Source organism: Lederbergia galactosidilytica (genome assembly GCF_017873565.1).
GTDB classification, from domain to species: Bacteria; Bacillota; Bacilli; order Bacillales; family Bacillaceae_C; genus Lederbergia; species Lederbergia galactosidilytica.
Genome location: NZ_JAGGKH010000009.1, coordinates 1 through 115,343 on the forward strand (window position 1 = coordinate 1; position 115,343 = coordinate 115,343).

At 39.5% G+C, this 115,343-nt stretch carries 105 protein-coding genes, 21 tRNA genes, 2 rRNA genes, 2 pseudogenes, 2 riboswitches and 1 other annotated feature; of the genes and pseudogenes, 96 read left to right on the forward strand and 34 right to left on the reverse strand.

Features of this window, described 5'->3' with window-relative positions; all coding sequences use genetic code 11:
- The 23 genes from J2Z23_RS10650 to J2Z23_RS10760 all read left to right on the forward strand — a co-directional run.
- Positions 1-132: ribosomal RNA gene (locus J2Z23_RS10650) — 23S ribosomal RNA — on the forward strand; the annotation flags it as partial.
- Positions 133-470: 338 nt separating this feature from the next.
- A 5S ribosomal RNA gene (rrf, locus tag J2Z23_RS10655) occupies positions 471-586 on the forward strand.
- Positions 587-592: 6 nt separating this feature from the next.
- Positions 593-668 (forward strand) — tRNA-Val (locus tag J2Z23_RS10660).
- Positions 669-682: 14 nt separating this feature from the next.
- Positions 683-758 (forward strand) — tRNA-Thr (locus tag J2Z23_RS10665).
- A gap of 5 nt (positions 759-763) precedes the next feature.
- Positions 764-839: transfer RNA gene (locus J2Z23_RS10670), tRNA-Lys, on the forward strand.
- 25 nt (positions 840-864) lie between these two features.
- Positions 865-946 (forward strand) — tRNA-Leu (locus J2Z23_RS10675).
- 29 nt (positions 947-975) lie between these two features.
- Positions 976-1,050: transfer RNA gene (locus tag J2Z23_RS10680), tRNA-Gly, on the forward strand.
- A gap of 6 nt (positions 1,051-1,056) precedes the next feature.
- Positions 1,057-1,142: transfer RNA gene (locus J2Z23_RS10685), tRNA-Leu, on the forward strand.
- A 6-nt stretch (positions 1,143-1,148) separates the two neighbouring features.
- Positions 1,149-1,225 (forward strand) — tRNA-Arg (locus J2Z23_RS10690).
- A gap of 78 nt (positions 1,226-1,303) precedes the next feature.
- Positions 1,304-1,377 (forward strand) — tRNA-Pro (locus tag J2Z23_RS10695).
- 12 nt (positions 1,378-1,389) lie between these two features.
- Positions 1,390-1,465 (forward strand) — tRNA-Ala (locus J2Z23_RS10700).
- 21 nt (positions 1,466-1,486) lie between these two features.
- Positions 1,487-1,560, forward strand: a tRNA-Met gene (locus tag J2Z23_RS10705).
- An 8-nt stretch (positions 1,561-1,568) separates the two neighbouring features.
- A tRNA-Ile gene (locus J2Z23_RS10710) sits at positions 1,569-1,645 on the forward strand.
- Between the two features lie 13 nt (positions 1,646-1,658).
- Positions 1,659-1,751 (forward strand) — tRNA-Ser (locus tag J2Z23_RS10715).
- A gap of 15 nt (positions 1,752-1,766) precedes the next feature.
- A tRNA-Met gene (locus J2Z23_RS10720) sits at positions 1,767-1,840 on the forward strand.
- A 4-nt stretch (positions 1,841-1,844) separates the two neighbouring features.
- Positions 1,845-1,921, forward strand: a tRNA-Asp gene (locus J2Z23_RS10725).
- A gap of 103 nt (positions 1,922-2,024) precedes the next feature.
- Positions 2,025-2,100: transfer RNA gene (locus J2Z23_RS10730), tRNA-Phe, on the forward strand.
- Between the two features lie 21 nt (positions 2,101-2,121).
- Positions 2,122-2,197 (forward strand) — tRNA-His (locus tag J2Z23_RS10735).
- A gap of 14 nt (positions 2,198-2,211) precedes the next feature.
- Positions 2,212-2,285: transfer RNA gene (locus J2Z23_RS10740), tRNA-Gly, on the forward strand.
- Positions 2,286-2,296: 11 nt separating this feature from the next.
- Positions 2,297-2,373 (forward strand) — tRNA-Ile (locus J2Z23_RS10745).
- Position 2,374: 1 nt separating this feature from the next.
- A tRNA-Asn gene (locus J2Z23_RS10750) sits at positions 2,375-2,446 on the forward strand.
- Positions 2,447-2,504: 58 nt separating this feature from the next.
- Positions 2,505-2,595, forward strand: a tRNA-Ser gene (locus J2Z23_RS10755).
- A gap of 14 nt (positions 2,596-2,609) precedes the next feature.
- A tRNA-Glu gene (locus J2Z23_RS10760) sits at positions 2,610-2,681 on the forward strand.
- An 81-nt stretch (positions 2,682-2,762) separates the two neighbouring features.
- Here J2Z23_RS10760 and J2Z23_RS10765 read toward each other — a convergent pair.
- Both J2Z23_RS10765 and J2Z23_RS10770 read right to left on the reverse strand, forming a co-directional pair.
- On the reverse strand, positions 2,763-3,509 hold the full coding sequence (locus J2Z23_RS10765; RefSeq protein WP_057982222.1) for a TraR/DksA C4-type zinc finger protein: 747 nt from the start codon (positions 3,507-3,509) through the stop codon (positions 2,763-2,765).
- A gap of 249 nt (positions 3,510-3,758) precedes the next feature.
- A complete protein-coding gene (locus tag J2Z23_RS10770; protein WP_057982219.1) occupies positions 3,759-4,682 on the reverse strand; it encodes a 1,4-dihydroxy-2-naphthoate polyprenyltransferase in 924 nt (307 codons plus the stop codon).
- A 287-nt stretch (positions 4,683-4,969) separates the two neighbouring features.
- Here J2Z23_RS10770 and J2Z23_RS10775 point away from each other — a divergent pair, with 287 nt between their 5' ends.
- From J2Z23_RS10775 to menC, 6 genes are all read left to right on the forward strand, one after another.
- Positions 4,970-6,334, forward strand: a complete 1,365-nt coding sequence (locus J2Z23_RS10775) for an isochorismate synthase (protein WP_057982217.1) — start codon at positions 4,970-4,972, stop codon at positions 6,332-6,334.
- A complete protein-coding gene (gene menD, locus J2Z23_RS10780; RefSeq protein WP_209973928.1) occupies positions 6,331-8,070 on the forward strand; it encodes a 2-succinyl-5-enolpyruvyl-6-hydroxy-3-cyclohexene-1-carboxylic-acid synthase in 1,740 nt (579 codons plus the stop codon). The genes J2Z23_RS10775 and menD overlap by 4 nt, the downstream gene beginning before the upstream one ends.
- Positions 8,067-8,924: a 2-succinyl-6-hydroxy-2,4-cyclohexadiene-1-carboxylate synthase gene (gene menH, locus J2Z23_RS10785; protein ID WP_057982213.1), complete on the forward strand. Its 858-nt coding sequence runs from the start codon at positions 8,067-8,069 to the stop codon at positions 8,922-8,924. The genes menD and menH overlap by 4 nt, the downstream gene beginning before the upstream one ends.
- The gene (gene menB, locus J2Z23_RS10790; RefSeq protein ID WP_057982211.1) at positions 8,890-9,708 is read left to right on the forward strand and encodes a 1,4-dihydroxy-2-naphthoyl-CoA synthase; all 819 of its coding nucleotides are present in this window, start codon (positions 8,890-8,892) and stop codon (positions 9,706-9,708) included. The genes menH and menB overlap by 35 nt, the downstream gene beginning before the upstream one ends.
- Before the next feature lie 927 nt (positions 9,709-10,635).
- Positions 10,636-12,123 carry an o-succinylbenzoate--CoA ligase gene (locus J2Z23_RS10795; protein WP_057982210.1) on the forward strand — a complete coding sequence of 496 codons (1,488 nt, stop codon included), beginning with the start codon at positions 10,636-10,638 and terminating at the stop codon, positions 12,121-12,123.
- Complete coding sequence (gene menC / locus J2Z23_RS10800; RefSeq protein ID WP_057982208.1) at positions 12,120-13,226, forward strand: o-succinylbenzoate synthase; 1,107 nt, start codon at positions 12,120-12,122, stop codon at positions 13,224-13,226. Before J2Z23_RS10795 ends, menC begins: the two co-directional genes overlap by 4 nt.
- Positions 13,227-13,285: 59 nt before the next feature.
- On the opposite strand, the pseudogene J2Z23_RS10805 reads toward menC, so the two are convergent.
- The 8 genes and pseudogenes from J2Z23_RS10805 to J2Z23_RS10840 all read right to left on the reverse strand — a co-directional run.
- Positions 13,286-13,390, reverse strand: a pseudogene (locus tag J2Z23_RS10805) (DUF1540 domain-containing protein); the annotation flags it as partial.
- A gap of 97 nt (positions 13,391-13,487) precedes the next feature.
- Entirely contained in the window at positions 13,488-14,423 is a 936-nt protein-coding gene (locus tag J2Z23_RS10810) for a metal ABC transporter solute-binding protein, Zn/Mn family (RefSeq protein ID WP_057982206.1), read from the reverse strand.
- Positions 14,424-14,574: 151 nt separating this feature from the next.
- Positions 14,575-14,823, reverse strand: a complete 249-nt coding sequence (gene yidD, locus J2Z23_RS10815; protein ID WP_057982204.1) for a membrane protein insertion efficiency factor YidD — start codon at positions 14,821-14,823, stop codon at positions 14,575-14,577.
- 641 nt (positions 14,824-15,464) lie between these two features.
- Positions 15,465-17,009: a hydantoinase/oxoprolinase N-terminal domain-containing protein gene (locus J2Z23_RS10820; RefSeq protein ID WP_057982202.1), complete on the reverse strand. Its 1,545-nt coding sequence runs from the start codon at positions 17,007-17,009 to the stop codon at positions 15,465-15,467.
- The gene (locus tag J2Z23_RS10825) at positions 17,006-18,100 is read right to left on the reverse strand and encodes a DUF917 domain-containing protein (RefSeq protein WP_057982199.1); all 1,095 of its coding nucleotides are present in this window, start codon (positions 18,098-18,100) and stop codon (positions 17,006-17,008) included. The genes J2Z23_RS10820 and J2Z23_RS10825 overlap by 4 nt, the downstream gene beginning before the upstream one ends.
- Positions 18,100-19,368: a cytosine permease gene (locus tag J2Z23_RS10830; RefSeq protein ID WP_057982197.1), complete on the reverse strand. Its 1,269-nt coding sequence runs from the start codon at positions 19,366-19,368 to the stop codon at positions 18,100-18,102. Before J2Z23_RS10830 ends, J2Z23_RS10825 begins: the two co-directional genes overlap by 1 nt.
- Positions 19,361-19,945, reverse strand: coding sequence for a TetR/AcrR family transcriptional regulator (locus tag J2Z23_RS10835; RefSeq protein ID WP_057982195.1), 585 nt, complete (start codon positions 19,943-19,945; stop codon positions 19,361-19,363). Before J2Z23_RS10835 ends, J2Z23_RS10830 begins: the two co-directional genes overlap by 8 nt.
- Before the next feature lie 192 nt (positions 19,946-20,137).
- Positions 20,138-20,767 carry a hypothetical protein gene (locus J2Z23_RS10840; protein ID WP_057982192.1) on the reverse strand — a complete coding sequence of 210 codons (630 nt, stop codon included), beginning with the start codon at positions 20,765-20,767 and terminating at the stop codon, positions 20,138-20,140.
- A gap of 170 nt (positions 20,768-20,937) precedes the next feature.
- Between J2Z23_RS10840 and J2Z23_RS10845 the strand changes: the two genes are divergently transcribed.
- Positions 20,938-21,387, forward strand: a complete 450-nt coding sequence (locus tag J2Z23_RS10845) for a Dps family protein (RefSeq protein WP_057982190.1) — start codon at positions 20,938-20,940, stop codon at positions 21,385-21,387.
- Positions 21,388-21,503: 116 nt separating this feature from the next.
- Here J2Z23_RS10845 and J2Z23_RS10850 read toward each other — a convergent pair whose 3' ends face one another.
- Positions 21,504-21,755, reverse strand: a complete 252-nt coding sequence (locus J2Z23_RS10850) for a DUF6154 family protein (protein ID WP_057982189.1) — start codon at positions 21,753-21,755, stop codon at positions 21,504-21,506.
- A 219-nt stretch (positions 21,756-21,974) separates the two neighbouring features.
- Between J2Z23_RS10850 and J2Z23_RS10855 the strand changes: the two genes are divergently transcribed.
- Positions 21,975-22,307, forward strand: coding sequence for a hypothetical protein (locus J2Z23_RS10855; RefSeq protein ID WP_057982187.1), 333 nt, complete (start codon positions 21,975-21,977; stop codon positions 22,305-22,307).
- Positions 22,308-22,362: 55 nt separating this feature from the next.
- Positions 22,363-22,839 carry an RNA deprotection pyrophosphohydrolase gene (ytkD, locus tag J2Z23_RS10860; protein WP_057982185.1) on the forward strand — a complete coding sequence of 159 codons (477 nt, stop codon included), beginning with the start codon at positions 22,363-22,365 and terminating at the stop codon, positions 22,837-22,839.
- Between the two features lie 176 nt (positions 22,840-23,015).
- On the opposite strand, the gene J2Z23_RS10865 is transcribed toward ytkD, so the two are convergent.
- The 3 genes from J2Z23_RS10865 to J2Z23_RS10875 all read right to left on the reverse strand — a co-directional run bounded on the left by J2Z23_RS10865 (position 23,016) and on the right by J2Z23_RS10875 (position 25,782).
- The gene (locus tag J2Z23_RS10865) at positions 23,016-23,819 is read right to left on the reverse strand and encodes an ABC transporter permease (protein ID WP_238456189.1); all 804 of its coding nucleotides are present in this window, start codon (positions 23,817-23,819) and stop codon (positions 23,016-23,018) included.
- Positions 23,800-24,576 carry an ABC transporter ATP-binding protein gene (locus J2Z23_RS10870; protein WP_057982181.1) on the reverse strand — a complete coding sequence of 259 codons (777 nt, stop codon included), beginning with the start codon at positions 24,574-24,576 and terminating at the stop codon, positions 23,800-23,802. Before J2Z23_RS10870 ends, J2Z23_RS10865 begins: the two co-directional genes overlap by 20 nt.
- Before the next feature lie 207 nt (positions 24,577-24,783).
- The gene (locus J2Z23_RS10875; RefSeq protein ID WP_209973930.1) at positions 24,784-25,782 is read right to left on the reverse strand and encodes an ABC transporter substrate-binding protein; all 999 of its coding nucleotides are present in this window, start codon (positions 25,780-25,782) and stop codon (positions 24,784-24,786) included.
- A 255-nt stretch (positions 25,783-26,037) separates the two neighbouring features.
- Here J2Z23_RS10875 and J2Z23_RS10880 point away from each other — a divergent pair, with 255 nt between their 5' ends.
- The 5 genes from J2Z23_RS10880 (at position 26,038) to J2Z23_RS10900 (ending at position 31,998) form a co-directional block, all read left to right on the forward strand.
- Positions 26,038-26,841: an alpha/beta hydrolase family protein gene (locus tag J2Z23_RS10880; protein ID WP_057982176.1), complete on the forward strand. Its 804-nt coding sequence runs from the start codon at positions 26,038-26,040 to the stop codon at positions 26,839-26,841.
- Between the two features lie 33 nt (positions 26,842-26,874).
- Positions 26,875-27,117: a DUF2584 domain-containing protein gene (locus J2Z23_RS10885; RefSeq protein WP_057982174.1), complete on the forward strand. Its 243-nt coding sequence runs from the start codon at positions 26,875-26,877 to the stop codon at positions 27,115-27,117.
- A gap of 295 nt (positions 27,118-27,412) precedes the next feature.
- Positions 27,413-27,533, forward strand: a riboswitch (SAM riboswitch).
- Between the two features lie 236 nt (positions 27,534-27,769).
- Entirely contained in the window at positions 27,770-28,966 is a 1,197-nt protein-coding gene (gene metK, locus J2Z23_RS10890) for a methionine adenosyltransferase (protein ID WP_057982172.1), read from the forward strand.
- Positions 28,967-29,357: 391 nt separating this feature from the next.
- Positions 29,358-31,244, forward strand: coding sequence for an asparagine synthase (glutamine-hydrolyzing) (asnB, locus tag J2Z23_RS10895; RefSeq protein WP_064468528.1), 1,887 nt, complete (start codon positions 29,358-29,360; stop codon positions 31,242-31,244).
- A 151-nt stretch (positions 31,245-31,395) separates the two neighbouring features.
- Positions 31,396-31,998, forward strand: coding sequence for a GNAT family N-acetyltransferase (locus J2Z23_RS10900; RefSeq protein ID WP_082881407.1), 603 nt, complete (start codon positions 31,396-31,398; stop codon positions 31,996-31,998).
- Between the two features lie 808 nt (positions 31,999-32,806).
- Here the strand turns inward: J2Z23_RS10900 and J2Z23_RS10905 are convergent.
- Together J2Z23_RS10905 and J2Z23_RS10910 are read right to left on the reverse strand one after the other, a co-directional pair.
- Positions 32,807-33,637 (reverse strand): C39 family peptidase, encoded by an 831-nt coding sequence (locus tag J2Z23_RS10905; protein ID WP_057982167.1) that lies wholly within the window; start codon positions 33,635-33,637, stop codon positions 32,807-32,809.
- A 167-nt stretch (positions 33,638-33,804) separates the two neighbouring features.
- A complete protein-coding gene (locus J2Z23_RS10910; protein ID WP_476629904.1) occupies positions 33,805-34,320 on the reverse strand; it encodes a gamma carbonic anhydrase in 516 nt (171 codons plus the stop codon).
- A 184-nt stretch (positions 34,321-34,504) separates the two neighbouring features.
- Between J2Z23_RS10910 and J2Z23_RS10915 the strand changes: the two genes are divergently transcribed.
- Both J2Z23_RS10915 and J2Z23_RS10920 read left to right on the forward strand, forming a co-directional pair.
- The gene (locus J2Z23_RS10915; protein WP_057982163.1) at positions 34,505-35,311 is read left to right on the forward strand and encodes an alpha/beta hydrolase; all 807 of its coding nucleotides are present in this window, start codon (positions 34,505-34,507) and stop codon (positions 35,309-35,311) included.
- Positions 35,312-35,467: 156 nt separating this feature from the next.
- A complete protein-coding gene (locus tag J2Z23_RS10920; RefSeq protein ID WP_057982161.1) occupies positions 35,468-36,547 on the forward strand; it encodes a tetraprenyl-beta-curcumene synthase family protein in 1,080 nt (359 codons plus the stop codon).
- Here J2Z23_RS10920 and mnmM read toward each other — a convergent pair.
- Positions 36,544-37,146: a tRNA 5-(aminomethyl)-2-thiouridylate-methyltransferase MnmM gene (mnmM, locus tag J2Z23_RS10925; protein WP_057982153.1), complete on the reverse strand. Its 603-nt coding sequence runs from the start codon at positions 37,144-37,146 to the stop codon at positions 36,544-36,546. The two genes, J2Z23_RS10920 and mnmM, sit on opposite strands and share 4 nt — an antisense overlap.
- A 384-nt stretch (positions 37,147-37,530) precedes the next feature.
- Here mnmM and J2Z23_RS10930 point away from each other — a divergent pair, with 384 nt between their 5' ends.
- Positions 37,531-37,821, forward strand: coding sequence for a YtzC family protein (locus J2Z23_RS10930; RefSeq protein WP_209973932.1), 291 nt, complete (start codon positions 37,531-37,533; stop codon positions 37,819-37,821).
- Positions 37,822-37,895: 74 nt separating this feature from the next.
- Here J2Z23_RS10930 and J2Z23_RS10935 read toward each other — a convergent pair whose 3' ends face one another.
- Positions 37,896-38,927 (reverse strand): Gfo/Idh/MocA family protein, encoded by a 1,032-nt coding sequence (locus tag J2Z23_RS10935; RefSeq protein WP_064468529.1) that lies wholly within the window; start codon positions 38,925-38,927, stop codon positions 37,896-37,898.
- A gap of 480 nt (positions 38,928-39,407) precedes the next feature.
- On the opposite strand from J2Z23_RS10935, the gene J2Z23_RS10940 reads away from it, so the two are divergent.
- From J2Z23_RS10940 to J2Z23_RS10965, 6 genes are all read left to right on the forward strand, one after another.
- Positions 39,408-40,589, forward strand: a complete 1,182-nt coding sequence (locus tag J2Z23_RS10940) for an MDR family MFS transporter (protein ID WP_057982147.1) — start codon at positions 39,408-39,410, stop codon at positions 40,587-40,589.
- Between the two features lie 199 nt (positions 40,590-40,788).
- Positions 40,789-41,001: a binding site (T-box leader), on the forward strand.
- A gap of 207 nt (positions 41,002-41,208) precedes the next feature.
- Positions 41,209-43,623: a leucine--tRNA ligase gene (leuS, locus tag J2Z23_RS10945; RefSeq protein ID WP_209973935.1), complete on the forward strand. Its 2,415-nt coding sequence runs from the start codon at positions 41,209-41,211 to the stop codon at positions 43,621-43,623.
- Between the two features lie 1,341 nt (positions 43,624-44,964).
- Complete coding sequence (locus tag J2Z23_RS10950; RefSeq protein WP_057982138.1) at positions 44,965-45,282, forward strand: rhodanese-like domain-containing protein; 318 nt, start codon at positions 44,965-44,967, stop codon at positions 45,280-45,282.
- Between the two features lie 298 nt (positions 45,283-45,580).
- Positions 45,581-46,081: a DUF3221 domain-containing protein gene (locus tag J2Z23_RS10955; RefSeq protein ID WP_057982136.1), complete on the forward strand. Its 501-nt coding sequence runs from the start codon at positions 45,581-45,583 to the stop codon at positions 46,079-46,081.
- Positions 46,082-46,213: 132 nt separating this feature from the next.
- The gene (locus J2Z23_RS10960; RefSeq protein ID WP_057982134.1) at positions 46,214-46,396 is read left to right on the forward strand and encodes a sporulation protein Cse60; all 183 of its coding nucleotides are present in this window, start codon (positions 46,214-46,216) and stop codon (positions 46,394-46,396) included.
- 45 nt (positions 46,397-46,441) lie between these two features.
- Positions 46,442-46,615: a hypothetical protein gene (locus J2Z23_RS10965; protein ID WP_209973937.1), complete on the forward strand. Its 174-nt coding sequence runs from the start codon at positions 46,442-46,444 to the stop codon at positions 46,613-46,615.
- A 133-nt stretch (positions 46,616-46,748) separates the two neighbouring features.
- On the opposite strand, the gene J2Z23_RS10970 is transcribed toward J2Z23_RS10965, so the two are convergent.
- A complete protein-coding gene (locus J2Z23_RS10970) occupies positions 46,749-48,011 on the reverse strand; it encodes a BaiN/RdsA family NAD(P)/FAD-dependent oxidoreductase (RefSeq protein ID WP_057982132.1) in 1,263 nt (420 codons plus the stop codon).
- Positions 48,012-48,499: 488 nt separating this feature from the next.
- Between J2Z23_RS10970 and J2Z23_RS10975 the strand changes: the two genes are divergently transcribed.
- Positions 48,500-50,113 (forward strand): putative polysaccharide biosynthesis protein, encoded by a 1,614-nt coding sequence (locus tag J2Z23_RS10975; protein ID WP_064468532.1) that lies wholly within the window; start codon positions 48,500-48,502, stop codon positions 50,111-50,113.
- A gap of 169 nt (positions 50,114-50,282) precedes the next feature.
- Here the strand turns inward: J2Z23_RS10975 and J2Z23_RS10980 are convergent, their stop codons facing one another.
- Positions 50,283-50,618 (reverse strand): hypothetical protein, encoded by a 336-nt coding sequence (locus J2Z23_RS10980; RefSeq protein WP_057982128.1) that lies wholly within the window; start codon positions 50,616-50,618, stop codon positions 50,283-50,285.
- 143 nt (positions 50,619-50,761) lie between these two features.
- Here J2Z23_RS10980 and J2Z23_RS10985 point away from each other — a divergent pair, with 143 nt between their 5' ends.
- Positions 50,762-51,481, forward strand: a complete 720-nt coding sequence (locus J2Z23_RS10985) for a pseudouridine synthase (RefSeq protein WP_057982126.1) — start codon at positions 50,762-50,764, stop codon at positions 51,479-51,481.
- Between the two features lie 131 nt (positions 51,482-51,612).
- Here J2Z23_RS10985 and J2Z23_RS10990 read toward each other — a convergent pair whose 3' ends face one another.
- The gene (locus tag J2Z23_RS10990) at positions 51,613-51,831 is read right to left on the reverse strand and encodes a DeoR family transcriptional regulator (protein WP_057982124.1); all 219 of its coding nucleotides are present in this window, start codon (positions 51,829-51,831) and stop codon (positions 51,613-51,615) included.
- A 378-nt stretch (positions 51,832-52,209) separates the two neighbouring features.
- On the opposite strand from J2Z23_RS10990, the gene J2Z23_RS10995 reads away from it, so the two are divergent.
- The 7 genes from J2Z23_RS10995 (at position 52,210) to J2Z23_RS11025 (ending at position 60,429) form a co-directional block, all read left to right on the forward strand.
- Positions 52,210-52,917 carry an ABC transporter ATP-binding protein gene (locus J2Z23_RS10995; RefSeq protein ID WP_064468534.1) on the forward strand — a complete coding sequence of 236 codons (708 nt, stop codon included), beginning with the start codon at positions 52,210-52,212 and terminating at the stop codon, positions 52,915-52,917.
- Positions 52,907-54,082 carry an ABC transporter permease gene (locus tag J2Z23_RS11000; RefSeq protein ID WP_057982120.1) on the forward strand — a complete coding sequence of 392 codons (1,176 nt, stop codon included), beginning with the start codon at positions 52,907-52,909 and terminating at the stop codon, positions 54,080-54,082. The genes J2Z23_RS10995 and J2Z23_RS11000 overlap by 11 nt, the downstream gene beginning before the upstream one ends.
- A 325-nt stretch (positions 54,083-54,407) precedes the next feature.
- The gene (pepV, locus tag J2Z23_RS11005; protein ID WP_057982118.1) at positions 54,408-55,829 is read left to right on the forward strand and encodes a dipeptidase PepV; all 1,422 of its coding nucleotides are present in this window, start codon (positions 54,408-54,410) and stop codon (positions 55,827-55,829) included.
- Positions 55,830-55,859: 30 nt separating this feature from the next.
- Entirely contained in the window at positions 55,860-56,717 is an 858-nt protein-coding gene (gene dat / locus J2Z23_RS11010) for a D-amino-acid transaminase (protein WP_064468535.1), read from the forward strand.
- A gap of 783 nt (positions 56,718-57,500) precedes the next feature.
- A complete protein-coding gene (thpR, locus tag J2Z23_RS11015) occupies positions 57,501-58,043 on the forward strand; it encodes an RNA 2',3'-cyclic phosphodiesterase (protein ID WP_057982114.1) in 543 nt (180 codons plus the stop codon).
- Between the two features lie 163 nt (positions 58,044-58,206).
- Positions 58,207-59,160, forward strand: coding sequence for a nuclease-related domain-containing protein (locus tag J2Z23_RS11020; RefSeq protein WP_057982113.1), 954 nt, complete (start codon positions 58,207-58,209; stop codon positions 59,158-59,160).
- 453 nt (positions 59,161-59,613) lie between these two features.
- Complete coding sequence (locus J2Z23_RS11025) at positions 59,614-60,429, forward strand: phosphotransferase family protein (RefSeq protein ID WP_057982111.1); 816 nt, start codon at positions 59,614-59,616, stop codon at positions 60,427-60,429.
- On the opposite strand, the gene J2Z23_RS11030 is transcribed toward J2Z23_RS11025, so the two are convergent.
- On the reverse strand, positions 60,424-60,702 hold the full coding sequence (locus J2Z23_RS11030) for a YtzH-like family protein (RefSeq protein WP_209973939.1): 279 nt from the start codon (positions 60,700-60,702) through the stop codon (positions 60,424-60,426). The genes J2Z23_RS11025 and J2Z23_RS11030 overlap by 6 nt on opposite strands.
- Positions 60,703-60,891: 189 nt before the next feature.
- On the opposite strand from J2Z23_RS11030, the gene trmB reads away from it, so the two are divergent.
- Both trmB and J2Z23_RS11040 read left to right on the forward strand, forming a co-directional pair.
- Positions 60,892-61,575 carry a tRNA (guanosine(46)-N7)-methyltransferase TrmB gene (gene trmB / locus J2Z23_RS11035; protein WP_057982107.1) on the forward strand — a complete coding sequence of 228 codons (684 nt, stop codon included), beginning with the start codon at positions 60,892-60,894 and terminating at the stop codon, positions 61,573-61,575.
- A gap of 377 nt (positions 61,576-61,952) precedes the next feature.
- Positions 61,953-62,831 (forward strand): YtnP family quorum-quenching lactonase, encoded by an 879-nt coding sequence (locus tag J2Z23_RS11040; protein ID WP_209973941.1) that lies wholly within the window; start codon positions 61,953-61,955, stop codon positions 62,829-62,831.
- A gap of 50 nt (positions 62,832-62,881) precedes the next feature.
- Here the strand turns inward: J2Z23_RS11040 and J2Z23_RS11045 are convergent, their stop codons facing one another.
- Positions 62,882-63,193, reverse strand: coding sequence for a PepSY domain-containing protein (locus J2Z23_RS11045; protein WP_057982103.1), 312 nt, complete (start codon positions 63,191-63,193; stop codon positions 62,882-62,884).
- 435 nt (positions 63,194-63,628) lie between these two features.
- On the opposite strand from J2Z23_RS11045, the gene J2Z23_RS11050 reads away from it, so the two are divergent.
- The 3 genes from J2Z23_RS11050 to J2Z23_RS22605 all read left to right on the forward strand — a co-directional run bounded on the left by J2Z23_RS11050 (position 63,629) and on the right by J2Z23_RS22605 (position 66,498).
- A complete protein-coding gene (locus tag J2Z23_RS11050; RefSeq protein WP_420795728.1) occupies positions 63,629-64,429 on the forward strand; it encodes an ABC transporter ATP-binding protein in 801 nt (266 codons plus the stop codon).
- Complete coding sequence (locus tag J2Z23_RS11055) at positions 64,422-66,050, forward strand: hypothetical protein (protein ID WP_064468536.1); 1,629 nt, start codon at positions 64,422-64,424, stop codon at positions 66,048-66,050. The genes J2Z23_RS11050 and J2Z23_RS11055 overlap by 8 nt, the downstream gene beginning before the upstream one ends.
- Positions 66,051-66,363: 313 nt before the next feature.
- The gene (locus tag J2Z23_RS22605; protein ID WP_274380129.1) at positions 66,364-66,498 is read left to right on the forward strand and encodes a hypothetical protein; all 135 of its coding nucleotides are present in this window, start codon (positions 66,364-66,366) and stop codon (positions 66,496-66,498) included.
- A 106-nt stretch (positions 66,499-66,604) separates the two neighbouring features.
- Here J2Z23_RS22605 and J2Z23_RS11060 read toward each other — a convergent pair whose 3' ends face one another.
- Entirely contained in the window at positions 66,605-67,066 is a 462-nt protein-coding gene (locus tag J2Z23_RS11060; protein WP_057982098.1) for a hypothetical protein, read from the reverse strand.
- Between the two features lie 150 nt (positions 67,067-67,216).
- On the opposite strand from J2Z23_RS11060, the gene J2Z23_RS11065 reads away from it, so the two are divergent.
- The 14 genes and pseudogenes from J2Z23_RS11065 (at position 67,217) to moaA (ending at position 84,875) form a co-directional block, all read left to right on the forward strand.
- The gene (locus J2Z23_RS11065) at positions 67,217-68,287 is read left to right on the forward strand and encodes a M42 family metallopeptidase (RefSeq protein ID WP_057982096.1); all 1,071 of its coding nucleotides are present in this window, start codon (positions 67,217-67,219) and stop codon (positions 68,285-68,287) included.
- A gap of 168 nt (positions 68,288-68,455) precedes the next feature.
- Positions 68,456-69,856 (forward strand): MFS transporter, encoded by a 1,401-nt coding sequence (locus J2Z23_RS11070; RefSeq protein WP_064468537.1) that lies wholly within the window; start codon positions 68,456-68,458, stop codon positions 69,854-69,856.
- A gap of 412 nt (positions 69,857-70,268) precedes the next feature.
- Positions 70,269-70,562 (forward strand): annotated as a pseudogene (locus tag J2Z23_RS11075) (transposase); the annotation flags it as partial.
- A 271-nt stretch (positions 70,563-70,833) separates the two neighbouring features.
- On the forward strand, positions 70,834-74,508 hold the full coding sequence (locus J2Z23_RS11080; protein WP_057982090.1) for a nitrate reductase subunit alpha: 3,675 nt from the start codon (positions 70,834-70,836) through the stop codon (positions 74,506-74,508).
- Positions 74,498-76,036: a nitrate reductase subunit beta gene (narH, locus tag J2Z23_RS11085; RefSeq protein WP_064468540.1), complete on the forward strand. Its 1,539-nt coding sequence runs from the start codon at positions 74,498-74,500 to the stop codon at positions 76,034-76,036. The genes J2Z23_RS11080 and narH overlap by 11 nt, the downstream gene beginning before the upstream one ends.
- A complete protein-coding gene (narJ, locus tag J2Z23_RS11090; protein WP_057982086.1) occupies positions 76,029-76,604 on the forward strand; it encodes a nitrate reductase molybdenum cofactor assembly chaperone in 576 nt (191 codons plus the stop codon). Before narH ends, narJ begins: the two co-directional genes overlap by 8 nt.
- Entirely contained in the window at positions 76,597-77,280 is a 684-nt protein-coding gene (gene narI / locus J2Z23_RS11095; RefSeq protein WP_057982084.1) for a respiratory nitrate reductase subunit gamma, read from the forward strand. Before narJ ends, narI begins: the two co-directional genes overlap by 8 nt.
- Positions 77,281-77,616: 336 nt before the next feature.
- Positions 77,617-78,081: a GAF domain-containing protein gene (locus tag J2Z23_RS11100; RefSeq protein ID WP_064468541.1), complete on the forward strand. Its 465-nt coding sequence runs from the start codon at positions 77,617-77,619 to the stop codon at positions 78,079-78,081.
- Positions 78,074-79,135: a sensor histidine kinase gene (locus J2Z23_RS11105; protein ID WP_420795726.1), complete on the forward strand. Its 1,062-nt coding sequence runs from the start codon at positions 78,074-78,076 to the stop codon at positions 79,133-79,135. Before J2Z23_RS11100 ends, J2Z23_RS11105 begins: the two co-directional genes overlap by 8 nt.
- Positions 79,135-79,782: a response regulator transcription factor gene (locus J2Z23_RS11110; RefSeq protein WP_064468582.1), complete on the forward strand. Its 648-nt coding sequence runs from the start codon at positions 79,135-79,137 to the stop codon at positions 79,780-79,782. Before J2Z23_RS11105 ends, J2Z23_RS11110 begins: the two co-directional genes overlap by 1 nt.
- A gap of 22 nt (positions 79,783-79,804) precedes the next feature.
- Complete coding sequence (locus J2Z23_RS11115; protein WP_057982080.1) at positions 79,805-80,329, forward strand: hemerythrin domain-containing protein; 525 nt, start codon at positions 79,805-79,807, stop codon at positions 80,327-80,329.
- Positions 80,330-80,563: 234 nt separating this feature from the next.
- Positions 80,564-81,790, forward strand: a complete 1,227-nt coding sequence (locus tag J2Z23_RS11120; protein ID WP_064468543.1) for an MFS transporter — start codon at positions 80,564-80,566, stop codon at positions 81,788-81,790.
- A gap of 355 nt (positions 81,791-82,145) precedes the next feature.
- Positions 82,146-83,657 carry a nitrate/nitrite transporter gene (locus J2Z23_RS11125; RefSeq protein WP_057982076.1) on the forward strand — a complete coding sequence of 504 codons (1,512 nt, stop codon included), beginning with the start codon at positions 82,146-82,148 and terminating at the stop codon, positions 83,655-83,657.
- Positions 83,658-83,861: 204 nt separating this feature from the next.
- On the forward strand, positions 83,862-84,875 hold the full coding sequence (moaA, locus tag J2Z23_RS11130; RefSeq protein WP_057982073.1) for a GTP 3',8-cyclase MoaA: 1,014 nt from the start codon (positions 83,862-83,864) through the stop codon (positions 84,873-84,875).
- 137 nt (positions 84,876-85,012) lie between these two features.
- On the opposite strand, the gene J2Z23_RS11135 is transcribed toward moaA, so the two are convergent.
- Both J2Z23_RS11135 and J2Z23_RS11140 read right to left on the reverse strand, forming a co-directional pair.
- Complete coding sequence (locus tag J2Z23_RS11135; protein WP_057982071.1) at positions 85,013-85,456, reverse strand: hypothetical protein; 444 nt, start codon at positions 85,454-85,456, stop codon at positions 85,013-85,015.
- Positions 85,457-85,507: 51 nt separating this feature from the next.
- Positions 85,508-86,248: a helix-turn-helix domain-containing protein gene (locus tag J2Z23_RS11140; protein WP_057982069.1), complete on the reverse strand. Its 741-nt coding sequence runs from the start codon at positions 86,246-86,248 to the stop codon at positions 85,508-85,510.
- A gap of 256 nt (positions 86,249-86,504) precedes the next feature.
- Between J2Z23_RS11140 and J2Z23_RS11145 the strand changes: the two genes are divergently transcribed.
- Both J2Z23_RS11145 and J2Z23_RS11150 read left to right on the forward strand, forming a co-directional pair.
- Positions 86,505-87,893 carry an NAD-dependent succinate-semialdehyde dehydrogenase gene (locus J2Z23_RS11145; protein ID WP_057982067.1) on the forward strand — a complete coding sequence of 463 codons (1,389 nt, stop codon included), beginning with the start codon at positions 86,505-86,507 and terminating at the stop codon, positions 87,891-87,893.
- Positions 87,893-88,441, forward strand: coding sequence for a DUF84 family protein (locus J2Z23_RS11150; RefSeq protein ID WP_238456190.1), 549 nt, complete (start codon positions 87,893-87,895; stop codon positions 88,439-88,441). Before J2Z23_RS11145 ends, J2Z23_RS11150 begins: the two co-directional genes overlap by 1 nt.
- Before the next feature lie 81 nt (positions 88,442-88,522).
- Here the strand turns inward: J2Z23_RS11150 and ribH are convergent, their stop codons facing one another.
- The 5 genes from ribH to J2Z23_RS11175 all read right to left on the reverse strand — a co-directional run bounded on the left by ribH (position 88,523) and on the right by J2Z23_RS11175 (position 92,884).
- A complete protein-coding gene (gene ribH, locus J2Z23_RS11155; protein WP_057982065.1) occupies positions 88,523-88,990 on the reverse strand; it encodes a 6,7-dimethyl-8-ribityllumazine synthase in 468 nt (155 codons plus the stop codon).
- Between the two features lie 12 nt (positions 88,991-89,002).
- Positions 89,003-90,196 (reverse strand): bifunctional 3,4-dihydroxy-2-butanone-4-phosphate synthase/GTP cyclohydrolase II, encoded by a 1,194-nt coding sequence (locus J2Z23_RS11160; protein WP_057982063.1) that lies wholly within the window; start codon positions 90,194-90,196, stop codon positions 89,003-89,005.
- Positions 90,197-90,213: 17 nt separating this feature from the next.
- Positions 90,214-90,858 (reverse strand): riboflavin synthase, encoded by a 645-nt coding sequence (gene ribE, locus J2Z23_RS11165; RefSeq protein ID WP_057982061.1) that lies wholly within the window; start codon positions 90,856-90,858, stop codon positions 90,214-90,216.
- Positions 90,839-91,936 (reverse strand): bifunctional diaminohydroxyphosphoribosylaminopyrimidine deaminase/5-amino-6-(5-phosphoribosylamino)uracil reductase RibD, encoded by a 1,098-nt coding sequence (gene ribD / locus J2Z23_RS11170; RefSeq protein WP_057982226.1) that lies wholly within the window; start codon positions 91,934-91,936, stop codon positions 90,839-90,841. Before ribD ends, ribE begins: the two co-directional genes overlap by 20 nt.
- 266 nt (positions 91,937-92,202) lie before the next feature.
- Positions 92,203-92,352: riboswitch (FMN riboswitch) on the reverse strand.
- A 91-nt stretch (positions 92,353-92,443) separates the two neighbouring features.
- Positions 92,444-92,884, reverse strand: coding sequence for a YtoQ family protein (locus tag J2Z23_RS11175; protein WP_057982059.1), 441 nt, complete (start codon positions 92,882-92,884; stop codon positions 92,444-92,446).
- A gap of 290 nt (positions 92,885-93,174) precedes the next feature.
- Between J2Z23_RS11175 and J2Z23_RS11180 the strand changes: the two genes are divergently transcribed.
- The 8 genes from J2Z23_RS11180 to J2Z23_RS11215 all read left to right on the forward strand — a co-directional run bounded on the left by J2Z23_RS11180 (position 93,175) and on the right by J2Z23_RS11215 (position 100,447).
- Positions 93,175-93,687: a hypothetical protein gene (locus J2Z23_RS11180; protein WP_057982057.1), complete on the forward strand. Its 513-nt coding sequence runs from the start codon at positions 93,175-93,177 to the stop codon at positions 93,685-93,687.
- A gap of 164 nt (positions 93,688-93,851) precedes the next feature.
- On the forward strand, positions 93,852-94,868 hold the full coding sequence (locus tag J2Z23_RS11185; RefSeq protein ID WP_057982056.1) for a PTS sugar transporter subunit IIC: 1,017 nt from the start codon (positions 93,852-93,854) through the stop codon (positions 94,866-94,868).
- A 3-nt stretch (positions 94,869-94,871) separates the two neighbouring features.
- The gene (locus J2Z23_RS11190; protein WP_057982054.1) at positions 94,872-95,189 is read left to right on the forward strand and encodes a thioredoxin family protein; all 318 of its coding nucleotides are present in this window, start codon (positions 94,872-94,874) and stop codon (positions 95,187-95,189) included.
- Positions 95,190-95,393: 204 nt separating this feature from the next.
- On the forward strand, positions 95,394-96,209 hold the full coding sequence (locus J2Z23_RS11195; protein WP_209973978.1) for a DUF1444 domain-containing protein: 816 nt from the start codon (positions 95,394-95,396) through the stop codon (positions 96,207-96,209).
- A complete protein-coding gene (gene ytpR / locus J2Z23_RS11200) occupies positions 96,210-96,812 on the forward strand; it encodes a YtpR family tRNA-binding protein (RefSeq protein WP_057982052.1) in 603 nt (200 codons plus the stop codon).
- A 339-nt stretch (positions 96,813-97,151) separates the two neighbouring features.
- The gene (locus J2Z23_RS11205) at positions 97,152-98,603 is read left to right on the forward strand and encodes a SulP family inorganic anion transporter (protein ID WP_057982050.1); all 1,452 of its coding nucleotides are present in this window, start codon (positions 97,152-97,154) and stop codon (positions 98,601-98,603) included.
- Between the two features lie 26 nt (positions 98,604-98,629).
- Positions 98,630-99,049 carry a universal stress protein gene (locus tag J2Z23_RS11210; RefSeq protein ID WP_057982048.1) on the forward strand — a complete coding sequence of 140 codons (420 nt, stop codon included), beginning with the start codon at positions 98,630-98,632 and terminating at the stop codon, positions 99,047-99,049.
- Positions 99,050-99,253: 204 nt separating this feature from the next.
- Positions 99,254-100,447 carry an RNA-guided endonuclease InsQ/TnpB family protein gene (locus J2Z23_RS11215; protein WP_238482724.1) on the forward strand — a complete coding sequence of 398 codons (1,194 nt, stop codon included), beginning with the start codon at positions 99,254-99,256 and terminating at the stop codon, positions 100,445-100,447.
- A 371-nt stretch (positions 100,448-100,818) separates the two neighbouring features.
- On the opposite strand, the gene J2Z23_RS11220 is transcribed toward J2Z23_RS11215, so the two are convergent.
- Positions 100,819-101,283, reverse strand: coding sequence for a DinB family protein (locus J2Z23_RS11220; protein WP_057985319.1), 465 nt, complete (start codon positions 101,281-101,283; stop codon positions 100,819-100,821).
- A 122-nt stretch (positions 101,284-101,405) separates the two neighbouring features.
- On the opposite strand from J2Z23_RS11220, the gene J2Z23_RS11225 reads away from it, so the two are divergent.
- From J2Z23_RS11225 to J2Z23_RS11255, 8 genes are all read left to right on the forward strand, one after another.
- A complete protein-coding gene (locus tag J2Z23_RS11225) occupies positions 101,406-101,915 on the forward strand; it encodes a hypothetical protein (protein WP_057985317.1) in 510 nt (169 codons plus the stop codon).
- A gap of 54 nt (positions 101,916-101,969) precedes the next feature.
- On the forward strand, positions 101,970-102,731 hold the full coding sequence (locus J2Z23_RS11230) for an alpha/beta hydrolase family protein (protein WP_057985315.1): 762 nt from the start codon (positions 101,970-101,972) through the stop codon (positions 102,729-102,731).
- Between the two features lie 30 nt (positions 102,732-102,761).
- Complete coding sequence (locus tag J2Z23_RS11235; protein WP_209973943.1) at positions 102,762-103,268, forward strand: NUDIX hydrolase; 507 nt, start codon at positions 102,762-102,764, stop codon at positions 103,266-103,268.
- 141 nt (positions 103,269-103,409) lie between these two features.
- Positions 103,410-103,493 carry a putative holin-like toxin gene (locus J2Z23_RS22785; RefSeq protein WP_420795729.1) on the forward strand — a complete coding sequence of 28 codons (84 nt, stop codon included), beginning with the start codon at positions 103,410-103,412 and terminating at the stop codon, positions 103,491-103,493.
- 451 nt (positions 103,494-103,944) lie between these two features.
- The gene (locus J2Z23_RS11240; protein ID WP_165589613.1) at positions 103,945-104,097 is read left to right on the forward strand and encodes a glycine zipper domain-containing protein; all 153 of its coding nucleotides are present in this window, start codon (positions 103,945-103,947) and stop codon (positions 104,095-104,097) included.
- Positions 104,098-104,127: 30 nt separating this feature from the next.
- Positions 104,128-104,286 carry a hypothetical protein gene (locus J2Z23_RS11245; RefSeq protein ID WP_165589612.1) on the forward strand — a complete coding sequence of 53 codons (159 nt, stop codon included), beginning with the start codon at positions 104,128-104,130 and terminating at the stop codon, positions 104,284-104,286.
- A 232-nt stretch (positions 104,287-104,518) separates the two neighbouring features.
- Positions 104,519-105,307: a cytochrome c oxidase assembly protein gene (locus J2Z23_RS11250; protein WP_274387270.1), complete on the forward strand. Its 789-nt coding sequence runs from the start codon at positions 104,519-104,521 to the stop codon at positions 105,305-105,307.
- Positions 105,308-105,362: 55 nt separating this feature from the next.
- Positions 105,363-105,599 (forward strand): hypothetical protein, encoded by a 237-nt coding sequence (locus J2Z23_RS11255; RefSeq protein ID WP_057985309.1) that lies wholly within the window; start codon positions 105,363-105,365, stop codon positions 105,597-105,599.
- 167 nt (positions 105,600-105,766) lie between these two features.
- On the opposite strand, the gene J2Z23_RS11260 is transcribed toward J2Z23_RS11255, so the two are convergent.
- A complete protein-coding gene (locus J2Z23_RS11260) occupies positions 105,767-106,366 on the reverse strand; it encodes a YhcN/YlaJ family sporulation lipoprotein (RefSeq protein ID WP_057985307.1) in 600 nt (199 codons plus the stop codon).
- A gap of 287 nt (positions 106,367-106,653) precedes the next feature.
- Here J2Z23_RS11260 and J2Z23_RS11265 point away from each other — a divergent pair, with 287 nt between their 5' ends.
- From J2Z23_RS11265 to J2Z23_RS11280, 4 genes are all read left to right on the forward strand, one after another.
- Complete coding sequence (locus J2Z23_RS11265; RefSeq protein WP_209973946.1) at positions 106,654-109,389, forward strand: DNA translocase FtsK; 2,736 nt, start codon at positions 106,654-106,656, stop codon at positions 109,387-109,389.
- Between the two features lie 528 nt (positions 109,390-109,917).
- Positions 109,918-111,237, forward strand: coding sequence for a UDP-N-acetylmuramate--L-alanine ligase (gene murC, locus J2Z23_RS11270; RefSeq protein ID WP_057985303.1), 1,320 nt, complete (start codon positions 109,918-109,920; stop codon positions 111,235-111,237).
- 412 nt (positions 111,238-111,649) lie between these two features.
- Positions 111,650-112,138 carry a DUF948 domain-containing protein gene (locus J2Z23_RS11275; RefSeq protein WP_057985301.1) on the forward strand — a complete coding sequence of 163 codons (489 nt, stop codon included), beginning with the start codon at positions 111,650-111,652 and terminating at the stop codon, positions 112,136-112,138.
- Between the two features lie 19 nt (positions 112,139-112,157).
- A complete protein-coding gene (locus J2Z23_RS11280; protein ID WP_064468550.1) occupies positions 112,158-112,682 on the forward strand; it encodes a YtxH domain-containing protein in 525 nt (174 codons plus the stop codon).
- Positions 112,683-112,919: 237 nt separating this feature from the next.
- On the opposite strand, the gene J2Z23_RS11285 is transcribed toward J2Z23_RS11280, so the two are convergent.
- Positions 112,920-115,073, reverse strand: a complete 2,154-nt coding sequence (locus tag J2Z23_RS11285) for a cell division protein FtsA (RefSeq protein WP_057985297.1) — start codon at positions 115,071-115,073, stop codon at positions 112,920-112,922.
- Positions 115,074-115,343 lie beyond the last annotated feature (270 nt).

Consider the following 115,343-nt stretch of genomic DNA (forward strand, 5'->3'; position numbering starts at 1 on the left):
CCCCCCTCAAGATGAGATTTCCCTGGCTTTATAGCCTAAGACCCCTGAAAGATGATCAGGTTGATAGGTCCGAGGTAGAAGTGTGGTGACACATGTAGCTGACGGATACTAATCGGTCAAGGACTTAATCAAATAAAAAGCGTAGGTGCCTGTTTAGCGACGTATAAATTTAAAGGCTTCTGACGAGATAAAGGAAACACGATGAGCCCGTAGCGTGAATCGATGTTGACTTATCGTAGGAAGAAACCGTAAATTTACTAGTCGCTAGGCACCGGAGCTAGATTCAAAAGTGTAGCTTCTCTATGTCTTCTTCTTTATCTGGTTTTGAGAGAATAATTTTTAAAAAACTCTTGCTTTCTACATAAAAATACATTATAATATATAATGTCGATTGATAAGGAAAGAATTTCCGGTAAAACATTTTTAAAATGTTTTTGATACAGAAGATAGTATAAGGAATACAAATATAGTCTGGTGGCAATAGCGAAGAGGTCACACCCGTTCCCATCCCGAACACGGCAGTTAAGCTCTTCAGCGCCGATGGTAATAAGGGGCTTCCCCTTGTGAGAGCAGGACGTTGCCAGGCAATAATGGAGGATTAGCTCAGCTGGGAGAGCATCTGCCTTACAAGCAGAGGGTCGGCGGTTCGAACCCGTCATCCTCCACCATTAATCAATATTATGCCGGCCTAGCTCAATTGGTAGAGCAACTGACTTGTAATCAGTAGGTTGGGGGTTCAAGTCCTCTGGCCGGCACCATGGACGAGCCATTAGCTCAGTCGGTAGAGCATCTGACTTTTAATCAGAGGGTCGCAGGTTCGAATCCTGCATGGCTCACCATTTAATTGTTATCCCAATTCATCGAGCGGGTGTGGTGGAATTGGCAGACACGCTAGACTTAGGATCTAGTGCCGCAAGGCGTGGGGGTTCGACTCCCTTCACCCGCACTCAAAACATTTTACAAACACCCAAATCTGCGGAAGTAGTTCAGTGGTAGAACACCACCTTGCCAAGGTGGGGGTCGCGGGTTCGAATCCCGTCTTCCGCTCCAGATTATGCCGGGGTGGCGGAACAGGCAGACGCACAGGACTTAAAATCCTGCGGTAGGTGACTACCGTACCGGTTCGATTCCGGTTCTCGGCATTTTTAGCGCCCGTAGCTCAATTGGATAGAGCGTTTGACTACGGATCAAGAGGTTAGGGGTTCGACTCCTCTCGGGCGCGCCAATTCTAAAAAAGTAGAATTTGGAATAATAATGGTTTACCAAATTTATAACATCCAACATTCTATTTCTCACATTAAAACGGGAAGTAGCTCAGCTTGGTAGAGCACTTGGTTTGGGACCAAGGGGTCGCAGGTTCGAATCCTGTCTTCCCGATTATTCTTTTATGGGGCCTTAGCTCAGCTGGGAGAGCGCCTGCCTTGCACGCAGGAGGTCAGCGGTTCGATCCCGCTAGGCTCCACCATTAATGTGAAAACAACCATATGGCGGTGTAGCTCAGCTGGCTAGAGCGTACGGTTCATACCCGTGAGGTCGGGGGTTCGATCCCCTCCGCCGCTATCAACAAGGGACCTTTAGCTCAGCTGGTTAGAGCAGACGGCTCATAACCGTCCGGTCGTAGGTTCGAGTCCTACAAGGTCCACCATGTTTTTATTCCTGGAGGAATACCCAAGTCTGGCTGAAGGGATCGGTCTTGAAAACCGACAGGCGGGTCATACCGCGCGGGGGTTCGAATCCCTCTTCCTCCGCCATATACATTTAATCGTCGCGGGGTGGAGCAGTCTGGCAGCTCGTCGGGCTCATAACCCGAAGGTCGCAGGTTCAAATCCTGCCCCCGCAATCATGGTCCGGTAGTTCAGTTGGTTAGAATGCCTGCCTGTCACGCAGGAGGTCGCGGGTTCGAGTCCCGTCCGGACCGCCATTTTCATTACATAAACTTATTGTTGAATGAAAGGTTTAGGATAAGCGAGAAGTTCGAGAAAGCGAACGAAAAGATTCGAAGCTTAGCGTAAACCGTAACTTAAGGCTCAGTAGCTCAGTCGGTAGAGCAAAGGACTGAAAATCCTTGTGTCGGCGGTTCGATTCCGTCCTGAGCCACCATTTTTAAAACGATGCGGTATGGCGGCTATGGCGAAGTGGTTAACGCATCGGATTGTGGCTCCGACACTCGTGGGTTCGATTCCCACTAGTCGCCCCATATTATATTGTTTTGCGGGTGTAGTTTAGTGGTAAAACTACAGCCTTCCAAGCTGTTGTCGTGGGTTCGATTCCCATCACCCGCTCCATTTTCTACTAAGGGCCTATAGCTCAGCTGGTTAGAGCGCACGCCTGATAAGCGTGAGGTCGGTGGTTCGAGTCCACTTAGGCCCACCATTCCGCAGTAGCTCAGTGGTAGAGCTATCGGCTGTTAACCGATCGGTCGTAGGTTCGAATCCTACCTGCGGAGTTATACCTAATATTTTCTCCGGATAATGAAAGTGATATTGCTTTATTAAAAGTTTTACGGGGAAGTACTCAAGAGGCTGAAGAGGTGCCCCTGCTAAGGGCATAGGTCGCGTAAGCGGCGCGAGGGTTCAAATCCCTCCTTCTCCGCCATTACATAATTGCAAGGCCCCTTGGTCAAGCGGTTAAGACACCGCCCTTTCACGGCGGTAACACGGGTTCGAATCCCGTAGGGGTCATCCTAAAAAGGTAACAACTTATTTTAAAAAGTTGTTACCTTTTTTATTGCCATTAATGAAAATATTTCATACAAACCGTTCTCAATCTGAATCATCATCATCAAGATAGCTGTCTTTTTCTTTATAGGGGATATCTCCTAAGGGAGACTCCATTCCAGTATCATCTAATCTCTCTTCATATTCTTCCTTCTCATCTATTTGTAGAGTACTCCTATGATCTCCACTAATATCTGTCACACTAAAGGTTTCATATTCTTCCTGGGTTCCATCTTTACTTTCATCTTGATAAAGCTCGTTATAATCGTCATAGTCACCAACAAAATCTGAAGGAGTTTCCGATGTTCCAAACTTTGCTACTTCTTCAAAGCTATCTTCATAATCTTTTACAGGACTCCTTAATCGATAGGAAAAAGAATTATCATGGGCAGGCTCTAAGACATCTTCTTCAACGGGACGGTCACCAGGTACTCTTTGTTCTGGCGAATGCTCAATACAAAAGGTAGTGGAAGGAAGCGCCTCTAGACGCTCGTAAGGAATGTCTTCCCCACATACTTCACATTGCCCATAAGTTCCTTTTTCCATCGCTTGTAAGGCATGCTCGACCTTACCTAACTCATCCTGAGCATGTACAGATAAAGCCATATCTTTTTCTCTTTCATAAAAACCTGTTCCTGCATCTGCAGGGTGATTATCGTAAAGAGAAAGTTCTCCAATATTTTCGTGGGCACTTCGATTCCGAAAGCTATCTTCATCATCTGTAATTTCCAGCCGTTTCTTCTGTTCCAATAGTTCTTCTTTTAAATTTGCCATTTGCTCTTTTTTAATCATCACGGCACATCCCTTTCAAGTCTTCAAATGTAGTATAAACACTTTTTAAAATGCTAATCAGGATACTCTAACTTTAATCATTCCTTATTATTTTCCTTTATTAAAAAGATAATAAACATAAATACTCTAACCATGAATAATAAGTCCCTTAAAAAAATCTTTTCAACATAGCCATTTATACAAAAAAAATTTAAAGGCATAAAAATAAGTGTAGACAAAACTATTTCTAATTTTGTCTACACCTATAATTTAGATAAAGAAACTTATAATCAGTCCAACAGACATTAAGAGTCCATAAAAGGTATTGGTTTTCGCTGTAGCGACCATTGCTGGCATCATTTCTAATGGTTCTGTTTTTCCCATAAATCCTTTTACAGCTTCAATGGCTTTTGGAAGGCTTAAAAAGGTAATAAATAACCAATAAGGTGCTTCAGTAAAGATTGTCATAAAAATGATCCAAACATAAGAAAAAGCAAACATAGTAGCTAGTAATTTAATGGCATTGTTTCTACCTATAAGAATTGCGATCGTTCTTCGGCCACTTTCTTTATCATCATCTAAGTCGCGAATATTATTGGAAAGCATAATACTTCCAATCAGTACTGAAATTGGTATGGAAATGAGGACGCTTTGTTGGGAAATTGTTGCCATTTGGATAAAATAAGCGATTTGAATAATGACAAAACCCATAAAAAATCCTGACATGAACTCACCAAAAGGACTGTAGGCAATTGGACGTGGACCGCCTGTATAGAAATATCCGACAAGCATACACACAAAGCCGATTACAGCAATCCATAAACTCGTGCTTAAGGAAATATAGACACCTAACAGGAGTGCAATACCAAAAAGGATAAAAGCTAAATTTAAAACGGTTTTAGGCTTTACGCCATTTCGAACAATAGCTCCTCCGATTCCGACGGATTCCTCATGATCAAGTCCTCTAGCAAAATCAAAATACTCATTAAACATATTAGTAGCAGCTTGAATTAATAGACTTGCGATCATCATAGCTAGAAATAAGGGAATATGGACGGCATGGTCTTTTGCCGCTAAAGCTGTTCCAAGAAATACTGGAACAAATGCTGCTGTTAAGGTATGTGGTCGTGCAAGTTGCCACCAAATTCTCCAGCCTTTATCTGCTTGTATAACAGAACTAGTCTGTGCTTTCATAGAAATGTCTCTCCTCTAATAAACGATAATATAATGAACTTATGGAAAAATAAATAAATGATAACTAATAATTATTAGGGTCAAAGGCTAATACGCTATACTACACATCTTCGCCTTTATAAGCACCTCTTATAAAGTTTATGAAAAGTGTCACAAAGTGTCAATCCTTTCCGATTAAATATTGTAGGGAAATGATTTCCTAAGCATGAACACTACATTTAACACCATACTTCATATATAATAAAGAAGAATACAGATATTAGAATGTAGCTTTAGGAGAGATTGATTTGAAGACAATATTATCCCCAAATCGCCGTGAACAATCTGCAACAAACGAACGGGGCAAACTTTTTAGTTATACAATACCAATGGATCCATGTGATCTTTTTGTTTTTTATCAGTCCCAACGCACTTCTTCAACAGGACAGAGATTTTATTGGAAAAATTCTGATGGGTCATTCAGGATAGTTGGAAGCGGCATTGCGGCAACTTTTACAAGTAAATCTCCTGAGAGGAGATTTGAACATATTCAACAACAATGGGACAAATTATTGCAAGATGCCCATATTGAGAATAAATACGACATTCCTGGAACGGGACCATTATTATTTGGTGGTTTTTCTTTTGATATCGATCAGATACCTGCCGATGAATGGTCCAGCTTTGGTGATTCTTTGTTCTATTTGCCTGAAATGATGATCACTTGTTTGGACGAACAATACTTCCTAACAATGAATCAATTTGGCGCACTAGACCAGCGTGAGGGAGAATTCCTAAAACAATGGGTCAAACAAATGAAAGGAAAGCCTAATCCTTTTCCAAAACTGTTAACCCAGAAAGAATATGATGTAGAAGGATGGCTCCAAAGTGTTGAAGAGGTTGTCGATGAATTGCAAAATACGGATATGCAAAAGGTCGTATTGGCTAGAAAATTACAGCTCGATTTTGCAGAACCATTACAATCAGAGACGATTATCGATCAGCTATTATCTGAGCAACCAAGTAGTTATGTATTTTCTATGGAAGCGGAAGATAGCTGTTTTCTCGGTGCCTCCCCAGAGCGATTAGTTGAAAAAGTGAATCAACGAGTTTTATCAACTTGTTTAGCAGGATCAATTGCCCGGGGGAAAAGTGAACAAGAGGACAAGAAATTAGGAAATGACCTATTGCATGATTCAAAAAACCTTTTTGAACATGGGTTAGTAGTTTCGATGATTGAGGATGCGTTACGGCCTTTTTGTGAAGAGTTGCTCATTCCGAATCAACCTAACTTAATGAAAAAGCCTTATATTCAACATTTATACACTCCTGTAGAAGGAAGAGCAAAAAAAGAAAGTTCCATTTTTGCGATGGTTCAATCCCTACACCCTACTCCTGCATTAGGTGGGGTACCTACAAGACCTGCCATGAAGATGATTCGTGATAAGGAAAACATGGATCGCGGTTTTTATGGAAGTCCGATCGGTTGGACAGACTATCGTGGAAATGGCGAATTTATCGTCGGAATTCGTTCTAGTCTTACAAAAGGGAGCTCAGCCTTTTTATATGCGGGCTGTGGCCTAGTATCTGACTCCATTGCGGATAAAGAACTTATTGAAACACGGATTAAATTCCAACCAATGTTACGTGCCTTTGGAAAGGAGAGCTTATGAATACACATCAACAAGCTTTAACTGAGTATTTAGCTGCTTTTATTACTGGACTTTTTCAAACAGGCGTCAGGGATGTAGTGATTAGTCCTGGCTCTCGCTCTACTCCACTTGCTCTGTTAATGGTAGAGCATCAGGAGCTTAACACATATATAAATATTGATGAACGCTCAGCTGGCTTCTTTGCGCTTGGTCTTGCCAAAGCATCAAAGTCGCCTGTTGTCTTATTATGTACATCAGGAACCGCAGCAGCTAATTACTTTCCAGCTGTTGTTGAAGCGAACCTGTCGAGAGTACCACTCCTTGTGTTAACGGCAGATCGTCCACATGAATTGAGAGAGGTCGGTGCACCACAAGCGATTAATCAACTTCATTTATACGGTCAACATGTGAAATGGTTCGCTGAGATGGCATTGCCTGAAAATAGTAAGGAACAACTTACCTATTCAAAAATGGTTGCTCATCGTGCTGTAAAAGAATGTAAGAGCCCTGTTTCAGGGCCTGTACATGTGAATTTCCCTCTCCGTGAGCCCTTGCTTCCAGCGCTTGATCCTTACCCATTCTCAGAGGAGCAAGTAGACTACGAAGTTGTAGAGGGAGAATTAGTAGTGCCAGAGGTGACAATTGAGAGAATAGCCAAAGACATCAACCAGTCTCAACAAGGATTAATTATTTGTGGACCAATGGACGAACCTCTCTTTTCTAATGCAGTCATCGAGTTGGCCGAAAAATTAGCGTACCCGATTCTAGCAGACCCATTGTCCCAGCTTCGATTAGACAACTCGCTGATCATTGACAGTTATGATGCGATTTTGAAAACGGAGAGTGTGTTAGAGAAATTTCAACCGGATTTTATTTTACGTTTTGGAGCCATGCCTGTATCGAAACCACTATCACTCTTTACGAAAAAACACCGGGGGATCCCACATTTTGTTGTGGATGGACAGGCAGGGTGGAGAGATCCTTATCAGCTTGGTACGAAAATGATTCAAATGGATGAGACGGCATTTTGTCAACAAATGACGAAATATGTAATGAAAAATGAAAATAATAAATGGTTATCACACTGGCAGCAGATAGACCACTTGGCGAAAATGGCGATTAAGGATCATATGTCAGCTGAACAGGAATTGGAGGAAGGGAAAGTCTTCTATGAGCTCTTCCCATTACTACCAAAGGAAAGCGCGATTTTTGTCGGGAATAGTATGCCGATTCGTGATGTAGACAGCTTTTTCCATAAAAATAATCGCGACATTACCGTCATGGCCAATCGGGGCGCCAATGGAATTGATGGCGTTGTATCTACAGCATTAGGGGCTTCTGTCTATCAACAACCATTATTTTTATTAATTGGTGATCTATCCTTTTTCCATGATATGAATGGGTTGCTAGCAGCAAAATTGTATGAATTAAATATCACGATTATTATCGTAAATAATGATGGGGGAGGGATTTTCTCCTATTTACCACAGGCCGAGTCAAAGCAGCATTTTGAAGTTTTATTTGGTACACCAACAGGCTTGGATTTTCACCATGCTGTTCAATTATATAATGGTCAATATACGAAAATTACAGATTGGGATCATTTTTCTGATGCAATTCAATCAGCAGCGCAGCATCAAGGCTTAAATGTCATTGAAATTCCGACAGATAGGGCGAAAAATCTGACTTCTCATCGGAAAATGTGGGATCAAGTTTCCCGGGAAATAACGACTTTCTTACATGGTGTAGAAAAATGATGATACATGTGAATGGTGTAGATTATTTCTATAAGATCCAAGGGAGTGGGCCACCTCTATTAGTTTTACATGGCTTTACGGGGGATCATTCAACTTGGAGTGATTTTGCTGAATGGATGCAAGATCATTATACGATACTCAGCCTTGATCTACTAGGTCATGGAAAAACAAGTGCCCCCATTCATTGCGATCGTTATGAGATAAAACAAATAGCGAATGATCTAGCAACTATTTTAACGGAGTTAAAGCTGGAAAAAGTTCATTTGCTCGGCTATTCAATGGGAGGAAGATTAGCGTTGACTTTCGCGATTCTTTTTCCTGAGAAAGTAATAAGTCTAATTCTAGAAAGTGCATCACCAGGATTAGCCTCACAAGAAGAAAGAGACGCCCGAATTTATCAAGATGAAGAATTAGCGCAAATGATTGAAAAAAAAGGTATTAAGCCATTTGTCGATTATTGGCAGAATATCCCTCTATTTTCGACACAGAAAAATTTACCAAAAGCTATTCAGGAAAAAATTCGCGAGCAACGCTTGCAACAAAATTCATTGGGGCTTGCTTGCAGCCTACGAGGGATGGGGACAGGGCGACAACCTTCATGGTGGCCCAATTTAAACACTTTGATGATACCTGTGCAATTGATCTGTGGAGGCAAGGATCCGAAGTTTTTCCGGATTGCGAAAGATATGATAAAAGTAGTCCCAAATGCGAAAATGACGGAAGTCCCACATGCTGGCCATGCAATTCATGTGGAGGATTTAAAAAGTTTTGGTACAATAGTAAAAGAGTTTCTATTAAATCTTGAAGGGAGTTTAGAAGATGACGATTCAATGGACAAGCAAAAAAGAATATGAAGATATTTTATATGAAACATATAATGGCATTGCTAAAATTACGATCAATCGACCTCATGTACATAATGCATTCAGGCCGGAAACCGTGTCAGAACTTATGGATGCTTTTGCCTATGCCCGTGATGACAAAGAAGTTGGTGTGATTATCTTAACAGGAGCAGGGGAGAAAGCGTTCTGCTCAGGTGGAGATCAGAAAGTACGAGGACATGGTGGTTATGTAGGTGGAGATAATATTCCCCGCTTAAATGTTCTTGATCTCCAAAGACTTATTCGTGTAATTCCAAAACCAGTCGTTGCCATGGTTGCCGGCTATGCAATTGGTGGCGGACATGTTCTTCATGTTGTTTGTGACCTAACGATCGCTGCTGATAACGCTGTGTTTGGCCAAACTGGTCCAAATGTGGGAAGTTTTGATGCTGGATATGGCTCAGGCTATTTAGCTCGCATCGTTGGACATAAGAAAGCGAAAGAAATATGGTTCCTTTGCCGCCAATACAATGCACAAGAAGCACTAGATATGGGCTTAGTTAATACAGTAGTACCACTTGATCAATTAGAGGCAGAAACGGTGAAATGGTGCGAAGAAATGCTTGAGAAAAGCCCAACTGCTTTACGTTTCCTAAAAGCAGCATTCAATGCTGACACCGACGGTTTAGCGGGTCTCCAACAACTAGCTGGAGACGCTACTTTGCTTTATTACACAACAGATGAAGCTAAAGAAGGTCGCGATGCTTTTAAAGAAAAACGTAAACCAGACTTTGATCAATTCCCACGTTTTCCTTAATCGTTGTAATCAGACTTGGTGGCATGCCACCAAGTCTTTCTTTAAGAAAAAAGACTATATAATAGGGATACAGTTTGAAACTATCATAGCCCATTCTTATCATTTATTACCATGCCGAGGTTCGTGGACAATTCTTAGAGCTCAAAACTAAGTGAAAAAGTCCAAAAAGATCTTAAGAGCCATTTTATGAACCCGAAATCATGAAGGTGGGAAGACTCCGAAAAGGGAGCATAGAGTCCTTGTATGTACGCGAAACTGGTGGGAAGACTCCGAAAAGGGAACATAGAGTCCTTGTATGTACGCGAAACTGGTGAGAAGACTCCGAAAAGGGAACATAGAGCCCTTGTATGTACGCGAAACTGGTGAGAAGACTCCGAAAAGGGAACATAGAGCCCTTGTATGTACGCGAAACTGGTGGGAAGACTCCGAAAAGGGAACATAGAGTCTTTGTATGTACGCGAAACCAGTGAGAAGACTCCGAAAAGGGAACATAGAGCCCTTGTATGTACGCGAAACTGGTGAGAAGACTCCGAAAAGGGAACATAGAGCCCTTGTATGTACGCGAAACTGGTGGGAAGACTCCGAAAAGGGAACATAGAGTCTTTGTATGTACGCGAAACCAGTGGGAAGACTCCGAAAAGGGAACATAGAGTTTTTGTATGTACGCGAAACCAGTGGGAAGACTCCGAAAAGGGAACATAGAGTCTTTGTATGTACGCGAAACCAATAGGAAAAATCCATGGGATTCATAGAAACCTTGTATAATCTGAACACAAGGAGAGAAATTCAAAGAAGATCTATGATGTTCCGGTAAAAACGAGGCTATGTCTTAGAAAGCAATACTTATCATTAAAAAACAGGAAATCCCCCATTATAGTCGTTATGAAAAAGCAATCCAAGATTTTTTACAGAAAGTGAGTGAAAACAATGGGAGAGAGGATCCCTAATTGGCTTTTACAACGAAGTCATATTAGCCCCAATAAATCCGCATTAATATTTGAGGATCAAGTATGGACCTTTCGAGAAATGCAGGAAATCGTCCAAGATTTACAAGAAAAGCTGATGACATGTTTAAAAAAACAGGATCGCCGTGTCGCGATTTTAATGAAAAACCATCCAAAAATGGTGTGGTTGATTCATGCCCTTCAGCAGCTGGAAATTGAAACGGTCTTTTTAAATCACCGTTTAACACCAGCCGAATTAGGGTTTCAATTGCGGGATAGTCAAGTGGAACTGCTTTTTTATGATGTGACTTTGGCAGAGATTGCGAATGAACTCTACGCTGAAAATCCTCAACTTCGGATATATTCAACTACCCAATATGAAGAATTCCCCAATCAGCAACTAAAAAGCAGAGCTGAGTATGATCTAGCAGCAATTTGCTCGATTATGTATACCTCAGGTACGACAGGCAAGCCAAAAGGAGTTCAGCAAACCTATGGAAATCATTGGTGGAGCGCCATCGGTTCCTCCCTTAATCTAGGCCTGCAATCCAATGATTCATGGCTTTGTGCTGTTCCACTTTTTCATATTAGTGGTCTTTCTATTTTAATGAGAAGTGTTATTTATGGGATGCCTGTTTATTTAATGGAACAATTTGATGAGGAAAAAGCCAATACTCTGCTTCAATCAGGGCAAGTGACGATTATGTCCGTTGTTACCGCTATGCTAAGCCGCATGCTTGAGACACTCGGCACAAACACCTATCATACTCATTTTCGCTGTATGTTACTCGGGGGAGGACCGGCCCCATTGCCACTTTTGGAGCGCTGTGTTGAAAAGGAGATTCCTGTGTTTCAATCGTATGGCATGACAGAAACATCATCACAAATTGCGACCTTAAGTCCAGAGGATGCTTTTAAAAAATTAGGTTCAGCAGGGAAGGCACTGTTTCCAGCGCAAATACGGATTATAGATCAAAATGGACAAGAAGCCAAGGCGGAAGAACCTGGGGAGATTCAATTAAAAGGTCCGAATATTACCAGTGGATATCTGGCTCGGCCTGAAGCCAATCAAACCTCTTTCGAACAAGGCTGGTTCAAAACAGGGGATATCGGTTATCTTGATGAAGAAGGGTTTTTATATGTATTAGACCGGCGCTCAGATTTAATTATTTCGGGGGGAGAAAATATTTATCCAGCTGAAATTGAGGAAGTGCTTATAGGACATGACGCCGTTAGGGAGGCTGGTGTTACAGGGGGAAAAGATGAAATCTGGGGACAAGTGCCTTATGCTTTTGTCGTTATGAGAAAGCCTATTTCAGAGGCAGAGCTCATTCAATTTTGTCGTACTCACCTAGCGGCATATAAAGTTCCGAAAAAAATAATGAAAGTTGAAACTTTACCAAGGAATGCCTCCAATAAATTATTGCGGCGCAAGCTATTAGAATTTCTAGAAGAGGAGAAACATTCATGATCGATATAGAAAAAGCACAGGTCTCTATTGTCTCCATCCCATTAAAAAAGCCTTTTTCCACCCATTTGGGAGTAGTGCGCGAGCGGGAAGCGATCATGATAGAATTATGGGATCGTGAAGGTGAGGTTGGTTATGGAGAAACAGTTGCGTTTTCTTCACCTTGGTATACCGAAGAAACAGTGAAAACTGCTTATCATATACAAAAAGATTTTATTTTACCAATGGTCCTGAAAAAAAAGTTTGCTCATCCACGGGAATTTGCTTGTGAATTTTCCAGCCTAAGGGGAAATCCAATGGCCAAAAGTGGAGTTGAAACAGCATTATGGGATTTGTACGCCAAAAAACAAGGGCAGTCTCTTTCTAGGATACTTGGCGGGACGCGTAATGAAGTGCGGGCTGGAGCGGTTGTGGCTACACAGGATGTCACAGAGGCTCTAAAACAGATTGAGCAGTTTACTGAACAAGGGTTTGAACGCATGAAATTAAAGATTAGTCCAGCCAATGACCGCCAATTTATCCAGGCGATCAGAAAGGAGTACCCAAAAACTCCTTTAATGGTTGATGCTAATTCCGCTTATACATTGGAGGATATTGACCAACTCCGTGCATTGGATGAATTTGAACTGCTCATGATTGAGCAACCCCTTGGAACAACAGATATCGTTGAACACGCTATTTTACAAAAGCAAATCAACACGCCAATTTGCTTAGATGAAAGCATTACAAATGTTCATGATGCGAAAAGTGCGATTCAACTAGGCAGTTGCCAAATTATTAATATCAAAATCGGCCGTGTTGGGGGACTCGCGATTGCCAAACAAATTCATGACCTTTGCCAAGAACATCAGCTCCAAGCCTGGTGTGGAGGCATGATTGAATTTGGTATTTCGAAAGCTTATAACTTAGCTTTAGCTTCTCTTCCAGGCTTCACTCTCCCAGGCGATCTCTCATCTTCCACCCACTATTGGCAAGAAGATATTATCACGCCCGCGATTGAAATGGAGCAAGGAAAAATCTCTGTTCCCACTGTGCCAGGGCTTGGTTTTTCCATAAATGAACGTCGATTTGACGAAGTATGTGTACATAAAGAAATGATCAAGTAAAAACCCGAGCAAAAGTTTCTTTGCTCGGGTTGGAGGGCAAGGACTTAAGCCGTTGCTTCTTATCTCTTCTTAAATGTCTGACAATCTGTTTCTTCTTCAGATGCTGCTTTTTTACCGTGTTGACTAACGACATAAATGCGATCAGCACTACATTGATTTTCAGCTTTCCAATAATGGTAATTTTAGGCCCACACGATGTGGGTCACAAAGGCGTTGCGGCAGGATGTCGCTTATTTAGCCTTTGATCCTTAAGAGAAACATTTATTGGTTCAAAGCTTTTTCTAAGTTTGTTAAATTTTTCTCCATTAAAGTAAAATATGTTTCATCATTTTTGAGATCATCTTCTGTCAATACAGCTAAATTATGAATAGGCAGCAGTTCAGTCCCGGTTTCCTTTTGGATAATTTCAGCAAGATCGGAATTTATATTTTGCTCAGCAAAAATATAAGGGACCTTTTCTTCATTTATTGTATCGACGATTGCTTGTAGTTTCTTTTGTGAAGGTTCTTCTGTAGAAGAAATACCGGCAATTGCAATTTGTTCAAGTCCGTAGCGACTTTCCCAATAACTATAAGCTTTATGTGCGACAACAAATTGTTTTCGTTTTGCTTGCTTTGCCATCGAAGCAAAATCTTGGTCAAGCTGCTCTAAGTCAGTGGCTAAAGCTTGAAAGTTTTCTTCATACTCCGCTTGATGGCCGGGATCTACTTCCGTTAATTGCTGTAAAATTTGTTCGGCCAATTCTTTTGCGTAAACTGGATCAATCCACAAATGCGGATTCACATCCCCATGATGATGTTCATCTTCATCATCCTGTTCAGTATGGTCCTTATGATCAACATCAATTTTTTCTCCAATGGCAGCAATATGGACATCTTCATTTTTTAATGTGTTCTCCGCTTTTTGCGCAAAACCTTCCAAGCCATGGCCAATATAAAAAAATAAGTCGGCATCTGCTAGCTTCATCATATCTTTTTGGGAAGGCTCAAACGTATGTTCATCAGAGCCTGGAGGATAAATGGAATGCACAGAAACCTGTTCGCCACCAATTCTTTCTGTAAAATATTTTAACGGATAAACCGTTGTATAAATGGTTAATTTGCCATCTTTATTTTTCTGTTGTTCATTTCCGCAAGCCCCTAATAGTAAAATAAAAATAGTGAATAGGACTAAATAAATATATTTGTTTGTCTTCATTTCTTCCTCCTCTCACCTTAATAAGAACGGTTACGATTTAAGGTACGAAGAATAGCATAGCTGATTTTTACGAAAAAGGCAATATGTTTTTGAAAGTTCATGAAGGGAATTTTTGGGCAAGAACGAATAAATCCAGCCTTTTTCTTGAGTCTCATTCAGAATGCTGGTGCTTTACTTTATCTATTTTATCCGGGACAGGATCCATTCCACCTGGATGAAAAGGATGACATTTTCCAATCCGTTTAATCGTGAGCCAGCCACCACGAATCGCTCCAAAACGTTGGATCGCTTCTAACCCATATTGCGAGCAAGTGGGATAAAAACGGCAGGTTGGGGGCTTTAAAGGTGAAATAAACTTGCGATAAAACCGGATAAGATGTAAAAAGATTGATTTTAACATATAGTCTTCTTCTTTCTGAGATACTGTTTTAATATTAGTTTAACATATGATTTAAGAAGAAGGCGATTTCTACAATTTACTAAAAGCAGAGAGAAAAATGGATCAGCGAAAATTACTTGCATGGCAACCAGTTAAACATGTCTTGGGGCAAATTACCAAAGCGCATTTAAATATACAAATCATGCCTTTATGTGAATTAATCGATATTCCTAGGCGCAATGCAGTAAGGAAGTCGCGCAATCCCCAGGAAAGACGCGCAAAGCAGTAAGGAAGTCGTGCAATAGCCGGGAAAGAAGCGCAAAGCAGTAAGGAAGTCGCGCAATCCCCGGGAAAGACGCGCAATGCAGTAAGGAAGTCGCGCAATCCCCAGGAAAGACGCGCAATGCAGTAAGGAAGTCGCGCAATCCCCAGGAAAGAGGCGCAATGCAGTAAGGAAGTCGCGCAATAGCCGGGAAAGAGGCGCAATGCAGTAAGGAAGTCGCGCAATCCCCAGGAAAGAAGCGCAATGCAGTAAGGAAGTCACGCAATACCCAGGAATGATCCGCTATAAAGTAATGAGGAGCTGTAATTCCCCTGGAAAAAACAAGAGCTTAAGACCATATGGAGATAAAAGTACAGCCCACTGGTCTTAAGCTCTATTTTTACAATTTCAATGGCCCCGCCGCTTTCACCCTAACGAGGATCGCATTGCCGGGCATGTAGGCAAGGGGAAAGTCTTCTAATTGAATGATGTCAATTTTATCTGGATTGGCTCCTGCCTCAATCGCGGTTTCGATCGCCTCCGCCTTAGCTTCTTCAATGGCTTCTTGATGGGATTGATTGTCTAATGTATAAATCCGTTCAACGGTGCCGCTGATATCTCCAAGGGCCGCGCCAATCGCATTGGCGACACCGGCATGGGCTGGACGAATGACCCGACTGGCTCCTTGTAAATCTTTGGGCATTAAAGACGCGCCACCACCAACTAAAACGACTGGTAAAGCTTCTGCACTTGTTTTCATTCGATCAATCGCTTGTTCCACCATCTCGACAAGATTAGGATAAATCGCATCAATTGGATAAGAATCAAGTCGTTCGCGTTTTGTTCCATCAATCGTCATAATGCCGGCACCAATCGCTACATCTGTTGCCGTTAATTCTTCGCCTCCAAAGACAATCGCTTTTTCGGTTAATTGATGGCCGACACTATCAGGGCCAATTTTCCAAGCACCATCTTTAAAATGAATCCGAGTACCACCACCTAGACCGATCGAATAAATATCCGGCATCCGATAATTGGTGCGAACACCTCCGACTTCCACCGCGAGTGATGTTTGTCTTGGAAAGCTATTACTTAGCACACCAATATCGGTCGTTGTCCCGCCAATATCGACGACAATGGCATTCGGCTCTTGCGAGAGATGAGCGGCACCACGAATCGAGTTTGTCGGTCCACAAGCAATCGTGAAAATTGGATACTTTTGGGCAAACTCATGCGTCATTAAGGTTCCATCATTTTGCCCCAAATAAATCTGTGCATGAATATCTTTATCTTGTAATGCTTGTTGAAAGCCTAATGTGACATGCTTAATTGTGTTCATTAAAGCTGCATTTAAAATTGTCGCATTTTCGCGTTCAATTAAACCAATCGAACCAATTTCACTTGATAGTGACAATGGAATACCTGGTAATTTTTTTTCTAAAAATGCAGCGACTTCCTTTTCCTGTTCATTTAAAACAGGGGAGAAGACACCAGATATGGCAATGGAATCAACGTTTCCACGAAATTGTTGGACAGCTTGTTCAAGTTCCTCATATTGAAGAGCCGCAATGGGGGTACCATCATATTCATACCCACCATGAACAAGCACTGTCGTTACTTGTAGGTTCTCAACTAAATCCTCCGGCCAGCCGATCAAAGGAGGAACGGTTGTCCCAGAAGGTAAGCATAAGCGAATAATGCCTACTTTATTTAACGCCTTTCTTTCAACAATCGCATTGGTGCAATGAGTTGTGCCTAGTGTTGCAACTTGAATTTCTTTTCCCTCGATCTTTGTTTCTGTTAGTAAGGCATCAATCGTCTTTTCTATTCCTGTAAAAATATCAGCAGTTGTCGCGTGTTTCGCACTGCCTAATACTTTATTATCTGTGTTTAAAAGAACACCATCTGTATTCGTTCCACCAACATCAATTCCGAGTCTAATCATTTGTTTGCATGCTCCTTCACTAATGATTCTAATGGCTGATAATCATATGGGTACTGAAAATAATGAGGACCCGCTGTTTCAATTCCAATTGGACTGCGCCATTTTTCATGAGCAGGGAATGCGACAACGACAACTCTAGCTCCGTATTTTAGACCCTCTGTTGTGATTGGCATACCAGTCTCTTCATCTAAGACGGCGATTAAATCAGGAGTCATCGCGATCGGTTTTCCGTTTAGTTCTGCTAGTAAATGCTCATTTTGGAAATGTAAGGTGCAAGCCTGTTGAGAAAAATCATCTGTTCCAGCAAACTGGGCAATCCCGCGGGTAAAGCCACCTTGAATGCCTCTTTCGATGTGAGTCGCTTTTCCTTTAAAAAGCCGATACCCCTTCAATAATCTCAGCATTTGTTCAATTGGATGAGTGGAAGCTGTTCGGGTTTGTGATAATAAAGCACCGATTTCCTGTGCCAGTGTGAGTGTGCCAGGGATCACGCTTTTCTGCGCTTGTTCCCCAGTGATCCCATAATCACAAACAATGGAAGAACCACCCATGGAAATAGTAATATTACGAGCTAATTTTTCACTCCAAAATCCATCGATTGGCTCAATTGTGACAGTATTGCCTTGTTCATCTCCAATTGTGACGATTTTTGGCTTTAATCCATCTAGGTGGAAAGTGACCATCTGTGCTTCTGGAAAAGCTCGTCCCATAGCATCTCCATCTAAAATCGGGATTCGATTCATTGCCGCAACAGCGACAGGAATTAAAGAATTAACTCCACCTACTTCAATCGGCATCACAACATCTGTTTTTTTGCCACAAGCCTTTTCATAGGCCTGTAATGGTGCTGATAATTGCTCAAAAGAAGGGATTTTCTCAACTAACACACTAGGTGAGCCCATTCCAGAAGCCGGTAGCACCCAATCATTTTCATTTAATTCATCGACCGATACCACTTGGACTGGACCGAATTTTTTAATTGCGGATAATGCCATCATTTTTCCAATATAAGGATCTCCGCCTCCACCAGTACCAAGGACAGTGGCACCTATTGCAATATTTTCAATATCTTTCTCATGTAACCATCTCATTAGATTGCTCTCCTTTGTTTCATTAGAATTAAGAAAATAGCTTGGAATAGAAAGGCAATAAGAAAACTATCAACTGAAGAAATCGTTGTTAGAGTGAATAGTTCTAAGCCAATTGGCCCTTCCATTGTCAACCAGCTGATGAAAGTTCCTAAAGCCCAAGCAAGTAAGGGTAGCATTTTGACTGCTTGGTGGTTTTCTTGTTTGAATAATTTTTGTCCACCAATATAGTAAGAAGCTGTATAAACCCCGCCGATAGGAGCAATAAACATCGTCATAATCGTTAGAAAATCTATGAAATAATCATAAATACCTAAGACAGCAAGTAAAGTTCCGATAACTCCGGCTATGATGGTTAAGACTACCTTATTCGTTTTTGAAAAAATCACAGCTAAACTTAATCCAGATGAATAAGCATTATTTGTATTGGTCGTCCATTGTGCAAGAATTAATACTAAGATTCCTGGAATACCTAATCCGACTGTAATCATAATCGTTGTTAGATCACTCTCATCCATAATTCTTGAGAGGATCATTGCAATCACAATCATAAAACTGTTCCCAAAGAAAAAACCAAAGAAAGAAGCTAGAATGGCATCTTTTTTTGTACGAGCCCATCTTGAGACATCAGGTGAGATTACCGCTCCTACTACAAAAACACTAATAACAAGAGAAATGGCCATCCCCATTGAAAAGACATTTTCTACTGGTGCTGATAATTCACTTGCACCATATTTTCTAATCGCTAGAACGACTGATAAAACAACCAAAATTAGCAGTAATGGTACAGACCATGAACTAAGCTTCTCAATTGCACGATATCCCAGAACAGCTGTAGTCATCATTAAGATCCCGCCAATACCAGCTAAGAGGGGAAGAGGAATCTCCCAGCCAGCCACTCCTTTGATGGCCGCAAAGGCATTTTCTGCAAAAAAACCTGTTTGAACACCAAACCAACCTAATAAAGAGATTGCTAGAAAGAGGGAGACAAACTTGGCACCATTTGCCCCAAAAGTAAATTTAGAAATCATCGATGTGGATAATCCAGTAACAGCACCAACGTAGGCACAAAAGGCTGCTAATACGCCTAAAATGGCGGAGCCAATAACAACTGAAATTAAGGCATCTTGAAAATTCATGCCAGCGCCTAATTCTGCCCCAAATAACATTGCCGATAGATCGATCCCAACGGCAATCCAAACTAGGCTAATGGAATACCATTTTTTTCTTTCATTTATAGGAACAGGTTGTCTTTCGTAATCATTATTCATGTTGTATACCCTCCAATAGTTTTCTCATCATTTCATTCGCTTGTTTTATTTGTTCCTGTAGGGTCTCATCATCATAAAGATTGATTTCCCAGAAGATTCCGTCCATAAGAAGTACAAATTGCTTTGTGAGCATTTTCGCCTCCGTTTCAGTCAAATGGGGAAGCTCCCTTTTGGCGAGCTCTGCTAAGGAATCCAACATCCATGTATCAAAAGTTTTCATATGCTCATGAAGAAACTGTTTCATTTCCGCAGGCGGTGAAGCTACAAGTGAAATATAAGCGTTTGTTTCTTGCATATGACTCTTATGATAAGCAACTGTTCCAGCTAACAAAGAATTGAAAATTTCTAGAATGCCAGCATCTTTTGCCGCATCTAAAATTCCTTTCATTTGCTCAAAATGAGACTGCAATAACTTTTGAAAAGCGGCAATAAACAATTCTTCCTTATTTTTGTAAAAAAAGTAGATAGAAGCTGGCTTAATTCCTACCTCTTTAGCGATTTTTTGCATCGTAGCTCCATGATAATTAAACAGAGAATACTGATGAATCGCAGCTGCTAAAATTTTGTCTTTAGTCAAAAAATTCACCACCTAATGATTGTTAGGTTAATAGTATAGCATGTTTTGGCGAATTTCAAGTGGTTTTTTATTCATCTTGTGGAATAATTATAAACAGAAACAGGAAATTTCGTATGAAATGATAAATAAAAAGAATCCTTTTCAATCAAAAGGATTCCTTTGTGTAAGGCTTTTCTGTTGTAAGAGCTTAATTTAGGATTGGAAATTGAGCAATTTGATTAATGCCCTAATTTTATTATCATCATTAGGGTCGATGGCTACAAGTTCTGTATTATTAATTATATTTGTATAAAATTCTTCTCCAGCAGGGTATTGTCCATCCCAACGTAATGGAACATTGTATACATTAATTGTTCCATCCCCATTGCCAGAGTAGGTAACAGATCCATCTACTAAACGAGCACCTGCTAATTGAATAACATCCTCTGGATAGTTAGCACTTGTCTCATCGTCAGGGTTAAGCACTTCTCCGGCAGGAAAATGGTAGACATTCAATTCCTCCACCTCTTGATTGGGACCAAGTTGCAACCAAACGCGCGCATATTCGATCTCCTCGGCAGAATAAGCTGACAATGGATCTTCCTCGTTCGGTGTTGCTTTTTTCTCTTCTACAGATGTTTCATTACGATGATCGAGATCTACTGCCTCGGTCTCACTTATTGATGTTCTCTCATCTGTTCCACTAGTCTCTTCTTCTTTAGAATCTAAATCTGCGCCATTGTTAGAAGCATCTGACGTGACGATCTCGTTAGAATCGTTACTACAGCCGACAAGCAGTAATAAAATAAGATAACTGATAAGAATCAATGATAGCTTTTTCATATGACATTCCTTCCCCTCGTTATTGTCCCCATCCATTTTATAAATGATCAAAGCTCATTTCAATCATTCATCTAAATTTTTAAAAATATCAGGAATAATTCAACTTTAAAAGGGGAAAATAAATATGTTTCATCTGCTAAAAAGCGGGTATATATGTAATAAAGGGAGTGATGATATTGACAAACACACAAGTTATTGAAGTGGTAAATAAACAGGTAGCAAATTGGACTGTGCTTTACACGAAATTACATAATCATCATTGGTATGTGAAAGGACCACATTTCTTTTCTCTCCATGAGAAATTTGAAGAACTGTATAATGAAGCAGATAAAAATATCGATGAGCTTGCAGAAAGATTACTTGCAATCGGCGGTTCACCCGTTGCAACGTTGAAAAATGTTTTGCAAATGGCGAGCATTGGTGAAGTAGAGGAATCACTAGATGCAAATGGAATGGTACAATCTATTGTCGATGACTTTACAATTCTCATTGATGAATTAAACGAAGGGATGGAAATTGCAGAAAAGGCTGGAGATGAGACCACAGCAGATATGCTTTTAGCCATTCATACAAGCTTGGAAAAACATAACTGGATGTTAAGAGCTTTTCTAGGTAAATAAAAACTTGGTGCTTTAGGCACCAAGTTTTTATTGTTTCAAGAAACCCGCTCGTATTTGGTAAGTGGCGGTTTCATACAGCTTTCAGTATACAGCTAATTGAGCCAGTCAAATATGTATTAGTGGTAGAATTTTGAATCATTAGGAGGATATTGATCATGAAATTCGGCCTGCTCCATCTTCCCTTTGAGTGACTCCAAAAGATACATGCGGATAAAATATTGTAGTTCAAATTCATTCATATCACGAACAATCTGCATGAGTTCTTTTTTATTATAATGCTCAAGGACCGCAAATGTAATCATATCTAAATCTTCTTCATCTGTAATCTTATCTTGATACATCGCAAATAATTCATCTACAAGTTTCATTTTAGCACCTCCCTAGCCTTGCTTTTATTTACCCTACTTTTGAAAAAACAATCCTGCCTCCGCATATTTTTATTATTAGATCAACTTTCTCTACAAAGACCATCTCTTCTCAAAAGCACAAGGTATCCTTAAGAATAAAATAAGATGAAGTGTAACAAAATATGCATAAACATCAAAAGTGATGACTTTTGGATTACATTGACCTGGAGGTAGATGAGTGTGAATCAACAGGATCGCCAAACGTATTATATATCTATTGGAGCAGGAGAAATTTTTTCGGTTCCTAATGCCTCACCATGGCAGTTTAAAATACAAGCTACAGAACAGGAGATAGGCAAGCTTCGGCAAATATTCGATTCCAATTATACAAATAGTATGGCTGATTTTGCCCGTGCACATGTTCCTTGGGTAGAATATCATATTGACCCCACAAATGATAGGTATGATGCAAATTTAATCCAAATTTATCAAATGATTTATGAACTAGGGGATCAAGAAGCAAAAGACCATATTGATGGCATCGGGATACTGGAAAATTTTACAAGTGAATGAGCAAATCGTTTCTCTCCCTTCCTGAAGAGAGTATAGTAAGGAGGGAGGGATATGGATGTATGAATTTATCGATCAAAATGGCTCACAAATTAAATTGACTTTTCAGCGAGATGTTTTTCCCGAGAAAGCGCGAGATGTCTTCGTGATTTGTCGTTATCAAGGTAAATGGTTATTAACAGATCATACCAAGCGGGGGTTAGAATTTCCAGGTGGTAAACGAGAAGCTGGTGAAACGATAGAAGAGGCTGCAAAGAGAGAGGTATGGGAGGAAACAGGTGGGATCATTGATACCATTCACTTTCTTGGTGAATATCAGGTGAAAGGCCCTGATTCTGCTTCATTTGTCAAAGCGATTATGTACGCGGAAGTTCAGGACTTAGCTGAAAAAGCTGATTATATGGAAACGAAAGGTCCTATCGTGCTAGATCATGAGCTTTTATCTCAATTACATACAGCTCGCTTTAGCTTTATTATGAAGGATAAAGTCGTTCCACTTACGCTTGAACAGTTAAAAAAACAAGGCATCTACTAATAAAAACCCCACTTTAGAAGCCTTAATTAAACAAAAGAGGCTGGGAAGCAAAAATGTTATGCTCCAAAGATGAACAATGCATGATCTTAGCGAGGGATATTCCCAGAGCGGGTTATATGCACGCTAATAGTTCAGTTCTTGGTGAAAACAATTTTCTCCCAGCTTTTTTGCAACAGTTATTTTTCATTTAATAGTTTTCTTTCCAGCCATTCTACCCCTTTATACATCATCGTTGCAAAAATAGCGATTAAGAGGAGCGAGAGCATAACAAGGGTAAAATTAAACACTTGAAACCCATAAATGATCATATAGCCAAGTCCTTTAGCGGACACAAGATACTCTCCAACGATCACCCCAACCCATGATAAGCCCACATTAACTTTTAATGTCGAGATAATGGTAGGAAAGGAAGCAGGTAAAATGGCTTCTTTAAAGATTTGTTTTCTAGTTGCGCCAAATGTCTTTAATACTTTGATATAGTGATCATCCACTTCCCGAAATGAAGTATAGATGACAATAGTGGTAATAATGACTGATACAAGTGTCCCCATAGCAATAATGGAAGTAAAGCCTGGGCCAAGACCAACAATAAGAATTGGGCCAAGGGCAACCTTTGGCATCGCATTTAAGATCACGAGATAAGGGTCAGCAATTTTTGAAAAGAATGGCGACCACCAGAGGATGGCGGCCAAAATGGTTCCTAGCACAGTCCCTAAAATAAAGCCCATGACAGTTTCAAAAACTGTCACACCTAAATGGGTAAACAAAGAAGCATCTAGTACTTTCTCCACTAATAATGATCCTACCTTTATCGGAGAACTGAAGATTAGTGGATCAATCCAATGAAGTCGACTGGAGATTTCCCACAACGAAAAAAAGAGGAGAAAAATTAATATTTGATAAAATAGTACCCATTTTTTCTCCTTGACTAGCTTTTGTTTATATTGAGCATGAAGGAGGTTAGGTTGATTGGCCTTCAAGAGCTTCCAACTCCTTCCATATCGTTTGAAAGATTTGATTATAAGAATCATGTCCCCTTACATCGAAAGGCTTTAATAACCTCAATTCTTTCGGAATATTAAAGATACGATGGATTTTACCAGGACTTCCTGAGAAAAGGAAAACACGATCACTCATGGAAATGGCTTCACCAATATCATGGGTCACAAGAATCGCTGTTTTTCCATAAGCTTTTAAAATTTCGGCGACCAAATCCTCTAATTTTAATTTGGTTTGATAATCTAATGCTGAGAATGGTTCATCTAATAATAAAAGCTTTGGATTTACGGCCATCGTTCTTGCTAGTGCTGCTCGTTGCCGCATACCTCCTGATAATTGTTGAGGTTTTTGCTGATTGACTCCTTTTAAACCAATTTGGTTTAAAAAGCTCAGTGCACTTTGCTTTGTTTTCGAACTTAAACGGCCATTTATTTTTAATCCAAGTAAAATATTTTCCTCAATCGTTTTCCAAGGGAATAAATAATCTTGTTGTAACATATAGCCGATGAAGTTTGCATCTTGATCAGGTATTTGCTGATCAATACGAATTTTCCCTGTTGTAGGGTTGATTAAGCCAGCTAAAATGGAAAGCATTGTCGTTTTGCCACATCCACTTGGCCCTAGAAAAGAAATAAATTCTCCTTTTTGAATGGTAAAGGAGACATCCTCCAAAGCCACAGTTGCAGTGGATGGAGTAAAATAATGATGTCCGACTTGCTCTACTTCGATAAAACTCATGGGGCGGTCCTCCTTTAGAAAAAGTAGCAAATCGTAATGATTACATGTAATGCTGAACTATATTTCTGCTTGCTTCGTCCAGCTCCAGCGCTAGTCTTTGAGTGACTATTCTCTAGGTTTAGTCATCAGCCGTTTTGCTGAGAAAATAGTGTGAGATAATTAGATATCGCGCCTTAGCTGGTTATCAAGATGTATTTATTTTTCTTATTATTTTGTAACTTTCTCTACAACTGATGTATTGACAAGTTTTTCATAGTCTACTTTTTTCGGAAGTTCTCCCGCTTCTTCCATAATGGCTTGTAAATTTTCCCAACCATCTTTTGTTAACTTCATATCAGTTGCAAAAGAACCTTGACTACGATAACGTTCGACAACGACCGCTAAAGTCTCGACATCTGAGTCTTCAAAATAGGGAGCGACTACCTTGGCGATTTCTTCTGTATCTTCTTCCTCTACCCAGGCTTGCGCTTTGTGAAGAGCACGCACAAATTTCTCAATCGTTTCTGGATTTTTCTTCATATAGCTTTGTTTCGCCATAAAAGTGGTATAAGGAACTTGACCAGATTCTTCACCAAATGAAGCGACAATATGGCCCTTTCCTTCTTTTTCAAAAACAGAAGCTGTTGGTTCAAAAAGCTGAACAAAGTCACCAGTTCCTGAGGCAAAGGCATTCGGAATATTACCGAAATCAATATTCTGAATTAGTTCTAAATCAGTTTGGGGATCGATATCGTTCTTTTTCAAAACAAACTCTCCAACCATTTGCGGCATTCCCCCTTTTCTTTGACCAAGAAAAGTGGAACCTTTTAGCATTTCCCAATCAAAATCATCAATCTTCTCACGGGAAACAAGGAAGGTGCCATCAGTCTGGGTTAGTTGGGCAAAATTGATAACTGGATCAGTAGCCCCTTGGGCATCTACATAAATAGAGGTTTCAGATCCAACAAGGGCAATATCGGCCCCATCTGAGAGCAAAGTGGTCATCGTTTTATCGCCACCCCATGTTGTTGTGAGCCCAACATCCAGTCCTTCTTCTTCAAAAAAGCCTTTTTCAAGGGCAACATATTGGGGAGCATAAAAGATAGAACGTGTCACTTCAGCAAGCTTTACTTTTTCTAATGTATCTTTTTGGGAACAAGCAGTTAGGACGAAGGCTGTGAGCAAAGCCAGTAGAATCACAAATCCAAATTTTAATATTGCCTTCATGGCAGTTTCCTCCTTGTTGCTTAGGATTTTATAGAATTTCAGCATAGGGTTAACTTCAGCTACAAGTGCTAGTTTATGGTCAAAAAACTGATATGAAAGGGATCCCGGATCATGAGAGTGCAGGCAGGTTGACATGAAGTGGGACAAGAAAGTCATGCGAATGCCCTATGCTTTTGTTCTGTGTGCATCCAATTTACAATTATTATATGAGGATAAGGAAATTGTGTGATAGCCTAGTGGAAAGGAGCGATCTAGATGGGACAAGATGGACAAATTGTGGAAAAAACTTTATTCCCTTCACCAAATCCTTTTGTGAAACTATTTTTAGTTACCTATATATCAGCTGGCTTAAAGGTGAAGGGATTATTAGCGGAACCGAAGCAAGTGGGCGAATATGAAGGTTTTCTTTACTTACGGGGCGGGATTAAAAATGTAGGGATGGTTAGACCGGCGCGGATAGCCCAATTTGCTTCAGAAGGTTTTATTGTATTTGCCCCTTTTTACCGTGGAAATCGTGGGGGAGAGGGTAATGAAGATTTTGCTGGTGAAGATCGCCAAGATGCCTTTGCTGGTTTTGCATTACTACAGGGACATCCGTGTGTTCTTCCGGAGCGAATCCATATTTTTGGCTTTTCGCGAGGCGGTGTGATGGCCCTCCTTACAGGATTACAATACAGCAATGCTGCTTCGATTGTAACTTGGGGAGGTGTATCAGATTTAGCTTTAACCTATGTGGAGCGTGTTGATCTGCGACGGATGATGAAAAGGGTAATTGGTGGATCACCGAAGAAAGCTCTAGAGGAATACCGATGGCGTACACCACTTTATGAAATGGAAGCAATGAAACCGCCTGTTTTAATTATCCACGGTATGCTTGACGATAATGTGACGATCGAGCATGCATATCGCTTAGAAAAGAGATTACACAGTCTTGGAAAGTATGTGGAAACTTGGTATTTTGAAAACTATACCCACTATTTTCCACCAGCGATCAATCGAAAAGTTGTGAAAGATCTTTGTTATTGGATGAAACAGCGAGATAATCACGATATAATATAATGGAAATCATTCAATTAGAAATGGGGGATCATCATGGGTATGCCCTTAGAATTAAATACAATGATTGTGACAAAAGGGAAAGAAGAAAGACAACAAGAAAATCAATTTACTTTGAAAAAAGATGGATATCGGCTTTATCCAATCGATATTCCTATTGAGTTACGGCATACAATTGAAAGTGACTACCGGGCAACAGCTAAGATTCAAAAGGTCGAGTGGGAGAATAACCAAACGATTATTACGTACCAGCTACTTGCCTTACATTCAAGTAATTAAAACGAGGGATCTTTTGCGATAAGCAAAAGGTCTTTCTGTATTTTCCGGAAAGAATAGTGGGAAGCCAAATGTCTCTTGGACATTCCAATGTTTCTATCTAAAAGCGGTATAAATGTTTTCCACATGTAATAAAACGAATGCTTATTTTTATTTGTCTAAAAGTTAGCCATACATTTCCTTAAAAACTAAGATTTATCGTTACCATTCCTATTTAATCGTCTAAGGAGTGATCTAATTGCAATTCCGTGCTTGACCCTTATCGAATTTTGCGTTATGATTTTACATTGAACGGATACTCTTATCCTGAGATGGTGGAGGGAACAGGCCCTATGAAACCCAGCAACCTACTACGAATCAATGGTTTTCCGTAGCAAGGTGCTAACCTGGTGCAAGGCAATTGCCTTGGACGATAAGAGTGAAAGGCTCGGATAAGAATTAACCTTTCCTCTATTTTTATGCGGGAAAGGTTTTTCGTTTTTTAAGAGATAAGAATGTATAAAAATTTCCTTGGAATTATTATAGGACTGGTATATGTTATCCAGCTCTAGGCGCGATTGGCTTGCGGTCGTGGCGTTAATTTGTCACAATTTTAGTTGCTTATTTTGCGGACGCCGTGCGCTTTTCTTAGGAGATTATTTAAGGAGGAACTTAGGTGTCAAACAATCGACGTTTATTTACTTCGGAATCTGTCACAGAAGGACATCCAGACAAAATATGTGATCAAATTTCCGACTCTATTTTAGATGAACTTTTGGCAGATGACCCCAATGCTCGTGTGGCATGTGAAACTTCAGTTACTACAGGACTTGTGCTTGTAGCAGGGGAAATCACCACAACAACATACGTGGATATTCCAAAAATTGTCAGAGAAACATTAAAGGAAATCGGCTATACTCGTGCAAAATATGGATTTGATGCAGATACTTGTGCGGTTATGACTTCGATTGATGAACAATCACCTGACATTGCTTCAGGGGTGAATACCGCGTTAGAAGCAAGAGAAGGAAAAATGACAGAAGCTGAAATTGAAGCAATTGGTGCTGGGGATCAAGGTTTAATGTTTGGCTATGCATGTAATGAAACAGAGGAATTAATGCCGCTTCCGATCTCATTAGCGCACCGAATGTCAAGAAAGCTAGCAGAGGTAAGAAAGCAAAAAGTTCTTCCTTACTTACGACCAGATGGAAAAACGCAAGTGACGGTAGAATATGATGAAGATGGTAATCCTGTGCGAATCGATACGATCGTTATTTCTACTCAGCATCACCCAGATATTGAACTAGCGCAAATTCAAGAGGATATGAAAAACTGTGTGATTGCACCTGTTGTGCCTGAAGAGTTATTGGATGAGGAAACAAAGTATTTTATTAATCCAACAGGTCGATTTGTGATTGGTGGACCTCAAGGGGACGCTGGTTTAACTGGAAGAAAAATCATCGTTGATACGTATGGTGGCTATGCTCGCCATGGAGGGGGAGCTTTCTCTGGAAAGGATCCCACGAAAGTAGATCGTTCAGCAGCCTATGCAGCCCGCTATGTAGCAAAGAATATTGTGGCAGCAGGATTAGCGGATAAATGTGAAGTGCAATTGGCCTATGCGATTGGCGTTGCTCAGCCTGTTTCGATCTCTGTTGATACATTTGGAACAGGGAAAGTGTCTGAAGAAAATCTGGTGGGGGCGATTCGTGCCCATTTTGATTTACGCCCGGCTGGGATTATCAAGATGTTAGACCTTAGACGTCCAATCTATAAACAAACTGCCGCCTATGGACATTTTGGACGGCTTGATCTAGATCTCCCATGGGAAAGAACAGATAAGGCAGAAGAGCTTTTAAAAGCTGTACAATAAATCTAATAAATATACATGTTTACAGATATTTAGGTAAAAATAACAGGGCAAGATTTGCTCTGTTATTTTTTGACGATTATACAAAAAAGTTAGGAGCAAACGGATGAACAGCAAAGCATGCGCCGTCATGGCCGTAGGCTCGAAAATCTTCTCCTTTTATTCCCATTTTGGCTGAAGTAGGGAGCTCTCGTAAGTGTTACACCTTTGTGAACTTCGTTGCTATAAACATGATTACCCATATTGGTAGTAGCAATGATGATCAATACAATTCACGTTCGATTCATTTTTGCAGCTTTTTTTACGGATAAATACTGACAAAGATTCGCAATCAATGCTAAAATAGAAGCATTGAAAATGAGTACTGTTGTTTATAATAGAGGAGTGTCGAAACATGTGCGGTTTTATCGGTTGTGTCCATGATCATCCAACATCAGGTAAAAATCCTGATCAAGAGCTTTTTCATCAAATGAATACGATTATTACTCATCGTGGACCAGATGATGAAGGCTATTTTGAAGATGAACATGTTCAATTTGGTTTTCGCAGATTAAGCATCATTGATATTGAAAGTGGAAAACAGCCGCTTTCTTATGAAAATGACCGCTATTGGATTATTTTTAATGGAGAAATCTATAATTATGTGGAATTGCGTGAAGAACTGATTGAAGCAGGATTTACGTTTGACACAGATTCTGATACAGAGGTTTTAATTGCCCTTTTCAGCCAGTTAGGTGAAAAGGCAGTAGAAAAGCTCCGGGGGATGTTTGCTTTTCTTATTTGGGATAAAGAAGAGCAAACATTGTTTGGGGCGCGCGATCCATTTGGAATTAAGCCATTCTTTTATAAAGAAGATGGTGCTAGGACTTTTTTTGCGTCAGAGAAAAAGAGTATTTTACCTGCGATCGAAAATAAGGAATTAAATCATGAGTCTTTACAGCATTATTTAACCTATCAATTTGTCCCAGAACCTGAAACAATGACAAAAGGGATTAAGAAATTAGAACCTGGTCATTATTTCGTTAAAAAAGTAAATCAGCCAATGAATATCCAACGTTACTGGAAAGCCCATTTCCAACCTGTACAAAAATCTGAACAGGATTTTATTAAGGAAATCAAGGAAGTTTTATTTGATTCCGTGAATGTGCATATGCGCAGTGATGTGCCTGTTGGTTCTTTTCTATCCGGTGGGATTGATTCAACGATTATTGTTTCAATTGCGAAATTATATAATCCAAAAATCAAAACTTTTTCCGTTGGTTTTGAGCGTGATGGCTTTAGTGAAATTGATGTGGCAAAAGAAACAGCAGATAAATTAGGTGTTGAAAACATCAGCTATGTGATTACACCGGAAGAATATATGAAAGAATTACCGAAGATTATGTGGTATATGGACGACCCATTGGCGGATCCTGCTTGTGTGCCGCTTTATTTTGTAGCAAGAGAAGCACGGAAACATGTGAAGGTCGTACTTTCTGGAGAAGGATCAGATGAGTTATTCGGTGGTTATAATATTTATCGTGAACCACAATCTTTAGAAGTATTTAATAAAATACCTAAAGTGGGAAAAACGATTTTACGCGCATTAGCGAATGTCCTTCCTGAAGGAGTAAAAGGCAAAAGCTTCATTGAACGTGGGGTAACCCCAATGGAAGAAAGATATATCGGCAATGCCAAGATGTTTGAGGAAAGCGAAAAACGCCGCTTATTAAAGCAATATAATGAAAGTATTGATTACCGAGATATTACTCGCCAACTTTATCAAGATACAATTGGTTATGATCCCGTCGATCGGATGCAATTTGTCGATATTCACACATGGATGCGTGGCGATATTTTGCTGAAAGCCGATAAAGTGACAATGGCCCATTCCCTAGAATTACGGGTGCCGTTTTTGGATAAGGAAGTATTCAATGTCGCTTCAAGAATTCCAACCAGTTTAAAAACAGCGGAAGGGACAACGAAATATGTGTTGCGCCAAGCTGCAAAAGGCATAATCCCTGACCATGTTTTAGATCGGAAAAAACTAGGCTTCCCTGTCCCTATTCGTCACTGGTTAAAAGATGAAATGTATGAGTGGGCAAAAGAAATTATTCGTAATAGTGATACAGATTATATTTTGGATAAGCAATATGTATTAAACTTATTAGAAGATCATTGCCAAGGAAAAATGGACTACAGTCGTAAAATCTGGACTGTGCTTGTCTTTATGGTTTGGCATGCGGTCTATGTTGAAGAACAATACGATTTTGGGAAAGAACTAGCTGTTGCCCATTCGTAATGAAAAGAGCCAAGGTGATAGCCTTGGCTCTTTTTTAAAAAATGAGGTAGTAGAATCAATACATAGATATGAATGGACTAAACCTAGTTGATTCCCACAAAATGAGGAGGACTAACTCATTAAGCTTGAAATAAGGAGGTATCAGGTGTTTATGCAGTCAATAGAAATTCAAATGTTACCAAGTCAGGCAAGTAGTAATTTAGAGGATATGAAAAAAGTGACAAATATTGTGAACGATGTGTATGGGGTTTCAGAGGAGAATCTTTGGATGGATGGCGCAGTCCGTACAACAGTCGAAGAAATCGCAGAGTATACGGAGAATGGTGAAATCGCCGTCGCTCGATCCATGGAGCAAATTATTGGCTGTGTGCGTGTCACCTGGATTGACAAAGAGACGGGAGAATTAGGAATGCTTGCTGTCGATGAGCAATACCAAGGAACTGGCATTGGACGAAAGCTAATCCTCTTTGCAGAAGAGAAATGCCGAAATGAAGAATTTCATAAGATGCAACTTGAACTATTAGTCCCTGAAGAAGGGTCTCACCCATCTAAAGTAATATTGGAAAATTGGTATACACGTCTTGGGTATCAGCAGATCCGTACTGATAGCTTTGCTGCTTCATTTCCGAGATTAGCGCAATTACTTGCGATTCCCTGTAAATTAGTCGTTTTTCAAAAGCAACTAAAAAAGCAAGCAGTTACCTCAGGACATAAACAATTTGAAGGAATATCGAGATCATGTGACGGAGATTAAAGGGTAAGAAACAACGATTTTTAAGAATGCTTGTTTCGATATTTGTAATGAATTTCGCGGAAATATGATAATTTGCAACGAGGAATCAGATATTGTGAGGGTGGTTGGTTGTCAATCTTCTTTCGGGTTTGTGGAAAGGAGGGGAGCACTATCGAAACATTTCTTGAATTATCCGGGAAGTTCTGAAAGTGGGCAGCAAGTGCAGACTTCTTTAAAAGGATCGCTATAGAAAAAGGTAAACCACCCTACGCCGTCGCAAGCGCCATCGCTACTATGAATCCCTTTAAGGAGAAAATCGGGGGAGGTATTATTCACCGTAATGACTTTCCTCTTGTATAATGTGGCTTGTCAAGCTGTCCATCCCCTTCCCATTCATAATGGGATATATCTGGGTATTTCAGTGCTTGGATCTGAAATAATATATCTTATTAAGAATATATGAAGAAAAACAAACCATCGAGTACAGCTGCCGAAAACATTCGGTTTACAATCCTGTCTGACTAGAAAGAGTATGCTTTCTTATTTATTAAATAAAGTAGTTAAAAAAGCTATACTATAAGTATTTAATAACAAAAAAAGAGAGGAAATGAATCCCTCTCTTTTTTCGATTGAAAATGGTGTCTTTGCCCTCGGAAAAAGCATGAACTGAAGGTTCCTGCTGTGTAAAAGGGTTCACAGCCTAGTCGCGCTCCTTTAGCGGCAGGCTTGCAGTGTAACGTTTTGTTGCTTCTCTTGCACTAGTACATCCTTGTATGTCACAATGCCTTTGTGACTAACTTATTTTTGAGATGCCTCTAAAGAAAAGCCGTTATTTTTTTGCTGAGAAAGTAATTGCCTGGCTCCCCATTTGCACCCAAGATTTTTCAAAGTCTTTGATTGATGCTTTTTTATTTTTCTTTCCGGTTAATGGGTCATTGAAATAGACAAAATCTTTATCATATCCGGTTATTAAGACGGAATGTTCCTTCCTTGTAATCTGAATTTCTCCTGATTCTGTATGCCAAGTTTGAAAATACGAATCTTCTAACTTTCGATATTCGGTATTAATGATAACCCAAACGGGTCTTCCATCTGAAAGGGGAATTTTTAATTCTTCGAATGTTTGTCCAGTTAAGTTGACCATTTGTCCTGGCAAATAAGCTTCTGCTAGTTCCATAATAGGAGCATGATATACACCGAGTCCTGGTGTTTCAAAGGAATACATATCTCCAATAAAGCCATTATGGGGATCACCGTAATAAATTTTTCCATCCCTTATTTCCCTTTTAGCAGGATGTTTCTTCACCTTTTCAGCGAGTTCCATTTTATCTGCTTCGACCCCAGCACTGTGAAGCAACATAGCTAATGAAGTAACTTCACAGCCTCTTGGTAATTCGGGAAGTTGCGGGATGACCGGAGCATCGATTTTTACCTGATCCTTTATTTTTATTAACGCATATTCAGCTTGAGATATTATTGATGATTCGGAGCCCTCTGCGATCTGCTTTTCGTTCCAGTTAGAATCAAATAAAATAACAAGGATCAACACTAAGAGGCCTGTAAGGAATAAATTTTTCACTTGCTTTAGCTTAAATTTCACGATAAGGAAAATGATGATTATTGCAATTAATGCAATAACTGAGACCAATAAATAGACCATGAGAATCCACCTTTATTCTAATCTAGCCTTTGACTATTTTATCGGCACGAATAAAAGATTTTTCAGCATGTTCACTGAAATGTCAGAGGTAACTGAATAAAGTGTATAAGAATGACTCCCGGAAGTAAGTGTTGATTAGTTTTGGATGATCAAAATGTCAGTTAAAACTATTTCTTTAACTTCTTATAATACTTTGCTTTCTCCACATATTCCCTTGAAATTCGCTCCATATCTTGGATGTCCTCTTCTGTTAATGGGCGGATAACTTGGGCAGGGCGGCCAAAAGCTAAGCAATTTGGTGGAATCTTTTTCCCTTGAGAAACAAGGCTTCCAGCCCCAATAAAAGCACCTTCCCCAATTTCAGCACCATCTAGAATGATCGATCCCATGCCAATTAAGGCTTTCTTGCGAATAATACTGCTATGTAAAATAACTTGATGGCCGATCGTCACATCATCTTCAATGATTAGTGGACGATCTGGACTTTGATGCAATAGACATTGGTCTTGAATATTCACCCGTTCACCGATTATGGTTGGCGCTACATCTCCGCGAATGACTGAATGAAACCAAACACTTGAGTCTGCCCCAATTTTCACATCACCAGTAATCGTCGCAAAATCAGCAATAAAAACAGAATCATCTACTTCAGGCATTTTTCCATTAAATGGGTAAATAGACAAAAAAATCATCCTTTCTCTTTGTACTTCCCTTAGTTTATCAAAGAATGTATAGAGACGGTGGCGGTTGAGCAAAATTTATGTAATAACTGTGAGCGAGTGGGAGTAAGCTAAAATCCCTCATAATCTGTTAAATCGGGTTATAATAACGATAGAGAATCTATCTGAAAACATGTGGTGAATGAAAATGAAAAAATTTGAAACAGAACAGCCAGCAGTTGGTGTCATTGTCATTATTCACGGTGCTATGGAACACCATGGACGTTATTGGTGGCTGATTGAGATGTGGAGAGCTGAAGGTTTTCACGTTATTACTGGGGACTTACCTGGACAAGGCTTAACGACTAGAGCACATCGGGGGCATATTGATTCGTTTGATGAATATGTGAATGAAACAGTCGATTGGGTGCAAACAGCTAAAAGCTATGAGCTTCCTGTTTTTGTTTTAGGTCATAGTATGGGCGGATTAACCGCAATCCGGATGTTACAAACAACAGATATCAGCGTGGATGGATTGCTGTTATCCTCGCCTTGTCTTGGATTAAAAGAATATCCATCCGTTCCTTTGAATGCTCTCACAGTGGGGCTAAATTGGATTGCCCCAGGATTAAAAGTAAACCCTGGATTGAATGTAAATCTCGCGACACGGGACGAAGATGTAAAAGAAAGAACGTTAAACGACGGTCTTACGATTACGAAAGTTTCTGTACGCTGGTATCGTGAGCTTGTTAGTGCAATGAAACTAGCCTTTGAGCAAATGTCAAAATTCCCTGATATCCCTTTATTGGTTCTTCAAGGTGGGGATGATAAAATTGTGGATAAGTTAGAAGTTTTTGAATGGTTTAACCGTGTGAAGAGTACAGAGAAAATCTATAAAGAGTGGCATGACTGTTATCATGAAATTTTTAACGAGCCTGAAAAAGAACAAGTCTTCCTGTACGCAAAAAACTTTGTAGAATTAAGATTGCAATATTTGGATGAGAGAGAAGTATGAAATGGTGTCTTCTTGTAGGAACTATTGTGCTTTTTTCGATAAGCTTAGTGGACATGAGGTCAATAGAAAATTTAGGTTTGTCATAGTCGTGAGCGCAGGCTGTTAAGTAGATCTAAACAGGTATCAGCACTTTTCAAGAATGAAGAGGTGAATAGTATGGCTTTACCAGTAAATCCGATAACATTGTTAAATCAAGTGTTTCGTCAAGTCTTTCCTGTCACCCATCAGGAATTAAACAACTGGAAAAATAAAGCCGCGTTGATTCCTAATGAAGAATTGAGGAATCAAGCGCTTGCCAGTATCGAGCATAAAACCTTTCATTGTGAAGGGGGCTCGATTATGGCGTTAACTGCCTTGGATGGGAAGGAAACAGCCATCCGTTTTATTGTTGCATACCAAACGATTAGTGATTATTTAGATAATCTTTGTGATCGCAGTACTTCTTTAGATCCTGATGACTTCGCTGCCTTACATGAATCAATGATCGATTCGCTTAATGTGGAGGCACAACCGCGTGATTATTACCGTTATCGCGAAGATCAGAATGATGGTGGCTATTTAACAGCGCTTGTGCACACTTGCCAATCGATGCTTAAAGAGCTTCCTCATTATGAAGACATTAAACCTTATTTAATGGAGCTATGTCATTATTATTGCGCTTTGCAAATACATAAGCATGTGCGTGTTGAGGAACGAGAGAAAAGATTGCAAACTTGGTTTGCGAGGTATCAGGCTCAGTTGCCTAATATGAGTTGGTATGAATTTTCCGCCTGTGCCGGCTCCACATTAGGGATTTTTTGTTTAGTATCCTATGGTCTTCGAGCGGATTTTCAAGCGGAACATGCGAAAATAATTCGCAACGGTTATTTTCCTTATATCCAAGGACTCCATATTCTTTTGGACTATTTTATTGACCAAGATGAGGATCGCAAAGAAGGGGACTTAAATTTTTGTTTCTACTATGAGAGCGATGAACAGCTATTTTCGCGCTTAATGCATTTTCTAGAAAAAGCGGATGAACATACCCAATTTTTACCTGATTCAAAATTCCACAAATTAATAAACCGCGGATTACTAGCTGTATATCTCTCCGATCAAAAGGTCAATGAACAAAAAGCCGTCCGCCTCCTCGCCAGAAGACTAATGAAACAAAGCGGACCCACCGGCCATTTCTTCTACTGGAATGGACGGCTATACCGCCGGCTAAAACATGGGGCCAGTCCCCCATCACGTTAACGCATTACTGTGGTGGGGGACTGGCCCCGTTTTTTTTCAATGGCGAGGACGAAGGGAGGGTGGTTCCGTTGATTCAGGAATGCATATTGTAGGACATGAAAGGATTCTTGATTGAGTGCGGAAACATATTCAAGGAGGGCATCACGTTCTGCCGCACCACCTTCATGGCCGTGATAGACAACTAGTACAAGAATGCCACCGACTTTCAAAAGGGGTAATAATTGTTCAATCGCTGATAGCGTTGTTTCTGGTTTGGTGACAATTGTTTTATTCCCTTTTGGTAAATAGCCTAAATTAAAAATCGCTGCCGCTATTTGGCCGTGATGTTCAGTAGGTAAGTAGCAAGCGACATGTTCATGTCCTGTTTGAAAAAGTTGGACAGATCCTGATAAATTTTCTGTTTCTAAGCGATTCATGGTTTGCTCAATCGCCTGTGCTTGAATATCAAAACCATACACTTTGCCAGTTTTACCAACAAGTTTGGCTAAAAAAACGGTATCATGACCATTTCCAACTGTTGCATCCACTACAATATTATCCCGCATTACAGCCTTTGCCAATAAAGAACGGACATATGTAAGAATCGGCTCGATCTTCAAAATGACTCAACTCCTTAAAAGTGTGTGTTCAAAAAGAAAGATAAAAAGGACCAAGTAGAGGGCTAAAGACGTAGAAGCTAATCGCAATCATCCGACACTATCCATCTTGGACGTGGAAAGTTCACATTGGCATAGTGGTGCTGGAGATTGTCATGAGTCCTTTAGCAGAAAAATCCTCTCCTAATATATAAGTAGTGCAGAAACAAGTACTAGCCGTGATGACTTCGATGTTCGACACGTTCATCTTAACCAGTCTTTTTGAACCTTCTCTAAAAATAACCAATTTCACTAAAAAATTTTATCATAGAGAAGTCCTTTTGAGAACAAACTAGACATACCCGCTCGCTTAAGTGCGGGAACATTCGGTGAAGGAGAGGATCGGTTGTGGCGACGCGACAGTCTGTCGAAGATTGTATGAATCGTTGTGAAGATGCCATTCTTTATGCCAATGAACAACTGGATGAAGTATTGAGACAAGGGTTTTATCAAGATGCGGAATTTAGTGAAGCTCAGGCCGGTTTGGAACAAGCGGTGATGGAACTGGAAAAACTTAAAGACAGCTCCAACGCTCAACAACGTGAACAATTAGATCGTACTCGACTGAAGGTGCAGCAGTTGCAAAACCAAATGATTCTCCAAAACCAAGAACGTCCTCCATATGGAACGATGATGTAAGAAAGAGCGCCTTGGGCTTGCTCAAGGCGCTTTTCAATACAGAAGGATAGGCATGGGCTTTTCCTTTCGATTCACTATTCGAATGTCACACGTTCTTTCTTTTTTCCGGAATCATAGATCGCTGTGATCATTTTTTGAGTTTTTAAGGCATCTTCCCCTGTAATCTCTGGTTGTTTGCCTTCTTGGAGAGCCTCATAATAATTATTCACTTGTTTAATATGACTTACACCCCAATAACTTTTTGCGCCACTGTCATAATCAAATGTCTCATTGGGATTATTATCAGCGATGAATTCCCGACCATCATGCAAAGTAACAGTTGCGCGGTCACCTACCATTTTGGCGATACCGCTTTCACAATGTAATTCGATTTCAACGGGTGCATCATACGTATAATAATTAATGGCATGAAACGCAGTAACTACACCATTTTTATATTTAATAACACCTTCAGCGGAATCTTCTACATCAATAAATTCGTGGGCACGATTACTAATCGTAGCATCTACGTAATGAATTTCATCATCTACAAACCATCTCATTAGATCCATCGTATGGATGGCTTGGTCAATAATGACACCACCGCCTTCTTTATCCCATGTGCCTTTCCAATCACTTTCTTTATAATAGTCATCAGAACGATCCCATGTAACAGATAATTTACCTGAGCAAATCGCACCTAATTCTCCATTTACCAGCATTTCTTTAATTAGTTTGGAACCAGGATTATACCGATTTTGGAAAATAACGCCTAATGTTACATTTTGATTTTTAGCTGTTTCTACCATCTCTACGGCATCCTCATAAGCAATGGACATTGGTTTCTCTGTCAAAATATGAATATTTCGCTTTGCTGCTGCAATCGCAACAGGAGCGTGCAAGTGATGGGGTAGGCAAATATGGAGGACATCTAAATCCTCTGAATCGAGCATTTTTTCATAATCTGTGTAATAGGCACATTGAAAGATTTCTGCCTTTTCTTTTGCGCGATCTTCTTTATTATCACAGACCGCAACAATTTCCGTATCTTCCCGGGCATTCACCGGATAAGCATGCATTGGGAAAATTCTCCCACAACCAATAATACCTACTTTAAATTTAGACATATGTAGAACCCCTTTCTTCTTGATTGTCTTAGGTAATGATTAGATACCTTAATCAAAATATACCTATAAAATTGTTTGAAATCCAATTTTTAATGCGAGAGTATTTGCTCTTTCTGTAAATAAGAATCCTTTGCAAAATCAAGATTGTTCTGGATATTTTCTAGCATCTTGCTTCTCCTTGTCAAATGGACTAGAATGGCTTAGTCACGAAACAGAGAAACTTTCATAGTAGATTTAAAAGTTATTAAAAATGGGTACTTACTTATATAGATATAAATTTTAAATTAGTCATGTCCAGTGTTAAGAGGCTCGCAAAATCCGCGTCCATCTGCATTGCACAAAAGGTGATTTGTTTTCACCAATCGATCCAATCGGACAACTAGAACAGGCTTAAGCTATCCATTATATAAATGAGTTAACCTCACTCTCTTCAACAGAGAAAAGTGTGACCTACAGAATTAGGAGAGGAGATGTAAAGAGATGCCAAGAGCTGTATGGTTATTAGTCATTGGGATGCTCGTTAGTGTGACTGGGAATTCTTTTTTATGGCCACTGAACGCCATTTATATACATGATTATTTAGGAAAATCATTATTTATTGCCGGTTTAGTATTGATGTTAAACTCTGCTGCTAGTGTAATTGGAAATCTAGTAGGAGGGATTTTTTTTGATAAAATCGGTGGCTATAAATCGATCTTATTAGGGATCATCATCTCTATTTTATCTTTAGTAGGAATGACGTTTTGGCATGGATGGCCTTATTATGTGATCTTCCTTGCTATTTTAGGACTTGGAGGAGGGATTATTTTCCCTTCCATGTTTGCGATGGCTGGTTCGGTTTGGAAAGAGGGCGGAAGAAGGGCATTTAACGCCGTCTATGTCGCACAAAATGCCGGAGTTGCGATTGGCTCTGCTCTCGGAGGAGTGGTTGCTAATTTTTCTTTCGACTACATCTTCCTCGCCAATCTATCGATGTATGTCGTTTTCTTGTTTATCGCTTTATTCAGCTATAAAAATATGGCAGATGGACAACTTGGCCAATCCAATGTATTGCAAGAAAGACGAACGATTCGGGATAAAAGCAAGTTTTATGCATTGGGCATTATCTGTGCCGCCTACTTCTTAGGATGGGTTTGCTATGTGCAATGGCAAGCGACGATTTCTTCTTATACACAGGATTTAAATATGTCCCTTAATCAATATAGTCTGCTCTGGACAGTGAATGGGGCAATTATTGTACTTGGCCAACCAATCATGCAAAAAATATTGCGGAAATTGGGTAGCCAAAATTTGAAAGGCCAAATGCTCGTAGGATTTTCCATTTTTATGGTTTCCTACGGAGTTGCGGGTTTTGCGGATGGCTTTAAAGGATTTTTATCGGCTATGATCATCCTCAGTGTAGGAGAAATGTTAGTATGGCCAGTTGTTCCAACTGTTGCCAACCAATTAGCTCCTAAAGGAAGGGAAGGATTTTACCAAGGGATTGTCAATAGTACAGCAACAGGAGGCCGAATGATCGGACCTGTTCTGGGGGGGATGCTCGTTGATGTATGGGGCATGTCGGTATTATTTATTATCCTGATTTTCTTATTGCTTGTTTCCTTTATCTTATCGTATTTTTATGATCGACCATTAAAAAAGCAATCCACTATGACTTCTTAATTGATATTAGTAAAAAACTAGACTTGCCAATATGTATATTTTTGATTACAATTGGAAATATCTGATTAAAAAAGATGTTCAAAAAGACCGGTAAAAATGACACTGTGAGATAAATGATCCGACTAGTGCCGACACGACCTGTGTCGAATGTCCGATCTTGGCCCTTTTATCCTCCTTTTTGAACACGAATTAAAAAATAGTTGAAACGTGAATAAAGGAATAGTAATGATATCAAACTGTGTAGAGAGTTGACGGTTGGTGGAAGTCAATCAGGGTGAATCATGAACTCGCCTTTTAGTTGTATAAGCGAAAGAAGTAGTTTATGCCGTTTTCCGCGTTAAGGATATATGAGTGAATGCAATAAGCATTAATGTGGGTGGTACCGCGGGAGCTTAAGTCTCTCGTCCCAGAGGTTTCTTTGGGATGGGGGGCTTTTTTCTGTGGAAAAGGGCGGAGCTACGCTATTCATTATATAATGAGTAAAATGACGAAAATACACTTTAGTTCCACTCAAACGCCTAAAAAAGGATACTGTTTCAACCTTTTCATGCTTGTTTTTATTGATCTTGTGATCTAAGTTCACGCTAATCACGTTTTACGAATGAACGGAGGAAGAAAGATGAGTTTTAACCATCAAGAATTAGAAAAAAAGTGGCAAACATATTGGGAAAACAATAAAACGTTTAAAACTGATGCAGACGGTGAAGGTGAGAAATTTTATGCATTGGATATGTTCCCTTATCCATCTGGTGCCGGCCTTCATGTAGGTCACCCAGAAGGATACACTGCAACCGATATTTTATCACGAATGAAAAGAATGCAAGGCTATAATGTACTACATCCAATGGGCTGGGATGCCTTTGGGCTACCGGCAGAACAATACGCTCTTGATACAGGTAATGACCCTGCTGAATTTACACAACATAATATTGAAACCTTTAAAAGACAAATTCAAGAACTTGGTTTTTCCTATGACTGGGACAGGGAAATTAATACAACGGATCCTCATTATTATAAATGGACACAATGGATTTTCCTTAAATTGTTTGAAAAAGGTCTTGCCTATGTGGATGAAATTCCCGTGAACTGGTGTCCAGCGCTTGGAACAGTTCTAGCGAATGAAGAAGTTATCGATGGCAAGAGTGAACGTGGCGGACATCCGGTGGAACGCCGCCCAATGAAGCAATGGATTTTGAAAATTACCGAGTATGCCGATCGTTTACTTGATGACCTAGAAGAACTTGATTGGCCAGAAAGCATTAAAGACATGCAGCGTAACTGGATTGGACGTTCTGAAGGAGCGGAAGTGACCTTTAAAATTGCTGATTTTGCTGAGACGTTTACCGTGTTCACGACCCGTCCAGATACATTGTTTGGTGCGACTTATGCTGTATTAGCACCTGAGCACCCATTCGTTGAAAAAATTACAACTACCGCACAAAAAGAACAGGTAGAAGCATATATTCAAAAAATCAAAGCTAAAAGTGATCTTGAAAGAACAGATTTGGCAAAGGAAAAAACAGGTGTATTTACTGGGGCGTATGCAATTAACCCTGTCAATGGTAAGCAGATTCCGATCTGGATTGCCGATTATGTCTTGATGTCTTATGGTACAGGTGCGATCATGGCTGTTCCAGCTCATGATGAACGTGATTATGAGTTTGCTAAGACATTTAACTTGGAGATTATCGAAGTCGTATCTGGTGGCGATATTGCCAAAGAAGCTTATACAGGGGATGGCCCTCATGTGAATTCCGAATTCCTTGATGGACTTGGGAAAGAAGAAGCGATTAGCAAAATGATTGCTTGGCTTGAGGAAAAAGGTATTGGAACAAAGAAAATCACCTACCGTTTACGTGATTGGCTCTTTAGTCGCCAACGTTACTGGGGTGAGCCAATTCCGATTATTCATTGGGAAGATGGCACAATGACAGGTGTACCTGAGGAAGAATTACCATTGATTTTGCCGAAAACCGATGAAATCAAACCGGCGGGTACAGGCGAATCACCGTTAGCCAATATTGCTGATTGGCTACATGTCGTTGATCCTGAAACAGGTAAGAAGGGCCGTAGAGAAACAAACACAATGCCACAATGGGCAGGCAGTAGTTGGTATTATCTTCGTTACATTGATCCACATAATGATCAAGCATTAGCTGACCCGGAATTATTGAAAAAATGGCTTCCCGTTGATATATATATCGGTGGTCAAGAACATGCCGTCCTGCATTTATTGTACGCCCGTTTTTGGCACAAATTTTTATATGATCTTGGCGTCGTGCCGACAAAAGAACCGTTCCAAAAACTATACAACCAAGGGATGATTCTTGGAGAAAACCATGAGAAAATGAGTAAATCCAAAGGCAATGTCGTCAATCCTGATGAAGTCATTGAAAGTCACGGGGCAGATACATTACGCCTGTATGAAATGTTTATGGGACCATTGGATGCGTCAATTTCTTGGTCCGCGACAGGTCTCGATGGGTCGCGCCGTTTCTTAGATCGTGTCTGGCGTCTCTTTATCGAAGATGATGGTACACTTGCAACTAAGATCCAAGATACAACTGGGGGCGACTTGGAAAAAGTCTACCACCAAACTGTTAAAAAAGTGACAAGTGACTATGAGCAGTTGCATTTTAATACAGGAATTTCTCAATTAATGGTCTTCATCAATGAAGGCTATAAAGCAGATGTCATACCGAAAGAATATGTTGAAGGCTTTATAAAATTGTTGGCACCAATTTGTCCACATATTGCCGAAGAAATTTGGGAGAAATTAGGGCATACAGATACAATTACGTATGAAAAATGGCCAGAATATGACGAAAACAAACTTGTTGACAATGAAATCGAAGTCGTCGTGCAAATCAACGGAAAAGTTCGCGCTAAACTAAAAGTATCCCGTGACGCAACACGAGAAGAACTTGAAAAAATTGCGCTAGACGATGAAAAAGTCAAACAGCAATTAGCTGATAAAACAATTCGCAAAGTGATCGCCGTTCCAGGCAAACTAGTCAATATTGTCGCGAATTAAACAGGTAGGCCTCATCCCAGTGGATGAGGCCTTTTTTTGCTGGTTCATCAGATTGCGCAATTTAAGGGAGAAATTGCGCAATCACCGGTGAAAGAAGCGCATCCGCGAGGAAGTCACGCAATCGCCGGCGAAAGTTCCGCAAAGGCGTTAGGAAGTTGCGCAATAGGTGAAGGAAGTCACGCAATCATCGGCGAAAGTTCCGCAATGACGTTAAGAAGTCGCGCAATAAGTGGTGAAAGTTGCGCAAAGGCGTTAGGAAGTTGCGCAATAGGTGAAGGAAGTCGCGCAATCACCGATGAAAGAAGCGCATCCGCGAGGAAGTCACGCAATCACCAGTGAAAGTTCCGCAATAGCGTTAGGAAGTAGCGCAATCACCGGTGAAAGAAGCGCATCCGCGAGGAAGTCACGCAATCATCGGCGAAAGTTCCGCAATGACGTTAAGAAGTCGCGCAATAAGTGGTGAAAGTTGCGCAAAGGCGTTAGGAAGTTGCGCAATAAGTGAAGGAAGTCGCGCAATCACCGGTAAAAGTAGCGCATCTCCGAGGAAGTCACGCAATCACCAGTGAAAGTTGCGCAATCACGTTAAGAAGTCGCGCAATCACCGGTGAAAGAAGCGCATCCGCGAGGAAGTCACGCAATCATCGGCGAAAGTTCCGCAATAACGTTAAGAAGTCGCGCAATAAGTGACGAAAGTTCCGCAAAGGCGTTAGGAAGTTGCGCAATAAGTGAAGGAAGTAGCGCAATCACCGGTGAAAGTAGCGCATCCCGAGGAAGTCACGCAATCACCAGTGAAAGTTCCGCAATGACGTTAAGAAGTCGCGCAATAAGTGGTGAAAGTTCCGCAAAGGCGTTAGGAAGTTGCGCAATCAGAGATGGAAGTAGCGCAATCACCGGTAAAAATAGCGCATCCGCGAGGAAGTCACGCAATCATCGGCGAAAGTTCCGCAATGACGTTAAGAAGTCGCGCAATAAGTGGTGAAAGTTGCGCAAAGGCGTTAGGAAGTTGCGCAATAAGTGAAGGAAGTCGCGCAATCACCGGTAAAAGTAGCGCATCTCCGAGGAAGTCACGCAATCACCAGTGAAAGTTGCGCAATCACGTTAAGAAGTCGCGCAATAGCCTTAAGAAGTCGCGCAATAAGTGACGAAAGTTCCGCAATGTCATAGCGAACTTGAGCAATATCAGCTCAGTTGGCTCACTCCCCTTCACTTCAAGATCCGCTATTTCATCAAGTTTGTCGGAATCTCTGATCCAAGTTCCTTAAATATGGGCTCGTTCATTTGACTATCCAATCACGAGGAAAGATAATAATATAGAAATATTTCATTTGAGAGGGAGATTAGATGAGCGAAATTAAGACCATTACCCCAGAGGAGCTACAAAAAGATCTAGAAGCAGGAAAAAAATATAATTTAGTCGATGTACGAGAAGATGAAGAAGTTGCAGAAGGGATGATTTCGGATGCCGTTCATATCCCTATGGGACAAATTCCAGAGCATCTCGACCATTTTGATCCAAATCAAGAATATATCGTAATTTGTCGTTCAGGTGGCCGCAGTGGCAGAACTTGTGAATATTTAAATGCGCAAGGTTATAATGTAACAAATATGGTTGGCGGCATGCTTAAGTGGCAAGGAGAAACAACTCCGAAGGAAAAATAACATCGATGATCAAATAAGGGAATCCCTAGGGCTTTATATAATGAGTCTTAGGGATCTTTTTGTCTTAAACTGAAACTTATCAGGCTAAAAGTGCGTCTTAATATATGAAAATATGATGATTGTGGATGACAAAAGGGGAAGGACTGTGTTCGGTAAAATCTTACAAGTAGGAGCATGGTCGATATGATTAAAAAGCCAATATATATATCCGTTTTATTGGGGACAACTCTTTTGGTATTTGTGATTTTCTTCATGGACAGAGCGGTAAGAAAACGATTACGGTAAAAGGAAAGGGATCATGCGAAAAATACTATTCTTCTTTATCAGTTTTTTTATTTTATTAGGTGCTATGTTTATTTGGAGTTTAATAGATAATTATGCACAAGAATTTGAGAATAAGCGGTCTACTGCCCGTTCGAATTCTCTTAAAATGAACGAAGAGACGGAGGAGCAAATCACAGGATATTTCTACTTTGGTTTTATAGATATGCGAGAGAAATTTGAAGAGGAGGCTCAGGAACAATATTTTTATTACATGGATCATTACTTTCAACAATACTATAATAAAATAATCCTTCCTGACGAGAGGATAGACTCAAAATCTCCTGAAGGAAATTATGTCGAATATTTTCAGGAAATCAATGGTCTTAATCTATTAGAGATTTCTTCAAATTATTCTAAGGGGTTAGGGAATGGAGACTATATCTCTATACAGGTAAAAGGGCCCGTTTTTGAATCATTTCCCATGCAGGCTAAAATAACTCGGATAGAGATTATCCATTCGAGGAAAGGGATTTAGACCATACACAACAACTAAAAGATCCATGTCTGGTTCGAGTTGTACTAAGCTAGCGCTGTAACCAAAATTTATTTTCTGAATAGTATAAAATCCACTGGTATTGGCGATCATGCTAAAAAGGGGTGGATTGAATTGGTACAAGTTAAGCTGTTTGATTGTGACCATGAACAGGATTTAGAGGAAGAAATGAATGAATTCCTCGAACAAATATCGCCGAGAGATGTGGTTGATATTAAATATAATGTTGCGCTCATTGGCGATGCTTCCGGGGAACAAGTCTTTTGTTTCAGCGCATTGATCATATATAACACATAAAGGCAGGTTGCTATCGCAGTAGATAGTCCTGCCTTTTTTGTTTAAATGAGTAGAATAGAAGAACTGCAAAAAGCGGGAGATCGACATGGCCGTGCCGGAAAGAAATTTAAAATGCCTACAGAACTATGGCTGTCCCCTAAACTCAAGGAAGTCTCCAAAAGTGTAACAGCCGCAAGCCTTGATTCTCCCCGAAACGCAAGGCACCCGTTAAAAGTGTAACAACGCAAGCCCCGGCTGTCCCGAAAATTCAAGCCCCCAGCCAAAAGTGTAACAACTCTAATTTTTCATCGCAACCCAAAGTCTTCTCCTATGCAGTACCCGCTCGATTCTCAAAAAATCATTAAAACGGAATTTACTCTTTCCCAAATAGGGCGGCATTCATCCCTGCCAGTCTACCTGTCACAAGTGCAGCTGTAATATTATAGCCGCCTGTATAGCCATAGATATCCAAAATCTCCCCACAGAAATGCAGGCCTGGCATGAGTTTGGAGGCCATTGTTTTAGGCTCGATTTCTTTTACGGAAATACCGCCACCTGTGACAAAAGCTTTTTCTAAAGGTAAGGTGCCATTTACTTTAAAGGTGAATTGTTTGCAGATTTTAGCAAAGGTCCGCCATTTTTCCGTTGAAATGGTAGCACAAACCTCTGTAGGTTCGATTGCGCATTGCGTGAGCAAGAACAATAAGTAGCGTTCAGGTAACAAGCCTTTCAATGCATTTTTAACACTCTTTTTTGGCTCGTCCTTTTTAATCTTTTGTGTTGCTTGAAAAAGTTCTTCCTCACTTTGATCAGGCAAGGCATCAATGGCCATTGTTACTTCATGCTGCTTTGACTTTTTTAGCTGCTTTACGACAAATTGGCTACAGCGTAAGGCGGCAGGGCCGGAAATGCCGAGATGGGTAAAAATCATGTCCATTTTATGGGTAATCACTGGTTTCCCATTTGGCTTCAACACACTGAGACCAACATCACGCAATGATAATCCTTGTAGTTGCTTTTCTTTTATAAAACCTTCGTTGGAGGTAATTGGCACTTCAGTTGGGAACAGTTCTGTAATCGTATGGCCGGCCGCCTTTGCCCACGGATAACCATCCCCAGTTGAACCAGTTTGTGGGACAGATGCACCTCCAGTGGCAAGCACGATAGCAGAAGCAGCATATTCTTCACCAGATTTTAACAGAACCCCTGTAGTTTTACCTTCATCATAAAGCACTTTTTGAACGGGAGTATCGAGCAGCACATCAACGTTTAGTTCATCCATTCTTGTTAAAAGGGCATCAACGACAGATTGTGCCCGATTGGATACTGGGAACATCCGGCCATGATCTTCTTCTTTTAATTCAATTCCAAGCTGTTCAAAGAAACGAATTATATCTTCATTATTAAAAACAGAAAAAGCACTGTAAAGAAACCGCCCATTGCCTGGTATATGCCGAATAATCTCATCAAGGGGCAAGCGGTTTGTTACATTACAACGTCCTCCACCGGAAATCGCTAATTTTCTCCCCAGTTTATGCCCTTTATCAATTAATAAAACTTTTGCCTTATTTTCAGCGGCGGCAATTGAGGCCATTAATCCCGATGGACCTCCACCAATCACAATCACATCATACATTGTATCTGCTCACTTTCATGTTTAAATTCAACCAAAATAATAACGGATAAGTTTGATCGTCAAATCCTTAGCAACCCCCTGAGAAATCTCTCCATTATACTAGTCCTTCTTATAGCATTATACAAAAGAACGGAATCCGACTTAAGTGCTGCCAGCTTACAGTCCTTACCATATTTTTAGGTTTAATGGTTTGGGTTATTTTAGGAGAAAAGACTCCTTGTTTTGCTAAGGAAATATTTACAAGTAAAAGTATTTCTATATGAAAAACGTTGTGTAAACGGCGTCGCCCTACTCCTTGCAACAGGCATTTAAGAAATAAGTCAAATATACCTAGTCATACACCTACCACTTTTCTTAAAATACTATGAACATTTAACAAACGCAACGTTGAACTCATTGTCAAATTAAGTCGATAGCTGTAAACTAATGAATAGTGTGTAGAATAATATGTTTTAATGGAAAATAAAAAATGGAGAGTTCGAGAATGTATGTCATCTAAATTAATACGGGGAACATTTATATTAACGCTCGGTACAATTTTATCCAAAGTATTAGGTCTTCTCTATGTTATTCCTTTTAAAGCGATTATTGGTGGGGAAAGTGCCTATGCTATCTATAATTATGGTTATACGCCCTATACAATTTTTATTAGTATTGCTACAGCGGGCGTACCTCTTGCTGTTTCCAAATATGTTGCAAAATATAACGCATTAGGAGAATATGAGGTAGGTCATCGGTTATTTCGCTCAGGCTTGTTTGTGATGACTTTAACAGGGATTGCCTCTTTTCTCATAATGTACGGATTAGCGACGCCGATCGCAGAAATTGTGTTAAAAGGGGCAGAGACTGAATATACGATTGCAGATGTCGCCTCTGTCATCAGGGCCGTCAGCTTTGCTTTAATTGTTATTCCTGCCATGAGTTTAATCCGTGGGTTTTTCCAAGGAAACCAGTCAATGGGACCATCTGCCGTTTCAACCGTCATTGAGCAATTGGCTAGAATTATTTTCTTATTAGCCGGTAGTTATATTGTGATCTATATGTTGAAGGGTAGTGTGGTGACCGCGATTGGGGTGGCGACATTTGCGGCCTTTATCGGTGGGATTGCTAGTCTTATTGTCTTACTTTGGTATTGGAGAAAACGTAAGCCGAAATTAGACGAACAACGCCTGCAAAGTAAAGGCGAACTCAATGTATCATTAGGCAATATGTATAAGGAAATTATCGTCTATGCTTTTCCTTTTGTCATGGTCGGCATTGCCAATCCATTATATACTTTTATTGATCAATTAACATTTAACAGTGCTATGGCTGCTGGGAGCCAAGCAGTCAATTATTTGGATGCTTATGGAACCTTAAGTTTAAATCATAAATTGGTGATCATCCCGGTATCTTTAGCTACAGCCTTTGCGATGACATTGGTTCCTTTAATTACGGAATCCTTCGTCAATGACGATCGGAAAATTCTCTTCCGTCAGCTTGATCAGACGATTCAAGTTTTATTATTTATTACGTTGCCAGCAGCCTTAGGGCTGATGATATTGGCAGAACCTTTTTATACTGTGTTCTATGGTTATTCAGATCTCGGAACAGAGGTGCTGAGAACGTATGCACCTGTCGCGATCTTGTTTGCTTTATATTCCGTGACCGCAGCGATTTTGCAAGGAATCAATGAACAACGCTTCACGATCTTAAGCTTATTAACAGGGATTTTAATTAAATTAAGTTTAAATATCCCATTGATTAAGGCCTTTGGTACAGATGGAGCGATTTATGCAACAGCACTCGGATATTTCGTTTCAATCGTGATTAATTTGATTGTTATAAAAATCTTTGCCAAATATCCACTACGACTTGTCTATAGAAGAGTTCTTTTAATTGTGATCTTTAATATCGCCATGTTAGTGCCAGTGTACTTTATTTACCTAGGTCTTCACTCTATTATGAATCCAGAATCTCGCCTGCAAGGATTATTACTAATCTTTATTTGTGCCGCGATTGGAGCAGGGATTTATGGTTATTTAAGCCTGAAATCTGGTTTAGCTGATCGTCTATTTGGTGAACGATTAACAAGAGTGAAGAAGAAACTGGGAATGAGTTAACCATTCCCTTTCTAGCGATAAAATAAACATATTTTGAAATGGGCAGTGTCCCCGCCTTAATGTTAGAATGAGGTGGGGGCAACTGCCCGTATCTGTATATATGCCGTTATGATTGTTCATGAATATATTTAATTCTTGACAGGGTGGAATTTGTTAGCCATTAAAAGAATTAATAATACCCAGTTTCATCATATTCTGGCCGGCCTTGATGGCCCGGAAATCCTGGGTAGCTTCCTTGACCTTCTAAACGAGATACGCGGCGTTCAAGACGATTAAATTGGCGTTCTAGTCTTCTCACTTGATTCTCTAATTGATCTACTCTGCGATTAAGTGAGGATTGATTTGGCGTTCCAGGAAAGAAATGTTTTGCTTGCATATCATCTTGTTGTGAAAACTCCCCATACATAGGTTGTTGCGACATATCCCCTTGTAGTTGGGGCATTACTTGACCAGGAAACGGCATTTGATTAGAAAACGGCATAGGCATTTGTTGGCGAAAACTCATTTATACGTCACTCCATTTCATTATCTCTTCCAACATCAGCCTATGTAAAAGTTTGTAAAGGGTATGGGCTTAGGCCTAAAGGGAAGAAATAAGTTAAAAATGTTTTTAATTGAGGAAGGCAATAGAGGAAAAGGAGAATTTTGATGAGAATTGATAAGCTTTTAGCAAATACGGGTTACGGTAGTCGGAAAGAGGTAAAAAAGCTCCTGAAAAATGGCAGTGTTACGGTTGAAGGGAAAGCAGTCAAGGATCCGAAAACACAAGTGAACCCCGAGCAACAATCAGTTTATGTTCATGGGGAAGAAGTATTTTATCGTGAATTTATTTATTTAATGATGAATAAGCCAGGAAATGTGATTTCGGCAACAGAGGATTTACATGAAAAAACCGTGATAGACTTATTGCATCCAGACGATGCTTTCATTTCGCCGTTCCCAGTAGGACGATTAGATAAGGATACAGAGGGATTACTTTTATTAACCAATGATGGAAAATTAGCCCACCAATTGCTTTCACCTAAAAAGGATGTGCCCAAAACATATTTTGCGATCATTAAAGGCCAAGTTACTGAGGATGATAAGCAAGCCTTTGAAAAAGGGGTCATTTTAGATGATGGTTATGAAACAAAGCCAGGATTTTTAGAGATTTTAAAAGCAGGAGAACGTTCAGATATTGAGTTAACCATTACAGAAGGAAAGTTCCATCAAGTGAAAAGAATGTTTGAAGCTGTGGGAAAGAAAGTTATCTATTTGAAGCGAATTTCGATGGGGCCTTTACAATTGGATGAGGCATTATCCTTAGGGGAATATCGCGAATTAACAGAAGAAGAGGTATCTCAATTACAGAATACGGCAATAAAATGACTGCCCTCCATTTATAATGGGCAGTCCACATTTTGTTAAAAACATTTTCAAGCTTGGATAAGGCGCTTCGGTGACTTATGCTCACCTAAGTGACCAATCCTATTTGAATAAATAATACATATCGTTATAGGTTAAGTTACTTTCACTTTTTTCTCCGTTGTTGTCCATTTTCCACGTCTCGGGCTACTGATTAGGTCATTGTATTCTAACACATTCAAATCCCTCTGAATGGTGCGAGGAGTGCTTCCAAATTCATCCACGATCTCCCGTGTTGTAACGGTTCCATTTTCTAGAATATATAAGTAAATGGATTTGACCCTGGTAAGCATTCTATTCGTTGACGGTTTCAATAAAACCACTCCCTCATCTTTAATCCCATGGCAGTCGGTTGACATCTTGCCTAGTTAAAGAGATGGTAATTTCCCGCAGACAACTCCTTTTAAGAGATGTTCCAAAGGTTTAATTGACACTTCGCTCTTTTTCTCATATGGATGTGTCCTTCTATTTCCCTTTTAGAACAACCACTTTAAGTATATTCTATTTTCAGACAGTTCCATTTTAACGCATTTATTCAAAAATGAAAAGGGGGAAGTTCTTTTTTATAAATAAAAGTAGCAAATTTGGTTCTTGCATTCAGTGTTTGTAGATAAAAACTTTGATTGGGAACTTTTTAGTCATTTATTCGTAAATGTAAGGGAGATGGATGAACGTAATAGGGGAGTGGCTATATGGCTTTACTAGAGGTGAATATACAGCAAGCTGGTTATCAAATAAATAAGAAGACAATTTCCGATATTCACTTTTCAATTAGACAAGGTGAATTAATGGGAATGATTGGAGCAAATGGAGCAGGAAAAAGCACGACAATTAAAGCAATTTTGGATGAATTACCTTTTGTAGAAGGGGAGATCTCAAAAGCTGAGGGTGGGAAGCTGTCCTATATTCCAGAGCGTCCTTTGTATTATCAAGAATTAACGCTTTGGGAGCATTTTGAGTTTGTGGCCGCTGTCGAGGAGCTAGGAGAAGACGCCCTCCACTATGCCAAGGAGATCTTGCGACAATTTCGCTTATCTGCTCATCTCCATAAATTTCCTGGAAACTTTTCAAAGGGAATGCAGCAGAAAGGAATGTTGGCGCTTGCCTTATTCACAAAACCAGATCTCTTGATCATTGATGAGCCGTTTATGGGGCTTGATCCTGGTTCGACAAAACTACTTTTAGATCTTTTAGAAGAAGAACGAAGTAAAGGTAAGGGAATTTTAATGTGCACCCATATATTAGATACAGCACAAAGAATGTGTGACACCTTTATTATCATTGAAAAAGGGCGGATGAAAGCGAAAGGTCAATTAGATGAGGTGTTAAAACAATGTGGTGCTACAGACGGTAGTCTCTATTCTTGTTTGGAGGTAGAGGTCGAAGAAGATGAAGAGTAAAGAGCTATTTTGGATGAGATTGAAGCAAGAGTGGGAGCATCGCTTTCGTACAATCAAATCCATTGTTGATTGGACTGTTTTTGTTTATTTTGTATTGCCTGCTACCGTAATTTCCTTTTTCATTTACCGTTCCTGGTGGCTGGAAATGCCCAATTGGATGGATGGAGTCCCGATCCAATTACTCGCATTGTTCTTTCTCCTATTATGGGGAGATCATTTTCACACTTATGTGCGGGAAGCAGATCGAATTTTTCTGAGAAAAAATAAAAAGTTATTTCTGCAGTTAAAACAGTGGGGAATTATCTATTCTTATCTTTATCAATGTCTATCAGTTTTGGGAGTAGGAATCGCGATCGGGCCATTTTGGTATCAACATTTTCAATTACATACAGGGGATTTTATCCTTTTTTCTGGTCTTTGGGTATCTTTAAAATGGTTAATTATGGCGATAAAAGGGAAATGGAATGTGCAGGTACGTGGATGGCGAAGTCTGCTAAGAGGGATTCCATTTTTCATTGGCGCCTTGATAGTTTGGGGACTTGGTTTTCAGTTTTTTTTACAGCAGAATGTTGGTTGGCTTTTACTGCTAATCGTATTCAACACCGCCCTCTCAATTTTGTTTGTACGTCATCGATTTACTTCAGTTCACAATTTTGAGCAAGATTTAACCATTGATGAATTAGAGAAAAATAAATATACGGAAATGATCTTTCAACTCTCATTGGATATTGAAAAGCAATCAAGAAGTACAAGCAATCGTATCAAGCCGCGGCTATACACACGATCAAATCGTTTATTTAAAACTCGTAATGAGAAAACCGGTTATTTAGAATTGTTTATCAAGGCGATAACACGGAACTCGCAATATATTTTACAATACATGCAAATTATCAGTGTGACTGCTGCCGCAATTATTCTCTTACCGCCAGTATGGTTAAAAATCACTGTCTTCATATCAGGAGCAGTATTTTTATTAACTTGGGTGGGAAATATGTGGCGAAGAACAGTGGAAGAACACCCTTTTGTTAGAAAATATCCGATGGAGATAGGTTTTTTTCAAGCGAAGAGAATTGTCACCATCGCTTCCCTGATACCCTTTATAGTCATTGTTGGTTTGCTTGTGGTCATACGAATTTTTTTATTTACACATATTCCAAATTTATGAATTGGAAAAAAAGGTATATAATAGAGGATATTCAAAAAGTAAGGATCAAAGGCTCATTTCGCGACAACAATCGACCTGTGTCCTGCAGGTCTCGCTAAAACGGGCACTGCGAGCTAAAGGTCCTTTGACTAAGTGCCGTCATGTCCTGTGGACAACGTAGAAGTTAGCACACGCGCAAATTCGCCTCGAACTTTTGACGTACAGGATATAAAAGTGGACATTGGCGATTGACGTTAGCGTAGGCACTGACATGGTCTTTTTTATCCTCCTTTTTGAACACGCACTAATAGAAAAAGAGAATTTTTGAAAAGGAGTCATGGTTGGAATGGCAAAAATAGACTGGAAAGCAGAAGTAGAAAAAAGAAAAGATACCATTCTTGCAGATTTACAAGGACTTCTGCAAATCCCGAGTGTACTGGATGAGGCGAAGGCTACAGCTGAAGCTCCCTTTGGTGCAGAAGTTAAGAGAGCGCTTGACTATATGCTTGAACTTGGTCAACGTGATGGATTTGCAACGAAAAATACTGGTCATGTAGCGGGGCATTTAGAGACAGGAAAAGGAAAGGGCTTAATTGGTGTCCTCGGGCATGTCGATGTTGTTCCTGCTGGGGATGGATGGTCTGATGATCCTTTTTCTGGTGTTGTAAAGGATGATAGAATCTATGCTAGAGGTGCGATTGATGATAAAGGGCCAACAATCGCAGCGTATTATGGTATGAAAATTGTGAAAGAATTAGGCTTGCCTCTTGAAAAAAGAGTTCGACTGATTATTGGCACAAATGAAGAAAGTGATTGGCGTTGTGTTGATCACTATTTTAAAGAGGAAGAAATGCCAGAAATGGGTTTTGCTCCTGACGCTGATTTCCCAATTATCATAGCCGAAAAGGGAATTGCTGACTTTGATCTTGTTCAAGATTTAATGGATAAGGATGAGAATTCCGCACCGATTACCTTATTATCCTTTGTGTCTGGGTTACGCTATAATATGGTTCCAGATCATGCGAAAGCAATTCTGGATATTAAAGATGGCAATACAGATATTATTCAACTGTTTGAAGATTTTTTGGATACACAAGAGCTAAATGGAAAATATTATGTAGAAAGCGGCTATTCGATAATGGAGCTTCATGGAATAAGTGCGCATGGTTCAGAGCCTGATAAAGGTAAAAATGCTGGTTTATTATTAGCGAACTTTTTATCGACACTTCCGCTTGATGCTAGAGGAAATGAGTATATGAAAGCGGCAGTTGAATTCTTTTTTGGAGATTCACGTGGGCGAGCACTTGGAGTAGCATACCAAGACGAGATTTCAGGCGAATTAACGATTAACGTAGGAAAAATGGTATATAACGAGCATGAAGGTGGAAAGTTTGGGATTACGATGCGTTATCCTGTTACCTTTGATCAAGAAGAAGGGAAGAAAACGATTCAAAGGAAAGGCAAAGAATTACATTTTCAACTAGGACAGTACACAAATTCTGATCCCCATCATGTTCCAGAGGACTCCCCTCTCATTCAGACATTGCAGGCTGTTTATGAAGAACAAACAGGTCAGAATGCAGAATTATTGGCGATTGGTGGCGGAACATATGCTAGATCGCTTGATTCTGGTGTCGCCTTTGGAGCATTATTTCCTGGACGTCCAGATGTAGCTCATCAAAAGGATGAATATATGGAATTAGCCGACCTTTGGCAAGCAACAGCAATATATGCCCAAGCGATTTATGAACTAGCAAGAGAGAAATAATTAAGTCTAATTAAATAGGGGTTGTTCTTAATGGCAAAAGTATTGGTGAATGATCAATTAATCGAGCGTACTGAAGCTGTGATTGATATAGAGGATCGTGGCTATCAATTTGGTGATGGTGTCTATGAAGTCATCCGTATTTATGATGGGATGGCTTTTACGGCGGATGAGCATTTAGATCGTTTTTTTCACAGTGCGGAAAAAATAAAAATGGAAATGCCTTTCGATAAGCAGCAAATGCTTCAATTCATCGAGCAATTAATTAAAGAGAATAATCTTCAAGATGGATCGATTTACATGCAGGTGACAAGAGGAGCAACAGCGAGAAATCATCTTTTTCCAGGAAAAGATATAAAGCCTGTCTTAACTGCCTATACTAAGGAAGTAGCAAGACCAGAAGAAAAGCTTGAAAATGGTGTAAAGGCAATGGTTACAGAGGATATCCGTTGGTTACGCTGTGATATCAAAAGCTTAAATCTTCTACCGAATGTTTTAGCAAAACAAGAAGCTAAAGAGCAAGATTGTTATGAAGCAATCCTACATCGGAATGGCACGGTAACAGAGGGATCGTCTTCTAATGCCTATATTATAAAAGATGGTAAAATCATAACCCATCCAGCAACCAACTTAATTTTAAACGGCATTACCCGCCAAGTTATTTTGCAACTTTGCCAAGCCAATCAAATTCCTGTTGCAGAGGAAGAGTTTCATTTAGATGACTTAAAAACGGCAGATGAAATTTTTGTTTCAAGTACCACTTCTGAAGTAATGCCGATTGTACAACTTGACGGACAATCAATAGGAGATGGCAAACCAGGCCCACTAACAAAAAAACTACAATCTCTATTCTTAGAAAAAATAGAGGAAGTAAAAACTCAAAAAATGTAAAAGAAATCCGATGTTTAAGATAAGAACCCTTAAACATCGGATTTTTCTAAGAAAAGCGAAAGCGCCTGTTCAGCGGCGTACAAATTTAAAGGCTTCTGACGAGATAAAGGAAACACAGTGAGCCTAAAAGGCGAACTGATGTTGACTTATCGTAAGAAGAAGCCGTAAATTTGCTAGCCGCTAGGCGCTGTAGCTAGACAAAGAAAAGCAGAGACGACTGTTCAGCTGCGTACAAACTTTCTAGGGGCCTGACGAGATAAAGGAAACACAGTGAGCCTAGTAGGCGCGAACTGATGTTGACTTATCGTAGGAAGGCACCGAAAGTTTGCTAGCAGCTAGGAGTCGGAGCTAGACAAAGAAAAGCGAAAGCGCCTGTTCAGCGAATCAAAAGAAGAACGGCTAAGGCGCGCCGTCCTGGCGCAACGCCGTTCTGACTCACATCCTGTGAGCCTAAACTTAGATAATAAGGATGAACGGCTAAGTATGCCACTTCCTGTGGCAACGCCGTTCTGACCAACATCCTGTTGGCCTGAGATAAAGGAAAAGTGAAAAGCGAAAGACGGCTGATTAGGAGCGACAAGCAAATGTTCCTGAACCGAAGAAGGGTGAACTTGCCTTCAGCGGTTCAGGGTTATTTGACCTCGAGCTCCTGCCGTCTGTAGCGAGACAGTACGGTGAGGACAAAAGGACGAACCGATGTTGACTAACGCAATCAGAAGCTGTAAGTTTGCTAGCCGCTAGGCGCGGTAGGTAGACAAAGAAAGCATAAGGAGGATGATCATTATGGCTGAACATTATTTTTTTGCGTTGGCATTGCCTGATCCAATCAAAGAAGAGCTAGCTTCAATATGCAAAAATGTAAAAAACATCTTTCCTTTTAAAAAGTGGGTGCATCCCGCTGATTATCATATTACATTGGCTTTTCTGGGTGCAGCAGAAAAAGACAAGTTAGCTAATGCGGTTGAAATTATGCGGGAGAATCTTGCTGATTTCAAAGCCCCTTCATTAGAAATTACGCATCTTGATACATTTGGTAAGCGAGTTTTTTGGGCAGGGTTAACGGAGGCAGAGTCTTTAGTTGAGTTACAGAGGAAGGTTTATATAACCTGCGAAAACGCTCAATTCAAATTAGAAAAACGTCCATTTCATCCGCATATTACCTTAGCACGTAAATGGCAAGCTGAACAAGAACTGAAAAAGGAACAATTGGTTTCATATTATCCTTCACTTGCATTTTTGGCGAATGAAGTGGTTTTATATAAAACTCATCCGGAAAGAACACCGAAATATGAGAAAGTCAGGATCTTCCCTCTCTCCCAATCTTAAATGGGGTTCTGAAAAAATATCTGGTATAATGGATTCATTAATATAAGGATCAAAGGCTAACTTCGCGACATCCTGTCGGAAAAGTCCATGCGGCTAGTACTTTCTGTACATCGCAACGCCTTTGTAACCTGCGTCCTGCAGGCATAAGGAAGGTTAAGTTTATATGGCGCAATTATTAAAACTACAAGATTATGTTTCGCGGTATGAAACAGACTTATCACGTTACCCCTCTCAGTTTATTCGACTGAAAAAACAACAATGGGTGAAAATCAAACAAGCATGGGAAACTGGAGAGCCGCTCCAACCTAGTCATACTCCGGTAGAAATTGAAATCCTTCCGGAAAAGGAGAGGAAATTTCCTAAGCTAAAAAAGTTGTTTAAAAGAAGATCAAATGCGATTGAAATTCCCATCGAATCCATTGATGAACATATTACACAACAAGATAAAGAGGAAAATTTTGACTTTTCCCCCTCTTTACATGCTCAGAATGAAACGGAATTAAAACAAAGTTTTCTCGATCAATTATTGCTTTTTCAGTTGAAATGGGCAAGTTCAACAGTTATGGAGAAATCCTTTGTAGATCGGCGTTTTTATATAGATGAACGATTAAAACATTTTCTGCAACGTTTTCCAGATAATTATTTTCTATTTTATGAACCGGTTTTCTTATTAAAAAAAGCACCGGTTGAAATGGAAGTTTTATTGCTTACCCCGACAGAAATATGGTGTTTAGCATTTATTGAGAAAGCAGATCAAGCTGCTTATATTGGGGCGAACCAACACTTTTGGTCGATGAAAGTAAAAGAAGAGGAAAAGAAAGTTCTAAATCCTGTAATGTCAGTCAATCGAATGGAGAAAATTATTAAGCAGCTTTTTCACTTGTATGAAGTTGAATTACCTATCCGTAAAGCGATAGTCTCGCGTAATGGCTTTATTGATTATCCTGATGCCTCCGTTGATTTAACGATTCTCGATCAGCGAACATACGAAGAATGGTTTGAAAAGGCGAGAAAAACGCCATCACCTATTAAAATGATGCAAATCCGAGCGGCAAAAGCATTATTGGATTACGGCCAAACGACTTCATTCCAACGGCCAAATTGGGAATCTGAGTAATCAAAAAGTGCACATTGGAAAGTTAAATTGTCCATAACAATTGCCAACAGGAGTCAATCATTATGGTATCGCCATGTCTGTTGGCATTATTATGACTATCAGCCTTGATCCATCAAGCAGAAGAAATGAAGTGTGTATTACTTTTTAATGGAAAAGTAATGAAAATGAAACTTTCATCAATTGCCACTTGACGAAAATTGGCGATTAACGATAAAATTGTAAAATACAGATGGCTATTCTATTTCAGTCAATAGCGATCTTTTTTTTCTTCTAGAAAATGTTCAAAACGGCTGGGGAAACATAATCGATTTTTGCAGCGGAGGGTTTAGTTTAAATTAATGTAGGTACCCTTTAAACGAATTGGTCTTTTTTGAACATACAATTTTAACGCGAATTTACCAATACAAGTCGTATGATACTACTATTTGTTGATATAATTGAAGGTGAAATTAGGTGGAACATTTATTGGGGCAGGATTGGGAAATTATACCTGCCGGTGGAGCAACCGGTGAAGCTTTTTTTGCAATCAAAGATAACCAGAAACTGTTTCTCAAACGAAATTCGTCCCCATTTTTGGCTGTTTTATCAGCTGAGGGGATCGTCCCGAAGTTGATCTGGACAAGAAGGATGGAAAACGGTGATGTCGTAACGGCCCAGCAATGTTTAGCCGGTAGAGAATTTTCAGCGGGAGAAATGGCGGGGGAAGAAGCGCCAAAACTCTTGAAAAAAATCCATGAATCAAAGCCACTTTTAAGTATGATGGCTCGGATGGAGAAGAAGCCTTACGGACCAAATTTGATGCTACAGGATATTAAGTTAACATTGGACCAAGAGCTATATTCCATTTCCACGATCAAAGAGGCTTTTCATTTTCTTGAAAAAGAATGGACAACTATACAATGTGATGATTGGGCTGTTTGTCACGGGGATGTTAATCATAATAATTGGTTGCTTTCCGACCAAGGGGAGACCTTTCTAATTGATTGGGATGGCGCCACGATCGCCGATCCCGCTTTCGATTTAGGGGTGCTTCTACATTGGTATGTTCCAAAAAACAAATGGTCTCACTGGTTACATCATTATGGTAGTCCTCTTACCAAAAATCTTGAATGGCGGATGAAATGGTATACGATTGCCCATACTTTATTATCCATACAATGGCACCAAACAAGAGGAAATAGGTTTGAGGTGAATTATTGGATAAAGGACTTAGAAAATTTTATGAGAAATGGTTATGCTTGTTCTTATCCTCTAACAAAGCATTTATGATAAAGTATTGATTACATGCACCCACTGGGAAAGCTGGTCCTGGTGGGCATTTATATGTTGATCAAGATCACTTGAGTTTTTCCCTGTTTGAGAATAGCTATATATATCATGTAAAAGAGGTTCCATTTCCTGTGGTACAGATTGATTCGCAAGTAAGGATTGTATTAACCGTTCTACTTGCTCATATTCTGAGACAGCCCCACAGCAGTCCTCTAAATGATTATTTAAAATATCTTGTAATAAATTGACTTGGTCTTGATGATTTAAAGACATTCTTTTCTCTTCCTTTCCAATGAGTTGCTTGTAGTTTGCGCAGATGAAATGCCTTTATGCGTTACTTGATTTTGGTAAAGGATAGGATCAGGTTATACTTTTAATTGGTAATCGCAAAATCTTGTGCAAAGTTTTTTTAAAAACGTGAGCCAATTTTAAAATGATGATAAATCAGAGGTGTTTTGAAACATGCGTGTACGACATAAACCATGGGCAAAAGAGAAAATTGAGCAATATCCTCAATTTGTCATTCCTAATCCCCAAGACTATAAGGGGAAATGGACTGATCTTTTTGGCAATGATAAGCCACTTCATATTGAAGTAGGGACAGGCAAAGGGCAGTTTATTTCAGAAATGGCTCGTGTCCATCCAGATATTAATTATATTGGAATTGAATTACAGCAAAGTGTGATTGTTACGGCTCTAGATAAAGTAATAGAAGCTGATGTACCTAATGTTAAGCTATTACATACGGATGGCGCAGATCTAAGAAACTTTTTTTCCCAAGGAGATGTGGCGCGCGTTTATCTTAATTTTTCCGATCCATGGCCAAAAAATCGCCACGAAAAAAGGCGCTTAACCCATCACTCCTTTTTAAAAATTTATGAAGAAATTCTTGGAGACCAAGGGGAAATTCACTTTAAAACTGATAACCGTGGCTTATTTGAATATTCGCTTGTGAGCTTTTCTCACTATGGCATGAAATTAAATGGTGTATGGTTGGATTTACATGATAGTGATTATGAAGGCAATATTATGACCGAATACGAAGAGAAATTTACAGCAAAAGGTCATCCGATTTATCGCTGTGAAGTCCAATTTACCGATAAAGAACAAAAGCGCAAGCGCCTGTTCAGCGACGTACAAATTTGAACGGCTAAATACGCCACTTCCTGTGGCAACGCCGTTCTGATCAACATCCTGTTGGCCTGAGATAAAGCAAACACGGCGACGAAGGAGCCGATGGTTGACTTACGCAATCAGAAGGCGAAAATTTTCTAGGCGCTGGAGCTGGATGTTGACCGCCACATAAGCAACTTATCCACAATCTAGGATTTTATAAATTCCTCGTAAGAATGAAAAAGGTAAGCAGGTGAAAAGACATTATTGTCTTCTTGCCTGCTTATTTGCTGTCTGTCAGACCATAATTGAGCGGTAAGCATCATGCATGATTGGACAATTCCCTTTTGTATCCCTCCATAAATTGCTACAATAACCATAATAGTTTTAGGGAATGGAGGCTTCCGCAAGTGGAAACTTTACAAATCGGCAATATTACGGTGATGTGGTTAAATGGGGGAGACACGTTTATGGACGGGGGCGCGATGTTTGGAGTTGTGCCAAAACCTTTGTGGACCCGGAAATATCCGGTCAATGACAAAAATCAAATTGAGCTACGCTGTGACCCAATGTTGTTGCAGGTGAATGGGAAAAACGTCTTAATTGAAGCAGGGATCGGCAATGGAAAGTTAACTGATAAGCAGAAACGAAATTATGGTGTTTCGGAGGAATCGAAGCTAGAAGAGGACCTGATGAAGCTTGACCTTACACCGGCAGATATTGACCTTGTACTAATGACCCATCTTCATTTTGATCATGCTTGTGGGTTAACGAAACCAGCCGATGATGGGTATGTTTCAACATTTCCCAATGCGAAAATTTACACCTCTCAAGTAGAGTGGGATGAAATGCGTAATCCAAATCTTCGTTCGCGTAATACATACTGGCCGGAAAACTGGCAAGCGATTGTCGATCAAGTGATAACCTATCAGAACGAGATTAATCTTGAAGACTGTATTCAAATGATTCATACGGGAGGTCATAGTGCCGGACACTCTCTCATTCTGATCGAGAGTGCGGGGGAAAGGCTTGTACATATGGCAGATCTAATGCCAACTCATGCCCATCAGAATCCTTTATGGGTTCTCGCTTATGATGATTACCCGATGGATTCAATTCGTGAAAAACAGAAATGGATCCCTAAAGCACTTGAAGCAGATGCTTGGTTCAGTTTTTACCATGACGCTTATTATCGTGCCTTGAAATGGGATCAGGATGGAAAAATCACTACTACATTGAACAGGAAGCGGGTCGATCAGGGGAAATTATTAAAAGATTTAAACCGATAAACATAAAAGACAGAAAGCGCCATTGATGAATAGGTGCTTTCTGCCTTTTCTTAAATGGGATATACATCCAAAACGCTTCCAGTATAGGCATCTGCGATAAATTCAAACTGCTGTCGCTCGCCATCGCGAGTTCGCATAATGCCGCCACGATATATCTTCGTTTTTAACGCGTGTTTTTGATAATCTTCAGGTTTCATCTGCATCCAAGAGCCATCAATGCTACCTTCCCTTTTAAAAGCTTCTTTAACATCCGCTAATATTTTTTCTCCGGATAACGGTACTTTTTCTTCCAGCACTTTACGCAAGCAATAACCACCAATGAGGCCAGTGACTGCACCTGCAATAAACGATTTCCAATTCATCCTGCGCACCTCCATATCTCTATTTTTTCAGTATACAGGAATTAAGCAAAATCTTCGAGAATTTATATTTTTGAGTTTTATCGAACGGTGCTTCACCTTTTAAAATGATATCAATATAGTTTACGCTTATTTTAAGTTTGAAAAAACAACTGCATGTGGGGATTTTTTAACTAGTTTCTGTACTGATATAGATTTGCTGATTTCCATTTTGGCCGCCAGCTTTCTGTTGCGGGGAGTGTGTTGTAAAACAAGGGGATGTCCATTGTGTTTCCGTTGGTAAATATACTTTCACTATCATCATGAAACTCTCAAATTCATAAAATATAGAATCTTTCTATACAAGAAAAATGGAAGATGTTACCATAGCAGAGAGGGAATGGATGGTTTTACGCATACATAGAAATGTGGAGATAAAAAGAGAAAAGGGTGAGGATCATTTCCAATACAACGGAAAAAATATTATCTTTGCAAAATTTGACGATGCATTTTCCAGAAAAGCAAGTGTTAAGCGGAATAGATTTGGATGTATATCGTGGACAAATCATCGGTTATATTGGTCCAAATGGGGCCGGGAAAAGTACAACCTTAAAAATAATGCTTGGCCTTGTTGAAGGATATGGGGGGACAGTTGAAATTTTTGGTGAGGACATTTCTTCAGCCAGTCCAAATTATAAGAAAAGAATTGGCTATGTCCCCGAAAATGCTGATATGTACGAGAATTTAACAGCAAAGGAATATCTTACTTTTATTGGTGAATTGTATGGCCTAGAAGAGCACCAGGCAGCAAATAAAGCCTTGAAAATGATGGAAGCTTTTGATTTAGGGCATGTTTTTCAGAAACGTATCTCGGCTTTTTCTAAAGGGATGCGCCAAAAAGTATTGATTATTTCTAGTTTGCTTCATGATCCAGATCTTATATTTTTAGATGAACCATTAAATGGATTGGATGCAAATAGCGTCATTTTGGTCAAGGAAATATTGGAGGAATTAGCTTTAAGGGGAAAAACAATCTTTTATTCTTCCCATATTATGGATGTTGTCGAAAAAATTAGTAATCGCATTGTTTTGTTAGTTGATGGCCAAATTGCCGCTGATGGCTCTTTTGAAGAGTTAAAACAGCTAAGCAAAGAAGGTTCATTAGAAGCGATTTTCAACCAAATAACAGGGTATGATCAACATCAAGATGCAGCCAAACTTTTTGTCGATACAGTGTTGGAAGGAGAGAGGAATGACTAAATTTCGCTCCTTAAAAATATTAGATTGGTTTCAGCCGCTTTTTATATGGTTGAAAATGGACTATAAGATGATGCGGAAAATACTTGAAATGAAACTGATCTTAGATCAGCGGCGTACCCCGACAATTTTCCAAGGAGAAAAACAAGCTAAAGGAAACCAATTTCTGAAAACTTTAGGCGTCTACGCTCTCTATGGTTTATTACTCGTCTTTTTTGTTTTTTTGGATCAATATATGTTTCAAATGAGTATAATCTTCGCCATAACGATGTTCTTAATGATGACCTCTTTAATTGCAGATTTTTCATCGGTTCTATTGGATGTCAAAGATAAAACGATTTTTCATACAAAGCCAATTGATACTCGCACAATTAATACGGCAAAAATGCTGCATATTACGTATTATATGGCGTTTATAACAGGAGCATTTATTTCCGTTCCTACGCTTGTGATGATTGGCAGACAAGGAATCGCGTTTTTCCTTTTGTTTTTATTAGAAGTGGTTCTGCTTATTTTATTTATAATTGCAATCACGGCCCTTGTCTATCTCTTGATTTTAAAATTTTTTGGTAGTGATCAATTAAAAAACTTGATCAATTATGTGCAAATTATTTTATCGATTGCCGTCGTCATTGGCTATCAAATCTTTATACGGGCATTTGATTTCGTTGATTTAGAGATTGCCTTTGCCTTTGAATGGTGGCATGTTTTGCTTCCACCGATTTGGTTTGCAGCGCCGTTTGAACTATTGCTTGGGCACAATTATTCCTGGGAATATATCCTTTTGGCTATTATGGCCCTCGTTATCCCGTTCATCTCATTAGCCATTTATATTTGGCAGATGCCTAGCTTTGAAAGGAATTTGCAAAAGCTGATGGGGGAAACAGGTGAGGTAAGGAGTAGAAAATTTTCGCTTACTCGCTTCTGGGAGTCATTGGTTTGCTTTAGTCAAGAAGAGAAAATGTTCTTTCGCTTCTCTGCGAATATGATGAGTCGGGAAAGAGATTTTAAATTAAAAGTCTATCCTTTGCTTGGAATCGGTTTAGTGTTTCCGTTTATCTTTATTATGAATGATGCGATGACAGGATCACTTGATGAGTTAGCGAATAGTAAAATGTATTTAAATATCTATTTCAGTACCTTTATGATTGGTTCTGTTGTCTATATGCTTCAATGTTCAAAGGATTATAAAGGTGGTTGGATTTTTAAAATAATCCCACTCAGACAAACCAGCAAATTTTACGGGGCAGCGATTAAAGCCTTTTTGCTAAAATTATATTTGCCGATTTATTTGCTCATTTCACTGGTTTATCTCTTTCTTTTTTCATGGAAGATTATACCAGACTTACTCGTTGCATTGATGCCAGCAGTATTCCAATCATTGCTAGCTTATAAATTAATCAATAATGAACGTTTTCCCTTCACTAAACCATTTGAATCTATTCAACAGGGTGGCAATACAGCGAGTTTTTTTCTATTAATGTTGATTGTTGGTCTGTTTGTCCTTTTTCATTTCCTTGCGACATTGATTCCTTACGGGGTGTGGGGTTATTTTGTTCTCCTCTTCATTGGGATGATCATAAGCTGGAAAATTACTTTTAAGGAAAAGAAAATAGTCGAGTAAGGATGGACTGCCTAATCATTCTTTGGTTCTAAGAAGAAAGAGGAAGAAATGATCATTAGTTCCTCGACACGGCTCTAAGAAAATCTCCAAAAATGGCGACACGCCTGCGGAAAATAGCATTAGCTGAAGACCCACAGCGAAGCAAGGGGGTTGAAGCGTTGCTCGCGGCAAGGGAGCCTTATTGGGGATTTTCGATCTTTAGGATAGCCCCCTTTTTCTGTTCTTATGGAAATAATTGGATAGAACACTTGTTCTGCCATTTGGATTTTGATATACTTTAAAGACAACCTCCCTATGAAAGGGGGTGAGATGTATGGAGAGGTATGCTCTACTTTTCGTTGCCATTATGAATGTGGTCATTGCAGGGATTAACCTTGTAACCGCGCTCATAAACTATCGCAATAGAAAAGAGCCTTCTTCGTCGGCAGCGAAGAAAGGCTCCAAATAACCTGTGGAATAGGGGGAAACCCCTTTTCCTACTCCATCATCTTATGTCTATCATACCTGATTTATGCTGTTTAGACAATGGTAAGATCTAATGAACTGATCAAATTCTATGATTTGGTTTTTATCCTAAATATCGATTCAAATGTACAAAGAACTTCCAAAACATCATCGGAAGTGAGATAAATATGATGCTCTAACTGGGGATAGTCTATACTAGTAAAAGGAGAAACACGGTCATGCCATTGTATATATTCAGAGTTTTCCACCTTGAATGCATAATAATAATCTTTGTTTATATTCGGTGTTTCCTTGCGGTTAGCATAGGCCAGATCATTCCGTGTTCCTTCAGTACCATACCGAAACGACCATACATAATATTCAACTGGAATAGAAAGGTCTATTTGCTTATAGATGATTTCCAGGTATTGAGATTCATTTTCTAAGGTAATGTTTAACTCATTTGCTCCAATATTTACATCAACTAATCCAATGCTTGAAAGACGTTTTTCTTTCAGGTTGAAGTGTAATAAAGATTCTGATTGCCATTCATGTAAAATTTCTTTTGACACTTGAACATCCCTTTCCATTCAGACAAGAGTTTTAGCAGAATTATATTGGAATTAATGTGAATAACAATGTCTGTAAACAAATGAATAGCCAATAAGAAAAAATCCGGTAAAATAGAATTATACATAATTTTGGAAATGGGAGGCAGATTCATGAATCAAGAAACCCTTACAATGTTTAAAACGCTGACAGAGTTACCAGGGATCGCAGGTAATGAACATGCTGTTCGTGATTATATGCGGGGAGAATTAGAAAAGTATGCGGACGGGATTATCCAAGATCGTCTAGGTGGAATTTTTGGCTTTAAACGTGGCGATGAGCAAGGCCCAACGATTATGGTCGCTGGCCATATGGATGAAGTAGGTTTTATGGTGACACAAATTACTGATAATGGGATGATTCGTTTTCAAACAATCGGTGGCTGGTGGAATCAAGTGATGCTTGCGCAACGGGTGCAAGTTGTGACAGAAACAAAAAAGATCGATGGTGTGATTGGTTCGATTCCACCCCATCTTTTAACAGAAGCACAGCGTAATAAACCAATGGATGTTAAAAACATGCTCATTGATGTCGGGGCGGATGATCGCAAGGATGCGGAACAGATGGGCATTAAGCCTGGGCAAATGATTGTCCCTGTTTGTCCGTTTACCCCGATGGCCAATCCGAAAAAGATTATGGCCAAGGCGTGGGATAATCGTTATGGTTGTGGGCTTGCGATTGAGTTATTGAAAGAATTACAGGGAGTAGATTTGCCAAATAGACTCTACTCAGGAGCAACTGTTCAAGAGGAAGTGGGGTTACGTGGGGCGGCGACTGCAGCGAATATGATTCAACCAGATCTTTTCTTTGCTTTGGATGCAAGCCCAGCTAATGATGCTTCAGGTGATAAAAATCAATTTGGTCAGCTTGGAAAAGGCGCATTACTTCGCATTTTTGACCGTTCAATGGTCACCCATAAAGGTATGCGTGAATTTGTCCTTGATACAGCTGAATCGAACAAAATTGCTTACCAATATTTTGTTTCTCAAGGTGGTACAGATGCGGGGCGTGTGCATACCGCCAATGAAGGGATACCAAGTGCTGTTATCGGAATTTGTTCACGCTATATTCATACATCTTCATCGATTATCCATGTTGATGACTATGCGGCTGCAAAGGAATTGCTTGTAAAATTGATCAAAGCTTGCGATCGCTCAACAGTAGATGCAATTAAACAACAATAAAATAATAATCAGATCAAACGACCTTTTCGTGAGGGTCGTTTTTTTTTAGACTTTTTCTTTTATCAAAATTCCCTTCACTTTCTTCCCAATCTCACAATGAATATTTTTCCCTGTTTGTATCAAAATAACGAATATCTTTATTTGGATACTGTGGAGTTGACGTGAAGAATGAAATTTAACAAGAAAAAGATCAACGTGGTCGACATTCAAAAGACAAGGAAAAGCGTGTTTGCTACAGGAGTAGGAAATGCGATGGAATGGTTTGATTTTGGTTTATATTCCTATTTAGCTGTGATTATTAGTCAAAACTTTTTTAGTGCCGTTGAGAATGATGAACTTAAATTAGTGTTTACCTTTGCAACTTTTGCGATCGCTTTTTTAATGCGGCCATTGGGCGGAATTATATTTGGTAAAATCGGAGATAAATTAGGCAGAAAAGTCGTTTTAACAACGACGATCATTTTGATGGCCATTTCCACATTATTAATTGGTTTATTACCTACCTATGAGCAAATCGGAATATGGGCGCCTATTCTCTTATTAATTGCTCGTATTATTCAAGGTTTCTCAACTGGTGGCGAATATGCTGGTGCTATGGTCTATATAGCAGAATCTTCTCCAGATAATAAACGGAATGTGTTAGGAAGTGGGTTAGAGATTGGTACACTCACTGGTTATATATTAGCCTCAATCTTTGCCAGTATCCTTTTTATCACACTATCTGATGAGCAGATGGCCTCCTGGGGTTGGAGAATTCCCTTTTTACTTGGCTTACCTTTAGGGCTTATTGGGCTTTACTTAAGGAAGAGCTTAGAAGAAACACCGATTTTTGAAAATGAACTTGCTACTGGAGAAGTAGAAGAGGAAGGATTTCGCTCGATTTGGAAAAATCATAAAAAGGATGTAATTGTCTGTTTTGTAGCTGTCGCATTCTTTAATGTGACAAACTATATGTTATTATCCTATATGCCTTCTTATCTGGATGAAATTATTGGGTTATCAAGTACTGTAGGCACCCTTTTAATTACAATTATAATGATTATCATGGTGCCACTTGCTTTTATGTTTGGAAGGCTTAGTGACAAATTTGGTAACAAGACTGTCTTCTTAATCGGTTTAGGTGGCTTAACTTTATTATCAGCATTTGCTTTTTATTTAATAAATTTGCAGGTATTACTCTTTATTTCCCTAGGTATTCTCATTTTAGGTGTGCTGCTTTCAACGTATGAAGGCACCATGCCGGGATCATTACCAGCCATGTTTTATACTGATATCCGCTATCGGACATTATCCGTGACCTTTAATGTCTCTGTATCAATCTTTGGGGGGACGACCCCATTACTTTCCACATGGTTAGTTCACAAAACGGGGAATAATTTAGCTCCTGGTTTTTATTTAACAGTGATTAGTATGATCGGATTTTTCGTGATCTTATTCTTGTTCCGAAGTACTTCTGGAAAATCGCTTAAAGGTTCTTACCCAACTGTCGCTTCAAAAGCAGAATATCTAGAAGCTGTCGAAAATCCTAAAGATTCATTATGGTGGCAAACAGAAAAAGGAGAAAAATAACGCGAATAAAAAGTAGAACGACACTCGAAGAAGAGTGTCGCAGACTGTAGACAAACACCATGAATTTTGCTGTTTGCCTACAGTCTTTTTTCTTTTAAAATAGAGATAAAGCTAGAAAGGGTTGATTTCCGCTGCGAGCGAACGCTTTCCGCGGGCACGGCTTCAGCCGCTTCCCTCGCTACGCTCAGTCCAGGGTCTTCAGCTTGCGCTGTTCCCGCTGGAGTCGCCGTTCTCCGCTCCAATCAACGGCGTTTCCTATTAACTGAATGAGGTGATGGATATGATGACGAAGAATCAAAATAATGGACGCGAACAGCTGGAAATGCTGACAATAGAACAGTTGGCTCCTCAAGACCATCTGGTGCGCAAACTGGATGCGGCTATTGATTTCTCCTTTATCTATCCATTAGTGATCAGCCAATGCACAGAGAGTAAGAATCACCAAAAGATGATTCAACGTCAGATCTGGCAAGATTACTTGGATGTAGCTGAGGACTTGCGTCACAATCATGAAATCAAAGAATTAGACGGGTAGCGTAAAGAGACGATTGAGCGTGTCTTTGCCGATGTAAAAGAAAAACATGGCCTACGATGGACAACCCTTAGGGGGCTTAAAAAAATGTCCATGCAGGCGATGCTGACTTTTGCTGCCTTACATCTTAAGAAGCTGGCCAGCTGGACATGGAAAACGCCAACCATGGCGTAATAGAAAACCATAAGGAGAGCATTTATGGCTCTTTTTCATGGAATGATCGCAAAAGGGTTGGAAATCATTTTGATTTCCAACCCTTTTATCTACACTCTGCGACACTCAAAGAGGAGTGTCGTTCTGTTTTTTCGAGCCCCTTTGATAACTCAGGGTTTTTTCCATCAGGTATAGGTATTTCCCTAATAGGCATTCCATATCACTTCCCAGATAATGAAAGTAAGAATTAGCATCTACTATTTGTGAATGTGAAGAAGGGTGTGGAAGTCCTGTGAAAAAGAAATTTGGACTGAAATTTTTTAAACCGACCGAACGATATTCAGGTAATTGGTCTATTTTAGAAGAAAAAAGTCGCGAATGGGAGAAAATGTATCGGCAACGCTGGTCCCATGATAAAGTGGTGCGTACGACACATGGAGTGAATTGTACTGGTTCATGCAGTTGGAAAGTGTTTGTGAAAAATGGAATTATTACATGGGAGAACCAGCAAATTGATTATCCATCCTGTGGACCGGATATGCCGGAGTTTGAGCCAAGGGGATGTCCGCGTGGAGCTTCGTTTTCTTGGTATGAATATAGTCCACTGCGCGTTAAATATCCTTATGTCCGTGGGCGTTTATGGCGCTTATGGCAGCAAGCACAAAAAGAACATGGAAATCCAGTTGATGCGTGGGCAAGTATTGTTGAAGATCCAGAAAAATCCAATTCCTATAAAAAAGCACGCGGAAAAGGTGGGCATGTTCGCGTCTCTTGGCAAGAAGTAAGTCAATTAATTTCCGCGCAATTGATCTATACGATCCGTAAATATGGTCCAGATCGAATTGCAGGGTTTACCCCTATTCCGGCGATGTCGATGATCAGCTATGCCTCTGGTGCCCGTTTTATTTCATTGCTAGGCGGAGAAATGCTTAGTTTCTATGATTGGTATGCCGATCTTCCTCCAGCATCACCACAAATTTGGGGAGAGCAAACCGATGTACCGGAATCTTCTGATTGGTATAATGCTGGCTATTTGATTATGTGGGGCTCGAATGTGCCTCTTACAAGAACACCAGATGCTCATTTTATGACCGAGGTTCGTTATAAGGGAACAAAAGTGGTATCTGTTGCACCGGATTATGCAGAAAATGTTAAGTTTGCCGATGATTGGATGGCCCCTAATCCTGGATCAGATGCTGCGATTGCTCAAGCAATGACCCATGTTATTTTAAAAGAATTTTATCAAGACCGGCAGGAGCCAATGTTTCTCAATTATGCGAAACAATACACCGACATGCCATTTCTCATTCTATTGGATGAGCATGAGGACAAATATAAAGCAGGGCGTTTCTTGCGGGCAAGTGATCTCGGAGATACCTCTGAGCATTCAGAATGGAAGCCGGTTATTTTTGATGAAAATGCCGAAGAAATTATCGTTCCGAATGGAACAATGGGTCAACGCTGGGAAGAAGATAAAAAGTGGAATCTTATTTTGGAGCGTGAAGACGGTACACAAATCGATCCAGCTCTCTCCATTCTTGAACATGAGGGAGAATGGCGGCAAATCGTTTTTCCGTATTTTGATCATGATCAAAATGGTATTTTTACAAGAACGATCCCGGCTAAATCCATTCAACTAGCAGATGGGACAACAAGGATGGTTGCCACTGTTTATGACTTGATGATGAGTCAGTATGGTGTGGCTCGGTCAGACAGTGAATGGGATGCAAAAGGCTATGATGATGCAGACTCACATTATACACCAGCTTGGCAAGAAAAAATTACGGGTGTAAAGGCCGAACTTGTTACACAAATTGCTCATGAGTTTGCGCAAAACTCCCTTGATACAGAGGGACGGTCGATGATCATTATGGGAGCTGGGATTAACCACTGGTTTAATAGTGATACGATCTACCGAGCGATTTTAAATCTTGTCATTTTGACTGCATCTCAAGGTGTTAATGGTGGAGGCTGGGCCCATTATGTTGGTCAGGAAAAATGTCGGCCGATCGAAGGCTGGTCCACAATTGCCTTTGCCAAAGACTGGCAAGGTGCGGCAAGACAGCAAAATGGTACCTCATTCTTTTATTTTGCGACTGATCAATGGAAGTACGAGGAAGTGGGAACTGAATCATTGAAATCGCCACTTGGTGGGGAAATTAACTATCAGCATCCAGCTGATTATAATGTCTTGGCTGCTCGACTCGGTTGGTTACCATCCTATCCACAATTTAATAAAAACAGTCTAGTATTTGCGGAAGAAGCGAAGAAATTAGGAAAAGAAACAGATGAGGAAATGATTCAACATGCAGTAGAACAAGTAAAATCTGGGGAAACACAATTTGCGATTGAGGATCCAGATGCGCCAGAGAATTTCCCGCGCTCCTTATTTATTTGGCGGTCTAATTTAATCTCTAGTTCAGCAAAAGGGCAAGAGTATTTCATGAAACATTTACTTGGTACACATAATGGTTTGCTGTCTAGTCCGAATGAAAAAGAGAAACCAGAAGAAATAAAATGGCGCGAAGAAGTGGAAGGGAAATTGGATTTAATGGTGGCACTTGATTTCCGTATGACGGCCACACCATTATACGCTGATATCGTGCTCCCAGCGGCTACTTGGTATGAGAAAACAGATTTATCCTCAACAGACATGCATCCTTTTGTCCATCCATTCAATCCAGCGATAGATCCCTTATGGGAATCGCGTTCTGATTGGGATATATTCCGGACCCTTGCAAAAGAATTTTCGGAAATGGCGAAAGAGTCATTGCCTGGAGTGTATAAGGATCTTGTCACTTCGCCGCTCTTACATGATTCTAAAAGTGAAATAGCGCAAAGTTATGGGCTTGTGAAAGATTGGAAAAAGGGTGAAGTAGAAGCGATCCCGGGAAAAACAATGCCGAATTTTTCGATTGTAGAGCGAGATTACACGCAAATCTATGATAAATATGTCACATTAGGACCGAATGTAGCGACAGGGAAAGTGGGCGCCCATGGCGTGAGTTTTCCAGTGGCTGAAGAATATGAGGAATTGAAGAGAATCAATGGAACCTATTTTGATGACACCATCAAATCAGGACTACCGAAACTTCATACTGCTAGGCAAGTGGCTGATGCGATGTTGAATCTATCTTCTGCTACGAATGGGCGTGTGTCACAAAAGGCTTGGGAAGTAGCGGAGAAGAAACATGGTGTGCCATTAAAAGATATTTCCAGTGATCGGGCAGCGGAAAAAATTACTTTTCAAAGTATTACCGTGCAACCACGTGAAGTCATTCCTACACCAGTATTTAGTGGTTCAAACAAAATGGGAAGACGTTACTCACCTTTCACGACGAATATTGAACGACTCGTTCCATTCCGCACCTTGACAGGGAGACAACATTTTTATTTGGATCATGAAATCTTCCTTCAATTTGGTGAAAGTCTACCCATCTATAAACCGACACTGCCACCAATGGTTTTTGGACCTAATGATCGGAAAATCATTAGTGGGAAAGATGCGCTTGTACTTAGATATTTAACCCCACATGGTAAATGGAATATTCATAGTACGTACCAAGACAACCAACATATGTTGACATTATTCCGTGGTGGTCCAACCGTTTGGATTAGTGATGTTGATGCTGCTGGACATGATATTCAGGATAATGATTGGGTGGAAGTGTATAACCGCAATGGTGTTGTGACGGCTAGAGCTGTTGTTAGTCACCGGATGCCAAAAGGGACGATGTTTATGTATCATGCGCAAGACAAGCATATCAATGTACCAGGTTCAGAGATTACCGATACGCGTGGGGGAAGTCATAATGCACCAACCCGAATTCATATGAAACCGACCCAAATGGTTGGAGGCTATGCCCAAATCAGTTATGGCTTTAACTATTATGGTCCAATCGGGAATCAACGGGATGAATATGTTGCGGTGCGGAAGATGAAGGAGGTCAATTGGCTTGAAGATTAAAGCACAAGTTGCCATGGTAATGAATTTAGATAAATGTATTGGTTGTCATACATGTAGTGTCACATGTAAAACAACTTGGACAAATCGTCCAGGTGCAGAATATATGTGGTTTAATAATGTCGAAACAAAGCCAGGAATTGGCTATCCACAACATTGGGAGGATCAAGAGAAGTATAAAGGGGGATGGCGTCTAAAAAATGGCAAACTAGAATTAAACTCTGGTAGTAAACTAGAGAAAATTGCTTTAGGTAAAATCTTTTATAATCCTGATATGCCGGAAATGAAAGATTATTATGAGCCTTGGACGTACAATTATGAGCATTTAACAAGTGCAGGTGAGAAAAAACATCAACCAGTAGCAAGACCCAAATCGGTAATCACTGGGGAAAAAATGGATCTTGAATGGGGTCCCAACTGGGAAGATGATTTAGCTGGCGGCCATATTACCGGCCCAACAGACCCAAACATTGAAAAGATTGAAGAAGAAATTAAATTTAATTTTGAAAAAGCCTTTATGATGTATCTACCGCGTTTATGTGAACATTGTCTAAATCCAAGTTGTGTGGCATCCTGTCCATCAGGTGCGATGTACAAGCGAGATGAAGATGGCATTGTCCTTGTCGATCAGGAGTCTTGTCGTGGTTGGCGTTATTGTATGACTGGTTGTCCTTATAAGAAAGTTTATTTCAACTGGCAAACGAATAAAGCTGAAAAATGTACGTTCTGTTTCCCGCGCATTGAAGCAGGATTACCTACTGTTTGCTCAGAAACTTGCACAGGGCGGATTCGATATTTAGGTGTACTCTTATATGATGCTGATCGTGTCTTGGAAGCTGCGGCAACACCAGATGAAAAAGATTTATATAAAGCTCAATGTGATTTATTTCTTGATCCGAATGACCCAGCTGTGATTGAACAAGCTCGGAAGGATGGAATGGCAGAAGAATGGATTGAGGCAGCACAAAATTCACCTGTTTATAAACTGGCGATTGAATATAAATTAGCCTTTCCACTACATCCAGAATACCGAACATTGCCAATGGTTTGGTATGTGCCGCCACTTAGCCCAATTATGAATTATTTTGAAGGGAAGAATTCGCTTAATAATCCAGATGCGATTTTCCCAGCGATTGATGAGATGCGGATCCCGATTCAATATTTGGCGAACATGCTAACGGCCGGTGATACAAAAACAGTCGCTGAAGCCTTGCAAAGAATGGCGATGATGCGTTCTTACATGCGAGCTGCCACATCCCGAAAAGACTTTGATGAAACGCGTTTGACTCGAGTTGGTCTTACAGCTGAACAAACAAAAGCGATGTATCGTTTACTAGCCATTGCCAAATATGAGGATCGTTTCGTCATTCCCACATCACATAAAGAGGGCTATATGGACCCTTATCGTGCTCAAGGGCAAGAGGGCTTTGGAATTGATTGTGATGGTTGTGGTCCGATTCACACAACACCGGGGAAAAGTGGGAAAGAAATCTATGAAGAAAACTTCTATGGAGGGATTTGGCGTGATTAATCTTGAAAAGCTCTATCAACATAAACTTGCTTTTGGCTTTTTTTCACGACTGCTCTCTTATCCTGAAAAAGGGATTTTTCATCCCGCTGTTTTGGAAGAGTCTTTTGACTCTTCCCATCCAGCCTATCCATATATTCAAAGCTTTTTGGAACAAGTGAAAGGCTATAGTATGGATGAATTAGAAGAACATTATACAAGAACATTTGATTTTGAAAAGCATTCTACTCTTTATATGACCTATTTTAAATATGAGGATGGGAAAGAGCGTGGCCAAATGCTTGCGAAATTAAAGGTTTTGTATGAAATGTATGGATTGGAAATGCCAGCTGAAGAACTATCCGATTATTTACCTTTAATGTGTGAATTTTTATATGCAGCTGAATGGCGAGGAGATGCCCGTTCACCACAGAGTTTTTCGATCCTATTTGCCGTCTTAGAGGATGGGACTTGGCATTTACTCCAATCACTTGAAAAAAACAATAATCCATTTTTTCACTTAGTGAAGGGACTAAGGGAGACATTGAAAACTTGTGTCATACAGGGGGAGGCGACAAATCAACATGCTTAGTCAATTTTTATGGGTAATCCTTCCTTATTTATGTATGGCTGTCTTTATTGTAGGTCATATTTTTCGTTATAAAACAGATAAATTTAATTGGACAGCTAAATCAAGCGAATTTATCGAGAAAAAACAGTTAATGATTGGGAGTATTCTCTTCCATTTAGGGATTATTCCTGTTATCTTGGGCCATGTTTCTGGTTTAGGCATTCCAAAATCATGGACACAGGCTCTAGGAGTAAGTGATCATTTGTATCATCTGGGGGCTTTATATATCGGTGGTTTTTTCGGCGTCATCACCTTGGCGGGGATGTTCATTTTAACTGCCCGGCGGTTTACAATTAAAAGTGTTCGGAAATTAAGCACGGCTTCTGATTTAATGGTCAATGTCATTTTATTATTTATTGTTTTTATGGGGATGTTCTCGACAGTGGTCACGAATGCGGTGCAACCTGAATTTGATTACAGAGATTCCATTTCGGTCTGGTTTCGTGGCTTGCTGATCTTTCGACCTGATGCCACGTTAATGGCTGATGTACCATTATCTTTTAAAATTCATATCCTTTCTGGTTTTGCTATCTTTGCCCTATGGCCGTTTACAAGACTAGTTCATGTATGGAGTGTTCCGTTGAATTACATTGGAAGAAGTTATATTATTTATAGAAGACATCGTCCACATAAATAATAAAAGCAAGCGCCTTGATGTAAGAAGAACGGCTAAGTTCGCGCTGTCTTGGCGCAACGCCTTTCTGACCAACATCCTGTTGCCCTCCAACAAGCAAATGTTTTGAGACGAGAAAAAATCCGGTTTTGACTTTTATTGGCTCAGGTTATTTGGTGGAACATCGGCTAAGGTCGCTACGTCCATCCTGTGGCAACGCCGCTGAACTTACATCCTGTGAGCTTCTCGTGGCTAGGCGCTGAGCTAGATCCTAACACTAGTCGATCACGCTTATTAGGAGAAGCTGAATCAATTATAAAATTAGTAATAACTGATCCTAGAATAGGGGGAGAGAAGAAAATGAAGGAAAGACAGGCAAAATATCAAACTGAAGTGAATCAGTTAAAAGACCGGTATCAATTTGATCTAGTCTCTCTGGCTCTTACCCAGTCTGTAGAGGATCAATTCGTATTAAAATGGAAATATGCAGCAGGTAATTTAAATGATCGATATAAACGGATTACTTTGTATTCCGGAAAAGGAATTGCAGGAATTGTTTTTAAAACAGGGAAATCATTAGTAATTGAAAACATTCATAAAGAAATTCATGGGAAAGATTTATTTAACTATCCGATCGTCATGTCTGAGTCACTACAAAGTATTGGAGCTATCCCCCTCTGGGCTAATCACCGGGTGGAAGGTGTATTATTAGTTGGTTATCGCAATGACCAAGTGATCACTGCACCACTGATTGAACAACTTCAGAATGAGATCGCTGCTGTTTTTCAGCCGTTCACAGGAAGGGAGATGCTTCCTTGTGAATAATTTATCAAAAACAGCTATCATTGAATTACTGACAAAAATGTATGAAAAAAGCCCGGAAATTATTTTCTTTTTAAATGCCAACGGAAAGGTAATCGATATGAATCCGGCGGCGAAAGTGGTTGTCGATGAAAAAGAATTGGAAAAGGGCTTCCCTCAATCCATTTGTGAATTTTGCATGGGGTATACAAGTAATATGGAATCACGGACATGTACGAATTGTTATTTACGTGATGATGAAGGGGATTTCTCATCATTTCAGATTTATTTGAAAACTAAAAAGGATGGTACCCTTCCCTTTGCAGCCAGCTATCAAGTGATTGATGAAGATAGTGGGATACGAATCCTTATGCTTCGAAATTTAACAAAGCCTTTTCAAACCCAGAAAGAACTTTACAAAAATAATATGACAAAACATGTAATTCGCGCTCAAGAGGATGAGCGTAAACGGATTTCCCGAGAACTTCATGATGGAGTCATTCAAGAATTATTGAACTCCTTGGTAGAATTACGGATTCTAAAATATTTAGATAATGACAAAGAAAAAGACGAGAAAATCAAACAAACGGAAATGTCACTGACAAGGCTCCTAGATGATGTGCGCAATTTATCTGTTGAACTTAGACCATCTTCACTTGATGATCTTGGTTTAGAAGCGGCATTCCGTTCGCATTTTAAATGGTTGGAGAAAAATTATGGTCTTATTGTCCATTTTACACCTGAATTGCAGTCAAAAAGATATGGCAATGAGGTAGAGACTGTCTTTTATCGGATTTGCCAGGAAGCGATCTTTAACGCTTTGAAATATGCACAAGTTGATGAAGTTTTTGTCCGTTTACACGAGGATTCACAATCACTTCACTTACAAGTTGAGGATCATGGCATCGGTTTTGATGTCACATCAGAGGCAAGAGGAACAGGATTAGGGTTATATGGAATGAGGGAAAGAGCGGAATTTATTCATGGCCAATTAACCATTCATTCGGAAATCGATCAAGGAACGACCATCCATATCCATGCCCCGATCGATGCTCAGGCAGGGAGGATTGAGGAATGATAAAACTAGTTATTGCCGATGATCATGCTGTTGTACGTAGCGGTTTTTCAATGATCTTAAATTATCAATCCGATATGGAGGTTGTAGCGACAGCGGCAGATGGTATCGAAGCTTATGCAATGGTGGGAAAGCATCAACCAGATGTTTTATTACTGGATTTAAGTATGCCTCCAGGAGAGAGTGGGTTAATTGCCACGGGAAAAATTAGTGAAGATTATCCTGACACGAAGATCCTCATACTGACTATGTATGATGATGAAGAATATTTATTTCATGTGTTGAAAAATGGAGCATCTGGCTATATTTTAAAAAATGCCCCTGATGAGGAACTCGTTTCAGCCATCCGTACCGTATACAGTGGTGGAACGTATATCCACCCAAAAATGGCGACATCTTTAGTTAAAGAATTTGTCAAAAACGATGGCAATGCTGGGACAGATGACCCTTTTAAAATTTTATCGAAAAGAGAATTAGAAATTTTACCTTTAGTGGCAAAGGGCTACGGTAATAAAGAAATTGCCGAAAAGCTATTTATTTCAGTGAAAACAGTGGAAGCTCATAAAGCGAAAATTATGGAAAAACTTTCATTAAAAAACCGTCCGGAATTGGTAGAGTATGCTTTAAAGAAAAAGTTGCTTAATTTTTAAAGCCAGATAGGGGGAGAAACTCTTGGCAGGAGAAACACTAAGATTTAAACTACCAGCAATTCGAATTCTTGAAAACGAACATCAATATTTATCCTTTTTAATGGCAGATTGGCATGCGATTGTCTTGAATATCGAAAATAATCAATATGAAGAAGAGGAAGCAAGGAAGGAGTTTAAAAGACTGCGCCAACTGATCGTTGAATTTATTGAACCGTTTAAAAGCCACACCGAAAAGGAAGAGCAGTTCTTTTTCCCACTACTTGGTCAATATATTGGATATGAACAAGGCCCCATCCTATCCATTGAAGAAGAACACCGCGAAATCGATGCTTATATTGGACATTTTCTACATCACACCTTACATGGAATGGACTCACTTCCAATCGAAAAAATGAAAGAATTGGTCAGGGATGTGGGAGAAGCCTTTGAAACTATAACTGTTCATTTTATAAAAGAAGAAACAGTTTTGTTTCCAATGGCTGAAAAAGTGATGAAAGCCGTTGATGAAGATCATTTATATGAGCAACTCAATACGATTATTATTTAATAGATACTACATAGAAAAGGATAGATGGGGCGCGATAAACCTACATCTATCTTTTTTTGATCTTGAAGCGTTATAAAACACATCATCCTGATTATTAATCGAGCGGTGGCAATAAAAAAATATTCCTAAAACGAGTGTCACTTCGATAAAATGAATGGTAACTAATTTGATTTTATGGTAGATTTATAGAATTGCAATCGTTTAAATTTATGGGATTTTAGGAGATGGTATTCAATGGGACAGGCGCTTTCGGCTAAACAAATTCGTTTGTGGCGTATAGCTGTTTATTTTTATTTTGGTCTCTCAGGTTTTGCTATGGCATCTTGGGTGTCACAAACTCCGAATATTCGTGACGCATTAGGTGTATCAACAGCACAGATGGGATGGATCATTTTTGGTCTTTCTACTGGTTCAATTATTGGTCTTCTCTGTGCAAGTCGGTTAATTATACGCTTTGGTGGACGTGTCATTATGTTAATAGGGCTTACGCTTAGTTCCGTTGGATTGGTCACAATAGGATTAGGTAGTTCATGGGTTCCTCATGTTTTCATCGTATTTAGCGCCCTAGCTATTTTTGGCTTTGGTATTGGAATATGCGACGTAGCGATGAATGTGGAAGGAACAGCGATTGAAAAAACACTTAAAAAGTCAATTTTGACGGGGTTTCATGCAGTCTATAGTTTAGGAACTTTTTTTGGGGCTATGATTGGTTCCTTGGCAAATAAATTCGATTTTCCGATCATGGCTCATTTATTTGTTATTGCCTTTATTGTATTCGTCTTAATTGTTTATTTTTCCCGTTTCGTGCCAATTGGGCCTGGGCAAGAAGATAAAGAGGAGAACATCAATGAAACAACCGCGAAGGAGACATTCTCTGTTTGGAAAGAGCAACGAACGGTTCTACTGGGCATTATCGTATTAGGAATGGCTTTCGCGGAAGGTTCTGCTGGAGATTGGTTACCGTTAGTCATTGTTGATGGTTATGATAAAAGCCCTGCATCTGGATCATTAATGTTTAGTTTATTTGTTGCGACTATGACAATTAGTCGCGCAGTCGGCGATATTCTTTTAAATAAGTTTGGCAGGGTGGCGATTCTTAGAGCTTCCGCATTGTCTGCTGCAGTGGGACTTGTCATCGTCATTTTTGGTGGGAATTATTATACCGCTGCTCTTGGGATTGTACTTTGGGGATTTGGTTCAGCTTACGGCTTTCCAATTGGCTTATCTGCAGCTGGCGACAATCCGCATGGGGTCGCTGCGCGGGTTGGAGCCGTCACCACAGTTGGATATATGGCTTTCCTTGTTGGCCCGCCTGTCTTAGGGGCTATCGCCGAATCAATCGGTTTACTCCGGTCATTGATTTTTGTCTTAATTGGGGTGACAGTGGCTGGGTTGTTGGCACATGCCGCAAAACCAGTTTCACCTGTTAAGAAATTAGAAGCAGATGTATTAGAACAATAAAATTAGAAAAGTTGGTGCCTAACTCTAATTGGGAGATGGGCATCGTTTTTTTATTAAGAGATGAGTATTTACAGAGTTATAAGATTTATTTAATAAAATTTGAATCACTCCTTTTATCCTTCCACAGATCAATCCCTTCTAACAGTTACAATAGTCTTCATAAAACTTATAAACCACTTCTCTTTACAATAGTTTGTCTGTATCTTCAAATTTAATATTGTTAGCCTCTTCACAAATCAAGGGAAACCCCAGAAAAATGAAGGGAACTCCCTAATAAAATAAATAGACAGAAAAAGCTACACTAAAAGTAAGCAAAAGACATTATGAAAACTTTAAAAAGGAAAAGGTGGTTGGCATGATAAAGAAGGTTCAATTGCCATTACAAACTTTGAATCTTGTTGTTGGTTTTATGGTGTGGGTGATTATTTCTGCTTTATTGCCCTTTATCATTGAGGATATTTCGATTCCTGCTGATAAATTGGCAATTTTAACTGCAATTCCCGTTGTATTAGGGTCTATATTAAGGATTCCACTTGGTTATTATGCCAATTTATTTGGGGCGAGAGTGGTCTTCTTAATTAGTTTTATTTTGTTATTATTTCCAGTCTATTATATTAGTGAAGCATCTAGTTTTACGGATCTAGTGATCGGCGGCTTGTTTTTAGGAATTGGGGGAGCTGTTTTTTCTGTCGGGGTAACTTCATTGCCTAAATATTATGCGAAAGAAAAGCATGGTTTTGTTAATGGAATTTATGGAGCAGGAAATATAGGTACAGCGATCACGACATTTGCAGCGCCAGTGATTGCGACACAAATCGGTTGGTCAATGACAGTGAAACTCTATTTGCTTTTACTTTTAATTTTCGCTGCTTTGAATATCTTCTTTGGTGATCGGAAAGAGGTGAAAGTGAAAACCCCGCTTATGGAACAGATTAAAGGGGTCTATAAAAATGAAAAACTATGGTTTTTTTCCTTATTTTACTTTATAACTTTTGGCTCTTTTGTGGCTTTTACTGTTTATTTACCGAATTTTTTAGTGGATTATTTCCAATTAGACAAAGTCGATGCAGGGATGAGGACAGCAGGATTTATTGCGGTCGCAACTTTTTTACGCCCAGTTGGCGGTTGGTTAGCCGATAAATTCCAACCATTATTTTTATTGATGGGTGTCTTTGTAACTTATACAGTAGCAGCGATTATACTGGCATTTTCACCATCGATTGGCTTATATACGATAGGTTGTATGGCGATCGCTGTTAGTGCTGGTATCGGCAATGGTGTTATTTTTAAATTGGTTCCCTTTTACTTTAATAAGCAAGCAGGAACAGTGAATGGGATTGTATCAATGGTAGGGGGATTAGGAGGATTTTTCCCACCTTTATTATTAGCATCGATTTATTCGTTGACAGGTCAATATTCGATCGGATTTATGCTATTGTCACAAGTTGCCCTGGCTAGTTTAGTAATAGTTGTTTGGTTATATTATATGGATCGTCTTAGCTTATCAGCTGATGTTTTCAACTCAACAGGACAGGGTATCATCGTAACAGATTCAACTGGCCAAATTAAAGCAGTCAACCCTGCTTTTACACTGTTAACGGGATATGAAGAAACAGAGGTACTCCAACAAAATCCGCGACTGCTCAGCTCTGGCAGACATAATAAGGAATTTTACCAACAAATGTGGTCCTTGATAAAAGAGCGGGGAGAATGGCAAGGAGAGATTTGGAATCGCCGCAAAAATGGTGAGGAATATTTACAATGGTTAAATATTAGTGCAGTCAAAGATGATACAGGGGAAGATATCCGCTATGTTGGAACTTTCACCGATATTACAGAAGAACATGAGAAAAGAAAGCATATATAAGTTATACTTACTCATACAAAGCAATAGGATGGAACAAAAGCAAAAATGCCTGTTCAATTACGAACGAATGAAGGCGATACGATCGATATCATGCTTTGATGGGAAGGGAGATGTTACTTAGGCGGACCTAGCTCCATGTCCGTCTTCTCCGTTAATGAAAGGTTCATTTCCTATACAACTAGAAAACGAAAGGAGGGAGCGGTGATGCCAGCTGTTTTATATGATCAATTGACAAGACCAATGCGAGATTTACGGTTATCTGTAACTGATCGCTGTAATTTTCGCTGTACGTATTGCATGCCAAAAGAAATATTTGGTGACGATTATGCTTTTATGCCAAAAGCTGAATTGTTAAGTTTTGAAGAAATGGTTAGACTTTCCTCTATTTTTGTTTCCTTAGGTGTGAAGAAAATTAGATTAACCGGTGGGGAGCCTTTGATGAGAAGGAATCTTGCGGAATTAATTGCTCAACTTACACAGCTGGATGGAGTAGAGGATATTGGCTTGACAACGAATGGAATGTTGCTAAAAGCTCATGCAAAAGACCTGTATCAAGCAGGACTGAGGAGATTAAACATTAGTCTGGATGCATTAGATCCGAAAATTTTCGGGCAAATTAATGGTCGTGGAATTAAACCAGCTTATATATTAGAGAATATTCATTATGCGCAAAAATTAGGCTTTGAAATCAAGGTCAATATGGTTGTGCAAAAAGGTATTAACGATCAGGAAATCATTCCGATGGCACGTTATTTTAAAGATCAGGGGATTACCTTGCGCTTCATTGAATTTATGGATGTTGGTAATGATAATCAATGGAGTTTTGAAAAAGTAATAACAAAGAAAGAGATTTATGACATGCTGAAGGAAAACTTCACACTTGAACCGGTGGATCCTCATTATTTTGGTGAGGTAGCCAAACTATATCGATATTCAGATAACGGGGCACAGGTCGGATTTATTACTTCCGTTTCTGAATCTTTCTGTTCGACTTGTACAAGGGCGCGGCTTTCTTCTGAAGGGAAATTTTACTCATGTCTATTCGCTTCCTCCGGATTTGATATGAAAAAAATGCTGCGGGACGGGGCAACAGATCAGGAATTGCATGCTAAAATTTGTCAGCTTTGGGAACGGAGAGCGGATCGTTATTCAGATGAACGTACAGAGTGGTCAGCTAAAAACCGCAAAAAAATAGGTATGTCTTATATTGGCGGCTAAATTGGCACCGTCCTGATCACCAGCTTACAAGTCTCTGTAAAACTAAAATTTGTGTTTAAGTAGTTTTAATACAGAAATTTGCTAGTTGCTTGATGCAAACAGACGGCGACTTCTAAAGTAAGGAGTCGCCGTTTTGCTTATGACTGATTGATAAATTCGGCTACATGCTCAGGTACAGCAAAACTTAAGGTGAAATTTTCCATTCGTAGTTTCAGATAAGGGAGATCCCTATATGTGATAATATTGGCAATCTCCTTTAATTCTAATTGGTCTGATTTTGCCTTCCCAAACTGGCGGGTATCTTCTTGAAAAAGGGTATATTGATACTCCTCTTCTGCGTCGCTCGGAATTTCAGCTAGCTCCCAGTTGTCAATTTCAAGCTTGCCAATAAAGTCCTCAATCTCTTTATGATCTGTGATCGTTTTTGCCTTGTCTCCCGATTGCACCTCGATTTTTTGCGTCTTCCCTAAGTTTTGGTTCCAGTCATCGTTCATTAATCCCTGATTGCCTTTTGCACTACAGCCGGCAAAAAGGATGGCTAATATCCATAAAGATAAGCTATATAATAAAATTTTTTTCATCCTAGTTCTTCCCTTTCTGTTTCGCTATATTTTGGTTGTTAGTTATAAGTTCTAGTAACTCAGCATCTGCGCTTTCCTTATTAATAATTGATAAGCTTTTAGCACGCCTAATAAATAGGTGAAAAAATAAACTGCGGCCCCGCCGATGATCATACTAGCTGCGAGTACAAAGTCTTCTCCACTTTCTCCGATAAATTCAAGCCCAGCTACAGGTAATAGGAAAAAGCCAAAGCAAAACACAATAATACTTACAAGAATAAGCAGATGATACTTTTTTCTCTTTTTGAGATAAATATGAGAGAGTTCCTTTTTAAAATCTTCCTCAAATAATAATGCTTCCTTTTTTATCTGTGGATAGGAATTTCCCGTCAAAAGAATGGAAACAAAGAGGGCGATTGAGGCAATCATCATAATTAAATAAATAAGGATACCTAATTCACTTAATATAAAAACAAATGCTGTCCCTGCTAATAGTAAGGCGATCGCCAGCGCAATTTTTTTATATTTAACTGATTCATGTAATAAATATCCGTTCGCCATTTCTTGACTTACATAGAAGCCTTTATCATTTTTAGTGTGCTTTTCCGCAATATCTTCTGAGTCATTTAAAAGATCATCCAATGATACTTGAAAAATTTTACTCATTTTAATAATCTTTTCTGTTTCAGGATAGCCTTTGTCATTTTCCCATTTACTAATGGCCTGTCGTGAAACTTGTAATTGAAAAGATAATTCTTCTTGAGAGATGCCTTGTTCTTTTCTTAACTTTTGTATTTTTTCTCCAAAAGTCATTTTTTCGCCCCCCTAATAAACACTCGTTCATCCTCCGGCATTACCATGCTCTTTGAACATTCTTTATAATGAGAGTACAATAAAAGCTTTAAAAATACTATCAACATTCGGTTGCAACCACGCAATTCTGAGTTGCAACCATTCGTTTACAGGCCGTTTTTGCAGTATGAAGAGTTCTAATTTCCTTACTTTCCAATATTTTTGTTAAAATTAGGGAATATAGAAAGAGATCAACGACCGAAAGGAGTCTTGCACAATGTCTAAAATAAAAGTCACAAACCCAGCCACTGGTGAGTTAATTGAAGAGATAAGCATGCAAACAAATGCTGAGATCGAAGCAGCGATTGAAAATGGCCATAAAGCCTTTCATAAATGGTCTAAGCTAGATGCACATGAAAGATCACGACTTATTCACGCTTGGAGTGCGAAAGTACAAGAAAATAAAGAAGAATTGGCGAAGTTAATGACATTGGAAAATGGAAAGCCTTTGAATGAAGCAAGGGGCGAGATCGATTATTCAACTGATTACTTAGATTGGTATGCCGAAGAAGCAAAGCGAGTCTATGGTCGTACAATCCCTGCTAATACGAATTCGAAACGAATCATCGTAACGAGAGAACCGATTGGTCTTGTTGCAGCTATTACGCCTTGGAATTTTCCGACAGCGATGATGGCGAGAAAAGCGGCTCCCGCATTAGCAGCAGGATGTACGTTTATTGTTAAGCCAGCCCAAGAAACCCCTTTATCCGGAATGAAATTTATCGACTATGCCTATGAAGTGGGAATTCCAAAGGACGCTATACAGTATGTAATGGGAGAGGGAAAGGTTGTTGGTGAAATTTTTACGAATAGTAAACTTATTCGTAAAATCACTTTTACTGGATCAACAGGTGTAGGCAAGCAATTGATTGCGAACAGTTCCGAAAATATTCAGCATGTGACAATGGAGTTAGGTGGACATGCTCCATTAATTGTGACAGAAGATGCGGATATTGAAATGGCCGTTCACCAAACAGTTGCCGCTAAATTCCGAAATGCTGGTCAAACATGTGTATGTGCGAATCGAATGATTGTTCATGAAAGTATATTGGATGAGTTTACGGAAAAGTTTGCTTCAGAAGTAAAAAAACTTGAGGTTGGCAATGGTTTGGAAGAAGGCATTGATATTGGTCCGATTATTAATGAAAAAGGCTATAACAAAATCGTCGAACAAATGGAGGATGCGATTGCAGGAGGAGCAGAGGTGTTAGTTGGCAATCAATTCCAAGCAAATCAAGAAAAGGGCTGTTTCTTCGTCTATCCAACTGTTCTGAAAAACGTTACAACAGAGATGACGATTATGCATGAAGAAACTTTCGGGCCTGTTGCACCTATTATCAGTTTTAGAACACTGGAGGAAGCTGTAGAATTGGCTAACAGTACACCGTATGGGTTAGCAGCATATTTCTTCACAAATGACTATCGAGTAGGCCATTATTTACACGATCATTTACAATTCGGGATCATTGGCTGGAACGATGGTGGTCCATCTGCTGCACATGCTCCTTTTGGGGGGATGAAAGAAAGTGGATTAGGCAGAGAGGGCGGAATCGAAGGGATCGAACCATATCTAGAGACGAAATATTTGTCGATTGGCGGTCTATAATGAACGAAGAAAGGAAGTTCACTGAAATGAGAATTGGGGTAGGATCTAGAAATAAAGCAAAATTAAAAGCTGTTGAGACAGTTCTCCAAACACTGGAAAATAAACTAGACATTGTAGCTATTGATGCACCTTCAGATGTAAGTAGTATGCCATTTTCAGATGAGGAAACAATGAAGGGAGCGTTGAATCGCGCTGAATTTTGTGTTCATCAACATGATGTCGATTTTGGTGTTGGTTTAGAGGGAGGAGTGACCGAAACACCAGCAGGTCTCTTTATAATCAATTGGGGTGCTTTAGCAGTAAAGGATCAGGCAACATTTGTTGCAGGGGGTGCTCGTATCAAGCTTCCGGAAGAAATTGCGAAAAGACTTCGTTCTGGGGAAGAACTAGGACCTGTCATGGATGATTTCTGTCATCGTGAAAACATCCGTCATGGTGAAGGGGCCATTGGAGTCTTTACCAATGGAATGATTACCAGAGATCAAATGTTTACGCATATAATGAAATTATTAGTAGGACAGTATCAATACCAATTATCGAATATATGAATGAACAAGAAGCCATTTTGATAAATTGTCAAAATGGCTTCTTGTTTACAACAACATATTACGATAGCGTCTTACTCTGTTTTAGGGAAGTTGTTTCGTCAAATTCGCCATTTCAATGGCAGCAACTGCAGTATCCCAACCTTTATTACCGGCTTTTGTTCCAGCACGTTCAATCGCTTGTTCAATCGTATTAGTCGTGAGGATACCAAAGATCACAGGAACACCAGATTGCAAACCTGCCTGTGAAATACCTTTCGCGGCTTCATTACATACATAATCGAAATGAGGAGTATCCCCACGAATCACAGTACCGAGGGTGATAATTGCATCGAAATTGCCTGAATCTGCTAGCTTTTTCGCAATAAGTGAAATCTCAAAAGCTCCTGGAACCCAAGCGATATCCACATTATCTTCTTTGACTCCATGTCGTTTCAATGCATCTTGAGCTCCTGATAAAAGTTTGCCTGTAATAAATTCATTAAAACGACCTACGACAATCCCAATCTTTAGATCTATTCCGACTACATGACCTTCAAATACATTTCCCATTGATAATTCCTCCTAAAATATAAATAAATGTCCGAGTTTTTCTTTTTTTGTTTGTAAGTATTGGCGATTTTCTTCCTTTAATGGCATTTGGATTGGAACACGTTCGCTAATATTTAATCCATGCTCTTCTAAACCAGCAATCTTCTTTGGATTATTTGTTAACAATCTTACGTTCTGCACATTTAAATCTTTTAAAATCTCTGCACTTAGTCGATAATCACGTAAATCTGCTGCAAAGCCTAATTTTTCATTGGCTTCCACTGTGTCAAATCCTTGTTCCTGTAAATTGTATGCTTTTAATTTATTGATCAAGCCGATTCCACGGCCCTCTTGTCGCATGTACAGCAGTATCCCGCGTCCCTCTTTTTCTATTTGCTTAAGTGCAGCATGAAGTTGGGGGCCACAATCACAACGGTAGGAACCGAGGATATCACCTGTCAAACATTCAGAATGAATACGTGTCAATATCGGTTCATCTGTATGCAGGTCACCTTTTATAAGGGCAAGATGTTCTTGGCCTGTTAACTTTTCAGAATAACCAACTAGTCGAAAATGGCCATACTCTGTTGGCAGATTAATTTCAGTTTCACGAATGATGAAGGACTCTTGTTGTTCTCGGTAATCCACCAGATCTTGGATCGTAATGAGTTTAAGGCCCATTTCCTTTGCCATAAGCTGTAAATCTGGTGTACGTGCCATCGTCCCATCATCTTTCATAATTTCACAAATCACTCCAGCCGGAGAATATCCTGCTAATCTAGCAAGATCGACGGCAGCTTCTGTATGTCCTTTACGCTGTAATACACCGCCGTTTTTCGCGATAAGGGGAAAAATATGGCCAGGTCGGACAAAATCTTGTGCGACTGCCTCCGTTTTCACCATTGCTTCGATCGTTTTTGTTCGTTCAAACGCACTAATACCTGTATGGGTTGAACCATGATCAATACTAATCGTAAAGGCTGTTCCATAACCTTCTGTAGGTTGATCAGTCATTAATTTTAATTCAAGTTGTTGCGCTTTTTCCTCTGTAATAGGAACACAGATAAGTCCTCTTCCGAACTTCGCCATTACATTGATCATTTCCGGGGTGACAAGATCTGCTAAACCAATAAAGTCTCCTTCATTTTCCCGATCTTCATCATCCACAACAATCACAACTTTTCCTTTTCGTAAGTCGGTTATAGCTTCTTCTATCGAATCAAACATATTTGTCACCTATCTCCTTAAAAAAATCCATTACGTTGCAAGAAATCTTTTGTTAAACTCTGCTGCTTTCCCTTGGCTTGAAATACCATCTGCTCCACATATTTTCCCAATACATCACATTCCAAATTAACTACATCCCCAATTTCTTTGTTCGCTAATACTGTTTTCTCTTGAGTATGGGGAATCAGGGAAATGGTTACCTGATTGTCTTCCACTTTAAAAATTGTTAACGAAGTGCCATCCAATGCAATGGAGCCTTTCGGCAATAAATACCTTTTCCATTCATCAGGAACTCTGAGTGTCATGTATAAGGCATTTTCGACCTCATACTTTGAATGAACAACTGCCAAGCCGTCCACATGCCCTGTAACGAAATGGCCACCAAGCCGATCTTGAAGCGAAAGAGCCCGTTCTAAATGGACATCACTGCCGGTTTTTAACCTTTGTAAAGAGGTAGTGTGAAACGTTTCTGGCATCACATCTACGCTAAAATGGTCAGAGGAAAAATGAGTGACTGTTAAGCAAACACCGTTCACAGCAATACTGTGTCCTAATTCGATATCTTGCAAAATAGTATGAGCCGTAATCTCCAACTTTAGAGACTGTGGCCGGGCTTGAATATGAGCAATAGTACCAATTTCTTCAATGATCCCTGTAAACATTTGATTCACTTCCTTTTGGTAAAGCTGTCATTTTGATATCGGGCCCGATCATTTCCACTTTTTCAAATGTGAAAGGATAGGCTTCTGACATGGTAAGAGGATTTTCTCCTGTAATGGACGAGAGGGAGGATTTGCCTCCTAATAATTTGGGTGCAACATAGACGATGACCTTTTGCATAGCTTTGGCGCTTAAAAAGGTAGCATGTATCGTTGCTCCACCTTCAACCAACAACGTCATAATATTGTGTTTCGCTAATGCTTTTAAAACTTCAGAAACAGAAATTTTCTCAGTTGCTAAGCGGACGACTTTAACATGGCTTCCTTGTTCAAGCTGTTGTTGTCTTTTGCTTGATGCTTGCTGTCCACAAAAAATGAACGTTGGGGCTTCATCGTTTTGGATAACTTGACTGTTGGTTGGTGTTTGTAAATGTGTATCTAAAATGACTCGAATAGGATTTTTTCCACCTTGGGGCAATCTGGTGGTGAGAAGGGGGTCATCGTGAAGAATCGTCTGCACACCGACTAAAATCGCATCATGTGTAGCGCGAAGTAAATGAACATCAAGTCGTGCTTCGTTACTTGTAATCCATTTACTATCTCCGGTTGCTGTTGCTATCTTTCCGTCTAATGTCATTGCTATTTTCATCGTAACGTAAGGTTGTTTTGTTTGAATATAATGAAAAAATGGTGCATATAGTTGGGCAGCTTCTTGTCTGCAGAGGCCAACATCCACTTGAATCATGGCATCTTGCATGCGTTGGATCCCCTTACCTGCAACAAGTGGATTGGGATCTTGAGCTGCAATCCATACTTGTTTAATCCCATAAGCTATTACGGCATCAGCACATGGAGGCGTTTTTCCAGTATGAGCGCAAGGCTCTAAAGTAACATATAGATCTGCGTCACGAGCCTCGTCTCCAGCCATTTGGAGGGCTATCTGTTCTGCATGAGCCTCACCGGCCTTTAAGTGTGCGCCCATACCGATGACTTGACCGTTCTTCACGACAACCGCTCCTACAGGGGGATTAGGTGATGTCTGACCCGCAACTGTGCGCGCTAAAGATAAGGCTAACTCCATATAATTTTCCTTTAACACAACCTGTCAACACTCCAATATCTGTATTCCTTACGAACGAATGAAAATAAAAAAGCCCCGCAAACATAGTAGCGGGGCTTTTAGACATGTTTAAATAAACATCGGTCTACACATGACTATCAGAGTTTCCTACTAGCAGCCATTCAAAAAATAGAGGAACTTTTTACTTCCATTTTGAACGATACTAATAAAACAGAAAACTTCTGAATAAATGCGTAAAAAACGCATAGAAAAATAGACTTTGTTCAATTCTCCTTCTCCCATCCAGACTTTCACTGTCGGCTTTGGAATTCCACCAAATCCACCTTCCGCCTATACAAAAGCATCCGGGTCACGGACTAAGAGCATGATTGCTCATCACCGCCGGTAGGGAATTTCACCCTGCCCCGAAGGAATATATTCGATTGCAAATTAGCGTAACATAATATTGTGCAAAAAAGCAAAAGAAAAGTTACTTCCGTTTTTAAAAGGTCGGAAAGACCTATTCGCTTATTCAAAAATATAAGATAAAGCTTTCACAGCTTGGTCTACATTTACAACTGTTACATTCGCTTTCTCTGACAACTCTTTTAATGGATGATGTAATTCCTCTGGCCGTATTAAAATAAGCGGTTTATTCATCGATATGGCTGCACTTGCATCCATCGCAGTATTCCATTGTCGATACTTTTCCCCGAAAAGGGCTACGACAATATCTGCTTTTTTTAATAAGACTTCTGTGCGCAAGTTATTAAAACTAGAAGCGGCAGCATCATGGAAAATAGCATTTGGCTGTGAACCAAGTATTTCTTCACCGATATCATCTGATCGATCATGATCTTCCATGGGCCCAACGAAATCAATTGGTAGATTTAATGCTTCCGCCTTTTTCTTAATGTCTGATCGCCATTCACTGTGAATCTCACCGGCAAGATAAACGGTTAATCTCATACTGAATCCCTCCTTTAAGATATAAATTCCATTTTAGCAGTTTCTTGGCAGCTATGCCTTCAAAAGGAATTTCCAGCGCAGGGGTTGTCAACGTATTTTTACAAATAGTATGATAGAACTAGAATTTTAGAGGTTGTTCAAAAAATTAGTTTATTTGCTGTAGTTGGTGATTAGGACTTATGAAAAATTTTTGTTTATGCATATCACTACACAAAAGGGCATTTAGCAGATATTAGTCTTTAGCCAATATATCCTTTTTGAACACATATTTAGATTTAGGGGGAAACAAAATGTTTAAAAAAGCAATGACTGGCTCAATCATCATTTTTAGTATGCTATTCATTGCCGCTTGTGGAGCATCTATTGAAACAGAACAGGACAAAGCTGTGGAACAGGCCGAAAAGGCTTTCAATGGAGAGCCAGAAGTGGCAAACCAAGAGATCCAGTCGATTGAATTCTATTTGCCTGCCGATATTTCCATAAAGGATGATAAACCTAATAATATTATTCTTGATAAAAGGGACCATCCATATATCCTTTTTTATAATCCAAATGAGAAAGAAGATAGCCAAGCTTTATATAATCTCTTACTTGACACTGATCAGCCTTTGATCGTTAATCAAACTTTTACAAAAGATCAACGCTTTGGTTATCTAGTCATTACCGAAATCGAAGAGGAAGAGACATATGAAGTGACCGCTGGGATTGGTGGAACAAAAGCAACGACAGAATCAGCTGTTAAGAATGTATCGGAAGATGCAAAAAACTTAATGGAGATTGTTCGTTCCAGTTCAATACAATAATGATTTACGTAGGGACCTCTAGCAGGGTCCCTTTTTAGTGTACATGAAGGGGAATGAAAATCTTTATTACCCCCTTTAGAGAAAAATATTTAAAAAAAGATAGACAAAAATGTAAAGTGTCTTTACACTAGTTAAGTATAATGGTTGACAAGGGGGTCAGGGAGATGAGTTTTTTAGAAAAGAAGGGTGTACGGATCTCAGTTAAAACATATTTAGTGGATGCCTTGAGTTATATGGCCTTAGGGCTTTTTTCGTCTCTCATTATTGGTTTAATCATAAAAACAATTGGCGAACAACTACATTGGCCACTTTTTGTAGAAATGGGTCAGCTGGCGATGGATCTAATGGGACCGGCAATTGGAGCGGCGATTGCAGTTGGACTTGGAGCACCCCCACTTGTGATCTTTGCAGCGGTTGCTACTGGTGCCGCAGGTGCAGCGCTTGGGGGAGGGCCGGCAGGGAGTTATCTTGCAGCACTTATTTCGATTGAAATAGGAAAGCTCGTTAGTAAGGAAACAAAGGTGGATATTATTGTGACTCCTTTTGTGACGATTTTCACAGGTTTTCTTGTCGCAAAATTTATTGGTCCGACGATTGGAAAATTTTTAACTGTGTTCGGCAGCTGGATTGTTTGGGCAACTGAGCAAAAGCCGATTTTAATGGGGATTCTTGTAGCGACGTTAATGGGCCTTGCTTTAACAGCGCCAATCTCAAGTGCAGCCATCGCGCTTATGCTTGATTTAAGTGGTTTAGCGGCAGGCGCAGCGACGATTGGCTGTTGCGCTCAAATGGTCGGATTTGCCGTTTCCAGCTATCGAGAGAACAAGTTAGGAGGATTATTAGCGATTGGAATGGGTACGTCAATGCTTCAAGTGCCAAATATTATTCGCTACCCTTTGATTTTAATTCCACCAACAGTTGCTGGGATTGTCATCGCACCTTTTGCAACGACGATTTGGCCGATGACAAGTAATGCAGCAGGAGCTGGAATGGGAACAAGTGGATTTGTAGGTCAAATTATGACCTTCCAAACGATGGGTTTTTCCGTAGCAGTGCTAATCCAAGTCATTGTATTGCATATTTTGGCTCCAGCTGTGATAAGCTTATGTTTATCAGAAGTAATGAGAAAATTGGGCTGGATTAAACCAGGCCAAATGCTAATCAATACTGGAGGGAAATAAAAAATGGAAAAACTACAATCAATGGAACAATTTGATCAACTGAAAAAGGAAGAGCGCACAATCTTTATGTTCTCTGCTGATTGGTGCCCAGATTGCAGATTTATTGACCCATTCTTACCAAGACTTGAAGCAGACTACCCAGAATACACATTTATCTATGTGGATCGTGATCAATTTATCGATCTTTGTAGTCAATTGGACATCTTCGGAATCCCAAGCTTCCTTGCCTTCCATAATGGTGAAGAAGCAGGTCGCTTCGTCAGCAAAGATCGGAAAACATTAGAAGAAATTGAAGACTTTATCAATGGACTTGCGGAATAATGAAGAAAGAAAACCTGTACTCCTTGAACATAGGGTGCAGGTTTTTTCGTCAGACAGTATATTGAATCTTAATCTGCTCATAACGACTAGCGAAAAGATGTCACTAAGATTAAGAATTCATCATCCTCAAATTTTGAGACTCTGGCCCATTTTGTGTAAAATAAACATTAGTGTAATTTCCCAAAGGAGGGGAGTGGTGTGAAAATGGATGAAAAGAAAATGAGAAGAGAATTGGAACAACGTCTCAAACGGCCAGGGCGTCACCTTAAATATGATCGAGAGACAGAAACAGTGCGTGTTGAGAGTGAAGATACAGGCAAAGGAATGGAAATTGCTTTATCTCCTTTGGTTGCGAAATGGCATGAGCGTAAAGATACAGCTATCGATGAAGTGGTTTATTATGTGGAAGAGGCTCTTAAAGTAATGGGCAAGGACCAAGAAGTGGCTGGCCAGGAGAAGAAAATTTATCCTGTCATTCGTTCAACTTCATTTCCGAAAGAAACGGAAAGTGGAGCGTTATTTCTGACGGATGATCATACAGCAGAGACAAGAATTTATTATGCGCTCGATCTTGGTAAGACATATCGTCTTTTAGATGAACAATTAATTGAAAAAGAAGGGCTTGATCCACAAAAGGTTCGAGAAATCGCTCGTTTTAATGTTCGTTCCCTTCCTGTGAAGTTAAAAAAAGATACATTGCGTGGAAACGATTTTTATTTCTTGAATACAAATGATGGCTATGATGCCAGTCGCATCTTAAATGAAAAGTTTTTACAAGAAAAAGCAGAAACAATTGAAGGGGATATGATTGTTGCTGTTCCACACCAAGATGTATTAATCATCGGGGATATTCGTAATGCTACTGGCTATGACATTTTATCAGAACTGACGATGAGCTTTTTTACTTCTGGTAAAGTGCCAATTACGGCCTTATCCTTTACATATGAAGAAGGAAAATTAGCGCCGATTTTTATATTGGCTCAAGACCAAAAAAAGTCAAAGGAAGAGGAGAAGGAATAAATGAATGTTTTTTATAATTTAAAAGGGATTGGTGACACTTTATTAATCGCTATTCGAGATTGTGAGCATCCAACATTCGAAAGAAAAGGTGATGTGGCGCGAATTTTTGATGAAAAGACGAAGGAAACAAGCGGTTTTAACCTCTTTCATGCTTCTCAGTATGTGCAAGTGGAAGCTAATGGTCAAGTGGAACTAAATGAAGAGCTTGTTGAAAAAATGAATGCAGCAATCATGAAAAATGGTTTTGATGAACAGCTTGAGGCAGATTTCACACCAAAATTTGTTGTCGGATTTGTAAAGGAAAAAGAGAAACACCCGAATGCCGATAAATTAAGCATTTGTAAAGTCGATGTGGGAACAGAGGAATTACAAATAGTCTGTGGTGCACCAAATGTCGATGCTGGACAAAAAGTAGTAGTGGCGAAAGTCGGAGCTGTTATGCCAAGCGGAATGGTCATTAAAGATGCAGAATTGCGCGGCGTACCATCAAGTGGAATGATTTGTTCAGCGAAAGAATTGGATCTGCCTAATGCTCCCCAAGAAAAAGGGATCCTAGTGCTTGAAGCAGATGCTTATGAAATTGGACAGGCATTTCACTCATAATATGAAATTAAATTTTTTAGAGCCATCTAAACAAGTGGAGAAAACAACTCGTTTTCTCCACTTGTTTCTATTTTTAGCTAATGTTCAAATGAGAAAACATCAGTGACATGATATTTCATCGCTAAATTTGGATTGATCATTCTCTCATTATAGATTAAACAAATTTTACATTGATTATCATTAGAAATGAAAAAGTCCCGCTTTTTAGAAAAATTTCTACAATTCATACATAAATAAGCAAAAAATGCTTGTCAAAGTCAGTGATTATGATAGAATTTTGGATGGCTTGACTTTGATGAGAGTTCAAAGTCGAATAAAAAATATAATCGAGGTGTTTGTTTGAAAACATATTCACTAAAAGAACAATGGTTTGGGAATGTGAAAGGGGATATTTTGTCAGGGATTGTAGTTGCTCTGGCTCTAATCCCAGAAGCCATTGCCTTTTCCATTATTGCTGGTGTGGACCCAATGGTTGGGTTGTATGCCTCCTTTACAATGGCAGTGGTGATTTCTTTTGCTGGTGGCCGACCTGCGATGATTTCAGCTGCAACAGGTGCGATGGCCTTAGTGGCAGTTTCGCTTGTCGCAGATCATGGATTACAGTATTTACTCGCGGCCACGATTTTAACAGGGGTACTGCAAATTGTATTTGGTATTTTTAAATTAGCAAGATTTATGAAGTATGTTCCACGGTCTGTCATGATAGGTTTTGTTAATGCCTTAGCAATCCTCATCTTTATGGCCCAACTTGATCATTTTGTCGGTGAAAAATGGCCGATGTATTTAATGGTGGTCGGAGCCTTAGCGATCATCTATTTATTTCCAAAAGTCACAAAAGCCGTACCTTCACCATTGGTAGCGATTATTGTGATTACGCTCATTGCCATTCTAACGAAGAGTGATGTACGGACTGTCGGCGATATGGGGAATTTAAAATCCGCTTTACCTACTTTTCTAATCCCTGATATCCCTTTTAATTTGGAAACATTGAAAATCATCTTTCCTTATTCACTTTCGCTTGCCTTAGTCGGGCTATTGGAATCATTATTAACGGCTTCGATTGTAGATGATATGACCGATACAACAAGTAATAAACACCGTGAGACACGAGGGCAGGGAATCGCTAATATTGTCACCGGTTTTTTCGGAGGAATGGCCGGTTGTGCGATGATTGGTCAGTCTGTTATTAACGTGAAATCCGGTGGTAGAGGGAGATTGTCAACCTTTGTGGCAGGAGCCTTTCTTTTGTTTTTAATTCTTGTGCTCGGAAACGTGGTTGTGCAAATTCCAATGGCAGCCCTTGTTGGTGTTATGTTCATGGTTTCCATTGGGACATTTGATTGGGCTGCATTGAAAAACCTTCGCAAGACACCGATCACAGATTCGATTGTAATGGTTGTAACGGTCATCACGGTCGTCGCTACTGGGGATCTTTCCAAAGGGGTAATAGCTGGTGTGATTTTGAGTGCTGTTTTCTTTGTGGCAAAGATTTCAAAATTAAAAATCAGCTCAACGAAGAAAGATACTAAGCGTATTTATACGATTAGCGGACAAGTCTTCTTTGCTTCTGTTGAGGAATTAGTCGATTCTATTGATATGGAAACTCCCGAGAAAGACATTGTCATTGACTTTAGCCAAGCGCATGTTTGGGATGACTCTGGGGTTGCTGCCATTGATAAAATTGTATTAAAATTGGAAGAAAGTGGTAAGAACGTCCAGTTAACCGGTATGAATAAACCGAGTTCGAATCTAGTCAAACGCTTGGCCATCCATAGTAAAGTGGATGTGTGAGTTTCACTTTAGAGGAGGAGTAATACGTGTATAATAGAATTTTACTAGCAGCAGATGGATCTGAATACTCGCTACGCGCAGCTGGAGAGACCTTAAAAATAGCGATCTTAGCTAAAAATGTAGAAGTTGAAATTGTTTTTGTAATGGATTATTCTAAGGCTAAATCTGAGGTCCTTCATAGTAAAGACCCTGAAGTGTTAGAATTTGAAAGACGTCAAAAAATACTTCCAATTGAAGAATACTTTAGTAGAGAAGGCGTTAAATATAAAACAACTATGTTGCATGGTGATCCAGGACCTGCTATTGTCGAATATGCTAACAAGCAAGCTTGTGATTTAGTAGTTGTTGGAAGTCGTGGGCTCAATAGTTTACAAGAAATGGTACTTGGTAGTGTTAGCCATAAAGTTGCAAAACGGGTTGAATGCCCTGTATTGATTGTAAAATGATAACAAAGAAGAGATTGGGAAAAAATATTAAGTTTTCCAATCTCTTTTTAACGTACTTCCGAAAGAAGTCCCCCTCTTCAATCGTGTGAAGGGCGCAGCCCAACGATAAGGGGGAGATGAATTTCGGTTGGCGCAAGTCAGAGAAAGGGCTTTCGTTTATGGAACGAATGTTCTATAATAGAGTTAGATATAGCAGAGAAAGTGATGGCCGTGTTGGTTAATCAAAAATATGAGCTTTTCCCAACAGAAAAACAAAAAGAAACGTTCGACCGTTGGCTTCAATACTGCCGTCAAACTTACAACTCTGCCCTTTTGGATAAAGAGCGCCGTTATAAACAAAACAAGAAAAATTACAACCGTTATGACATGCAAAAACAATTAACAGTGGATAAAAAGAAATATCCCATTCTAAAAGAAATGCCTTCCCAACCACTTCAAGAAGTATTTGTGCGATTACAAAAAGCATTTGAGAATTTTTTTCGCAATGACGCTAGATACCCAAAACAGAAAAAATATAAAGAGTATACGAGTATGACATTCCCTCAATTCGGATTCAACAAGAAAGGGAACCGAATGGCGATGTCCTTTTCCGGCAATGGCAAATTATACAATACAAGGTTAGGAGAAATAGATATTCTGCTTCATCGACCACTAGAAGGAACAATCAAGCAACTGATGATCAAACGTCAAGGGAATAGGTGGTATGCTATTTTCTGTGTCGAAGGACAAGCGCTGCCAACTACTTTGGCTTGGGATATCCATAACGCAATCGGTATTGACGTTGGAATCAATCAATATGCCGTTCTTTCGAATGGACTAGAACATGAAAATCCAAGATTTCTTCGTAAAAAGGAAAAGCAATTAAAGAAAACGCAGCGGAGGCTTTCCAAAAAGAAAAAGGGCTCAGCGAACGATATCAAGCAGGTACAACGAGTTCGTCAACTACATGAGAAAGTGGAGAACCAACGCAGAGATTTTCTTCATAAACTAAGCTACAACTTGACGAAGGACTATTCGGTGATTGCCGTGGAAAATCTACGTATACGCAACATGATTCGGAACAGAAAGTTAGCAAAATCTATATCGGACGCAGGTTGGGGCATGTTTCGAAACATGCTTGCATACAAATGCGAAAGAAATGGCGGGATTCTGATCAAAGTAGAACCAAAATTCACTTCACAAGATTGCTCCCGTTGTGGCAATCGAGTGAAAAAGTCGCTTTCGATTCGTACGCATATTTGTCCAAAATGCGGAACGATACTTGATCGTGACCATAATGCTAGTCGAAACATCTTACAAAAAGGATTAGATGAGTTACTTACCATAAACGGAATAACTATAACTGTAGGGCAAGGTTATGTCCGAACAGTAAAATCTACGCCTGTGGAGACTGTGTAAGACATATTGGTACATCCCCATTATGCGACGGTTCATGAAACAGGAAGCCCCTTCTTCAAACAACCCGAAAGGGTGTTAAGGAGGGGTCATTCACTAAATAGAAAAAATGGCCTTGTACGTTGCAACGCCTAAGTAACCTGGATACCTGCAGGCCTCCGGGAAAGCGCCCACCTGAAGCGTAACCAACAACGTTCGGATTTGATGCTAAAATCACTATTTTGAAATTGATTCAACTATTTTTTATGGTCGTGAGGTGCTTATCACTGAGGGGATGGAAGACAAAATTGAATCAATATCCCCATGATAAATAACTCCTCTAATGCTTGGCTGAGGAGTTTGTTGGGCGTTAAATTATGTAGGTTTTTCTGGGATTAATTAATCATAATTATTTTGTCCAATGCTTGAATAATCCCTAGATGTGTTCCTTCGTGCCATGTTGCAAATTGGATCAAACTAGAAGTCGTATCCATCAAATGGGAACCAATTGAAAAGGATTCAGCTGCAGGTTGGCTTGTTTTCCCGAAAAAGTCTTCTCTTATTCTCGTTTTCTGATCCCATAAAGCCTCGAGAATATCTTTAGAACTAGGTGGTGGAACAGACCAATCTGTCGGACTAGTGCCTGGAGCAAAAAAAGCAGTCCATTCCGGTTGTCTGATCGTATAGCTTGAATCTGCCTTACTTAATAAAATTTCTGTCACGGCAAAAATATGACCGGCATTCCAAAGAATAGTATTGGAAAATCCCTCTGGTTGTTGTCCCCATTTATTCTCATTAATCTTTTCTAATGTCCGAAGTGTACTGGAACGCGAAAAATTGAATTGTCTTAAGGTACCCAATTTCCATCACCTCCCATAAATTTACTTATATTTCCATCATAGGCTAAATTTCAATATTTTGCTATAATTATTAAATTACAGAATGGTAACAAATTAAAGTTTCGAAAATTTAGGAGATAGCAATGATAAAAAAAGTACAGAGAAGATTATGGAACTTATTTACAGGGGAATTAACTGCTGCTTTATTATTCGCCTTATTATGGGGCTGGTTTTCTGCTCAACATAATTGGGTGAACCCCTATTTAACTGGCTTTCCCTTGTATATGTTTATTGTATTGGAACTTATTCTATTACAAGGAAGTTTGTATTGGTATTTAAAATGGAGAAAGACGCGATTAGGGTTATATTCATCCTTAAACCGCAAGCAAATACATTTATTTACCATCTTCAATTGGGCAAATCTTGGTTTGATCACAATCGGAAGCATTTTGCTGATCATTCATCTCCTTGCCCAGTCAAAGGGAGTCTATTGGGGATGCTTTCTTTTTGCTTTTGCTATAATCGAATATATCAATTATTATTATATTCGTCTTTCTTATTTATCCGCAGAAGAAATAAGCAAATGGTGGGCACAAGAGAACAAATGGCAACCATCCATACTAGCTCGTGAGCTCAATAGGAGAAAGAAATAAAGAGGCTAAAAGATTCATAGAAGCATATTATGGAAATAAGGGAGGAATTATTCAATGCAAAAAGCTGTAGCGATTACTCATAAAGGCATGCAATTAAGAGGGATGGAACATATTCCAGAAGGAGAGAAGTTACCTGCTGTTATTTTATTTCATGGATTTACAGGACATAAATTGGAGTCCCACCGGATGTTTCTGAAAATCTCCCGCTCGTTGGAGGCGAAAGGATTTGCTAGTTTTCGCTTCGATTTTCTTGGGAGTGGGGAAAGCGACGGGAATTTTGAAGATATGACAGTAAGTAAGGAAGTGGAAGAGGCAAAGACTATTTTTGACTTTGTGAAAGCGCACCCGCGAGTTGATGAAAAACGATTGATCATTTTAGGATTTAGTATGGGAGGATTAGTGGCTAGTTTATTGGCTGGGGAATTAGCCGATCAAGTGGAAAGACTGATTTTAATGGCGCCTGCCGGAACCATTAAAACATCAATGGAACGTAGGAGAGAATTAACAGCTTATATTGAGAGTCATGATGCATATGATCATGGGGGAAACTTGGTTGGTTCTGCTTTTAATGAGGATCTGGAGACATTGGATGTCTGGAATCGAGCTGAAGCCTATAAAGGAAAAGTCCTGCTTATACATGGAACAAAGGATGAGGCTGTTCCATATGAAGTATCCAATTTGTATATCGAAAAATGCTACGGGGACCAAGCAAAATTACATACTATCCAAGGGGGAGACCATACATTTAATTCCTATCATTGGGAAACTGAAGTGATCGAATCGATTATAGATTTTATTCAAGCTTCCTATTCTTAAGGTGGTCCTTACAAGAAAGGATGATAAAGGATGGCAGTTTCTTATGTCGATTGGGGGGGAAGAGTCAAGCTTAGTTGGCTATCTACTACCGAACTTCCTGAAAGAAAGTTAATTACTAGTGTTCACGCTTTTTGCTTTGATCATGAGCAACTTCTTATCGTGGATTTGAAAGAAAGGGGATGGGATTTCCCTGGTGGGCATCTCGAAGCTGGAGAAACCCCTGAAGAATGTGTGAAGCGTGAAGTAATGGAAGAGGCATATGCCAAAGGAGTATGTACCCTTCTGGGCGTTATAGAGGTAAATCATTCTGAAAATGACCTATGGAATGAGAAGAGTCCTTATCCAATAATCGGTTACCAGGTGTTTTATCGAATGGATCTTACAGAGTTACTTCCATTTGAGGGGAAATATGAATCAAATCGAAGAATTTTCATTAATCCGATTGATGTGGCGGACTTTTATAAAGGATGGAACAAAACACATGAGGCGATTCTGGCCACAGCCCTAAATAATAAGGTTTTGAAGATTGGAGAATGAATCCTCTCATAAATCAAGAAAAAATGAAAGCCTTGACATCTTTTTTTGAAAACAATGCTTATCTTTATGCTATACTAAAGACTAGCAGACCATAGGGCGGTCGGCACATTGTACCTCCAAATCGGAGGGGGGTGATGCCGTATGACAGTGTATGAATCGATTTCCTTAATGCTTGCATTTGGAATCCTAATCATTGCGATTCTGTCATTTCATAAAAAAGACTAAAACCGCCCTTTGAGTTTCCCAGCTCTGGCGGTTTTAGTACGCTTGTTAGTGTGCTGACCCCATATGGGAATCTGCTACTAGCCATTTCGATGTGTCCAGCATTGAAATGGTTTTTTTATTTTATGATTTGTTATGAATAGTATACACTGAAAAAGTGAATTTGCAAACCAGTTGTTTAACGATATTCATCAATAGACAAGCTTTAGTTGATCGATTTCTTAAATGTTACATTTGGAATCCTAGTCAGTCTTTCCTAGCTCTGGCGGTTTTTAGTGTGGTCATGGTTGATCCCCTAAGTTGAACCTGCTAGATAATCATTTTGGTTTTTATTTTTTATGTTTGTACTACATATAGCATACCCTGGAATAGCGATTTGAATCCTTTTTGCTTCTTGATCGTATGTTTTAGTAAGGATTTAAACGTGAATAAATGAAGAATGGAGTAGAGGCATTTGACTGATGAAAACAAAAAGAAAAAGTTTCGTGGGACTGGTATTGCCATAGGGATAGCGATTGGGGTGGCATTCGGAACAGCTTTAGGGAATATTGGGATCGGTTTAGCACTGGGAATTGGCATTGGTGTAGCTTTTGAAGGTAGCAAATAAAGAAAAGAAAATGGAAAGGGAGAGAGAAGGATGGAAGGTTATTTTGTTGGTTGGGGAACATTAGCATTAATTAATGCGGGATTAGCGCAAGGTAAAAACAGAAGTGGCTTGGGCTGGTTTTTACTTTCATTATTATTAGGACCGATTGCCACCTTCCTCATTGTTGTACTAGGGAAAAATCCATCTTAGTAGTCGTTTTAGATTGTCATATGGTATCTTTTTCCAAGTAGCAATTATAGCCATCACTGGGGGAGTATTTGAAAGAGGAATGCGCTTACCTGTTTTTATGTTAGAATAAGAATTAGAAGCTTAGGAAAGTATAAAACGTATTCATTTGCATGTAGGAGAAGGAGCGAATAACTTGTTTACAGAACTTTATTCCCTATATCCGTGGTATAAATTATGGAATCCAGTCTTGTTCATGCTTCTTATTCTTTTGACATGGCTATATTATAAAAAAGTCATAAAAACGACAGGGGAAAATGCAATAAAAAGGCACTTATTTTGTTATCTCGTTAGCATGACTCTATTGTATATTGTTAAAGGTAGCCCATTAAGAATAATCGGCAATGATTTTCTATTTATTGCCCATGTTTTTGGGCTGGCCATCATCTATTTTGGAGTCATTCCGTTATTTGTTCTAAGTTTGCCAGCTCCTATGTTGCAAAGGTATTTCTGGGGGCATCGGTTGCGAAAAGGGATGCAAATATTTGCTCACCCGTGGATTGCTGCTTTAATTTTTAATGGTCTTGTATCATTTTATTTGCTTCCAGCTTTTTTTAATGAAATTCATAAGCATAATTTATTATCATGGGCTTTTCAATTAATTTTAGCAGTAGCGGCTTTGCTTATGTGGTGGACAATTATTGCCCCAGTAAAAAACGTGGGGAACTTTTCTTATTTTGTACGAGTTGCCTACGTATTTCTAAACTCTCTTTTATTAATGCCGCTTGGGATTTACTTAATCCTCAGCATGTCGTCCGCTCATTATTCAGTCTATACAACTGAGTCATATCAACTTTTTTCTAATATGAATGGAATTATCGACCAACAGCTCGCTGGGGTGACATTAAAATTCCTCCAATTAATTGGATATGGAACAGCTCTTTTCTTTTTAATTATACGTTGGGGAAAGGAAGAAGAGCGAGAGGACGAGAATATTCGAGTAGTACAGGGAATTGTCATTCAACTGCCAGAAAAGCGTTCATAAAAAATAGACAGAACTTTTAGCTAATTATGGATTTAAACAAAAGGGGGAGAAATGTATGGAGGAGAAGAATGAAATCACAATCAAGGAAGAAAATGTGATTTCAACAGGACAGGCAACGGAATTACTTCAAGAAATAAAATCTTTACAAGAAACGGTTAAAAAATTAGAGACAGACATTGAAGATATAAAATATTTTACACCTCAGCCTCGCAAGTTTTTAGACAAAGAGATCATTGGTACGATCGGTGGTTTTATCTTAGGGGCATTGGTCATTATCGGCATATTCTTTTGAAAAAACAGCCGACCATTGCAAAGACCATTGCTTCGGTCGGCTGTTTTTGGCTAGTCTCGGATCCAGCCCTTATGTCACTATATTTGTGCTGATTCTTTGCCTAGTCCTTGCCATATCAATTTCCTTATCAAGCTTCTAAGAGATTATTTGTAAAACGTAGTCCCTTTTTATCTTGATGATGGGAAAACGCGTTCTACAGTATCGGAAAATTGATCAAAGAAGCCACTAACTGGGTTACCATTATTCAGTTCATCACGATATCCGCGCATTTGTCCGAAGAAATCCGGGTTTTCAGAAACAAACACATTGTCTAGATTGCGATCAGCTTTTCGAGCTTTATCAGCAATTTTGTTTTTAACATCATTGCTTAGCTTGTCATTTTGATCATTAGTTAATTTTACGGCTACATAAGCATTTTTACCTGTTGTGAGTACATAAGCACGGTCAACTTCTTTTAACTTTGATACTTGATCCGCAATATCATCAGCTACATCGACGTGTCGATCATTATTGTCATTATCGCCAACATGATCACGAGTATCATTGCGAACGCCCGTCGCGCCGTAACCATCTTGATTTCCATTATTTCTATAGGTAAGGTCATTTCTTGTGTTATCCCAATCACGTGTATTACGCGTATCGTAATTAACATCAAGAGGCCCGTTATTATTATCTGCGACCTGATCTTTATTGTTATCATTTGCTCCACAACCCATAAGCATCATGGAAGCGATGCCGGCAACAGCAATCGATTGAACAATCTTCACTTGAAAACCTCCTTATTAATGTGATTCTTTTATAATGTTCCTTTTTCCTCAATTTTTATGCGTGAGATTTGTTATAATGGTACAGGCATATTTTTTAAAATAAGCTAGAAAAATTTGGGTAATTGCTTTCGGTTAGTACGCGGAGAAGCGAATTAAATTGGTGCTTGTGCTTTAATTAGCAGGGAAGAAAGTATAAGATTGATCTTAGGATTGCTCTGCGGCCGGATAAAGTTATTGCCTGGCACGACAAGCATTACCTAGACAAATGACAGTGAAAGAGGGATAGGATGTCCTGGCTTAAAAGATTTATTTCAAAATTTGTATCAGAAGAGCATGAAGAACAAGAACAACCTAGAAAAATGGACAATTCAAGTCAGACCTCTTCGTCAACAATGGAAACAAGGATGACTTATCAATACCCGAAAGGTAATTTTCGTTTTCCATTAATGCAAGATCCATCTGACAAACAAGTTCCACCAAATAAAGGAACCCCTAAAAATGAATATAGAGAGAGAAATGATCGGAAGTCCGAAAGAGCTTCCGTAACAAAAAGAGAAACTGAAATTCCAAAGCAAAAGGTCTATCAGGAAGAAGTCGCAGAAAAGCAAAATAAAAAAGTTAAAAGTCAACTTAAACAACCTTTTCGTCCAACACATATACCATCACCTATTTTTGGTTATCAACGACCTGAAAAGAACAATACAGAATATGAATTACAGGATGCTTTTTTAAAGAAAACACCGGAGAATGAAATAAAGCGGGAGACCTTACCCGATACTGAGGAAAAAGTCATACCATTAACATTTATATATCCTGAAACTGAACCACAAATGGAAAAAAATGTGGAGACGCTAGAGGATAAAACACCAAAAATTATCATAGAGGAAGAGTTTGCAGATCTTGAGCCTATAAAGGATGAAAGAGAAGAGCCTTCAATAGAAGAGATGGACTCCTCGTTGTTTATCAAAGAAGAAATACAGGAGGCAGAGTCGGAAAAAACGGTTAAGGATAAAGCACCAAAGATTGTAACAGAGGAAGAGTCCGTAGATCTTGACTTTGTAAAGGATGAAGGGGAAGAGGATCCAATAGAAGAGATGGACTCTCCGCTATTCATCAAAGAAGACGTGCAGGAGGTAGGTCCGGAAGAAACGGCAAAGGATATTGCATCGGAGATGAAAATAGAGGAAAGGTCCACAGATCTTAAGCCTGTAGAGGATGAAAGAGAAGAACTTTCAATAGAAGAGATGGACTCTCCCCTGTTTATCAAAGAAGAGGATCCGATCGTGGAGCAATCTTTAGAAGAAATACAAGCTAAACAGTCATTGGAACACGGAGGAACTCCTTCTGAAGAGATAAGCAGACCTACTAAAAGAGAAACAACTCGTGCTGCTATGCCATTTAATGTCCTTATGTTGAAAAATGATCGGAAAAGCTGGCGCGAGAGACAAGAAAAACAGCTGGAGGAGCCAGTAAGGGAAAATAGGAAAAGCTCCTTACAAGTTAAAAATGAAAATATCCCTTCTCAAAAAGAGACCGTACCGCATGTGCGTGAAAGTGAGGAAAATCAGTGTTTAGTGGAGAATGAACAAGCTGCATCTCAAGAGGTTTATTATTATCCTGATTTATCGCTTTTACGTCCACCTGTTATAAAGGCTGACAATGAAGAATGGCTTGAGGAACAGAAGGAATTATTAAATGAAACACTAATTAATTTCAATGTTCAGGCACAGGTCGTGAAGGTGAGTCAAGGTCCGTCTGTGACAAGATTTGAAGTTCAACCTGAACGGGGTGTAAAAGTAAATAAAATAACAAATTTGAGCGATGATATTAAGCTAAGTATGGCGGCTCGTGATATTCGGATGGAAGCGCCAATTCCTGGGAAAAGAACGATAGGAATCGAGATTCCGAACCAAGATAGTAGGCCAGTGCAATTAAGCGAAATTATTGGTGATCCAACTTTTATAAAATCTGAATCACCATTAACGGCTGCACTTGGGTTAGATATTTCGGGGAATCCGATCGTAACAGATCTTCAAAAAATGCCTCATGGACTCATTGCCGGGGCCACGGGTTCAGGAAAAAGCGTTTGTATTAACTCGATTTTGGTTAGTTTGTTGTATAAAGCAAAGCCTGATGAATTAAAATTGCTTCTAATCGATCCTAAAATGGTTGAGTTAGCGCCATATAACCATATACCACATTTGGTCAGTCCTGTTATTACAGATGTTAAAGCAGCGACAGCTTCTCTTAAATGGGCGGTTGAAGAGATGGAGCGTAGGTATGAATTATTTGCTCATACTTCTGTACGGAATATCGGTCGTTATAATGAATTAGCTGAAGAAAATCGACGCTTTCATGAAAAACTACCTTATATTGTCATTATCATTGACGAACTGGCCGATTTAATGATGATGGCTCCACATGATGTTGAAGAGTCAATTTGTCGGATCGCGCAAAAGGCACGAGCATGTGGAATTCATTTGATCATTGCAACACAGAGACCATCAGTTGATGTCATTACTGGTCTGATCAAAGCGAATGTACCAACAAGGGTTGCCTTTTCTGTTTCCTCACAGGTTGATTCAAGAACAATTATTGATATTAGTGGTGCTGAAAAATTACTTGGTCGTGGCGATATGCTGTTTTTGGGAAGTGGCTCGTCCAAACCTGTTCGTCTTCAAGGAACTTTTGTTTCTGATGGGGAAATCGACCGAGTTATTGAACATGTTCGTTCACAAGGTGATCCCGATTATCTTTTTGAGCAAGAAGAACTATTAAAGAAAACACAGGTCCAAGAGGAAGAAGATGAGTTATATTTTGAAACCTGTGAATTTGTAGTTAAACAAGGTAGTGCTTCAACATCTATGTTGCAACGACAATTTCGGATCGGATACAATCGAGCAGCAAGATTGATTGATATGATGGAGCAGCAAGGTGTGATTTCAGGAGCGAAGGGCAGTAAACCACGGGATGTATTAATGACTGAAAATGAGTTGGAATCCTTACAAGAATCTATTTTGTAAGATGTAAGTCAATATACCTAGTTAGAGGAGGGGTGGATTTGTCACTCCTTTTTACCCGGAGATGAAATTTTTTAATTTCTTGGATTGCTCCGGGACTAAGCGTCGATCGCTTTATGCATTCCAGAAAGTAAAATTATCCAAGATGAATAAATAGTTAATTTTAACCTTTTTTGTTGCAGCATTAGCTTTTTTACGTCATCAAAAAAAGGGTAAGAACAGCAGGCACAGCTTTACGCTGTTGTTCTTCAACGCATTCTCATGCTTATGTATCGCTTTTTCCATCAGAGATGGTGAGTGTTTTTGTAGTGTGGTCATGATAGGTGAATAATGTTATACTGTTGGAATGGAAATGAAATTCATGTCGGTTTATTACATACAACCCTAGTGAATGTTGGATATTAATAAGTAAATGAATCATTAATGACTGGAAAAATTAAGATCTGTTTTATTGGCTCTTAGAAAGATTTAGCCAATTTAGGTTTTAGTTCATATGATAAGAATAGAGACACGTATGTTGGAGGTTCTAAAATGACATTATACCATTTTGTAGGTATTAAAGGCTCAGGTATGAGCGCACTAGCACAAATTCTTCATGATAAGGGATATCATGTTCAGGGATCGGATGTAGAAAAGTACTTTTTTACTCAAGCATCTTTAGAGAAATCAAATATTACCATTTTGCCCTTTAATCGTGAAAATATTAAACCAAATATGAGAGTGATTGCGGGGAATGCTTTCCCAGACACACATGAAGAAATCGAAGAAGCAGAAAGGTTAGGAATTCCAGTAATTCGTTATCATGCCTTTTTAGGAGAGTTATTGGAAAAATTTGCAAGTATTGCGATAACAGGATCACATGGGAAAACATCGACTACAGGATTAATGGCCCATGTGATTGGCGGGGCTAAACCGACGTCGTTTTTAATTGGTGATGGAACTGGTTCAGGAGTGAAGGATGCCGATTACTTTGTGTTTGAAGCATGTGAATATCGAAGACATTTTCTAGCTTATCATCCTGATTATGCGATTATGACCAATATTGACTTTGATCATCCAGACTATTTCACTAATATTGATGATGTGTTCTCGGCATTTCAGGATATGGCGATGCAAGTGAACAAAGCGATTATCGCTTATGGGGATGATGATTACTTGCAAAAGATCCAAGCGAAAGCACCTGTTTTATATTACGGATTTAGAGAAGAAAATGATTTTCAAGCTCGTAATGTCCAAACATCATCGAACGGTACATCCTTTGATGTCTATGTTAGAAACAATTTCTATGCAAATTTTGAAATACCTTTATATGGCGAACATAATGTATTAAATGCCTTGTCTGTTATTGCTTTATGTCAATATGAAGACATTGATGTCAATATTTTGAAGGAGCAGTTCCTAAGCTTCAAAGGTGTAAAAAGACGATTTACAGAGAAGCAGGTAGGGAACCAGATTTTAGTGGACGATTATGCACATCACCCAGCAGAAATAAGTGCAACGATTCAAGCAGCCCGGCAAAAGTATCCTGAGAAGTCTGTTGTAGCGGTGTTTCAACCACATACATTTACAAGGACGCAAACTTTTTTACAGGAATTTGCTGAAAGCTTAAGTGAAGCAGATAAAGTTTATTTATGCGATATATTTGGTTCTGCCCGAGAAAATCATGGGAAACTGACTATCGAGGATTTACGTGATCAAATCGATGGGGCTGAAGTCCTTGACGAGAAAGATACGTCACCATTAGCTTTGCATGATCAAGCTGTTATATTGTTTATGGGGGCTGGCGACATTCAAAAATTTCAACTGGAATATGAGGATTTCTTAGCAAAACAATTGAAAAAGGCCCAATGATAATGGATGAACGGCTAAAGGTTTGACATTCAGCTGTTTCGCCTTGCACTAGCACATTTCCTGGCCTAGTGTCGCCGTTCTAACCTAGACCAAATTCGGTCCGTACATAAGTGGCCGAATGGAAAAACTCAAAAAGGCGCCCGGTAATTCGTTATTAGCTTAGCTAATTGTTCAGCGAAAAGAGTTAAATCAAATAAAGACCTGGATCAAATTCCAGGTTTTTATTGTTATTCTACATAATTAATTGAATAGATCGAGTTGAAATAACATAACTTAAGCAAAATATGACCTTTTTCATAAATTTTATGAAATAGCAGGAATTATATCTATTTATGACGAAGTTTAGTTAGGGGAGAAGTTTAAATATTACTTCAAAGGGTATAGTCAAATGAACATAGGAGGTGTTGGACACGTGATTATAATTTTATATGTAAGTGTGGCTGTTATTGCGGTTGCTTTTGTTATCCTTGTTATTAGTTTGATGAGAACGTTAAACGAATTAAAGGGTACGATGGCAAGTGTAACTCACACATTAGACAGTCTTAACAAACAGCTTGAAGGGGTAACAGGTGAGACAACCATGTTGTTACATAAGACGAACAGTCTTGCTGAAGATATTCAAGGTAAAGTCGAGAGATTGGATACTGTAGTAAATGCGGTCCAAGATGTAGGTGGAACAGTACAGGAGTTGAACCATTCTCTTAAAAAGGTGACAACCTCAATCTCATCATCAATGAATAGAAATCAAGAGAAAATTGCTCAAGTAGTTCAATGGGGAGCAGCATTTAAAGAAATAAAAGATAAATGGTTTGGTGAGAAAGGCAGACATGAGTCTTCACGGAAACAGAGATCGACTTCTCAAAAGGCGATCCCTGCACCGAAGTGGGAGCGAAGTCATTAAAAATAGGGAGGAAAATAAAATGGCAAATAACCAGAATGATACAAATAAAACAGGTAATTTTATGATTGGAGTTGTGGTGGGAAGTATAGTAGGAGCAGCAACTGCACTGCTAATGGCCCCAAAATCCGGTAAAGAATTAAGAAGTGATATTGGTACTCAAGTAGAAACATTAAAAGATAAGTCTAGTGAATGGACAGAAACAGTTATGGAGAAGGGAACAGAATTAACTTCAACTGCGAAAGAAAAAACCGATCAATTACGGCAAGTCGCTGCAGAAAAAAGTAGCAATGTTGCTGATACGGTGAAAGAAACAACAGAAAAGCTACGTGGAAGTGTAAAGGATAAAACAGAGCAAGTTGCTGGGTCTGTAAAAGATATGACAGATGGTTGGAAAGAAACAGTAGACGAAAATGTAGAACAAGCTGCTGATCAGGTAGAAAAACGTGCTGACCAAGCAGATACTGCTGTGCAAGCTAATAGTGATGATGTTGCAGAAAAAGCAGAAGAATTGGCCGATAAAGTAAATTCCTCAATGAATCATTAATCAATCATAAAGAAAAAGTAGACAGTTTTGAACTGCCCCGTAAATGTTAGACACAATCTGACGTTTACGGGGCAGTTCTTTTATCCAGCTGTCTGGCTTCTTCTATAGGGCATTTAGACGCTTTGTGCTATCTTAGGGAGCTGTTCCATTAGACCATAGGGAAGTTGGCTAGAACGATGTATCGTGAGCAATTCATTCTTCTCATATATCATTGAGTAGGACTTTGCGCATTGCTACTTAATCTGCAGCGACTGGCCAAACAATTTCTAGCTGGTCTCCGTCTCGAATAGGTGAATAAAAAGTGGCCTCATTGCCATTAATTATTAAAGAAAAGTTACCTTTTGCCCCTTGGGGTTTATGCACCTCTACATATTTAAAGATATCTTGAAATATAAAGCCATCATGTGGGGTTTCTTTATATTCAATTTCATCTCCATCATTTAGCACAGTGTCAGCATCTAGATGCGCTCCATTTTTAAAATAGTCAACTGAAGCTTTCTGGACCGTAACAGGCTGTCCTTCATAGAAAACAGTGATAATGCGCTGAATAGGATGTTGAAGAAGCAAGGCTAAATTTTTAATGGTCGGGCTCATTTTTTGAACAACGGTTAATTCAATATAATTTGGCAGCTTCTCATTACTTTTTACTTCATGGCCGTTAAGTAATATTTGCCCGGAAAAATACGGGAAGAACATTTCTTTACCATTCAGCTTTATGCGAAAAGGATGGAGCAAAGAGTACAGTTCATTCAGTTGGAGCATTTGGATAAGTTCATTAATGGTTTCAGGATACTTCGTTTTAATAATATCCCCATCTTGAATCGTAGTATTTATGTCGGTTTCTTTGCCATTTCGCATGACCGTCATTTGAATAGGATATTTTTCTCCATTAATAATGGCTGTTTTTTGGGGTACTTCATCAAGTAAATCTTTAATTTTTACTGCGGTTTGAGTACCGTCTGCTCCTTTCTCTACTGTAAGTTGATCTCCATCGTGGACAATGTCATTTAATTCACATTCTTCTCCATTTTTCATAATGGTCGGTTCTTTTCCATAAGTGCCTGGTATTGTGAGTGCCTGGCCATTTAATGAGATGAAGCTGGCTAATCCAGGTTTTCCGTAAAGTTTTTTAATCGTAAGGCCAGATGCTAGAAGACAATCGGAAACAGTTAGTTCTTTTACTGCAAACATATGACTAGGCTGTTCGTTTAAAGTGAAAGACACATATTTAATCGGCATATTACGAGCTGAGATGGCAATGCCGATTGGTGTGATATTCTCTGGCCCGTTAGAAATATGCTCAGAAAAAGTTAATCCTTGAATGGCATCAGCACCTCTAATTGCCACTCGATTTTCCGGTAATCCCAGGAGTCCCGCAATTTGTTTTGGGAGTTCTGGAGTCATACTTCCACCACCAACAAGCATGACAGCTTTTGGTGAGTGCCCATTATTTAATAATTTCACTTCATTACTAATCTCTGTTGCTAATTTCTTAACCACTGGGATAATTTGAGCGACCACTTCTTCTTTTGGAACTTCTGTTTCAAAGCCTAAAATATCTTTCACTTTAACAGACTCTTGATCCCATAATTGGCGTTTTACTTTTTCAGCAACAGGGAAGTCTAGTAGGAGCTGTTCACTAACAGCTTCAGTGATTTCATCACCAGCATTTGGAACCATGCCGTAGGCGACGACAGTACCTTCATTTGTGATCGCGATGTCCGACGTTCCCGCACCAATATCAACGAGCGCAACATTAAGTCTCCGCATTGAGACAGGCACAAGTACATTGATGGCAGCGATTGGTTCCAGTGTTAGAGCATCTAATTTTAAATTTGCTCGATTTAATGCCTTAATTAATGAGTCAACAACCGTCCTCGGTAAAAAGGTTGCAATGATTTCAACGGAAGCTTGTTCTCCCTGTTGATCAATGAGATTGCCAATTACATCTTGGTCAATAAAATAATGGAGAACAGAATACCCAACACAATAGTAAGAGTGCATATGATCACTATTCTGCTCCTGAGCTGCAATTGCCTGGGCGTTTTGGACAGCGGAAAGTTCTAAATAGAGAATATCTTCCTTTGTTAACATCGGCTTACCGGTAATATTTACCTCTGCTTTGGCTTTTTCTGTTTTTAAAGAGCGTCCAGCGGCAGCTACACATACTTTTGTTAAGCTGCCATGTTTTTCTTCTAAATGGTTTTTAACATCTATAATTACTTCTGCGACAGCGACAATATCATGTATTTGACCATCATGCATAGCTCTTGCTTTATGTTCTTTCATAAACAAATCAAGTACCTGATATTGATCATCGGTTTGTTCGAGGATAAGGCCAACAACCGAACGTGTACCAATATCTAAAGCGAAAATTCGTTCCTTTTTCACTGACAAATCACCCTACTTCTTTTATTAAAAAAATGATTCAAACAATAAAATTTCGAATAACAAAAGATGTTTTCATTGATAAATCACTTTTCAATACTCAATTGCTCGATTTTCTGCTATTATAAGAAATGTACCATAATAGGCTGCGGATGAGAAGAATGTTAAACAGATTGATACTATTTTTAAATATGTATAATTTTCGTTGTGAAATAGTTCACTTGGGTGACAAAATATGACAAGAATAAATGCTTTCATTTGCTTGATAACGAA

What these genes read in the sequence shown, in the direction of transcription:
- J2Z23_RS10900 (WP_082881407.1), top strand. Translation starts at nt 31,396, where the DNA reads ATGCAGTCAATAGAAATTCAAATGTTACCAAGTCAGGCAAGTAGTAAT.
- J2Z23_RS11230 (WP_057985315.1), top strand. Translation starts at nt 101,970, where the DNA reads ATGCAAAAAGCTGTAGCGATTACTCATAAAGGCATGCAATTAAGAGGG.
- J2Z23_RS11055 (WP_064468536.1), top strand. Translation starts at nt 64,422, where the DNA reads ATGACTAAATTTCGCTCCTTAAAAATATTAGATTGGTTTCAGCCGCTT.
- J2Z23_RS11255 (WP_057985309.1), top strand. Translation starts at nt 105,363, where the DNA reads ATGGAGGAGAAGAATGAAATCACAATCAAGGAAGAAAATGTGATTTCA.
- J2Z23_RS11045 (WP_057982103.1), bottom strand. Translation starts at nt 63,193, where the DNA reads ATGAATTGGAAATCGTTTATTGCAGGTGCAGTCACTGGCCTCATTGGT.
- J2Z23_RS11030 (WP_209973939.1), bottom strand. Translation starts at nt 60,702, where the DNA reads ATGTCTTTAAATCATCAAGACCAAGTCAATTTATTACAAGATATTTTA.
- J2Z23_RS10870 (WP_057982181.1), bottom strand. Translation starts at nt 24,576, where the DNA reads ATGAGTTTTATCGAAGTAGAGCAAGTCGGACATCATTATTTTACTCCA.
- pepV (WP_057982118.1), top strand. Translation starts at nt 54,408, where the DNA reads ATGGCAAAAATAGACTGGAAAGCAGAAGTAGAAAAAAGAAAAGATACC.
- J2Z23_RS10980 (WP_057982128.1), bottom strand. Translation starts at nt 50,618, where the DNA reads ATGAGTTTTCGCCAACAAATGCCTATGCCGTTTTCTAATCAAATGCCG.
- trmB (WP_057982107.1), top strand. Translation starts at nt 60,892, where the DNA reads ATGCGTGTACGACATAAACCATGGGCAAAAGAGAAAATTGAGCAATAT.
- J2Z23_RS22785 (WP_420795729.1), top strand. Translation starts at nt 103,410, where the DNA reads ATGACAGTGTATGAATCGATTTCCTTAATGCTTGCATTTGGAATCCTA.
- J2Z23_RS10770 (WP_057982219.1), bottom strand. Translation starts at nt 4,682, where the DNA reads ATGAAAGCACAGACTAGTTCTGTTATACAAGCAGATAAAGGCTGGAGA.
- J2Z23_RS11185 (WP_057982056.1), top strand. Translation starts at nt 93,852, where the DNA reads ATGAGTTTTTTAGAAAAGAAGGGTGTACGGATCTCAGTTAAAACATAT.
- J2Z23_RS10830 (WP_057982197.1), bottom strand. Translation starts at nt 19,368, where the DNA reads ATGAATAATGATTACGAAAGACAACCTGTTCCTATAAATGAAAGAAAA.
- J2Z23_RS11265 (WP_209973946.1), top strand. Translation starts at nt 106,654, where the DNA reads ATGTCCTGGCTTAAAAGATTTATTTCAAAATTTGTATCAGAAGAGCAT.
- J2Z23_RS11235 (WP_209973943.1), top strand. Translation starts at nt 102,762, where the DNA reads ATGGCAGTTTCTTATGTCGATTGGGGGGGAAGAGTCAAGCTTAGTTGG.
- J2Z23_RS10795 (WP_057982210.1), top strand. Translation starts at nt 10,636, where the DNA reads ATGGGAGAGAGGATCCCTAATTGGCTTTTACAACGAAGTCATATTAGC.
- J2Z23_RS11135 (WP_057982071.1), bottom strand. Translation starts at nt 85,456, where the DNA reads ATGAAAAAAATTTTATTATATAGCTTATCTTTATGGATATTAGCCATC.
- leuS (WP_209973935.1), top strand. Translation starts at nt 41,209, where the DNA reads ATGAGTTTTAACCATCAAGAATTAGAAAAAAAGTGGCAAACATATTGG.
- J2Z23_RS10880 (WP_057982176.1), top strand. Translation starts at nt 26,038, where the DNA reads ATGGGACAAGATGGACAAATTGTGGAAAAAACTTTATTCCCTTCACCA.
- J2Z23_RS10950 (WP_057982138.1), top strand. Translation starts at nt 44,965, where the DNA reads ATGAGCGAAATTAAGACCATTACCCCAGAGGAGCTACAAAAAGATCTA.
- J2Z23_RS11195 (WP_209973978.1), top strand. Translation starts at nt 95,394, where the DNA reads ATGGATGAAAAGAAAATGAGAAGAGAATTGGAACAACGTCTCAAACGG.
- moaA (WP_057982073.1), top strand. Translation starts at nt 83,862, where the DNA reads ATGCCAGCTGTTTTATATGATCAATTGACAAGACCAATGCGAGATTTA.
- J2Z23_RS11120 (WP_064468543.1), top strand. Translation starts at nt 80,564, where the DNA reads ATGGGACAGGCGCTTTCGGCTAAACAAATTCGTTTGTGGCGTATAGCT.
- J2Z23_RS10975 (WP_064468532.1), top strand. Translation starts at nt 48,500, where the DNA reads ATGTCATCTAAATTAATACGGGGAACATTTATATTAACGCTCGGTACA.
- J2Z23_RS10875 (WP_209973930.1), bottom strand. Translation starts at nt 25,782, where the DNA reads ATGAAGGCAATATTAAAATTTGGATTTGTGATTCTACTGGCTTTGCTC.
- narI (WP_057982084.1), top strand. Translation starts at nt 76,597, where the DNA reads ATGCTTAGTCAATTTTTATGGGTAATCCTTCCTTATTTATGTATGGCT.
- J2Z23_RS11280 (WP_064468550.1), top strand. Translation starts at nt 112,158, where the DNA reads ATGGCAAATAACCAGAATGATACAAATAAAACAGGTAATTTTATGATT.
- J2Z23_RS10995 (WP_064468534.1), top strand. Translation starts at nt 52,210, where the DNA reads ATGGCTTTACTAGAGGTGAATATACAGCAAGCTGGTTATCAAATAAAT.
- J2Z23_RS10820 (WP_057982202.1), bottom strand. Translation starts at nt 17,009, where the DNA reads ATGATTAGACTCGGAATTGATGTTGGTGGAACGAATACAGATGGTGTT.
- J2Z23_RS10905 (WP_057982167.1), bottom strand. Translation starts at nt 33,637, where the DNA reads ATGGTCTATTTATTGGTCTCAGTTATTGCATTAATTGCAATAATCATC.
- J2Z23_RS11215 (WP_238482724.1), top strand. Translation starts at nt 99,254, where the DNA reads ATGGCCGTGTTGGTTAATCAAAAATATGAGCTTTTCCCAACAGAAAAA.
- J2Z23_RS11070 (WP_064468537.1), top strand. Translation starts at nt 68,456, where the DNA reads ATGAAATTTAACAAGAAAAAGATCAACGTGGTCGACATTCAAAAGACA.
- J2Z23_RS10810 (WP_057982206.1), bottom strand. Translation starts at nt 14,423, where the DNA reads ATGAAGACAAACAAATATATTTATTTAGTCCTATTCACTATTTTTATT.
- J2Z23_RS10915 (WP_057982163.1), top strand. Translation starts at nt 34,505, where the DNA reads ATGAAAAAATTTGAAACAGAACAGCCAGCAGTTGGTGTCATTGTCATT.
- ribE (WP_057982061.1), bottom strand. Translation starts at nt 90,858, where the DNA reads ATGTTTACAGGGATCATTGAAGAAATTGGTACTATTGCTCATATTCAA.
- J2Z23_RS10825 (WP_057982199.1), bottom strand. Translation starts at nt 18,100, where the DNA reads ATGAGATGGTTACATGAGAAAGATATTGAAAATATTGCAATAGGTGCC.
- J2Z23_RS11145 (WP_057982067.1), top strand. Translation starts at nt 86,505, where the DNA reads ATGTCTAAAATAAAAGTCACAAACCCAGCCACTGGTGAGTTAATTGAA.
- J2Z23_RS10765 (WP_057982222.1), bottom strand. Translation starts at nt 3,509, where the DNA reads ATGATTAAAAAAGAGCAAATGGCAAATTTAAAAGAAGAACTATTGGAA.
- menB (WP_057982211.1), top strand. Translation starts at nt 8,890, where the DNA reads ATGACGATTCAATGGACAAGCAAAAAAGAATATGAAGATATTTTATAT.
- menH (WP_057982213.1), top strand. Translation starts at nt 8,067, where the DNA reads ATGATGATACATGTGAATGGTGTAGATTATTTCTATAAGATCCAAGGG.
- J2Z23_RS10885 (WP_057982174.1), top strand. Translation starts at nt 26,875, where the DNA reads ATGGGTATGCCCTTAGAATTAAATACAATGATTGTGACAAAAGGGAAA.
- J2Z23_RS11225 (WP_057985317.1), top strand. Translation starts at nt 101,406, where the DNA reads ATGATAAAAAAAGTACAGAGAAGATTATGGAACTTATTTACAGGGGAA.
- J2Z23_RS11020 (WP_057982113.1), top strand. Translation starts at nt 58,207, where the DNA reads ATGGCGCAATTATTAAAACTACAAGATTATGTTTCGCGGTATGAAACA.
- J2Z23_RS11000 (WP_057982120.1), top strand. Translation starts at nt 52,907, where the DNA reads ATGAAGAGTAAAGAGCTATTTTGGATGAGATTGAAGCAAGAGTGGGAG.
- J2Z23_RS11190 (WP_057982054.1), top strand. Translation starts at nt 94,872, where the DNA reads ATGGAAAAACTACAATCAATGGAACAATTTGATCAACTGAAAAAGGAA.
- J2Z23_RS11065 (WP_057982096.1), top strand. Translation starts at nt 67,217, where the DNA reads ATGAATCAAGAAACCCTTACAATGTTTAAAACGCTGACAGAGTTACCA.
- J2Z23_RS10970 (WP_057982132.1), bottom strand. Translation starts at nt 48,011, where the DNA reads ATGTATGATGTGATTGTGATTGGTGGAGGTCCATCGGGATTAATGGCC.
- ribD (WP_057982226.1), bottom strand. Translation starts at nt 91,936, where the DNA reads ATGGAGTTAGCCTTATCTTTAGCGCGCACAGTTGCGGGTCAGACATCA.
- ribH (WP_057982065.1), bottom strand. Translation starts at nt 88,990, where the DNA reads ATGGGAAATGTATTTGAAGGTCATGTAGTCGGAATAGATCTAAAGATT.
- J2Z23_RS11140 (WP_057982069.1), bottom strand. Translation starts at nt 86,248, where the DNA reads ATGACTTTTGGAGAAAAAATACAAAAGTTAAGAAAAGAACAAGGCATC.
- asnB (WP_064468528.1), top strand. Translation starts at nt 29,358, where the DNA reads ATGTGCGGTTTTATCGGTTGTGTCCATGATCATCCAACATCAGGTAAA.
- J2Z23_RS10940 (WP_057982147.1), top strand. Translation starts at nt 39,408, where the DNA reads ATGCCAAGAGCTGTATGGTTATTAGTCATTGGGATGCTCGTTAGTGTG.
- J2Z23_RS11160 (WP_057982063.1), bottom strand. Translation starts at nt 90,196, where the DNA reads ATGTTTGATTCGATAGAAGAAGCTATAACCGACTTACGAAAAGGAAAA.
- menD (WP_209973928.1), top strand. Translation starts at nt 6,331, where the DNA reads ATGAATACACATCAACAAGCTTTAACTGAGTATTTAGCTGCTTTTATT.
- murC (WP_057985303.1), top strand. Translation starts at nt 109,918, where the DNA reads ATGACATTATACCATTTTGTAGGTATTAAAGGCTCAGGTATGAGCGCA.
- ytkD (WP_057982185.1), top strand. Translation starts at nt 22,363, where the DNA reads ATGTATGAATTTATCGATCAAAATGGCTCACAAATTAAATTGACTTTT.
- J2Z23_RS22605 (WP_274380129.1), top strand. Translation starts at nt 66,364, where the DNA reads ATGGAGAGGTATGCTCTACTTTTCGTTGCCATTATGAATGTGGTCATT.
- J2Z23_RS11180 (WP_057982057.1), top strand. Translation starts at nt 93,175, where the DNA reads ATGTTTAAAAAAGCAATGACTGGCTCAATCATCATTTTTAGTATGCTA.
- J2Z23_RS10850 (WP_057982189.1), bottom strand. Translation starts at nt 21,755, where the DNA reads ATGAAACTTGTAGATGAATTATTTGCGATGTATCAAGATAAGATTACA.
- J2Z23_RS10845 (WP_057982190.1), top strand. Translation starts at nt 20,938, where the DNA reads ATGATATTGACAAACACACAAGTTATTGAAGTGGTAAATAAACAGGTA.
- ytpR (WP_057982052.1), top strand. Translation starts at nt 96,210, where the DNA reads ATGAATGTTTTTTATAATTTAAAAGGGATTGGTGACACTTTATTAATC.
- J2Z23_RS10965 (WP_209973937.1), top strand. Translation starts at nt 46,442, where the DNA reads ATGAGTAGAATAGAAGAACTGCAAAAAGCGGGAGATCGACATGGCCGT.
- J2Z23_RS10955 (WP_057982136.1), top strand. Translation starts at nt 45,581, where the DNA reads ATGCGAAAAATACTATTCTTCTTTATCAGTTTTTTTATTTTATTAGGT.
- thpR (WP_057982114.1), top strand. Translation starts at nt 57,501, where the DNA reads ATGGCTGAACATTATTTTTTTGCGTTGGCATTGCCTGATCCAATCAAA.
- J2Z23_RS10985 (WP_057982126.1), top strand. Translation starts at nt 50,762, where the DNA reads ATGAGAATTGATAAGCTTTTAGCAAATACGGGTTACGGTAGTCGGAAA.
- J2Z23_RS11100 (WP_064468541.1), top strand. Translation starts at nt 77,617, where the DNA reads ATGAAGGAAAGACAGGCAAAATATCAAACTGAAGTGAATCAGTTAAAA.
- J2Z23_RS11250 (WP_274387270.1), top strand. Translation starts at nt 104,519, where the DNA reads ATGCTTCTTATTCTTTTGACATGGCTATATTATAAAAAAGTCATAAAA.
- J2Z23_RS11125 (WP_057982076.1), top strand. Translation starts at nt 82,146, where the DNA reads ATGATAAAGAAGGTTCAATTGCCATTACAAACTTTGAATCTTGTTGTT.
- J2Z23_RS10840 (WP_057982192.1), bottom strand. Translation starts at nt 20,767, where the DNA reads ATGAAAAAGCTATCATTGATTCTTATCAGTTATCTTATTTTATTACTG.
- dat (WP_064468535.1), top strand. Translation starts at nt 55,860, where the DNA reads ATGGCAAAAGTATTGGTGAATGATCAATTAATCGAGCGTACTGAAGCT.
- J2Z23_RS11245 (WP_165589612.1), top strand. Translation starts at nt 104,128, where the DNA reads ATGGAAGGTTATTTTGTTGGTTGGGGAACATTAGCATTAATTAATGCG.
- yidD (WP_057982204.1), bottom strand. Translation starts at nt 14,823, where the DNA reads ATGTTAAAATCAATCTTTTTACATCTTATCCGGTTTTATCGCAAGTTT.
- J2Z23_RS11175 (WP_057982059.1), bottom strand. Translation starts at nt 92,884, where the DNA reads ATGAGATTAACCGTTTATCTTGCCGGTGAGATTCACAGTGAATGGCGA.
- menC (WP_057982208.1), top strand. Translation starts at nt 12,120, where the DNA reads ATGATCGATATAGAAAAAGCACAGGTCTCTATTGTCTCCATCCCATTA.
- J2Z23_RS10920 (WP_057982161.1), top strand. Translation starts at nt 35,468, where the DNA reads ATGGCTTTACCAGTAAATCCGATAACATTGTTAAATCAAGTGTTTCGT.
- J2Z23_RS10935 (WP_064468529.1), bottom strand. Translation starts at nt 38,927, where the DNA reads ATGTCTAAATTTAAAGTAGGTATTATTGGTTGTGGGAGAATTTTCCCA.
- J2Z23_RS11150 (WP_238456190.1), top strand. Translation starts at nt 87,893, where the DNA reads ATGAACGAAGAAAGGAAGTTCACTGAAATGAGAATTGGGGTAGGATCT.